The organism is Agrobacterium sp. SORGH_AS_0745 (assembly GCF_030818995.1).
Lineage (GTDB): Bacteria > Pseudomonadota > Alphaproteobacteria > Rhizobiales > Rhizobiaceae > Agrobacterium > Agrobacterium tumefaciens.
In genome coordinates, this window is record NZ_JAUTBI010000003.1 from 1,057,775 (window position 1) to 1,172,500 (window position 114,726).

The following is a 114,726-nucleotide window of genomic DNA, read 5'->3' on the forward strand; positions in this document are numbered from 1 at the left end:
TCGCAATCGCCTATACGCGGGTGCAGGGCATGGCCATGGGACGTTACCACCGGGTCATTGCGGCCTGGCCGGGCAGCATAACTCTGGTGCCGCATCTGCTCGGTATCATCAGGGCAGGTGCCATCGACGTCGACGTTACATTCGGCGACAGCGTTCCGTTTCACAGCACAGATAACCGCAAGCGTCTGGCGACCGATATCGCCGCTTCTATCCGTTCCATGTTGGCTTTCAGCCTGCGTGGTGGCTGGCGGAAATAGAGCATTCCAGCTTTTCCGGTATTTTTCTGTTTAATCCGGGCGTGAAAAACACTAGATAACCGCCATGACCCAGGAAACGCTTGGCCTCGATGCCCCCGAAATGATTGCCCGCGAGGGCTCTAACAGCAGGAAGGTCTTCATCAAGACCTATGGCTGTCAGATGAACGTCTACGATTCCGTCCGCATGAGCGATGCGCTGGCGAAGGACGGTTACGTTCAGACGGAGGATATGGGCGAGGCGGATCTGGTGCTTCTGAACACCTGTCACATCCGCGAAAAGGCCGCTGAAAAGGTCTATTCGGCGCTCGGCCGCCTGCGCGACATGAAAAAATCGCGCGAAGAACAGGGCCGCGAATTCGTGATCGGCGTTGCCGGATGTGTGGCACAGGCGGAAGGCGAGGAAATCCTTCGCCGTGCGCCAGCCGTCGATGTCGTCATCGGCCCACAGACCTATCATCGCCTGCCGGACGCCTTGAAGCGGGTGCGCGGCGGCGAGCGCGTCATCGAGACCGAATATGCCGTTGAGGACAAGTTCGAACATCTGCCGGTGGCCGAAAAGGCAACACTGCGTACGCGCGGCGTCACGGCATTTTTGACGGTGCAGGAAGGCTGCGACAAGTTCTGCACCTTCTGTGTTGTGCCCTATACGCGTGGTTCGGAAGTTTCGCGTCCCGTGCGCCAGATCGTGGATGAGGCGATGAAACTGGTAGATGCCGGTGTGCGCGAAATCACGCTGCTCGGCCAGAACGTCAATGCCTGGCAGGGCGAAAACCCGAAGGGCGAAAAATGGGGACTTGCCGAGCTTCTTTACCGGCTGGCGGAAATTCCCGGTCTTGCACGCCTTCGCTATACCACCAGCCATCCGCGCGACATGGATGACCGCTTGATTGGCGCACATCGCGACCTGCGCATTCTGATGCCCTATCTGCATCTGCCTGTTCAGTCCGGGTCGGATCGCATTCTGAAGGCGATGAATCGTCGCCACACAGGTGAGGAATATATCCAGCTCATTGAAAAAATCCGGGCCGCCCGCCCTGATATCGCCATGTCCGGGGATTTTATTGTTGGCTTCCCCGGCGAGACGGATCGTGATTTCGAAGACACGATGGCGATCATCGAACAGGTGAAATATGCGCAGGCCTTTTCATTCAAATATTCCACACGCCCAGGAACGCCGGGTGCCGATCTGACGGATCAGGTTGCGGAAGAGGTGAAGGCCGAGCGGCTGGAACGATTGCAGGCGCTGCTCTTGCGGCAGCAGAAGGAATTTGCGGAATCGCTGGTCGGAAAGACGATGGATGTGTTGCTGGAAAAGCCCGGCCGCATGCCTGAACAGTTGATAGGTCGCTCTCCCTGGCTGCAATCTGTGAATCTTGATGCAAAGACTTTGAAAATCGGTGACATTGTTAATGTACGAATCACCGCAACGGGTCCAAACAGCTTGTTTGCCGAGGTGGCAGAGAGTTAGAGTGAGGAGCCGACACTGATTGGGACAGGAGCCTGACCGCTTGAACGCACATGAATTGGTATCACCTTCATCGCGCCAGCCACGCCAAGCCGCGACCGACGCCAATCACTTCGTCCTCACGTTCGAGAATAACAGGATAGCGGGAGAGCTATTCGGTCAGTTCGATCAGAACCTCAAATTGCTGGAACAACGCCTCAACATCGATGCGCGCCCGCGCGGCAATTCCGTTGCCATCACCGGCGATGTCGTTGCCACCAATCAGGCTCGCCGGGCGCTGGATTTCCTTTACGAGCGTCTGCTCAAGGGCGGAACCGCCGAGGTTTCCGACGTGGAAGGCGCGATCCGAATGGCCATGGCGGCAGATGACCAGCTGACCTTGCCGACGATGGAGCGCAAGGCGAAGATCTCCATGGCGCAGATTTCCACGCGCAAGAAGACCGTCGCTGCCCGAACGCCCACCCAGGATGTCTACATGCGGGCGCTGGAGCAGTCCGAACTGGTTTTCGGCGTCGGCCCCGCCGGCACCGGCAAGACCTATCTTGCCGTGGCGCATGCAGCACAACTTCTGGAGCGCGGTGCGGTCGACCGCATCATCCTCTCGCGTCCCGCAGTAGAAGCGGGCGAACGCCTTGGCTTCCTGCCGGGCGACATGAAGGAGAAGGTCGATCCTTATCTGCGCCCGCTTTACGACGCGCTTTACGACATGATGCCGGGTGACAAGGTGGAGCGCGCCATTCAGGCGGGCGTCATCGAAATTGCGCCACTGGCCTTCATGCGCGGACGCACGCTTGCCAACGCCGCCGTCATTCTGGACGAAGCCCAGAACACCACGACCATGCAGATGAAAATGTTCCTCACCCGTCTCGGTGAGAAAGGCCGCATGATCGTGACCGGCGACCCAAGCCAGGTGGACCTTCCGCGCGGCGTGAAGTCGGGCCTTGTCGAGGCCCTGCAAATCCTCACCGATGTGGAAGGTGTATCCGTCGTGCGCTTCAAGGATGTGGACGTCGTGCGCCATCCGATGGTGGCGCGCATCGTGCGGGCGTACGAATCCCACACGGCGGTGCCGGATGAAAGCCTCCTGAAGGGCAACTGACGCAAGACAATGACAGCTCTGGATATTCAAATCAGCGTCGAGGCCGAAGGCTGGTCCTCGGAAGAGGACCTTCTTGCCTTCGCCACCAAGGCGCTGGATGCAGCGGTTGATTTTTTGAAGCGGGAAGAGAACCAACCCTTCCCGAAAATGCCGGTGGAACTGTCGCTGGTCTTTACCGACGATGAAAATATCCGGGAAATCAATGCCGAATGGCGCGACAAGGACAAGGCAACCAATGTCTTGTCTTTCCCCGCTTTTCCGCTGGAACCGGGCGGCATGCCTGGCCCGATGCTGGGCGATATCGTCATCGCGCGCGAGACGGTTGAACGCGAGGCTCTTGAACTTGAGAAGAGTTTCGAGGATCATCTGACCCATCTTCTTGTTCATGGGTTCCTGCACCTGTTCGGTTATGACCACATGGATGAGGAGGAGGCGGAAGAAATGGAGTCGCTTGAGACTCGCATTTTGGCGGTGCTTGGCCTATCTGATCCTTATGCGGGACAGGAACCGCTTTGAATATTGTCTGGAGCCATGAACGAACATTCTGCACGACCTGCCAATGAGGGCAGAGAAAACGGCGAGCAGTCCTCCTCGGAGGAGGGCAGTAGTCATTTACGGAACGACTCCAATGCAAAGCCGAGATCAACGATCTGGTCGCGCATTGGACGGTTGCTGAAACCGTCACAGGGCGAGCGCCTGCGCGAGGATTTGACCGACGCGCTGATGGACGACACCGAAATCGGTGCCGCCTTTTCGCCCGAAGAGCGGGCGATGCTGAACAATATCCTGCGTTTCCGGGAGGTTCGGGTCGAAGATATCATGATCCCACGCGTGGATATCGACGGTCTCGACCAGAATATGACCATCGGCGAAGCTCTGATCCTCTTTGAGGAAACCGGGCGCTCCCGCATGCCGGTCTACGATGAGACGCTGGATAATCCGAAGGGCATGATCCACATTCGCGATCTGCTGGCCTATGTCGCCAAGCAGGCGCGCAACAAACGCCGGGTGGGATCGCGTGGCGTTGCCTATGGCGAGGCGAAGGCTCCGCGCTCGCCGCGACCGAATTTTGACCTGGCACGGGTGGATCTGGAACAGACGGTCGCCGATGCCGGACTGGTGCGTAAAATTCTTTTTGCACCCCCCTCCATGCTGGCCTCCGATCTTTTGAAGACCATGCAGGCACAGAGAACACAGCTTGCCCTGGTGATCGACGAATATGGTGGCACGGACGGTCTCGTCAGCCATGAGGACATCGTCGAGATGGTGGTGGGTGACATTGATGACGAGCACGACAAGGACGAGACGATGTTTTCGCGTCTATCCGCCGACGTGCTGGTGGCGGATGCCCGCGCAGAGCTTACAGAACTTGCCGAGGCAATCGGACCGGAATTCGATGTCCGCGAACATCTTGAAGAAATCGATACGCTCGGCGGCCTGATATTCTTCGCGCTCGGCCGCATTCCGGCCAAGGGTGAAGTGGTCAGGGCCGTACCTGGTTTCGAGTTCCAGATCCTCGATGCGGATACAAGGCGTATCAAGGGTGTCCGTATCGTCCGCGATCATGGCTCGGAAGGGCAGGATGACCGCGCGCCGGGCGATGCCGATGCCGATGAGGTTATTCCGCTGCCCGCGCCGGATGTTCGCCTCATCACCCACCAGCAAAACGCTGACTGAGGTGGGCGACGGGATGCTCCCCGTCGCCTCCGCTCCTTGAACGCGTCATCAAGAGTCCAAAAGGACGCACGGTGCTCCGGCGATCATCCCTTCTGTGGACTGCGAATCTTTTTTCCTTTACGTCGAGTCTAAAGGGAAATTCCTTTGCGCGGCCATGCCGGGTTGGGCTTTTCCGGGTGGGCATTAAACGGAGATGGCATGGAGCGTCTTGCAGGCAGGGTAATGCTGGCCGGCGGCAAAAGCCGCGCAGTGATGGCGATTGCCGCAGGCGCGGTTGGAGCGCTTGCCTTGCCTCCGGTTGGCTTTTTCGCAGCGCTTTTTTTGTCTTTCACCCTGCTTGTCTGGTTGGTCGATGGCTGCACCGGCAAGCCGGGCGGCGGCATCTTCAGCCGCATCATGCCCGCTTTCGGCATCGGTTGGTGTTTCGGCCTTGGTTATTTCGTGGCGGGCCTGTGGTGGCTGGGCAATGCGCTCCTGCTGGAAGCTGACGAGTTCGCCTGGGCGCTACCGCTCGCCATCCTCGGCCTTCCGGCTGTTCTCGCCGTGTTTTACGGTTTTGCGGTCGCAGCCGCCAATATCGTCTGGTCGGACGGTCTCGGCCGTATCGCCGCACTTGCGGCCGCATTCGGCCTTTTGGAATGGCTCCGCAGCTTCATAGCAACTGGCTTTCCCTGGAACGCCATCGGTTATGGCATCATGCCTGTGCCGATCATGATGCAGTCGGCGCATCTGCTTGGTCTTTTTGGTGTCACCACGCTTGCCGTCTTCATCTTCGCCTCGCCTGCCTTGATCGGCACGAAAAAAGGCATGTGGCCGGGTCTCATTGCGGCGGGCCTGCTGCTGGCTGGCCATTTTGGTTATGGCTTTTACCGCCTTCAGACACCGTTGGAGACACCTGCGGACGCGCTGACCGTGAGGATCGTGCAGCCGTCGATCGACCAGTCCCGCAAGATGCTGAATGCAGACAGGGCCGAGATTTTCAGCGAGCATCTGCGCTTGACGGGCCTGCCGCCTGGCGAAGGAAAAAAACGCCCAGATATCATTGTTTGGCCGGAGACCTCCGTGCCTTTCATCCTGACGCAAAATCCGGACGCTCTGGCGGAAATCGCCAAGACGCTTGAAGACGGGCAGGTCCTGTTTACCGGTGCGGTCAGAATGGAAGATGCCGGTGCCGGCCGGCCTCCGCGTTACTACAATTCGGTCTATGCGATTGACAGTCAGGGCGAGATCATCGGCGCGACCGACAAGGTCCATCTGACACCCTTTGGAGAATATGTCCCTTTCGAAGATATTCTACGGGGATTCGGCATCAATAATGTCATCAGCCTGCCGGGCGGCTTTTCAGCCGCGTCTTCGCGCACGCCTTTGACGCTTCCTTCCGGTAAAACCCTCTATCCCCTGATCTGCTACGAGATCATTTTTCCCGAAGAGATGACCCCTGGTCTGGCGGGCGCCGCAGCGATCCTGAACGTCACGAATGATGGCTGGTTCGGCGATACACCCGGCCCTTATCAGCATTTTCTGCAGGCAAGAGTACGGGCCGTTGAAACGGGAGTGCCGGTGATTCGCGGCGCTAATACCGGAATTTCCGCCGTTATAGATCCCTATGGTCGTATTATTGCCGGGTTGGATTACGGCCGGGTCGGAATTGTTGACGCCACCTTGAGTGGTGGGTCAAATGACGCTGTTACTTACGACATACATCGGACGTATTTCTGGTTGATTTTTTCTATCATGCTGACCGTTTCGGTATTTTCTGCCTGGCGTTTTGCCAGGCGCCAGAATTGACCGGGAACCCCTACAATTGCATAGTGAATACGTCAGTCGTAAAACAAGTTTAGACGCTGTCGAAATACCAGCTCATTTCTTCGAATAAGCAATGAAACGAGATATCAACCCTTTCCGAGTGTCAGGACCGCATGATGACCGAAAATAAGAAAAAGCCTAACCCCATCGACATTCATGTCGGAAGCCGAATTCGTCTTCGCAGAACCATGCTGGGCATGAGCCAGGAAAAGCTGGGTGAAAGCCTCGGAATTACCTTTCAGCAAATTCAGAAGTATGAAAAGGGCACGAACCGCGTGGGCGCCAGCCGCCTGCAGAATATTTCCGCGATCCTGAATGTGCCGGTGTCCTTCTTCTTCGAGGACGCGCCGGGTGATCAGGCCGTCGGCACGACGGGCATGGCAGAAGCATCGAGTTCCAATTACGTGGTGGATTTCCTGTCGTCTGCCGAAGGCTTGCAACTGAACCGCGCTTTCGTGAAGATCGCCGACCCGAAGGTTCGCCGCCGCCTCGTTGATCTCGTGAAGTCGCTCGCCGCCGAAGGGGATGCTGAGTAGCACTCGCAGGCGACTGCTTTATTTTCCAGCGTACGGCGCTGGACACTCAACGGTCCGCAAGGGCCGTTTTTTTGTGCCCAATTAGAAAGGAATTCTCACATAAAGATATATTTATGTGGTTGTGTCCTTGTCTTTCATGGCCGAAATGACTAACAAACTCGAAGACCGTTCTTTGAGGGGAATCCCGCATGCGTGCCAATTACCTGTTCACCAGCGAGTCCGTGGCCGAAGGTCATCCGGACAAGGTTTGTGATCGTATTTCCGATGAAATCGTGGATCTCATCTATCGTGAGGCATCCAAGACGGGTGTCGACCCCTGGACCGTGCGCATCGCATGCGAAACGCTTGCGACGACGAACCGCGTCATTATCGCCGGTGAGGTTCGGGTTCCCGATACCCTGCTGAAAAAGGACAAGGACGGCAAGGTTCTCAAGGATGCTGCCGGCCACCCGGTCATCAATCCCTCGAAGTTCAAGTCGGCTGCCCGCAAGGCGATCCGCGACATCGGCTACGAGCAGGATGGTTTCCACTGGAAGACGGCAAAGATCGACGTTCTCCTGCATCCGCAGTCGGCGGATATCGCGCAGGGCGTGGACAACGCCTCCGACAAGCAGGGCGACGAGGGTGCCGGCGACCAGGGCATCATGTTCGGTTACGCCTGCAAGGAAACGCCGGACCTGATGCCGGCTCCGATCTATTATTCCCACCGTATTCTGCAGCTGCTCGCGACCGCCCGTAAAAGCGGCGAAGGCGAAGCTGCGAAACTCGGTCCCGACGCGAAGAGCCAGGTGACGGTTCGTTACGTCGACGGCAAGGCTTCGGAAGCCGTGTCCATCGTTTTGTCCACGCAGCATCTCGATGCCAGCTGGGATTCGAAGAAGGTTCGCGAAGTTGTCGAACCCTATATCCGCGAAGCTCTGGGTGACTTGAAGATCGCCGATGATTGCCAGTGGTATATTAACCCGACGGGCAAATTCGTCATTGGTGGTCCGGATGGCGATGCGGGTCTGACCGGCCGCAAAATCATCGTGGACACCTATGGCGGTGCTGCCCCCCATGGCGGCGGTGCATTCTCCGGCAAGGACACGACCAAGGTCGACCGTTCCGCGGCCTATGCTGCCCGCTATCTGGCCAAGAACGTGGTGGCTGCCGGTCTGGCCGAGCGCTGCACCATTCAGATTTCCTACGCGATCGGCATCGCCCAGCCTCTGTCGATTTATGTCGATCTGCACGGTACCGGCAAGGTCAGCGAAGATCAGGTCGAAGGCGCCATCCGCAAGGTCATGGATCTGTCGCCGTCGGGCATTCGCCGTCATCTCGATCTCAACAAGCCGATCTATGCCAAGACGTCCTCCTACGGCCATTTCGGTCGCAAGGCGGGCCGTGACGGTTCCTTCTCCTGGGAGAAGCTCGATCTGGTGAAGCCGCTCAAGGAAGCTTTGAGCGCTTGAGGCATTTCCAGTAAAATTGCGTAGCGATTTTACGTTCGGAAAATGCGGGGACTTGTTCTAAGCCTTGTCATTCGATGGGGATTGAGAGATACCGGTTGCACCATTTGTAACCCGCATAGTGCCATTCAAGTGGCCCTGTGCGGGTTTAGTCTATTTGTTCTTGAGAGTATGACATGACGGAAGAGCGGCGTTCGCGCGCAACGGAAGCGTTTTTTGGCAGACGCAAGGGCAAGCCCCTGCGCAATCAGCAGATCGATACGATCGAAAACCTGCTGCCTTTGCTGAAAATCGATCTGGAAAGCGCGCCTCCGAAAAATCTCGTCGCTCTCTTTCCGGCGGATGTGAAATCGGTGCGTCTGGAAATCGGTTTCGGCGGCGGCGAGCACCTTGCCCACCGCGCGGTTGAAAATCCTGAGACCGGCTTTATCGGCGTCGAGCCCTTCGTCAATTCCATGGCCAAGCTGCTGGCAAGCGTGCGTGAAGGCGAGTTGATGAATATCCGCCTTTACGATGATGACGCGACGCAATTGCTGGATTGGCTGCCGGATGGGTCGATCGATCACATCGATCTTCTCTATCCCGATCCTTGGCCGAAGAAGAAGCACTGGAAGCGCCGTTTCGTTTCCGACGTCAATCTTGCCCGTTTCCATCGCGTCCTGAAACCCGGTGGCAAGTTCTGCTTTGCTTCCGATATCGATACCTACGTCAACTGGACGCTACAGCATTGCGCTCGCCACGGCGGTTTCGAGTGGACGGCGGCAAGTGCCGAGGACTGGCACACCCCCTATGCCAACTGGCCGGGCACGCGTTATGAGAACAAGGCGAAAAGAGAAGGCCGCAGCTCGGCCTATCTCACTTTCATTCGCGTTTAACAGCTCGAACCGTCAGATATTCGCGTCCACTTCGGCAGCAACCGGAATGGAAGGCTGGGCGCCGGCGCGGGTGCAGGCGAGCGAGCCTGCGACGGCGGCGCGCTTCAGCGCCTTTTCGAAATCCATACCCTGATCGAGGCTGGCGGCGAGATAACCGCAGAATGTATCGCCAGCGCCGACAGTATCGACCGGCTCGATCTTGAGACCGGACGCCTTGAAGACCTTGCCGTTGCGAATGGCGATCACGCCATCAGCACCAAGCGTCACGATCAATGTCTGGCCGGTCTGCTCATGCAGGGATTTGAGTTCATTTTCCCGTTCGGAGGCTGAAAGTCCGTTTTTGCCGATCAGTAGTTCGAACTCGGTCTCATTGGCGATGACGATATCGGCAAGGCTGGCAAGGCGCGGCCCGTCCGCGGTCAGCGGCGCGGTATTGATGATAGTGGTGATGCGTTTAGCCTTCGCGGCCGTCAGTGCTGCTTCGATTGAGGGTGCGGGCACCTCGAACTGAAGCATCAGAATATCGCCCGGTGCCATCTCCGCCACGGCTCTTGCGGCGTCGGATGCGGAAACTTCGCCATTGGCGGCGGGAATGACCGAGATCATGTTCTCCCCGCCTTCACCGATCAGGATTACGGCGGTTCCCGTGGGGCCGGGCGCGGTCTTGACGAGCGAAAGATCGGTGCCGGCATCGCGCAGCAATGTCAGCGCTGGCGCGGCAAAGGTGTCATCACCCGTAGCGCCCGCCATTTTGACTGTTGCACCTGCGCGCCGTGCGGCAAGCGCCTGATTGGCTCCCTTTCCGCCGGCCGCCGTGGAAAAGGTCTCTCCCGTCACGGTTTCACCGGGTTTGGGCAGGCGTTTGGCGGTGGCGACGAGATCCATGTTGATGGAGCCGAAAACAGTAATCATCAGGGCATGTCCGTATGAAATTCAAAGCAAGGCGGCGACTTTGCCCGAGGGGATCACTCGTCGTCAACCACCCGCAACTTGGCCGTTCCTGCCCTGTTCTCTGCAAAGCGTCGCGCCTGCTCGATTTCGCTGTGGGAGGTCTCCTTTTCCGTCGGCGAAAAATCGAGGCCCTCGATCTTCTGGCCACGCGCCAGCACCTTGTCGGAGGAAATCAGCATCATGTCGACATCTTTCTGCGCCAGCCCGAAATGGGCTTGCAGCTTGCGCGTCCGGTCGTCCAGCCGCCGCACGTCATCCATGAGAAGCGCGACTTCACCCTGAATGAGGTGCGCCTGCTCGCGCATGCGCTGGTCCTTCAGCACCGACTGGATAACCTGCACCGACAGCATCAAAAGCGATGGCGAGACAATGACGACACGAGCGCGATGGGCACGCTGTACCAGATATTCGAAATGCTGGTGAATATCGGCGAAGATCGATTCCGACGGCACGAAGATGAAGGCCGTATCCTGCGTTTCGCCGCGTATCAGATATTTCTCAGCCACGTCGCGAATATGCACTTCCATATCGCGGCGGAACTGCTGGGTCGCAGCCCGTTTGCCCTCGGGCGTTTCATCCGCCTTCAGCGCATTCCACGCCTCCAGCGGAAACTTGGCGTCGATGACGAGGGACGGGGCGTTGTTCGGCATCCTGATGATGCAGTCTGGTCGGTAGCCATTCGAAAGCGTGGGCTGAAGCTGAAAGGCCCCGGCGGGAAGCGCATCGGCGATCAGCGCTTCCATCCGCGCCTGCCCGAAAGCGCCGCGCGTCTGCTTGTTGGAGAGGATCGCCTGAAGCCCGACCACGTCCTTTGCCAGATCCTGAATATTACCCTGGGCGGCATCGATAACCGCAAGCCGCTCCTGCAGGCGGCTTAGATTCTCGTGTGTCGACCGGGTCTGCTCGGTCAGCGTCTCGCCCAGCCGCTGCGACATGCCGTCGAGGCGCTGGTTGATCGTCTGGCCCATCTCGCTCTGGCGCGTGCCGAGCGTCTCGGCCATCGCCGCGATCCGGCCGTGCAGTTCCGACTGGGTTTTCAACAGATCGGAAATTTCACCATCGGCTTCCGCTTTTTTCCCACGACTTTTCGTGACCATCCAAAAAGCGGAACAGGCCGAAAACGAGAGCCGCAAGAAGCCCGCCGAAGCTGATGTCGACGGAGCCGGCCCGCATGGCGGGATCGAGGAGAAAAGAGAAATCGATACTCATGGCTAAATCTACCAGATTTCCAGTGATTCGTAAGATCAAAACAAGAACATTCATGCGGCGGAATTGAGTCGGGCAAAACCAGCCGAAGGTCTCATTTCGACCGCGTATTTTTTATTTCCTCCGCGCAAGAGATACGTTATGGGAAGCCATGACTATCAAACCGCTTATCATTTTGCCCGATCCCGTGCTGCGCCAGCAATCAAGGCCCATCGAACAGGTGGATGCCGAAGTGTTGCGCCTTGCCGACGATATGCTTGAAACCATGTATGATGCGCCGGGTATCGGCCTTGCCGCCATTCAGGTGGGCGTGCCGCGCCGCATGCTGGTGATCGACGTTTCGCGCGAGGACGAGGAGAAAAAGCCGGTCGTCTTCATCAATCCGGAAATCCTCAGAGTGTCGGACGACGTCTCGGCCTATGAGGAAGGGTGTCTCTCCATTCCCGATTATTATGCCGAGGTAGAGCGTCCCGCATCCCTAACAGTGCGATATGTCGATCGTGACGGCAAGCAGCAGACGGTCGATGCGGACGGACTTCTGGCGACGTGTCTGCAGCATGAGATCGACCACCTGAACGGCATTCTGTTCATCGACCATATTTCGCGCCTGAAGCGAGAAATGGTCATCAAGAAATTCACCAAAGCAGCCCGCGCTAAGGTCTGATTCGTCTTAAATATGTAGACGGACCGGCATAGAGGGCAGGGGGCGATATGGCTCTTCGCATCATTTTCATGGGCACGCCGGATTTTTCCGTTCCCACGCTGCGTGCATTGGTGGACGCTGGTCACGAGGTCGTTGCCGTTTATACGCAGCCGCCGCGTCCAGGCGGTCGCCGTGGCCTCGATCTGCAGAAATCGCCGGTGCATCAGGCGGCCGAACTGCTGGGTCTGCCCGTGCTGACGCCGGTGAATTTCAAGGCCGAGGAAGACCGGCAGCAATTCAGGGAATTCAACGCCGATGTCGCGGTTGTCGTTGCCTATGGGCTGCTATTGCCCGAGGCTATCCTGAGCGGTACGCGCCTTGGCTGCTATAACGGCCACGCCTCGTTGCTGCCGCGCTGGCGCGGCGCTGCTCCCATTCAGCGGGCGATCATGGCTGGCGATGCCGAGACGGGCATGATGGTCATGAAAATGGAAAAGGGGCTGGATACCGGCCCGGTGGCGCTGACCGCCAAGGTCACGATCGGTGAGAATACCACGGCAGGTGAATTGCACGACAGCCTGATGCTGACAGGCGCGCGGCTGATGCGGCAGGCGATGGACAAGCTGGAAGCAGACGATCTTCCTCTCGTTGCGCAGCCGGAAGAAGGCGTCGTTTATGCCTCGAAAATCGACAAGGGCGAGACCCGGATTAATTTTTCCCGGCCGGCACAGGACGTCCATAACCATATCCGCGGCCTTTCGCCTTTTCCCGGCGCTTGGCTGGAAATGGAAATCGGCGGTAAGGCCGAGCGCGTGAAGGTTCTGGCGTCAGAACTGGCGAGCGGTATGGGCGAAGCAGGCGCTGTGCTCGATGAAGCCCTGACCATCGCCTGCGGCAGTGGCGCGGTGCGGCTTACCCGTTTGCAGAAGGCGGGTGGCAAGCCGCTGTCGGCTGCCGATTTCGTTCGTGGCACACCCGTTCCCGCCAGAACGAGGCTCGGCTGATGCCGCGTTTCCGCATGACCGTCGAATATGACGGTACGCCTTACTTCGGCTGGCAGAGACAGGATAACGGCCCTTCAGTTCAGGGCGCGCTTGAAGCTGCCGTCCGGTCGCTGACCGGCGAGACTGTGTCGATTCGCGGCGCTGGCCGCACCGATTCCGGCGTGCATGCCGTGGGACAGGTAGCCCATGTCGATCTTTCCCGCGATTGGGCGCCATATAAGCTTCGCAATGCTCTCAACGCTCATCTGGCCATGGCGAAAGAGGCTGTCTCGGTTGTCGACGTAACGGCTGTAACCGAGGATTTCGACGCGCGCTTCTCCGCGCTTCGCCGCCATTATCTGTACCGCATCATTTGCCGGAAAGCGCGGCTGGCACTCGAGCACAAGCGCGCATGGTGGGTATCGAAAGATCTGGACCACGAACGCATGCATGAAGCTGCACAGATGCTCGTCGGCCGGCACGATTTTACCACTTTCCGCTCGGTTCATTGTCAGGCGAGCAGCCCGGTCAGAACGCTCGACCGGCTGGATGTGACGCGCAATGGCGATCTTATCGAGATACGCGCCACCGCGCAGAGCTTTCTCCACAACCAGATACGCTCTTTTGCCGGAACGCTGAAAATGGCCGGTGAAGGCAGCATGACACCGGAAGACGTGCGCGCGGCACTGGAAGCACGGGATCGCAAAGCTTGCGGCCCCGTCGCGCCGCCGGATGGTCTCTATTTCATGCAGGTCGATTATCCCGACGTCATTCCGCCGCGGGTCTATTCAAAGGTCGAGACGGTCGAAGACACCGACTAAAGTGTCTCGTTTCTCAGGCCGGATAAACGCCGAGAAAACGCTGCAGCGCCTCGGACAGAAGCATGCCCGGCACCAGCAGGGTCATGACGATCGCCGAGACAAGCAACGACTGGTCGCGGATGAAGAAGCGCACGATCCGCGAAAAGGCGAAGACCAGCGACAGCAGGAGTGCCAGCCAGAGAATGGCGATCAGCCCCTGCAAGGGCGGCAGAAAAAACGCGATCAGGATCAGAACCGCATAGGCATAGGAAAACGGCAGCGACAGCCAGTTCATGGTGGTGACCAGTGCGGTGAATTTTTCCCGTGCGCCAAAGGCGAACAGCAGCATGCGGATCAACAGCAGCGGCACGATCCAGCAGATAGCCTCGACCATCGCAAGGCGGAAAAAGAAGATGAACCCCGTTCCTGTTCCGGGCGGATAGCTTGCCAGGAACGCAGCGCGCAGCCACAGCCAGGACACCAGCATGGCCGGCAGGCACCAGAGGGCGGAGTAGAAGGACCGCCACATGCCGCGCTCGGAAAGGTCCAGATAACGCGCGCCGGTGTGGTCGCCGAGCAGCAGCAGCCAGAGGCCTTTCAGATAGAGCCTTACTTCACTTGCCGTCGGCATGGGAGAACCAGCGTTCGATGAAGGTCTCGTAGATGCGTGTCAGCGTCTCCAGATCGGCGACTTCCACGCGCTCATCGACCATATGCATGGTCTGCCCGACGAGGCCGAATTCCACGACGGGGCAATAATCCTTGATGAAACGCGCATCAGACGTGCCGCCGGTAGTCGAAAGCTTGGGCTCCTTGCCTGTCACGGCTTCCACGGCGCCGGAAAGCGACGAGATGAGCGCATTGTTCCGGGTCAGGAAAACATGGGCCGGACGGTCGGCCCAGACGATCTCATATTTGACCGGGCTGCGGTCGGGACGAAGTTCTCCTTCGGCAGCGGCGGCATCGAGGCGGCGGATGATTTCCGCCCGCAGGCTCTCCACCGTCCAGCTGTCATTGAAACGGATGTTGAACGACGCCGTCGCCCGTGCCGGAATGACATTTGTGGCGGCATTGCCGGTGTCGATGGTCGTCACTTCCAGATTGGACGGCTGGAAGTCGTCCGTGCCGTGATCGAAGGGCGGATGCATCAGCGCGTGGGTCAGTTGCAGCAGCCCGCGAATGGGGTTGTCGGCCAGATGCGGATATGCGGCATGACCTTGCACGCCATGCACGGTGATGCGGCCCGAAATCGATCCCCGGCGGCCGATCTTGATCATGTCGCCCAGCTGGTCGGGGTTGGTCGGTTCACCCACCACGCAGGCATCCCATGTCTCGCCTTTGGCGGCGGCCCATTCCAGCAGCTTGGAGGTGCCGTTGATCGAGGGGCCTTCCTCGTCACCGGTGATCAGGAAAGAAACGGAACCTTTCGGTTTTCCGTGTTTCTCGATGTAGCGGGCAATGGCGGCAACGAAACAGGCAATGCCGCCCTTCATGTCCACCGCACCACGGCCGAACATTTCGCCGCCGGCAATTTCAGCGGCAAAGGGCGGATGGCTCCATGCCGCCTCGTCGCCCACCGGAACGACATCGGTATGGCCCGCAAACATCAGGTGCGGACCTTCCGTGCCAAGCCGGGCGTAGAGGTTTTCAACGTCAGGCGTTCCCGCTTCCGTCGCCACCATCTTTTCCACCGCAAAGCCAAGCGGTGAAAGCAGGGTGTCTAGCAGGGATAGCGCGCCACCTTCGGCTGGTGTCACCGAAGGGCAACGGATGAGGGCGGCGAGATTGGCAACGGGATCGGTCGTGGTCATGGTATCAGCTTTTATCAGTCGCGCAGAAGCTCGTTGATGCCGGTCTTGGAGCGGGTCCTTTCATCGACGCGCTTGACGATGACGGCGCAATAAAGGCTCGGGCCCGGCTCGCCGTTCGGGAACGGCTTGCCCGGCATGGTGCCGGCAACGACGACGGAATAGGGTGGCACTTCGCCATAGGTGATCTCGCCGGTGGCGCGATCGACGATCTTGGTCGACTTGCCGATGAAGACGCCCATGCCGAGAACGGCGCCTTCGCGCACGATGCAGCCTTCTACGACTTCCGAACGTGCACCGATGAAGCAATTGTCCTCGATGATGGTCGGGCCGGCCTGAAGCGGCTCCAGAACGCCGCCGATGCCAACGCCGCCGGACAGATGCACGTTCTTGCCGATCTGCGCGCAGGAGCCGACCGTCGCCCAGGTGTCGACCATCGTGCCTTCATCGACATAGGCGCCGAGATTGACGAAGGAAGGCATCAGCACCACGTTCTTGGCCACATAGGCCGAGCGGCGCACGACGGCGTTAGGCACTGCGCGGAAGCCCGCAGCGCGGAACTGGTTTTCACCCCAGTTCTCGAACTTCGACGGCACCTTGTCCCACCAGGTGGATTCACCGGGGCCGCCGGTGACGATCTCCATGTCGTTCAGACGGAAGGAGAGGAGCACGGCCTTTTTCAGCCATTGGTTCACTTTCCAGTTCCCGTCCGCCTGCTTTTCGGCGACGCGGACCTTGCCGCTGTCGAGAAGTTGAAGAGATGTGTTCACCGCGTCGCGAACCTCGCCCTTTGTCGATACGTTCACACCGTCACGGTTGTCGAAGGCTGTTTCGATGGTGGTTTCGAGAGAGGTGAGATCCGGAAGGCTCATGGAAAATTCCTTGAATGTCGCGTGTGTTCTTGGCCACGGATGGTCCCGCGCCGCTGGAAGGCTATGGTCATTTGATCTAAGGGAGTGTTGGAAAGGCGTCAATGTGATTTGGGTGATTTGGCGCACCAGACGAAAGGCTTGGAAATGACACGACTGAAAAACGGCAAATTGCGGCGCAAGGATGGGGTGTGGGACCCGTTGAAGCGTAGCTCTGCGGACAAGCAGCAGGCCGATGTCATTCCCAAAACACCGCAGTCGGATTCCCCATCCTACCGGCTTGCCTACGCGGATATGGATTTTCTCTGCCGCGAGGAGTTGCGCCCCGTCAGGCTTCAACTCGAACTTCTGAAGACGGAAATGGCGCTGACCGAGCGGGGCATCAAGTCCACCGTCGTCATGTTCGGCGGCGCGCGCATTCCCGAGCCCGGCGGGGAGGCTTGGGCGGCCCGCAACGAGACGCAGAAACGCAATCTGGAGCAATCCTCGGTTTATTACGAGGAGGCGCGCAAGTTCGCCCGGCTCTGCACCGACTACGGCGCGAAATCGGACCATCTGGAATATGTCGTGGTCACTGGTGGTGGTCCCGGCGTGATGGAAGCAGGCAATCGCGGCGCAGCCGATGTCGGAGGCCCGTCCATCGGCCTCAACATCGTTCTGCCGCATGAGCAGGCGCCCAACCCCTATGTCACGCCGGAGCTGAGCTTCAACTTCCACTATTTCGCCATCCGCAAGATGCATTTTCTGATGCGGGCCAAGGCCGTGGTGATCTTCCCCGGCGGTTTCGGCACGCTCGATGAACTCTTCGAGACGCTGACGCTGATCCAGACGAAGCGCATGGCGCCCATCCCGCTCATTCTCTTCGGAGAGAAATTCTGGCGCTCCGTCGTCAATTTCGGATTCCTCGCGGATTTCGGAACCATTGCGCCCGAAGATATGGAGCTGCTACATTTCGCCGAAACGGCCGACGATGCATGGAACATCGTATCCGCCTATTACGAGCACTGATTTCGGCTCGATGCGACGGGGGAATTTTAGGGGTTAATTAGCAAAGATATTCTAATTTCCCCTCGTCGCGTTGCAGCGCACTGCCCCCAGCGGGCGGGCCTCCATGACGGAGATTTCTCATCCGTTGACGCCAGCCTTTTCGGCCGGCGATTTGATCGAGGCCAAAATGTTCAATTTCAAAGTGAAGTCGCTTGCGACCAAGCTGATCCTTGTAACCGGCTGTGCAATCACCACGGTCCTTGTCGCATCGAATTCCTTCCTCATTTCCCAGACCAGCGACCGTGTCCATTCGCTGACCATGGATCAGGCGAACACCGAGGCACGCGCCATCGCCAACGTCATCGCCGCCGATGTCGGTGAACTCGGTAGCGCTGCCCGCTCCATGGCCGGTATCATCGGCCGTGCGCACCAGGCGAAATCGATGGACCGCCCCGGCATCGTCAACATCCTCAAGGCCAATGTCGAGCAGAATGCTTTCGCTTTCGGAAGCTGGTTCTGTGAGCAGCTGGGCCTTTTCGACGGACAGACCACCGAGATCGCCAACAGGCTCGATCTCGGCACCAATGCAACGGGTGCATTTGCCCCCTACTGGTCGAAGACCCAGAAAGGCGACATCCAGTTTTCGACCTTCAAGAACGACTATGCGGCGGAGTGGTATTCGCTCGCTGCCAAATCCGGCAAAGGCGCCATTACCCAGCCCTATCTGGCCGAAGGCACGGAAGTGCCCACCACAATGACCTCGCTTGCCTATCCCGTCATGTCTGATGGTAAGATGATTGGTGTGGCGGGGGTCGATATCTCTCTGGCAGCTCTGTCGCAGAAGCTGCAGGCGCTGCATCCTTTCGAAACCGGCCGTGTGACACTCATTTCGCAGGGCGGCCAATGGCTGGTACCGCCGACGCCCGAGCAGAACATGAAGGCCTATGACGGAGAGGGTGCAAGCACCGTTCAGGCGGCGATCACATCCGGCAAGCAGGGCCTGATCGAAAATCTCGGTCTTGATACCGACGCGCCCTATAACCGCCTTGTCTATCCGTTTGCGGTTCCGGGCCTCAATGCCACCTGGGTGGTTCTGGTGGATATCCCGCATCAGGCGTTGAACGCGCCGGTGCAGGAACAGACTTATCTGATGATCCTCGGGGCGATCGTCATTCTTGCGGCGGTTATTGCCGCGCTCTATTTCTCCGTCCGCTATTTCGTCCGCAATCCGCTCGCCTCGCTGGTCTCCGATGTGAAAACACTGAGCGACGGTCGTTACGATGTGCCGGTTTCCGGACAGGACCGCAGGGATGAGACGGGCGCGGTGGCAACGGCTCTGGAAGGCTTCCGTGCGAAGCTTGCCGGTATCCGCGAAATGGAAGCGGATGCCGCCGTGCAGCGTGGCAATGCGGAAACGGAGCGCCAAAGGTCCGAATCCGAGCGCAATGAGAACAGCCGGATGCAGCAACATATCGTGAGCGTACTCGGTGCAGGTCTCAATGCGCTCTCGCAGGGCAATCTGACCTATCGCATCGAGGACCAGTTCCACGGTGAATATGCAAAGCTGCGCAACGACTTCAACTCGGCGCTCGCCAGCCTCGAGGAAACCGTTTCCACCGTCAACGGAACCGTTGCCAGCATCGGCAACGGCACCGGCGAGATCACCCGCGCTGCGAGCGATCTCTCCCACCGCACGGAACAGCAGGCTGCAAGCCTGGAAGAAACCGCTGCCGCCCTCAACCAGCTGACGGCGCAGGTCAATTCCAGTGCGGAAAACGCAGCGCAGGCGGCGACAGCTGTCAGCAACGCCTGCGACGACGCCGGCAAGTCGGGCGAGGTCGTGCAGCAGGCCGTCAGTTCCATGGAAGGCATCGCTCAATCCTCGGCGGAAATCTCCCGCATCATCGGGGTAATCGACGAAATCGCTTTCCAGACCAACCTTCTGGCGCTGAATGCCGGTGTGGAAGCTGCCCGTGCGGGCGAGGCTGGCAAGGGTTTTGCCGTCGTCGCGCAGGAAGTACGTGAACTGGCGCAACGTTCCGCGACGGCCGCGAAGGAGATCAAAGGTCTGATCAACACCTCCGCAAGGCAGGTGGGCGAGGGCGTCCAGCTGGTCGGCAAGGCCGGCGAGACGATGAGAAAGATTGCCGATCAGGTTCTGCAGATCAACCAGCTGATACGGCAGATTTCGGCCTCTGCCAGCGAGCAGGCGGTAGGTCTCAAGGAAATCAATTCCGCCGTCACCCAGATGGATCAGGTCACCCAGCAGAATGCTGCCATGGTGGAAGAAACAACGGCGGCAAGCGTGACGCTGAACAGCGAGGCGGAAACGCTGAAATCGCTCGTTGCCGGTTTCTCCGTATCCGGCGGTCATTCCAGCCAGTCCGGCCAGCAATTGCGCGCCACCGCGGCGGCAATGCGTGCGCCTGTCGCCCCGTCACAGGCATCGGGCCGCTCGGCTGCGACCCAACGTTCCCGCCCAAGAACCAGCGGCGCAAACGCGCTGGCACAGGACGACTGGACCGAGTTCTGAGAATATCCCGTGGTTCCAAATGAAAGGGCCGCTGGTCATGCCAGCGGCCCTTTTCATGTCTGCGTTCCCATCAGAGGCGGGCGAAACGTTCCGTCAGCAATTCGAAAAAGCCGTCCGCATCCACATTTCGCATCACGCGGGCGTTGACCGGGCGCTCGGTCACCCGCCACCAATCCACCACCGTCATGCCCATGGTCAGTTCGGAATTGACCTCGATTTCGACATTGCAATCGCGGCCCTGAAACAGCTCGGGCTTGAGGAGATAGGCGATGACGCTTGGATCGTGCAGGGGGCCGCCGTCCGAACCGTATTTCTCGATGTCGAAACGCTCGAAGAATTCCAGCATTTCCGCCATGGCGATTGCCGGGCGTGTGCCTATATCGCGAATGCGGCTGACACGCGCCTTGGTGGTCAGCAACTGGTGGGTTACGTCAAGCGGCATCACGACGATGGGCACGCCGGAACGGAAGACGATATCGGCAGCCTGCGGATCGACATAGATGTTGAATTCCGCAGCCGGTGTGATGTTGCCGCCTTCAAAGAAGCCACCACCCATCATCACCAGTTCCTTGACGCGGCCGGCAATCTCAGGGGCCTTTTGCAAGGCCAGCGCCACATTGGTCAACGCGCCGAGCGTGCAGAGGGTCACGGTGCCCGCAGGCTCCCGCAGCAGCGTTTCGATGATGAAATCGACGGCGTGCTGCTTTTGTGCCTCCATCGTCGGCTCGTCGAGAACCGGGCCATCAAGGCCGGTGCTGCCGTGAACATGCTCGGCAGTGATGGGCTTTCGTACCAGTGGCCGCTCGGCACCCTCATAGACGGGAATATCGGTGCGGTCGCACAATTCGCAGATGATGCGGATGTTGCGGCTGGTCAGTTTCAGCGGAACATTGCCGGCGACGGCGCACAGACCGAGAATTTCAATTTCTTCCGGGCTTGCGAAAGCCAGCATGATCGCTGCCGCGTCGTCCTGACCTGGATCCGTGTCTATGATGATTTTTCTGCGTTCTGCCATGTCTTGCCCGCCGTTGAGATAAGGCGCTTTTTTCGAGCGGCGGACGCTCACTTGTCAAGTCTCATTCCTCAGCGTGCCCGCCTTTGCCTTGTGGCCCCGCCTTGCGCATCGTGGTTTTGCTTCCCATATTGCGTAGAGCCGGTAAGATTGACCGGCAGGGTTGCCGGAAGCGGGACCGCGAAACGTCGCTTGGTTGCAAGGACAGAGACGATATGAGCCGCATGACGCCATTCACCCACCCGCTTTTGCTGGGTTTTGATGCCATGGAAAAAACGCTGGAGCGTATGGCGAAGGCCAATGATGGCTATCCTCCATACAACATCGAGCGCCTGCCCGGCACTGAAGACGTGCCGGAACGCCTGCGTATCACGATTGCAGTCGCCGGTTTTTCGCAGGACGATTTGGATGTGACGACGGCCGACAACCAGCTCGTCATTCGCGGTCGCCAGCAGGAGCAGGAAAAGCGGGATTTTCTCTACCGGGGTATCGCTGCCCGGCAATTCCAGCGGGTCTTCGTGCTTGCAGACGGCATGCAGGTGAGGGACGCGCGCCTGCGCAATGGCCTTCTTGCCATCGATCTGGTGAAGCCCGAAATTTCAAACGTGGTAAAGAAAATTAATATTTCCGTCTCAGAGTAGAACGTGAACGCCGGAATCCGACACGAATCGCTCGGCGTGAAGAAGGAGGCTGAAATATGCTTTTAAAAGAAGCGCATGCGCGTCTCACCCGGTCCCAGCTCGCTCATATCGGCGAGGGAGAAGTGGGCTATATCCGTAAAATCCGTGCGGAAGACGTAAGCCGCTGTTTCCCGGAAGCGCCTGATCTCGATCCGCAACTCGATCTCTGGGCCCTGTTTGGCGCGGATGGCACGCCGATCCTCCTGACAGACAATCGTTCCAGCACGTTTTTCAAGGCTGCCGAAGACGATCTGAAAACCGTCAGCCTGCATTGAAAGGAAAAAAGCCCGCCGATTGAGCGGGCTTTTTCTTATGTGATTAAAGGAACGGGCGGTCTGGCATATCATCGATAGAGATGACGCCGTCCTTGTTCCTGTCCAGCCGTTCGAACATTTTTTCGCCGGCTGCGGTGAATTCGGCCTTGCTGACCTGGCCGTTTTCATCGGTGTCGGCCATGCGCATCATCGCGAACGCCCCACCCTTGCCGCCATGCTTGCCCCAGCCCTGACGACCGCCATGTTCGCGTTCGGCGCGCTTGCCTTCAGGTCCCTTGCCTTCGCCCGCTTTGGCGTCAGCAGCCTCTGGGCGCGGATGAGCCGCACGGAACGCCTCCATTTTGGCCTGGCGGTATTCACGCATTTCCTTTGGCGTGATCGAACCGTCCTTGTCCTTGTCGATCTCGGCAAAAAGTGCGTCCTGACGTGCGGCGAACTCTTCCTTGGTAATCTTGCCGTCCTTGTTGGTGTCGGCCACCTTCAGCAGCTGAACGAACGCCAGTTCCGGGCGGAACGGCATGCGTTCGCCGTGGCCTTTGCCGTGCGCTGGCGGGGCCGCAAAGCTGGCTGTAGCGGCCGAGCCGAGCAAGAGGGCTGCGCCAAGAGCAGAGAGTGCGATCTTTCGTGTAGACATCGTCATTACCTTCCGTTGGTGTCCCTGAGGAGGAAGATAGTGGCGCAGGTGGCAGTTCACTACTTAAACATCCGTAAGGTGCATGAAGCTTCGGTAATGTCGTCTGCGCTCGATTTCGATGTTACCTGTCAGCGGGCGATCGTTTTGATCAGGAAACCGGTCAGATCGTCAGTGATGTAGTCGATATGCTCATCCGTCGCGGCGGGGATCTCCCAGCGCTCCATGATGACGCCTTCGAGGTTCGAAGGAACGAGCAGCACGGTCTTCATGCCAAGTGCCTTGGGTGCCGCGAGATTGCGCGGCAGGTCCTCGAACATGGCCGCTTTTCTGGTGTCGAGCTTCGCAAGTGCGGCAAACTTCTCATAGGTCGCACTGGCCGGTTTTGGCAGATAGTCCGCGGCGACGATGTCGAAAATATCCTCGAACTGGTCGAGAATGCCGAGCGCGCCCGCCGCTGCCTGTGCATGCTTGACGCTGCCATTGGTGAGGATGAACTTGCGGCCCGGCAACGCCTTGATTGCCTCGCCGAGCTCCGGATGCGGGCTCAGCGCGGAATAGTCGATGGCATGCGCGCGCTCCAGAAACTCGTCCGGGCTGATACCGTAGTGGATCATCAGGCCCTGAAGCGTGGTGCCATGTTCGTGATAATAGCGCTTCTGAAGCGCGCGAGCCTCGTCGGGCTCGAGCTTTAAAAGCTCCGCAACATAGGCCGTCATGTTACGATCGATCTGCGAAAACAGATTGACGTGATGCGGATAGAGCGTGTTGTCGAGGTCGAAGACCCATTCGCTGACGTGGGCGAAATCGGCGGCATCGGGCAGGTTTTTCGGCTTTGTGTCCATGGGCAGCTTTATGCCCGTTTCGAATGCCGAAGAAAATCGAAAAGACGACGACAGACGGGAAAATCGGGCTTGGCTGCGGCCTCCAGCGCATGATACCGCCAAGATCATGGAACTCTGGATAGGCATAACCTTCGCAAGCGCGTTCTTGCAGAACCTGCGCTCGACCCTGCAAAAACACCTGAAGGGCATGATGGGCACCACGGGCGCAACTTTCGTGCGCTTCGTTTTTGGAATGCCCTTCGCTCTTGCCTATCTCGTTTTTCTGCATGGTGTACTTGGCCGGCCGCTGCCGGTGCCGAACATGTCATTCGCCGTCTGGGCGATGGTCGGGGCCATGGCGCAGATCGCCGCCACTTTCCTGTTGGTGCACCTGTTTTCCTTCCGCAACTTCGCGGTTGGCACGGCCTATTCCCGAACTGAGCCGGCGCAGGCGGCATTGTTTGCGCTGATTTTCGTTGGCGAAAGCGTCAATGGCGGCACTCTTGCGGCCATCGCTATTTCGGTGGCCGGCGTCATGCTGATTTCGGTTGCGCGCACGGAAGTGACCCCTGCCTCCATTCTCACCTCCATCTTCAGCCGGACGGCGGGCATCGGCCTCGCCTCGGGGGCTTTTTTCGGCCTGTCGTCTGTCGCTTACCGTTCGGCCTCGCTGGCGCTAGCACCCAGCCTGCCGGCACCGGATGCGGTGATGCAGGCCGGCTTTACCCTCGTCGTTGTCATCGTGACGCAGACCTTGGCGATGTTCTTGTGGATCGTATGGCGGGAGAGGGACGAATTGCGGCGGATCGCGAAGGCATGGAAACCGTCGCTTGCGGTCGGTTTCGTGGGGGCCACGGCGTCATTTGGCTGGTTCACGGCGATGACGTTGCAGCAGGCGGCCGTGGTCAAGGCGCTGGCGCAGGTGGAGATGCTCTTCGCCTTCGCCTCGACCGTGCTCTTCTTCAAGGAAAAGATCAACCGGCTGGAACTTTCGGGCTGCCTGCTGATCGTGCTGGGCGTGCTGTCGCTTCTGATATTCGGCTGAAAGTGTTGTCGTGGCGGACAGGCATTCCCGTCCGCCACATGAACCGTATCAGGGCACGATGAGCGTGCCCGCGCCTTCCGTGAAGATTTCCAGAAGGACGGAATGGGCGGTCTTGCCGTTGAGGATCACCACGCCCTGAACACCGGCCTTGATGGCCTCGATGCAGGTCTCGACCTTCGGGATCATGCCGCCGGAAATCGTGCCGTCCTTGATCAGCGCACGCGCCTGGGAGACCGTCAGTTCCTTGATGAGTTCCTTGTTCTTGTCGAGAACACCAGGCACGTCCGTGAGGAACAGGAGGCGGGTGGCGTTGAGCGCCCCGGCGATTGCGCCGGCAAAGGTGTCGGCATTGATGTTGTAGGTGGCGCCATCGCGACCGGGAGCGACGGGAGCGATGACCGGGATCATCTCCGACTTGGCAAGCAGGTCGAGCAGGGTGCGGTCGACCTCGACGACTTCACCGACAAAACCAAGATCGAGAACGCGCTCGATATTGCTGTCGGGATCGACGACGGTCTTTTTCGCCTTTTCGGCGAAGACCATGTTGCCGTCCTTGCCGCACAGGCCAATGGCCCATTCGCCCGTCTGGTTGATGAGCGCGACGATCTCCTTGTTGATCGAGCCGGCCAGAACCATTTCGACGATCTCGACTGTCTTGGCATCGGTAACGCGCAAGCCGCTTTCGAACTTCGATTCAATGCCCATCTTCGTCAGCATCGCGCCGATCTGCGGGCCGCCGCCGTGCACGACGATGGGGTTGATACCGGACTGCTTCAACAGGGCGATATCTTCCGCAAAAGCCTTTCCAAGTGTGGAGTCGCCCATGGCATGACCGCCATATTTCACCACGATGGTCTTGTTCTCATATTTCTGCATAAAGGGCAGAGCCTGTGCGAGCAGCCGCGCCTGAGTCTCGCTTTCGGAAGCAGTCATGGAAAAACCTCGGTCTGTGGTTGCGGCCCTTGAGAGCCTTTCATCGCTCTACAGCATCGGCGCAAAAATCGGAATCGATTTTTGCGGTGCAGGATGCGCGGATTCGACATGTCGATGCGTTTGCAAAGACAGGTGAATACGCGGGGTGAATGAATGAAGTAACCTCCGGGCCATATTGTGTCGGCGCATAGTAAAATTCCGCTTTTGGGCGGCCTGCGGCGCGTAATAAGATTGACATAAAGCACCAATCGGACCAGCCTTGTGGCGAGCAGGGGAGGGGTTATTCAGCAGGGCGACGGAGGATCGTTGCGCATCGCAAAAAACGATGCTGGCCTGAACGACCGAGGAGTTTGAAAACATATGACCGTACCGGATCGAGACAAGCAAAGCGGTTTGCGGGACGAAGTACTCGCTGGCGAATATGTGCTGGGTGCCTTGCCACCGGAAAGCATGGCGGAGCTTGCAAAACGCGTCAAACGCGACCGCCAGTTTGCGGCCATGGTCAGGCGCTGGCGGGACAATCTGGCGGAAACCGAATATCGCGAAAGAGCGGGCGTTGCAGCCCTGCTTGACAGGGATCCGCTTCGCTCCGGTCTGCCATTCAAGGGCCAGCCGCTTCGCAATGGCAGCATATTCGCCGCGATGCTTCTGGAGGTGTGGAATTCCGTGCGTTTCTGGCGGCTTCTGGCATTGACGGCGATGCTGTGGACCGCCGTCCTGCTTTTCACCATCGCCTGAAGGCGAGGGTCTTTTAGAGCGAGACCGTTCGTACGATCTCGGCGCGCAGGCTATCCAGCCCGAAGGATTTTTCCGAAGAGGTAGCGAGAACTTCCGGATAGGCGGCGGGACGCTTGCGGATTTTCTCCAGCGTTTCACTGATCAGCCGGGGAACGCCAACGTCCTTGATCTTGTCCGTCTTCGTCAGCACGACCTGATAGGACACGGCTGCCTTGTCGAGCAGGCCAAGAACCTCCTCGTCGTTCTTTTTTATTCCGTGGCGGGAATCGATCAGCACGTAGACGCGCTTCAGCGTCGCACGTCCACGCAGGTAATCGAAGACGAGCTTCGTCCAGGCATCGACATGGTCCTTAGGCGCCTGCGCATAGCCGTAACCCGGCATATCGACCAGCGCCATCGGCGGCAGGTCGCCCGGCTCACCGGAATAACCCTCAGGAACGAAGTAGTTCAGTTCCTGCGTGCGTCCGGGTGTGTTGGAGGTGCGGGCAAGGCCTTTGTGGCCCACCAGCGCATTGATGAGCGAAGACTTGCCGACATTCGAACGTCCGGCGAAGGCAATCTCCGGCGGGCCTTCGGGCGGCAGGAATTTCATCGCGGGAACGCCGCGAATGAATATCCAGGGTCGCCCAAAGAGGGGCTTTTCGGTTGCCGGGCCGGTTTCACTCATTTCGATTGCACCGGCTTTCGCTTGAATAGCCCTTTGAGATTATCGAACAGTTCGATCTTGGCACCGTGGCGCTTCATGATGAGGGCCTGCTGCGAGATCGACAGCGTGTTGTTCCATGCCCAGTAGATAACCAGACCGGCGGGGAACGAAGCCAGCATGAAGGTGAAGATCAGCGGCATCCAGGTGAAGATCATCGCCTGTGTCGGATCGGGTGGGGTCGGGTTCATGCGCATCTGCAGGAACATCGTGATGCCCATGACGAGCGGCCAGACGCCGATCATCAGGAAGTGCGGCACGTCGTAGGGCAGAAGGCCGAACAGGTTGAAAAGCGAGGTCGGATCGGGCGCGGAAAGGTCGTGAATCCAGCCGAAGAACGGTGCATGCCGCATTTCGATGGTGACGTAGATGACCTTGTAGAGCGCGAAGAAGACCGGAATCTGCAGCAGCATCGGCCAGCAGCCGGCAACCGGATTGATCTTCTCTTCCTTGTAGAGCTGCATCATCGCCTGCTGCATGGCCATGCGGTCATCGCCATGCTTGGCCTTCAGCTCTTCCATCTTCGGCTGCATGCGCTTCATGTTCGCCATGGATGCATATTGCTTGCTGGCGAGCGGGAAGAAGAGAGCCTTGACGACGATGGTGGTCAGCAGGATGGCCACACCGAAGTTGCCAAAATAACGGAAGAAGAAATCCATCATTTTGAACATCGGCTTGGTGATGAAGTAGAACCAGCCCCAGTCGATCAACAGGTCGAACTTCGGAATGGAATATTCGGTTTCATAGCGGTCAACCAGCGGCACTTCCTTGGCACCGGCGAAGACAAGGCTTTTCAGTTCGATAGACTGGCCGGGTTCGACCGTCATCGTTTCGCTCTTGAAATCGGCCTGGTAGCTCGGCTGATTGCCCTTGATGTGTGAGTAACGCGTTTCGAACGGCGTCATCTGCGGCGGCACAATGGCAGCGGCCCAATATTTGTCGGTGATGCCGAGCCAGCCGCCGGTCGCCTTGGCAATCGTTACCGGGGTTTCTTCGACATCCTTGTATTTTTCTTCCGTCAGGCTGCCGTCTTTACCCGAGACGCCGAGGAAGCCTTCATGGATGACGAAAACGGGCGGTATTGCGGGCTTGTTGTTGCGCGTCACGCGGCCGTAGGTGGCAAAGGAGACGGGCGCCTGCCCGGGGTTCTCGACCTTGTCGTTGACCGTGATCATGTAATGCTGATCGATCGAAACGGTACGCGAGAAAACGACGCCATTCTGGTTGGTATACTTCAGCGTAACCGGTGTGGTCTCCGTCAGCTTGTCGCCGCTTGCGAGTGTCCACACGGTCGAAGGACCGGGAACGCTGCCGGCATCGGCACCGCCAACGTAACCGAGTTCGGTGAAGTAGCCGTCCTTGGTGTCGGAAGGCGAAAACAGCGTGATGATCGGGCTCGAGTCATCGACGGTCTCATGGTAGCCCTTGAGCCGGATGTCATCGAAGCGGGCGCCGGTCAGATTGATCGAGCCGGCGATGGCGTTGGTGTCGATGGCGACACGCTGGCTTTTTGCAATCGCCTCTTCACGCGTCGCCGTGGCGGCGGCCTGCGTGGAGGAGGCAGGCGGTGCGCCGTCGACGGTCACGCCGGGTGCGGCACCCGGTGCCGGTTGTTGCTGCGTCGTCTGCTGCTGCGCCTGGCGGGCCTCTTCGGCGCGGCGCTGCTGCTCGATGCGCGGATTCATGTAAAGGAATTGCCAGGCGAGGACGATGACAACCGAAAGGGCTATCGCGATGAAGTAATTGCGGTTCTTTTCCATCATTCTTTCCTGGAGCGGGTGTCCTGGGACCGTTTCGGTTTCGCCGTTCCTTCAATTCGCTCGGTAAGGAGAGACTGAAGTTTCGGGAAGGCCGTCTCGAGCACGTCCCTGCGGGCGACAATCACATAGTCATGGCCGGGCTTCATTGCGAATCCGGCAGAAAGCCTGACGGCTTCCTTGAGACGGCGGCGCATGCGATTTCGCTCGACCGCGTTGCCTTGTCTTTTCGTTACGGTGAAACCGACCCGAGGTTCGGTTTCCGGGGTTTTCCTGTCGAGAACCTCCAGAAGAAAGGTGCCTCCCCGACGCTTTTCCCCCGTCTGCACGGCAAGAAAATCCGACCGGTTTTTAAGCCGGCCGGGCAGTTTTTTTGTCTTGCTCATGTGCCCGCGACTTTCATCGGGCCACAGAGACGGCAATTAAGCCGACAGACTTGCGCGGCCGCGCGCACGGCGGGCTGCGAGAACTTTGCGACCGCCGGCAGTAGCCATACGGGCACGGAAACCATGACGACGCTTGCGAACAAGCTTGGATGGCTGGAATGTACGCTTCGACATTTATTTAATACCGCGGTGTGCGGCCCTTCTTGAATTTGCACTATTTGCAAGAGCGTTTCGTTTTTTGCACGGCTAACCCCGCCTGGGCGAGCTTTTAATGGCCGAGCGTGCGCGGCTTATAAGGGCATAGGCCGAGCAAAGTCAATTGCCGAAGGGGTTTTCGCGCTTCACCTTTTGCGGAAGCGCCATGAAACCGGCTTCGCTCACGGGCGCTGCGGGCGCATTCCGATCGCACGATCGGTAAATTCTGAAATTCTTTCTTAAGGCGGCATTGATAAATGTTGTGATGGGAAAAGTTATGCCAGCTTCCCATTTTCCATCGTGCGGCTGGCTTTTGGGGGAACGAAATTGAGAATTCGCGGTCGTATCAATCTTCTTGTCGGGCTTATGAGCCTTGTGGCCTGCACCATCGGCGGCCTGTCCATATATGCGGTCAGCGAGTTTCAGGTGCGCACGGTCGGATACGAAAAGGCAGCGGAGCGCGCCTATAAGGGTGAAGCGCTGAACCGGCTTGTGACTGCGGTCGTCATGGAGGCGCGCGGGGTCTACGCTGCGCCCGATATCGAAAAGGCGGCACCTTTTGCTGATGGCATCGTCAAGAACCTCGACGCCATGGAGAAGCTGATCGCAACCTGGACCCCTCTCGTTCCGGCAGAACAGAAGGCGGCCTTCGACAATCTCTCCAGTCGCTTCAAGGAATTCAAGGCCTTCCGTCTGGAAACGGCGCGGCTTGCCCGCGAGGCCGGCCCGCAGGCCGCCAACCAGCAGGGTAACAACGACGCGAACCGGGCCAACCGCAAAGCCTATCAGGCGGAAATCGATGCTGTCGTGAAGAATGACATCGCCGGGCTTGAAGCCGTCAAGGCGGGCATCGACGGGTTTGTAACGACGACCTTCTGGCTGGTCATCATCGTCACCGGCAGCGGCATATTGGCCGGCGCGGCGTTCGGCCTCTACATCGGAGCGCGGCAGCTCAGCGCGCCCATCCGCAAGGTTTCGGAAGTGATGAATGCCGTTGCGGACGGAAATCTGGATGCGGACGTTCCCTATCTCGGCCGGACCGACGAAATCGGCGAAATGGCAGCAGCAGTCGAAGTCTTCAAGAAGAACGGTCGTGAAGTGCGCCGCATGAATGCGCAGGAAACCGCCATGCGTGCCAAGAGCGATGATCTGCAGGCCGGCATGGCCGTTGTCGTCGACGCTGCGGCCCAGGGCGATTTCAGCCGCCGCATCAACAAGGATTACGGCGACGAAAACCTCAATCGTTTCGCTGCGACGATCAATGCCCTGCTCACCGGCGTGGACAATGGTGTTTCCGAGACCAGCCGCGTCATCGAAGGTCTGGCGCGGGGCGATCTGACGGAAAAGATGGATGGCGAGTTCCGCGGCGTGTTCGCCGAGCTCCAGACCAATGTCAACGAGACGCTGGCCAAGCTGCGGGAGACGATGCGGGAAGTGCGCAGCAGCACGGAGGGCATCAGCGGCAATGCGAACGAATTGCGTTCGGCGGCTGACGACCTTTCGAAGCGGACGGAACAGCAGGCTGCGGCACTGGAGGAAACCTCCGCCGCCCTCGACGAAATCACCGCCGTCGTTCGCAATTCCACGGATCGGGCTCAGGAAGCCAGCACCATGGTCGCCGAGACCAAGCAGAAGACGGCAGAATCCGCCAATGTCGTGCGCGATGCCGTCTCCGCCATGGATCGGATCGAGCATGCCTCGCGGGAAATCAGCCAGATCATCAATGTCATTGACGAGATCGCCTTTCAGACCAACCTCCTGGCGCTGAACGCCGGCGTTGAGGCCGCGCGTGCGGGTGAGGCGGGCAAGGGCTTCGCTGTCGTCGCACAGGAAGTGCGTGAACTGGCGCAACGCTCCGCGACGGCTGCGAAGGACATCAAGGCGCTGATCACCAAGTCCGGCGAAGAGGTCAGTCGCGGTGTGTCGCTGGTGCAGAGAACCGGTAGCGCGCTGGGCGAGATCGAGACCCGCGTTCTGGCTATCAACGAACATATCCATTCGATCGCCACGGCGGCGCGGGAACAGTCGACCGGCCTGCATGAGGTGAATACCGCCATCAACCAGATGGATCAGGTGACGCAGCGCAATGCCGCAATGGTCGAGGAAACCTCGGCCGCAACCCACAAGCTGAGCGGTGAAGCGGGCCATCTCGTCACGCTGGTGTCGCGCTTCAAGGTCGGCGTAGAGGATGGTCAGATCCGCTCTCGCGCAGAACAGCCGATGCGGCCAGTGGCGGTGTCCGGAAGGGCAGCGGCCGTGGCCTCTCCGGCACGTAAATTGATGAGCAGCGTCAGCCGCGCTCTCAACGCCCAACCAGCCGCTGCTGTGGCGAACGGGGACTGGCAGGAGTTCTAAGCCATTCCGCCTGCGGTTTCGCTTGAGACCGGTTCTAAGTCGAACGCCGCCCTCCCGGGCGGCGTTTTGTTTTTCAGGCGATGGAAACGTTTGTTTTGCAACGCATTTGAAAAATATCTGTTAGGTCCTATTATCGTGCTTGCATATAAACCGAGCCGTTCCACCGAAGCGGCGGCGCGCATACAGGATCAGGGCCCGGTGTTTTCTAAAGGCGTAGACAGCTTGGACGGCACGGAAGACAATCCGGTGCACTGCATGCCGGGATTGACCGGGGGGCTTTCCGGGCGCCTGCTGTTGCTCACCGTTATTTTCGTGATGATTGCCGAAGTGCTGATCTTCGTGCCTTCGGTCGCCAATATGCGCCTTTCATGGCTGCGGGACCGTCTGAACACGGCGGCAGCAGCCGGCGCGGTGATCGATGGCTTGCAGGCCGAATTGCCGCGGAGCGTGCAGAACGACACGCTGATGGCCACCGGGGCGAAGCTGATTGCGCTGCGCAAGGATGGCACATCGCGCCTGCTTGCCGTGGCGGAAACGCCACCCGGGGTCGATGAGCAATATGATCTTTCCGATGTCTCGCAACTGGCAGCGGTACGGGATGCCTTCTCCACATTGCTGTTTGGCGGCAATCGCGTCATCCGCGTTTTCGATGTGGTCGGAGACAGCGACACCATCATTGAACTCGTGCTGGGTGAAAACAAACTACGGGCGGCGATGCTGGCTTATGCCCGCAATGTTTTCCTGATCTCCATCGTCCTGTCGCTTGTCACCGCCGGTCTCATCTTCGTTTCCATCAACCGCATCATGATCCGGCCCATACGTCGCCTGACGCTCGGCATGCAGCGTTTTTCCGAGGAACCGGGCAATCCCGAGCGGATTTTCGTGCCGGAGGAGGGAAGCGACGAGCTGTCCGTCGCAGGCCGTCACCTGGCCGATATGCAGACGGAGTTGCAGAAAACCCTGCGGCAACAGAAAAACCTCGTGGATCTCGGTCTGGCGGTTTCGAAGATCAACCACGACATGCGCAATATCCTGTCATCCGCACAGCTTATGTCGGACCGGCTGGTGGACGCCAAGGATCCGATGGTCAGGAGCTTTGCGCCGAAACTGCTGCGCACGATCGACCGCGCCGTGGCCTATACAACCGAGGTTCTGGCCTACGGGCAGGCGACGGAGGGCGCGCCGAAACGCAAGACGGTGCAGTTAAGTCTTCTGGTGCGGGATGTGCGTGACATTCTGGCGCTCGATCCGGAAAGCGGCATCGAGTTTCACGATAGCGTGCCGCCCGATCTCACCGTCGATGCGGATGCCGAGCAGCTTTTCCGGGTGATCCACAATCTCTGTCGCAACGCCGTTCAGGCACTGCAATCCGACACGGCGAACGCGGCGCCTCGGCATCTGTCGATTGCAGCCCAGAGGGCCGGCAACGTCGTCAGCATCGTGATAGACGACAACGGGCCGGGAATGCCGCGCAAGGCGAAAGAGAACCTGTTTTCCGCCTTCAGGGGATCGGCCCGATCCGGCGGCACCGGTCTCGGCCTCGTGATTGCGCGGGAACTTGTGCTTGCCCATGGCGGCACGATAGCGCTTGTCGAAAAACCCGGTCCCGGCACGCAGTTTCGCATTGAGATCGCCGACCGCGCCGCCTCCGTACACGCCGCTCGGACCGCCTGATCACTTCGCCTGAAGAAGGTCCTGCACAATCGCCGCACCTCCCGGAATATGCGCCCCATATGGCCACTCAAAAATGCCCTTGATGGAATTTCTAGTATAATCAATAAGATACATGAATTGCTGCGGAAAAATGACAATTTCGAAACGAAATCGCTTGCAATCGGAATGAGGACGTTTTAGAGGATCGCCACGCCACCGGAAATGACCGGAACGGCACGCACCCGTAGCTCAGCTGGATAGAGCACCAGACTACGAATCTGGGGGTCAGGAGTTCGAATCTCTTCGGGTGCGCCATTTCTCTTCCCACAAAAATACTATGACACGGCCTTTACTCAAGGCTTTTAGTCATGCAGATAGAATATCGGCACCGTTGGCATATCCGTAAAACCCACGTGGCCGAACAGATTCCGAATTTCCCTTATATGTGCTAAAGTTCCGGGGTCATCAGCTGACCGCAGGGTGAAAGCCATGTTGGAAACGGACAAGGTTTTTGCCGGCTCTATCCCAGAAAACTACGACCGCTATATGGTGCCGTTGATTTTCGAGCCATTCGCCCGCGATCTGGCACGGCGGGCGGCGGCGTTGACGCCGATCAATGTTCTGGAAATCGCCGCAGGTACCGGGGTTGTCACGCGTGAACTGGCACCAGGATTACCGCCCGCGGCAAACTATGTCGTGACAGACCTCAACCAGCCGATGCTCGACTTTGCGGCGTCGCGCCAGGTGCCCAACAATCGCATACAGTGGCGCCAAGCCGACGCTCAGGCGCTGCCGTTCGAAAATGCTGCTTTCGATCTCGTTATCTGCCAGTTCGGTGCAATGTTTTTTCCCGACCGCCCGTCTGCCTATCGCGAAGCGAAGAGGGTGCTGAAGCCCGGCGGCCATTATTTATTCAACGTATGGGACCGCATCGAGGAGAATCATCTCGCGAATGACGTGACGAACGCCCTTGCAAGCCTGTTTCCCGACGATCCGCCGCGCTTCATGGTCCGCACCCCGCACGGCTACCACGATACGACATTGATTCGTGGTGAGCTGGAAAGTGCCGGCTTCTCTCGGGTGGTGATCGAGACGATAGCGGCGCAAAGCCGTGCATCGTCACCGCGCATTCCTGCCATCGCCTATTGTCAGGGAACCGTTCTCCGGACCGAAATCGAAGCCAGAGCGCCGGGAAAACTTGAAGCCGCGACGGACTGCGCGGCATCCGCAATTGAAGCGCGCTATGGCAGCGACGAAGTCGTCACCAAAATTCAGGCTCATGTGATTCTAGCAGCCGTTTAGAAACCGGGCCCGCGAGGCTCGCAGGGCCGGTGAACAAGCGTCGAGCTCGGATAGTCGAACTGCCCCCTGATATTAGCGGTTTTTTGTGAAGGTCGGTATCGCAAGGCATGGCGATGAGCCGGGATTGCCGGGCTTTTCAGTGTCACGGAACTTTCTGCAAACCTTCGTCATATTGTCATACAATATAAGCATATGCGCTCCAGAAAAGGAGCGCAGAATGACGCCACAATCACTTGAACTTTCGGGTATCGGAAAAGGCTTTGGAGCTGACGATGTTCTGAAAGAGATCGATCTTTCCATCCGTCCCGGAGAATTTTTGTCCCTCGTCGGCATGTCCGGCTGCGGCAAGTCAACGCTGCTGCGCATCATCGCGGGGCTGGAAACGCCGGATCGCGGTTCGGTGACGATCGGCGGTCAGGATGTGACGGAGATCGATCCAAGTGACCGCAATCTGGCGATGGTGTTTCAATCCTACGCGCTTTATCCGCATATGAGCGTGCGCCAGAACATCGCGACGCCGCTTCGGATGCGACGTCTGCCGCTTGCTGCACGCTTGCCGCTGATCGGAAGATTTGCGGCGCCTGCCGAAACTTTGCGCCAGATCGATGCTGCCGTCGAACATGCGGCCGAGACCCTGCAGATCGCGCATCTGCTGGACCGCAATCCGGCCCAGCTTTCAGGTGGCCAACGCCAGCGCGTGGCGCTAGCCCGGGCACTGGTGCGCTCGCCTGCCGCATTCCTCATGGACGAACCACTCTCCAACCTAGATGCAAAGCTTCGCGCCCACATGCGCGAGGAGCTTGCCGGGCTGCACCGGCGGTTGGGCGCGACGTTTATCTACGTCACCCATGACCAGATCGAAGCGATGACAATGTCGGACCGCATCGCGCTGATGTCGGAAGGTCGTATAGAGCAACTGGGCACGCCGGACGAGCTTTACCGGAAACCGGCGACACTGACGGTTGCGCGCTTCATTGGCACGCCGTCGATCAACCTGCTGCCGGTGGAAATTCATGCTGAAGGTAAGGTCACGGCTTTCGGCCGCGATCTTGGCGTCGAGGCTTCTGGTCGTGATGCCGGCCCGGCGACGCTTGGCCTTCGCGCCGAGGATCTGCGCCCGGGTGCGGAAGGCTTCGCGGTGCGGGTGACCCGCAGCGAAACCCATGGCGCGGACCGTTTCGTGAACTGCCGTCTTCTGAGCGACGAGACCGTCGCCATTACCCTGCGTCAGGCCGCGGGCGAGGTGTTGGGCGCCGATGAGAACGGCGTGATGAACCTCGGCTTTGCGCCGGAGCGCGTGCATCTTTTTGCCGCAGACGGCCTGCGTCGCAAGACGACGGTGCGTGAAATGGTGCCGGCATGACGGCGGTTGATTTTTCCTCGGCCACGGGCGCAAAGTCTCGCCCGCGCCTCTCGAAGGCGGACCGGCGGATGATCTGGCGTGGCTTGATGTTCGCGGCACCGGCAAGTCTGCTGCTTTTGGCGATCTATATCGTTCCCATATTCGTTCTGGCCGGTTTTTCCCTCACAGATTACAAGCTCGGCGCACTCTCCACCCGCTTTGTGGGTCTCGACAATTTCGTGAAGGCTTTCCACGACCCGGTCTTCCTGCGCGCGCTGGCGAATACCGCCATTTATGCGGTCATCGTCATTCCCTTCGGCGTGTTCCTGGCGCTCGGCGTGGCTTTGCTCGTTTATAATCGCAAGCGCAGCCGTGCCTTCTGGGAAGTCGCTTATTTCCTGCCCGTCACCGCAACGCTCGTCGCCATGGCGACCGTGTGGCAATTTCTGCTGCATCCTTCGCTTGGCCCGGTGAATGCGGCGATCAAGTGGTTCGGCTTCGAGCCCGTCGCGTTCCTCTCCAACCCGGTCCTGCTCATTCCCACCATGGCGCTGATGGGTGTCTGGCAGGTTCTGGGCTTCAACATGGTGCTGTTCCTCGCCGGCCTCACCGCCATTTCGAAGGATCTGCACGAGGCATCGAGGCTGGACGGCGCGAAAAACCCGATCGACCGGTTCCTGACGGTGACTTGGCCGATGCTGGGGCCGACGACGATGTTCGTGGTGGTCACCACCTCGATCTCGGCCTTCAAGGTGTTCGAGACGGTTGCCGTGCTGACCAAGGGCCGCTTCGGTTCCGAAACCCTGCTTTTCGATCTCTATCTTGAAGGGTTCGAATATTCCAACACCGGTTATGCCGCTGCGCTGACGGTGATCTTCCTCGCTATCGTGTTGATCCTCTCGATCGGCCAGACGCTGCATATGGACCGGAAGGTGCACTACTGATGGCCGCGCTCCGCAAATACTTCCCGCATCTCGTGCTGGCACTCGGCGCTTTCGTGATGCTCCTGCCGTTCTACTGGATGATGTTGACGTCGATCCGCTCGCCTGCGGAAATATTCGACGTCTCGCTCTGGCCGATCCCGGCGAAATTCGATGCCGTTGAAAACTATACCCGCGCAGCGAGCCAGGTGCCGATGGCACGTTTCATGCTGAACGGCGTCATCGTCTGCGTCGGTATCCTCGTCGTACAGGTCCTGACATCGGTGCCAGCGGCCTATGCGCTGGCGAAGCTCAGGTTTCCGGGTCGCAAGCTGCTGCTGGGTCTCATCATCGCGGCACTCTGCGTGCCAATTCAGGCACTTGCCCTGCCGCTTTTCGTCGGTCTGGCGAAGACGGAACTGCTGAACACCTATTTCGCGATGATGATGCCGTTCTTCCTGTCGGTCTTCGCCATTTTCCTGTTCAACCAGTCCTTCCGCAGCTACCCGGATGAAATCATCGAAGCGGCCCGCATGGATGGTTTTTCGGAAATGGAGATTTGTTGGGGACTGGTGCTGCGCGGCTCGCTGCCTTCGCTCGCGGCTTTCTCGATCTTCTCGCTCGTCGCCCACTGGAACGACCTTTATTGGCCGATGATCGTGGTCTCCGACACCAATCTCGCCCCGCCGCCGCTCGGCATGATGCTTTTTGCGGATGTCGAATCCGGCGCCAATTACGGTGCCCTGATGGCGGGCGCAACACTGATTACCGCGCCAATGGTGCTGTGCTTCCTCCTCGCACGGCGGCATTTCATCGCCGGTATTACCATGACCGGCGTCAAGTGACGTCGTTCGAACTCCTCCTCCCAACCCATTTTGGAGAATGACATGAAAATCAACCGACGCGCTCTGATGGGCGGTCTGGCACTCGGAGTGGCCTTTGCAGGCCTCGCAACGCCGGTTCTTGCCAACGAAATCACGCTGAACGTTCTCTACAACCTGCCGGGTTTCACGAAATTTCATCAGCCGCTGGCCGATGAATTCATGAAGAAGAACCCGGATGTGAAGATCAACTTCCTCGCTCCGGCCGCAGGCTACAATGAAGGCCAGCAGCAGGTCTTGCGCTCCGCCGTCACCGGCAATCTGCCCGATGTTTATTTCTCGGGTTACAATCTGACGGCGGAACTGGTGCACACGCTCGCACCGCGTAACCAGATCACCGATCTTAGCCCCTTCATCCAGGCTGAAGGCGGTCAGGCCTTCCTCGACAAGAACTACAGCCCGAAGATGGCAGCTCTCGGCCAGATCGACGGCAAGCAGTACGGCCTGCCGGTCAACGCTTCCTCGCCGATCATCTACATCAACTCCGACCTCGTCACCAAGGCTGGCGGCGACCCGGACAAGATGCCGACGACCTTCCCGGAGCTGATCGCTCTCGCCAAGAAGATCAAGGCACTCGACCCGAAGTTTGCGGGCATGAGCTACGACATCAATGGCTGGCCGGATGACTGGTTGTGGCAGGCGCTTGTTTTCGAACAGGGCGGCAAGCTCGTTGACGAAAAGACCAAGACCGTTGCGTTCGACAACGAGATCGGCCTCAACGCCCTGAAGATGACCCGCCAGTTCGTCACCGAAGGTGGCCAGAACCTGCTCGACTGGGACCAGTCGCGCCAGCAGTTCGGTGCAGGCCTTACCGGCTTCATCTTCTCAACCCCGGCCCACGTTCAGACCATCACCGGCCTGGTTGGTGACCGCTTCAAACTGAAGACGGCAACCTTCCCGCTCGACAACAAGGAAAAGGGCGGCGTGCCGACCGGCGGCAACTCTGCCGTTATACTGACGCAGGAAAAAGCCAAGCAGGATGCTGCCTGGAAGTACCTGAAGTGGATCACCGGCCCCGAGGCGCAGAACACCATCGTGCGCATCACCGGCTACCTGCCGACCAACAAGCTGGCAACCGGCGCCGACTTCCTGGCTCCCTATTACGCCGAGAACCCGAATGTGAAGACAGCTTCGCTGCAGGCTGATCGTTCTCTGCCGTGGGCCGGTTATCCCGGTGGCGATTCCGTCCGCATCTGGCGCACCCAGCGCGATATCATCGGCACCGTCATGCGCGGTGAAGTGTCGCCGGAAGCTGGTCTCAAGCAGATCGTCGAGCAGACCAACGCCCTGCTCAAGTAAGCGATACCATCGAAAAGGCTGCGGGAACCACATTCCCGCAGCCATTTTATGCAGAGAGACCGACAATGAAGATCATCCAGATTACAGACACCCATCTTTTACCGCCAGGCATCGCGATAAACGGCGTGGATCCCGAGAAGCAGTTGCGCGCGGCGATATCAGATATCGTCGAAAAACACGCAGACGCCGACCTTCTGGTGATGACGGGCGATCTTTGCAATTACGGCGAGCCGGAGGCCTATGAACTCCTTCGCGACATTTTGGCGCCCGTGTCCTTGCCCGTGCGGCTGATGCTCGGCAATCACGACCGCCGTCCGGAATTCGTGGCAGCCTTTCCCGAACAGCCACGGGATGAAAACGGCTATATCCAGTCTTTCATCGATACCGATTTCGGCCGGCTGCTGTTTCTCGACAGCCACGAGGCCGATGTCATCGGCGGCATGTACGGTGCGGATCGCCTGACATGGCTGGACAAGGCGCTTGAAGGTGCTGGCGACCTGCCCGTGACGGTTTTCGTTCACCACCCGCCAATGGATTGCGGTATCCGGCATTTCGAAAACATCGGCATGCATGATAACGGCGCGGTTATGCAGCGTCTAGGCAGACATCCGGCTGGCGTGCGCCATATTGTTTTTGGCCATATCCACGTTCCGATGGCGGGCACCAGCGCTGAAGGCATCGCCTATAGTTCCGGCCAGGCCTGCGCGCATCGCTTCATCACCGATATCGAGGTTGTCGATCCCCTGTGGACCGGCGGCAACCCCTGTTACCGGGTGATCAGCCTCGGTACATTCGGCATGCGTGCCTATGATGTCGAAGTAGGGCAGGTCGTGCTGGGTCAGGCCTCCGCATGCGAAGGCCCCTGATTGCGGGCAATAGCTGAGGCAACCCTCCGGTATGCGACGAGGCGATCCATACGCCTCATCAGCGGTTGCGGTCGGCTGCGATGCTGCGATGGCCCCGCAGCCTGTCGCGCCGATGCGCCACTTGCGGTCTGTCGATCAGATTTGATGGATCAAAGCCATGGTCCCGTTCACACCCTTGATCTATGTCAGTTTCATCGTTGAAACTCCGCGCCATAGTCACTGGTGAGGTGGCCCGCCACGTGATGCGCCATCTGGAATGCAGATCATGGAGAAGTGCATGCTTGAAAAGCGTATCCGCAACGCGTCCCTCTTGAACAGGATCGTCAGCGCCGAAGAGGCTGCCCGCCTCATTCAGGATGGCATGACGGTGGGCATGAGCGGCTTTACGCGGGCCGGCGAAGCAAAGGCGGTACCGCTGGCGCTGGCCGAGCGTGCGAAGACGCACCCGATGAAGATCACCCTGATGACCGGTGCATCGCTTGGCAATGATCTCGACAAGACCATGGTGGAGGCGGGCATGCTGGCGCGCCGTATGCCGTTTCAGTCCGACCCCGCTTTGCGCAAGGCGATCAATGACGGCAAGGTGATGTTCATCGACCAGCACCTTTCTGAAACGGTCGAGCAATTGCGCGGCGGCCAGATCCACGGTGTGGATGTGGCCATCATCGAGGCGGTGGCGATTACGGCGGACGGCGGTATCGTGCCCACCACATCCGTCGGCAATTCGGCGAGCTTTGCCATTCTTGCTGAAAAGGTCATCGTTGAGATCAATCTGTCGCAACCCGACGTTCTCGAGGGGTTGCATGATATTTTCATCCCGGCAAAACGCCCGACCCGCATGCCCATTCCCGTGGTGGCAACGGACAGCCGCGTCGGTCTGCCGTTCATTCCGGTGCCGCCGGAAAAAATCGCCGCAATCGTCCTGAGCGACAAGAGCGACAGTTTTTCGACGGTGCTGCCGCCTGATGACGAGACCAAGGCGATTGCCGGCCATCTCACCGAATTCCTGCTGAATGAGGTCCGTCATGGCCGCATGACCCACGAACTCCAGCCGTTGCAGGCCGGTATCGGCACCATCGCCAATGCCGTCATGCACGGTTTCATCGATACGCCGTTTCACGATCTCAAAATGTATTCGGAAGTTCTGCAGGATTCGACCTTCGAGCTTTTCGATGCGGGCAAGCTGACTTTCGCTTCCGGTTCATCGATCACGCTCTCCTCTGCCATGAACGAACGGGTCATGCCGCGACTGGCCGATTACAAGAGCAGGCTGATCCTGCGTCCGCAGGAGGTCAGCAATCACCCGGAGGTCATCCGCCGCCTCGGCATCATCGGCATCAACACCGCGCTGGAGTTCGATATTTACGGGAACGTCAATTCTACCCATGTCGGTGGCACTCACATGATGAACGGCATTGGCGGCTCGGGGGATTTTGCCCGCAACGCCTATATGTCCATCTTCGTCACCAAGTCGATTGCCAAGGGCGGCGCCATCTCCAGCGTCGTGCCGATGGTCAGCCATGTCGACCATACCGAACATGATGTGGATATTCTGGTCACGGAAATCGGGCTGGCCGATCTGCGCGGCCTTGCCCCGCGTGAGCGCGCTGCGGTCGTTATCGCAAATTGCGTGCACCCCCACTATCGCGATGCCCTGACGGACTATTTCCAGCGAGCGGTGGCACGCGGCGGACATACGCCGCACCTCATTGAAGAGGCGCTGTCCTGGCACAATGCCCTTCGCGAAAGGGGCACGATGCTGCCGCAGCGATAGAACTCGCCTGCACGCCACAATCACGTCTCGCGGCTTCGCAAGGCGGAAAAATTGGGTCTGTTTGGACACACCGGCGCGGAAATCTCCGCGCTTGCGCGATGGTTGCTGGCGCGGCAGTTCCGCCTCCGGTAGAAATTCCTGTCCTCTGGCCGCTATCCGGCTGCCTTTGGGTTGCAGGAGAATGATGTGATGCCCATCCGCTTCGTAGCCATAATCGCGATTGTTGCCCTGCTCGCTGGCTGCGGGGGGCGTCCCATCGGGGTCATGACGCCAACAGGGCAGACCGTGGCTGGAACCACGCCCGTCAATCTCCTAGTCGCCACCACGCGAGCGCCCTCGGACAATGCCGCCGTGCTTTTCGGCGGCGAACGCGGAACCGGCTTGAAGGTCGATGCCGTCACCATCTCCATTCCGCCCAAGGCCAACCGCAAGGTCGGGCAGGTGCAGTGGCCGAAGAAGCTGCCGCCTAACCCTCTGAAGGACTTCACCACGGTGGCGGTTGAGCCTGTTCGTTCCGAAGCGGAGACGAAAAGCTGGATCAGCAAACATATCCATAAGGACCGCCGCGTTCTGGTCTTCGTGCACGGTTTCAACAATCGTTACGAGGAATCGGTCTATCGCTTTGCGCAGATCGTCTATGATTCCGGCTCGGATGTCGTGCCTGTGGTTTTCACATGGCCGTCACGGGCGAGTATTTTCGACTATAATTACGACAAGGAAAGCACCAATTACTCGCGCGATGCGCTTGAGGAAATGCTGACCCGTCTGGCAAAGGACAAGTCGATCGGCGAGGTCACGGTCATGGCGCATTCCATGGGCACATGGCTTGCCGTGGAGGCGCTGCGCCAGATGGCCATCCGCAACGGCCGCGTCGATCCGAAGATCAGCAATGTCATTCTGGCAGCACCAGATCTCGATGTGGACGTGTTCAGCCGGCAGTTCGCCAGCTTCGGCAAGGCGCCGCCGAAATTCACCCTGTTCGTCTCGCAGGATGACCGTGCGCTCAGCCTGTCGCGCCGCATTTCCGGCAATGTCGACCGCCTGGGCCAGATCGACCCTTCCGTCGAACCCTATCGCAGCCAGCTGGAAAAGGCTGGCATCACTGTTCTCGATCTGACCAAGCTGCAATCCGGTGACCGGTTGAACCACGGCAAATTTGCAGAAAGCCCTGAAGTCGTGCGCTTGATCGGCGACCGCCTCATTGCCGGCCAGACTGTGACGGATTCCGATGTCGGTCTGGGGGAGGCGCTGGGCGCGGTCAGCATCGGTGCCGCGCAAACTGTCGGAACGGCGGCAAGCGTCGTGGTCAGCGCGCCCATTGCGGTGTTCGATCCGCGCACGCGTGAAAATTACGGCAGGCAGGTGGAGAGGCTCGGCCGCTCTGTTGAAAACACCGTCGGATCGGTTGGTGATACGGCCGGCTCCGTGGTGGACGATCAGGCAGTTCAGTCTTCGAGAGTGAATTGTGACGCCGCCGCCAATCGTAACCGGGCGGAGTGCCGCAATCGCTAGATCACGATGAGAAGTGGATGGCGAAAACCATAAACGATTTTCGCCATCCAGCTCGCGCAGATTTGTATACAGCTTGTATTTTTACCTATATGGTCGGGTCAACAGCTCAACTTCCGGAGTAAGATCCCATGCGTTGGAAACGCACCCTGCAGCTTCTCGATGTTCATTGCGAAGGCGAAATCGGCCGTGTCGTCACCGGCGGCGCGCCGAAAATTCCCGGCAACACCGTGGCCGAGCAGCTAAACTGGATGAATACCGATCCAAAAGGGGAAGCCCTGCGCCGCTTTCTGACGCTGGAGCCGCGTGGCACGCCCATGGGGTCAGTCAATCTTCTGCTGCCGCCGAAGCACCCGGATGCCCATACAGCCTTCGTCATTCTCCAGCCGGATCAGGCGCATGCCAGTTCCGGCTCCAATTCCATCTGCGCGACGACAGCACTTCTGGAAAGCGGCATGGTGGAGATGCAGGAACCGGAAACGGTCGTCATTCTGGAAACGGCCGCCGGTCTGGTCAAGGCCACCGCCACATGCCGCGACGGGCGCTGCGAAAAGGTCAAGCTGACCATGGTGCCGTCCTTCGTGCATGAGCTGGATGTGACCATCGACACGCCCGAATGGGGCAAGGTGACGATGGATATTTCCTATGGCGGTATCTTTTACGCGCTGGTCGATGTGCGCCAGATCGGCCTGACCATCGAAAAGGCCAATGCAGCGAAACTGGTTGCTGCGGGCATGATCCTCAAGGACCTCGTCAACAGTGAAATGACGGTCGTGCATCCCGAAATCCCCGCCATATCAGGCGTGGCCTATGTGATGTTCCGCGATGTGGATGCCGATGGTTCCATCCGCACCTGCACCACCATGTGGCCGGGCCGGGCGGATCGCTCGCCCTGCGGTACCGGCAATTCCGCCAATCTCGCCACGCTTTATGCGCGCGGCAAGGTGAAGGTGGGAGACGAATACAAATCCCGTTCGATCATCGGTTCGGAATTCGACGTCGGCCTTTCCGCCGTCACCGAAGTGGCAGGTCGTCCGGCGGTCATTCCCACCATTGCCGGGCGCGGTTTCACCTTCGGGCTGCACCAGGTCGGCCTTGACCCCTTCGATCCCTTTGCGGACGGCTTTGCCATGACGGATGTGTGGGGTCCCGAAGCGGGCGGCATCTGAGGCTCGCTTCAAAAAAATGACATTTACAGCCGCCCGATGCCTCTCGGCGGCTGTTTTCCTGTGACGAAAGATGCTAAGCGGGCGCCAATTCCGTCATGCTCCGAGGTATCCCGATGAAGTCGCTCACCCTTCGCCGCCCTGATGACTGGCATCTGCATCTGCGCGATGGCGCCATGCTGGAAGGCGTGATCGGGGATACGAGCCGCCATTTCGCCCGCGCAATCATCATGCCGAACCTGGTGCCACCGGTGGTCACCTGCGCCGATGCCCGCGCCTATCGCGAACGCATCGTCAAGGCCATTCCTGCGGGCGACCGTTTCGAGCCGCTGATGACGCTTTATCTCACCGAAGACACGCAGGCCGACGACGTGGAAGAGGGCAAGAAAAGTGGCCTTATCACCGCCGTGAAGCTCTATCCGGCTGGCGCGACCACCAATTCCCACGGCGGCGTGCGCGATTTCAACAAGGCGATGCCGGTTCTGGAACGCATGGCGAAAATCGGCCTGCCGCTTTGCGTGCATGGCGAGGTGACGACGCCGGAGGTCGATATTTTCGACCGCGAGAAAGCCTTCATCGACACGGTTCTGGAGCCGCTGCGCCAGCGCCTGCCTGAGCTCAAGGTGACGATGGAGCACATTACCACCCGCGATGGCGTGGACTACATCAAGTCGTCCAAGGCCAATCTCGCCGGTTCCATCACCACTCACCATCTCATCATCAACCGCAACGCCATTCTGGTCGGCGGTATCAAGCCGCATTATTACTGCCTGCCCGTCGCAAAGCGCGAGGAGCACCGGTTGGCACTCCGTGCGGCCGCGATTTCGGGTGATGCCCGCTTCTTCCTCGGCACCGATTCCGCCCCGCATGTCGATCCGCTGAAGGAATGCGCCTGCGGCTGCGCCGGCATCTATACCTCGATCAACACCATGAGCTGTCTTGCGCATGTCTTCGAGCAGGAAAACGCTCTCGACAAGCTGGAAGCCTTCGCTTCCCTCAACGGCCCAGCCTGGTACGGGTTGGCGCCAAATGAGGAGACGATCACACTGGTGAAGCGCGAGGAGCCGGTGTCGTTTCCCGCCAAGATCGAGACGGGCGCCGGGCCGGTGACCGTATTTGATCCGATGTTCCCGCTTCATTGGGACGTGAGCTGATTTTTTTTAATGACCGCCGGCACTGCCGGCGGTTTTGTTATGAAGGCCGAAAAAGGAGAACGCCTATGAACCATTTCACATTCACTGACCGCACTGTCGTTGCAGAACTGGTTGCGAAGATGTTGTGGGAAATCAAGGCAGTCCACTTCAATTCGGAAAGCCCGTACACCTTCGCGTCGGGCATGAAGAGCCCTGTTTATATCGACATGCGCAAGCTCATTTCCTTCCCGCGTATTCGCTCGGCGGCGATGGATTTTGCGGCAGCGGCGGTGATGCGCGAGGCCGGTTTCGAGAAATTCGACTGTGTCGCGGGCGGTGAAACGGCGGGCATTCCCTTCGCGGCTTTCCTTGCCGAGCGTCTTGGCCTGCCGATGATCTATTGCCGCAAGAAGCCAAAGGGCCATGGCCGCAACGCCCAGATCGAAGGCCATATGCCGGAAGGCGCCCGCGTGCTCGTCATCGAGGACCTGACGACGGCCGGCGGCTCGATGTTCACCTTCATCGACGCCATCCGCGCGGCAGGCGGCATTGTCGATCACGGTATTGCGCTCTTCTATTACGGCATTTTTGAACAGGCCGAAGCGCGCTTCGCCAATGGCAATGTCAAGCTGCATTATCTCACGACCTGGCGCGATGTTCTGGCTGTTGCCCGGGCTGAAAAGCTGTTCGACGAAAAGACCCTGTCGGAGGTCGAGGCCTTCCTCGATAACCCGTTGCCATGGTCTGCAAAGCGCGGCGGCGTCAGCGAATTGCCGCAATCTTAATTTCGGATGCGGCCAGCCAGCTTGTGGCTGGCCTTCCGATCGATCTTCGTCTAAATCGATTTAAGTCCATTTGATTTGCTGTTTTGAGGAGGACCGTAATGATCCTGTGTTGTGGTGAAGCCCTGATCGACATGCTGCCCCGGCAGACGACGCTGGGTGAGGCGGGTTTTGCCCCCTATGCAGGCGGAGCAGTCTTCAACACGGCCATTGCGCTCGGGCGTCTCGGCGTCCCGTCCGCGTTCTTCACGGGTCTTTCCGATGACATGATGGGCGATATCCTGCGGACAACCCTGCGGGCGAGCAACGTGGATTTCAGCTATTGCGCAACGCTTTCGCGGCCGACCACCATCGCCTTTGTCAAGCTCGTCGATGGCCATGCCACCTACGCCTTTTATGACGAAAACACCGCCGGCCGTATGATCACCGAGGCAGAGCTTCCGGCCTTGGGCGCCGATTGCGAGGCGCTGCATTTCGGCGCGATCAGCCTCATTCCGGAACCCTGCGGCAGCACCTATGAGGCGCTTATGGTGCGCGAACATCAAAGCCGAGTCATCTCCCTCGATCCGAATATCCGCCCCGGTTTCATCAAGGACAAGCAGTCGCATATGGCCCGCATCCGCCGTATGGCTGCCATGTCTGATATCGTGAAATTCTCTGACGAAGACCTCGAGTGGTTCGGTCTGGAAGGTGACGAGGACACGCTCGCTCGCCACTGGCTGTATCACGGCGCGAAACTGGTCGTCGTCACCCGTGGCGCCAAGGGTGCGGTCGGTTACACCGCCAATTTCAAGGTGGAAGTGGCTTCCGAGCGGGTGGAGGTCGTCGATACCGTCGGCGCAGGCGACACCTTCGACGCCGGCATTCTCGCCTCGCTGAAAATGCAGGGGCTTCTGACGAAGGCGCAGGTCGCTTCGCTGACGGAAGAGCAGATCAGAAAGGCTTTGGCGCTCGGCGCAAAGGCTGCTGCGGTGACCGTCTCGCGAGCTGGCGCAAATCCGCCCTTCGCGCATGAAATCGGATTGTAAAGGATATGGTTGAACCGTTTTGAAAAGGCGGTTCACCACTCCTGCCTGGGCCAGGGTCGTAAAAAACCGATATTTGGATATCAAGAAGCTTGTGTCGGCCGGTCTTTCACGAAACAAGCATCGCATGAGCGTTCCAACAACCCATCCTTTCGATTTCGACCCGACCTATGGCATGCGGCGCGAGCAGTTGCTGGCCATTATCCCGCCTGAGGCGCCGCCGGGCTTTGATGATTTCTGGAAGAAGCGTTATCGCCGCGCGCTGGCCACGGATCCGCGACCGGTGCTGCGCAAGAGCAAACTCAGCCATCCCCGCTGGCATGTTCTCGATATCTCATACACATCCACCGGCGGCTTCCGCATCGGTGGATGGATGCTTCTGCCGCGCAAAGGACAGGTGCGGCGCGGACTTGTTGTCGGCCATGGTTATGGCGGGCGGGGAGAGCCCGATTTCGATGTGCCGGTAGAAGAAACGGCCGTGCTGTTTCCCTGTTTTCGCGGGCTTTCGCTAAGCGCCTGTCCGCCGATTTCGTCCGATCCGGCCCTTCATGTCCTCTACAACATCGAAAGAAAAGACGACTACATCATCGGTGGCTGTGTCGATGATCTGTGGATCGCCGTCTCCACGCTCGTCACGCTCTATCCATGGCTGGAAGGGCAGGTGGGCTACAGCGGCATCAGCTTCGGGGGCGGGATTGGGGCTTTGGCGATACCATATGATGCGCGCATAGACCGGGGCCATCTGGTCGTACCGACATTCGGACACCGGCCGTTCTGGCTGACGCTGCCGACCGTCGGCAGCGCGGATTCGGTCCAGACCTATCAGAAGACCCATGCCAATGTGCTGGAAATGCTGCGTCTGTTCGATGCCGCTTCTGCGGCTTCCCGCATAAAAGTGCCGATGCTGGTCGCGCCCGCCCTGTTCGATCCGGCGGTGGCGCCGCCGTGCCAGTTTGCGGTTGCCAATGCCCTGCCGTTCTCAAAATTTAATGAAATCTTCATCCTAGACGCGGGACATTTCGAATACGCTGACAGTGCATCCCAAGATGCGGTCCACAGGGACAAGGTCAGACAGTTTTTCAAGGTGCCATGAAACGCGAATATCTCCGCTGGTATAGTCAAAGGCTTCATCGTGATATGGAGCTGTTGATATTCGGTCATTCTGGCGCCAAGGTGCTGATGTTTCCCACACGCGACGGGCGCTTCTTCGAATATGAGGAACTTGGCCTTGTCGACAGTCTGGCCGATAAAGTGGAGGCCGGTCATCTTCAGCTCTATTGTATCGAGGGGCTGGCCAAAGAGACCTTTTATGCGGCCTATAATCACCCGGCCGAGCGCATTCGCCGCCATGCCGCCTTCGAAGATTATATTCTCAATGAAGTGCTGCCGCTGATGGCTAAGAAAAACCCGCATGGTGATACCATCGTGCAGGGCTGCAGTCTCGGCGCGTTTCAGGCCGCCAGCCTCGTCTTTCGTCACCCACATCTTTTCCGCAAGCTCGTCGCCTTTTCCGGCCGCTACGATCTGACGATGAAGGTGGAAACCTTCGGCGATCTGTTCGACGGTTACTACGATGACGATGTGTATTTCCACATGCCGAGCCACTTTCTGCCGGACCTCGCCTGCGGCTGGCGGCTTGAAAACCTCCGCCGCATCGACATGGTTTTCACCATCGGCGATGCCGATCCGTTTTTGGACAACAACCATCACCTGAGCCGCGTTCTTAATGACAAGCAGATAGGGCATCAGTTGCATGTCTGGGAGGGGCGTGCTCATCGTGCAGGCGCCTGGCGCAAGATGGCGGCGCTGTATATCTGAGGCGACCGGCGCCGTCTCAGGCGAGGAGAAATTCCATCAGGGCATTCTGCGCGTGCAGAAGAAATGCTTTTGCGGGCCGGCTTTGACAGGCCGGATGCGACATTGCATCTGCCGTCACTTCCTGACCACGGGCGACCGGTGGGCAGGGTAAAAAGACCACCTCGGGCTGCATCCTGTCGAGAAGGGATGCGGATATGCGGTAGTCGATCAGGATATGATCCGAACCGGCGGGCCACGAATCGGTAATGACCACATCCGCGTCCAGCAACTCCGCCATATCAGAGCTGGCCCGGAAATTCGGGTTGATGAGCGCAGCATCGGTGACGTGCCATTGTTCGGGGTAAACTTGTGTGACCTGAATTGGCAGGGACATCGAGGCCTCGACCCACGAGCGCAAAATATTGGCATCCGGCGCGACGCCGACGATCTTGAGACCGTCGACCCGGCCTCTCAAGCTTTTGATGTGGGCAAGATCGCCAAGCGTCTCGCAGGGATGATTGGACTTGGTCCGCGCGTTTATGACGGGTGCGCGCATTTCGCCCGCAAGCGCCCGGAGGGTCGAGAGTTCTTTCGTGCGGATAATGACTAGATCGAACCAGTTGTCGAGATAGCCCGCCAGGTCGGCGATTTCTTCGCGGCCATTAAAGCTGATCGGGACGGTGACACAAATACCGCCCATGGCCTGAATGCCGAGATCGAAGGCGGCGGTGTTGCGCCAACCGGTGTCGTCGACGATCAGCCCGATGCGTTTTCCCTTGAGCAGCTGTGGCATCGTGCCCTTTGACCAGTCATGCGCCAGACTGCCTGCACGGTCTATGATCGACAGCACCGCATCTTCAGGCAGGTCATGAAACGCCAGAAAATCCTTGCCTTGCTGCAGTGCCATATGTGCCTCCAATCGGCGTTCCATCGATGCTGAATTGAAAAAGCCGGAAGTTTCCTTCCGGCTTTCGTAATTATCAAGGGAGCAAGAATTTTACCCCGCCAGTCCCGACAGCGCCTTCACCAGACCCTGTGTCGAGCTGTCATGGCCGGCTGCACTTTCCTTGCCTTCAACGACGGGAAGCAGGCCGGTCGCCAGTTCCTTGCCAAGCTCCACGCCCCACTGGTCGAAGGAGTTGATGCGGAACAGCACGCCTTCCACGAAGACGCGGTGTTCGTAGAGCGCGATCAGACGGCCAAGCGCAAATGGCGTCAGCTTGTCGTAGACGAAGGTAATGGACGGGCGGTTGCCGGTGAAAACGCGGTGCGGCGCGATGAAATCGGCTTGGCTGTCTTCCATGCCCTTGGAGGTGAGCTGGGCTTTCGCTTCGGCCAGCGTGCGGCCCTTCATCAGGGCTTCCGACTGCGCCAGGCAATTGGCGATGAGAAGCTGGTGCTGATGGCGCAGTTCCGGTTCGAAACCGTTGGCGGCGATCATGAATTCCGCCGGAATGACGCTCGTGCCCTGGTGGATGAGCTGGTAGAAGGCGTGCTGGCCATTGGTGCCGGGTTCGCCCCAGACGACCGGGCCGGACTGGCCTTCGACAGGTGTCCCGTCGATCGTCACGCCCTTGCCGTTCGATTCCATGTCGAGTTGCTGCAGATAGGCAGGGAAACGCGACAGGCGCTGGTCATAGGGCAGGATCGCCCGCGTGGAATAGTTCAGCACGTTGCGGTGATAAAATCCGATGAGACCGAGCAGCATCGGCAGGTTTTCACGGATCGGCGCCTCGCGGAAATGCTTGTCCATGGCATGCGCGCCATCCAGAAACTTTCCGAAATTCTCCGGCCCGATGGCGATCATCAGCGGCAGGCCGATAGCCGACCAGATCGAATAACGTCCGCCAACCCAGTCCCAGAAACCGAAGATGCGATCGCTCTCGATGCCGAAGGCGGCAACCTTTTCCAATGCTGTCGAAACGGCGGCGAAATGGTGCTTCACAGCCTCTTCACCCAGCTTTTCGGCAATGAAACGGCGCGCGGTCGCGGCATTCGTCATCGTTTCGATTGTGGTGAAGGTTTTGGAGGCGACGATGAAGAGCGAGGTCTCGGGATCAACGAGCTTCAGCGTGTCGGCAATATGCGCGCCATCAATATTGGAGACGAAATGCGCACGCGGACCATCATGGAAAGGCGCAAGCGCCAGCGTCGCCATGACGGGGCCGAGATCGGAGCCGCCGATGCCGATATTGATGATGTCGGTGATCTTCTTGCCGGTCGCACCTTTCAGGGAACCGGAGCGAATGGCGTCGGCAAACTTGCCCATGGCGGTAAGAACGGCGTTCACATCCGGCATCACATCCTTGCCGTCAACGAGAACCGGCGTGTTGGAGCGATTGCGCAATCCGGTGTGCAACACGGCACGATCTTCGGTGAAATTGATCGCCTTGCCGGAGAACATCTCCTCGCGCTTTGCCTCGACGCCACCGTCGCGCGCCAGCTGTTCGAGAAGCGTGACGATTTCGTCATTAACTGCGCATTTGGAATAGTCCATCAGCAGGTCATCGAATTTGGCGCTGAAACGGCTGAATCGTTTGTCGTCGGCCGCAAAAGCAGCGCGCAGATCGGTTGCGGCTGTGCTGCTTGCCGTTGCTTTCAGTTTTTCGATGGTGGCCTGCATCTCGTGCTCCTCGGCTTCCTGGAAGGATGAGGAAACTATTCTTTTTCAGGCGACCAAATCAAGGCGACTTCGGTAAAAGAAATGGACTGGGAGAAAAGAAAAGAGCCGGTTACCCGGCTCTCGTCCTTCAGTTCAGATTGCGCAACTCACGCCGCAAGATCTTGCCGACGTTCGATTTCGGCAGCTCCGTTCGGAACTCGATGATTTTCGGCCGTTTGTAGTTTGTCAGGCTTTTGGCGCAGAAGGCCTTGAGTTCCGCTTCCGTCAGCGACTGATCCTTCTTGACGACGAAAAGCTTGACGGTCTCGCCGGAATGTTCGTCGGGAACCCCGATTGCCGCGCATTCCAGCACGCCGGGATGGCTGGCGGCCACTTCCTCGATCTCGTTCGGATAGACGTTGAAACCGGAAACGAGGATCATGTCCTTCTTGCGGTCGACGATCTTGGTATAGCCGCGCTCGTCCATGAAGCCCATGTCGCCTGAACGGAAGAAGCCGTCTTCGGTCATTGCTTTCGCGGTTTCATCCGGCCTCTGCCAGTAACCGGCCATGACCTGCGGCCCGCGAATGCAGATCTCGCCGACCTCGCCGGTCGGCAGGCTTTTGCCTTCCTCGTCGCGAATGTCGATTTCCGTAGAGGAAATTGGCAGGCCGATGGTGCCGCTGAATTCCGTGGCATCGAGTCTGTTAACGGTGGCAACGGGCGATGTTTCCGATAGCCCGTAACCTTCGGCGATCGGGCAACCGACCATGGAAAGCCAACGCTCGGCCACCGGCCGCTGCACCGCCATGCCGCCGCCGAGAACGAGAATGAGCGAGGACAGATCGAGCTTGCGGAAATCCTCATTGTTCATCAGCGCGTTGAACAGCGTATTGATACCCGGAAAAATATGCGGTCGATAATGCGACAACTCTTTCACGAAGCCGGGAATATCGCGTGGATTGGCGATCAGTAGGTTATGGCCGCCAAGCGCAATGCCCATCAGCGAATTCACTGTCAGCGCAAAGATGTGGCACAGGGGCAGCGCGCAGATGAAGTTGAGGACTTCTGGACGGTCCTTGCGTTGGGTGAAAGCGGCATCCAGCCACAGGCTTATCTGGGCCTTGTTGGCCAGAAGATTGGCGTGGGTGAGGATCGCACCTTTGGAAATGCCCGTCGTTCCGCCGGTATATTGCAGGAATGCGATATCCTGCGGCAGGAGGCGGACCGCCTTCAGGGAAAAACCCTGACCTTCCTTCAACACGGCCTTGAAGCTGATGGAGCCGGGAATAGCGTAGGCCGGCACCAGTTTCTTCACCTTGCGAACCACAAGATTGACGATATGTCCCTTGAGGCCGAGGAGATCACCCATGGCTGCAACGACCACATGTCTGACGGCGGTTTTCGGCACCGCCTGCTGCGCCACATGGGCGAAATTCTCCAGTACGAAAAGCGCTTTTGAGCCGGAATCCTTCAGCTGGTGTTCCAGCTCGCGCGGCGTATAGAGCGGATTGACGTTGACCACGATCATGCCTGCCCGCAAAATTCCGTATACGGCGACGGGGTTCTGCAGGATATTCGGCATCATCACCGCAACCCGGTCGCCTTTTTCTAGCCCTCTGGATTGCAGCCATGCGGCCACCGCGCGGGTTTCAATATCCAGATCCCGGTAGGTCAGGGACTTTCCCATGCTGGAAAAGGCCTTCCTGTCGGCAAATTTCGCGCAGCTCTTTTCGAGAAGTTCGACAAGGGAGGTATTGGCGGATGCGGGGATTTCGGAAGGTACGCCCGGCGGGTAGGATGCCAGCCAGCGCTTCTCTGCGCTGACGTTTTCCGGATGTCCCAGGGACAATTCACTCATGCTTCTCCTCCCAGAGTCTCTGTCGCGCCGTGCGTTCGATGGAACGCATGAAAGGCGCTATAAGCTGCCTGATCATCATGAGACCCCCAATCAACCGGCGTAATGGCCGGATTGAGGGAACCGCATGTGGCGTCACCGGATCGACTGCTCCTCCGCTCCCCGATGACGAATGATAGACGTCTAATCACCTGACGTCCATCGTATCGGCAAAGCCTATTTAACTCTAACGTAAACGTCAATATTCCTGCCGAACATCTCGCAACCTCGTGAGTGGAAACCTATTTCCCCCGCCTTTTGACTTTAATCCTGATTTGAGCGATCAACATAATTCGCAAAGCAGGGCAGGATTGGAAATGGCAGGCAACGCAGCGCTTGAACTGAAATCGGTCGGAAAAAGATTCGGCGATACGGATGTATTGTCCGATATCGATCTGACCGTCGAACGCGGCGAAATCATTTGTCTGGTGGGACGTTCCGGCTGTGGAAAATCGACCCTGCTGCGCATTATAGCGGGTGTGGAAACGCCGGATCATGGCAGCGTTTGTGTGAATGGCGCAGTCGTTGCTGGTCCGGCTGGTTTCGTGGAACCGGAAAAGCGCAATATCGGTTTCGTCTTTCAGGATTATGCGCTCTTCCCGCATCTCACCGTCGAACAGAATGTGATGTTTGGTCTCAGGTCATTGCCAAAAGCCGAGGCCCGCCGCCGGGCTGCGGAGATGATCGAGCACGTTCATCTGCAGGAGTTGGCCAAGCGCTATCCCCACACGCTTTCGGGCGGTGAGCAGCAGCGCGTAGCCCTCGCCCGCGCCCTTGCCCCGCAACCGGGCCTGCTGTTGATGGATGAGCCCTTTTCCAATCTGGACCGGGGATTGCGCGACACTGTGCGCGAGGAAACGCTGGGCGTCCTGCGGCAACTGGGCACGACGGCGATCATGGTCACCCATGATCCGGAAGAAGCGCTTTCCGCCGGCGATCGTGTGGTGCTGATGCAGCGCGGTCGTATCGTCCAGAGCGGCACGGGCTACGAAATCCACGATCATCCCAAAAGCCGCTACGCCGCCGATTTTTTCTGCGCCTTCAACAAGATCGAGGGCAGGGTGAGGGAGGGGCGGGTGGAAACGCCGCTCGGGCCTCTGGGCGATGCGTCCGGTCTGGCGGAAGGTCTTGCCGCCACCGCCTATGTTCGCCCCAATGCGATTTCGATCATCGAGGACAGCGCTGCGAAAGACGGGATTGCCGGCGAAATATCAAGTCGTGTGTTCCTCGGCGAGATCGAACAACTCGGCATAGCCGTTCCCGGCCTTCCAGCCGACCTGCGCGTCAGGACGATGCAGCGCACACCCGCCAAGACCAAGGCCGTGCGCTTCGGCATCGATCCGAAGGGTGTCCTGATATTTACCTGAAGTTGAATGAGCGGATTTGCATGTTTATTTTCGCTCCATTTTCAACTGTTGGTGATCGAAACCCTCCTGAAAACGGCCAAATAAAACTTGATTTGATACGTCATGTATGATGTTTGCTCCCCCTATATTGCGCCATCGAAGAGGGAGACACACCATGACGAAATTTGCCAAACTTGCCCTGCTTGCCAGCACGGTCACTTTTGCAGCGGGATCAGTCAGCGCTGCTGAACTGAACATCTACACCACGAGAGAGCCGGCCCTGATCCAGCCCCTGCTGGAATCCTTCACGGCCTCCAGCGGTGTCAAGGTCAACACCGTATTCCTCAAGGATGGCCTTGCAGAGCGCGTTCTGAGCGAGGGCGCAAGCTCACCTGCCGACGTGCTGATGACGGTGGATGCCGGCAATCTCGTCGATCTCGCGGAAAAGGGTGTTACTCAGCCGGTTGAATCCGAAACCCTGAACAAGGCTATTCCGGCGGAACTTCGCGACGCCAAGGGCCACTGGTTCGCACTTTCCATGCGTGCCCGCGTTCTCTATGCGGCGAAGGATCTCGACCTTGCCTCCTTCAACTATGAAGACCTGGCAGATGCGAAGTGGAAGGGCAAGATCTGCATTCGTGCCGGCCAGCATCCCTATAATACGGCTCTCTTTGCCGACTACATCGCTCACTATGGCGCAGCGGACACCGAAAAGTGGCTTGCCGGCGTCAAGGAAAACCTGGCCCGCAAGGCAGGCGGCGGCGACCGTGACGTTGCCAAGGATATCCTCGGCGGCATTTGCGATATCGGCATCGCCAACTCCTATTATGTCGGCCTGATGCGCTCGGGCAAGGGCGGCGAGGAGCAGGTGAAGTGGGGCGAAGCGATCAAGGTCGTTCTGCCGACGTTCAAGAATGGTGGCACGCAGGTCAACATCAGCGGTGCGGCTGTTGCCAAGAACGCTCCGAACAAGGCCGAAGCCGTCAAGCTTCTGGAATACCTTGTTTCGGACGAAGCCCAGAAGATCTATGCCGAAGCCAACTTCGAATATCCGGTCAGGCAGGGCGCTGCACTCAACGACATCGTTGCCTCCTTCGGCACCCTGAAGGTTGACAACAAGTCGCTGACGGAGATCGTCTCTCATCGCAAACAGGCGAGCGAGCTGGTCGACAAGGTCGGTTTCGACCAGTAAAGGCCAATTGGCGACAACAAGTTGGAAGGCGTTCGCATCCGCGGGCGCCTTTCCCTGTATTTTCAAGAAGCTCATGAATCCAGACGCCGTCCAGCCATTGATGCCCCGCGCAAGACCAAGGTTTTCATCCTCCTTCTGGTGGCTGAGCCTGTCTCTGGCAGCGGTCTGTGGCGCCATGCTGCCGGTTCTGGCACTCGTCTCGCAGGCGGTGCAGGGGTCCGATGGCCTGTGGTCCCATCTCGGTTCCAGCGTGATTTTGACGGCTTTGCCGGATACCGCAGTTCTGATGCTCGGCGTCGGGTTGCTGGCCGGTGTTATCGGCACATTTGCCGCCTGGCTGGTTACGGCCTATGATTTTCCCGGCCGCAAAATACTGGAATGGGCGCTGCTGCTGCCGCTCGCCATGCCCACCTATATCGTCGCTTACGCCTATCTCGATATCCTGCATCCGATCGGGCCGGTGCAGGGGGCGATCCGCTGGCTGCTGGGCTATTCCAGCCCGCGTGAATTCCGCCTGCCGGACATAAGGTCCATGACGGGCTGCATCATCCTGCTCGGTTTCGTGCTGTTTCCCTATGTCTATATTCCCGTGCGCGCCATGTTCCTCACGCAGGCGGGCAACCTGCTTGAAGCGGCACGCACGCTTGGCGTTTCCAGACGCGCGGCTTTCTTCAAGGTTGCGGTGCCTTTGGCGCGCCCGGCCGTCGCGGTCGGCATCAGCCTTGCCCTGATGGAAGCGCTGAACGATATCGGCGCATCGGAATTCCTTGGTGTCCGAACTCTCACCGTTTCGGTCTATACCACATGGGTCACGAAATCCGACCTGCCCGGTGCGGCGCAGATCGCGCTTTCCATGTTATTCATCGTGGTTGCCCTCGTGGCATTTGAACGATGGGCGCGGCGCAAGCAGCGTTATACCGTGTCGGCGCAGAAAAGCAGGGAACTGGAGCCTGTGCGTCTCACCGGTCTTAAAGCTTGCGGTGCCTTTGCGCTCGGCAGCCTGCCGGTTCTGATCGGCTTCGTGGCGCCGGCAAGCTATCTCGTCACCGAGGCATGGAAGCGTTTCCGGTTCAGCGGACTGTCGTCCCGTTTTGCCGATGAGGCTCTGAATACCATCCTCTTTGCCGGACTGGCGACGGCGATCACCCTCGTCCTCGGCCTTGCGGTCGCTTACGCGATGCGCCTTGCTCCGGGACGCCTCTCGCTCTGGTCCTACCGGCTTTCCACGGTAGGTTACGCGGCCCCCGGCACGGTCATCGCCATAGGTGTACTGATTGCGCTTGGCGGCTTCGACCGGTTTGTCGACCAGACCATGCGCGACTGGTTCGGCATATCCACCGGCCTCATTTTCATCGGCAGCGGTGCGGCCCTGATTTACGCCTATTCGGCGCGGTTCCTCACCATTGCGGCTGGCGGCGTCGATGCCGGCCTGAGTCGTATCCCGCAATCCTTCGATCACGCCTCGCGAACACTGGGACGATCCGCAACACAGACATTCAGACAGATCCATCTGCCGCTTTCAAAGGCATCGCTGGCCGCCGCCGCCTTGCTGATCTTCGTCGATTGCGTCAAGGAACTTCCCGCCACACTCCTGTTACGGCCGCTGAATTTCGAGACTTTCGCGACCCATCTTTACGGTGAGGCGGCGCGTGGCACCTATGAGGAAGCGTCGATTGCGGCACTGGCGATTGTCGTCGTCGGCATCCTGCCGGTCATGCAGCTTGCAAGGATCGGGCGGCGCAAGAGCTGACGCCTGCACCATAAATGACAGGCGCAAAACTGTGCGAGAAGCCAATAAGCTTCAAATCTCCCCAGAAAACGACAAGCATCCGGCCTTAATCCTGATGTAAATACTCAGCTTAATTGAGGTGCTGCGGCCTGCCGTATATAAACGTCGGCCGTGATCTGTTTCGGGGCATATCTTGAAAAATTTGCATGAGATGTTTTTGGGCCGCCTGGCTTTGGGAACGGCTGCCATTGTTTTGATGGCGCCATTGGTAGGTCACGCACAGCAGACGACCGTCCTGCGTGAGATTACCGTCGAGGGGCAGGGCGCGGAAAACGCCACTGGTCCGGTCCGGGGGTACGTTGCGAAGAAAAGCCCGACGGGTTCGAAAACTGAGACGGAAACGAAGGACATTCCTCAGTCCGTATCGGTCGTCGGCCGCAAGGAAATGGATGACCGCGGTGTCGTGACCAAGATCGACGAGGTACTGCGCTACACGCCCGGCGTAACGGCGGAACCTTTCGGCACCGATCCGGATACGGACTGGTTTTACATTCGCGGTTTCCAGGCAACCCAGACCGGCGTGTTTCTGGATGGGCTGAACCTGTTCAGCTACGGTTTCGGCGGTTTCCAGATGGATGCCTATGGTTTGGAGCGGGTGGAGGTGCTGAAGGGACCGGCTTCGGTGCTCTACGGCGGCGCCAATCCCGGCGGCATCGTGCAGATGGTTCGCAAGCGCCCGCAGGATGAGCCGGTCCGCGAAACGGAAATCGGCATCAACAATTTCGGCAATGCTTTCTTCGGTTTCGATCTCGGCGACAAGATCGATGGTGAGGGTGTGTGGAAATACCGCGTCACTGGCAAGGTCTCGGGCGGCGATAATTACACCGACTACTCCGAGGATCTGCGTGGCTTCATCATGCCGCAGATCACCTTCGAGCCGGATGCTCAGACCAGTGCCACGCTCTACGGCTATTTCTCGGCGCTGGATCAGGTCCATGTCGGCAATGGCTTCCTGCCCTATGTAGGCACTGTGGTTGACGCACCTTTCGGCAAGCTCGACCGCAAGGCCTTTTATGGCGAGCCTGATATCGACAATGGTCGCGTCTACCAGTCCATGGTGGGTTACGAAGTCAGCCACGAATTCGACAATGGCTGGAAGATCAGCCAGAACGCACGCTACGGCCACCTCTACAAGCATGAAACCGGACCCTATGCGGGCGGCTGGGCCAATACTGACGCCAATGGCCAGCCAATCCTCGATGCCACCACCAATGACTATATGCTGACCCGCTTTGGTTATGACGGCCTGTCGAAGGTCGACAGTTTCGGCGTCGACAACCGCGTCGAAGGCCAGTTCGATACCGGTGCTGTCAGCCATTCGCTGCTCTTCGGTCTCGATTATAAATACTACAAGCTGGATCAGGTGCAGGCGTGCTGCGGATCGAATGCGATCGGTGCGCTCAAACCGGTCTATGGTTCGACGCAGGGAACGAATTTCGTCTACGCCAATAACGTCGTGACGCAGCAGCAGATCGGCATCTATGCACAGGATCAGCTGCGTTTCGGCGATGGCTGGCTGGTAACGCTGAACGGGCGCTACGATTACGTCGATACCGAACTGAACAACAGGCTGCCAGCGGGTGTGTCTCGCCGCTCAAATGACGATGCGCTGAGCGGTCGCGCCGGTCTTGCCTATGAATTCGACAATGGCCTGACGCCCTATGTCTCGGCGGCCACCTTCTTCAATCCGCTCATCGATACACTTGCGGATGGCAGCTCCGCCGTACCCGAGGAAGGACATCAGTTCGAGGCCGGTATCAAATACGAGCCGACCTTCTTCGATGGCAGCATCACCGCCTCTGTCTTCAAGCTTGTGAAGGACAACGCCATCGTTTCCTATACCGCCGGCGGCGTAACGACGAGCGGCCAGTTCGGACAGGTGGAGTCCACCGGCTTCGAGCTGGAGGCGAAGGCCAATCTCACCGACAACTGGAAAACCATCGCCTCCTATTCCTATACCGATCTCGATATCACCAAGGACGCCAATCCTAACCTGATCGGCAAATCGCCGTGGATCGTGCCTGCTCACACCGCGTCGCTTTGGGTGGATTACGCCTTCACCGATGATACGTTTGAAGGCCTCAGCATTGGCGGCGGCGTGCGTTATCAGGGCAAGTCCTGGGCAGATGCGGCAAACACGCTGCGTGTTCCGGATGCTGCGGTCTTCGATGCCGCGATCCGCTACGAGAAGAACGACTGGACGGCATCCGTCAACGTTGCGAATGTCTTCGACAAGGAATACGTCAAGAGTTGCGCCGGCGTCTCGGTTTGCGGCTGGGGTGACAGCCGCACCATCACCTTCAAGCTTTCCAAGAAGTGGTAACGGGTAGCTGGCAGTTGCGGGGAAAATAGTTTGCCCCTATAAATATGAATAATCTTATCATGTTTATAGGGGCGCCTTTGCGCCTTGCGGGATCGAGAGGCCATGGCTTTCCGCGTTCGGATGGAAAATGAGATCGAGGGCTTTGCCGTCATCGGCGGCCCACGCTCGCGGGTGTGGAACGGCATCGTCGCCGATCTCTGGGACGTGCGTTGCGCATCGAAGGCGGGTGGCCGCTATGTCGGCAAGGACCCGCGTTTCGTTTTCCTGCTTGATATGGATGGGACGGATGATGGGCGGTTCATGATGAATCGTAGCCGCCGCGACAATTACGCGTCATCCGAAGCGAACCGCATTTCCTTCGTACCGGCCGACCTGGACGTACATGCGGAACTCAGCAATGTTTCCTTCGTGCGCCATCTCGATCTGCACTTCGATGCGGGATTGCTGGGGGCGCGGCTGGTGCAGGGGTTCGATCCGCACGGATTGCTCGATCCGCACCTGATGTTCGAGGATGAGCGCCTGCTGGTGCTTGCGCGGCTGATCGCCGCCGAATGTGATAATCCAGACCCTTTGCACGATCTATACGGCGAAAGCCTCGTGCTGGCGCTGTTGACGGATTTCCTCAAGGTGAAGCGGGAGCCGGTCAAAAAACGCAGCAAGCTGGCCTCCTGGCAGTTGAGAGCGGCGACCGATTACATTCGCGAACATTGCCTGCGGTCGATAAGGCTGGAGGAACTGGCAGAACTCACCAACCTGTCGCAATCCCATTTCAGCCACGCCTTTAAGGCGTCGACAGGCGTACCGCCGCATCAATGGCAGATGCAGGCGCGTATCGATCGGGTCAAGGACCTGATGATGCGAACCGACATGGCGCTGACCGACATCGCCATCGCAGCCGGGTTTTCGGATCAGGCGCATTTTTCCCGCGTCTTCCGTAAAATGGTCGGCGTTTCTCCTTCCGTATGGCAAAAAATCCGCCAATAGGGCTTTTTCCGCGCCTCCTGATCCGCGTCTTCAGTCCGCAGCGCGCGAAAAGCTTCGGAACGAATTTCCGGCGGAGGGGTTTACCAGGCGTAATACTCACGAGGAAAAACCAAGGAGGAAAGACGTTATGTTGCATCAAGAACCCCGTGCCGGGCAGGACCCTTACGTCAAGGATACACCGAGCCTGATCGCCAGCGACAAGGTTGAAGGCACGCGCGTCTATGGCGCCGATGGCAAGCATATCGGCTCGATCCAGCGTATCATTCTGGAAAAACGCGGCGGCCGTGTCGCTTATGCGGTTTTGAGCTTCGGTGGCTTTTTCGGAATCGGCGACGACTATTATCCGCTGCCGTGGGAAAAGTTGCATTATGACGAAGAGCTTGACGGCTATCGCATCGATCTTACCAAAGAGCAGATCGAAAATGCGCCTCACTTCGCCAACCTGGACGATGATGACCTGCTGCATGCTCGAGACCGCAAGGTTTACGACTACTACGGCGTCGCACCTTACTGGATGTAGATCGAACGAAATATAGCAAGCATGAAAATGGCCCCTTTCGAGGGGCCATTTGTCGTCTGAATATGGTCAGTGCGGATTTTTCTGCATCTCGGAAACCGCATCGGTAAAGCACTTGCGCGCTTCCTCCGGCGATTTGCGTCCATCAAGCGCAGCGCGGCAGGCGCTTCTGGCTCTCACGAAACTCAATCCGCGAATTTTGGGCCAGCCTTCCGTCAATAACATCAGTGCCTCGAACGGGCCGGCGATAACGCTTTTGCCCTTCGCCTCGAGATTGACCTCGACAGGCTCTGTCCATCTCTCGTTCTTCATCGTGCACCTCCCAGAGCAACGCGATCCCGAAATACACCCGACAGCAAAGCAACCCATGAACGCAGCCGTGTGTCACCGCTGATTAGAATAAGCGCAAGCGATCGAATTGACAACGGTGATCAACGAAAGCCGAAAAACGACAGAATCGCCAGAACGATGACGACGAGGCCCACGATGTAGATGATCTGGTTCATGATTTTCTCCTTAGCTGGTGTCATCACCATAACGTGAGGGAGAAGATGAGGTTCCAGTCGGAATTACGAATTTAATCACGTACTAAAATATTGTGCGCATCTGATGGTTGTCCCGTCATATGCCGCGCAAATCTCATTTGCGCAAGATCACCCAGATCGCGTGAATGATGCCGGGAATGTAACCGCAAAGCGTGAGCAGGATATTCAACCAGAAATGCAGGCCAAGTCCGACCTGGAGAAACACGCCAACCGGCGGAAGGATGATGGCGATAAGAATACGAAGGACATCCACGATGGCAAGCTTTCCATTTGATTGCGACTTGCTGCTCAACGTGCGGAGGCCCGTTTGGTTTCAAAGGTTTATTATTGCAGCAGCAGCGCCAAATGACGATTTCCGCCAGTGGACAACGCCGCGCCAAAGACAACTCAATGTCGGAAATGAATTTTTTGGGAAGAAATGGTGCCGCTTACGTGACTCGAACACGTGACCCCGTCATTACGAATGACGTGCTCTACCAACTGAGCTAAAGCGGCCCGATTGTGACCCGTTTGTTACGGATCAGCTTCATGGCGGGCTGATACAGGCAATGCTGACGGATTTCAAGCCTTGAATGCGCGGGTTTCGAAAAATCCGAAAAAAAGCTTTGCCTGCCCGTTGTTTATAGGTGGCCTCAGCCTCTCGCGCAGATGCGCTGTCTGGCTGCCTCATACTCGCGTACCAGCCGATCGACGAGGTCAGCCACCGGCTCCACCACCTTGACCGCGCCGATGCCTTGTCCGGCGCCCCATATATCCTTCCAGGCCTTTGCTCCGCCGGTGGCGGTTTCGAAGTCCATCTTGGAAGGGTCCGCTTCCGGCAGGTTGTCGGGGTCCATGCCTGAGGCGACGATCGAGCTTTTCAGGTAGTTGCCGTGTACGCCCGTGAAATAGTTCGAATAAACGATGTCCTTGGCCTGTGCCTCCACGATCGCCTGCTTGTAAGCGTCGGAGGCCCGGGCTTCCTGCGTCGCGATGAAGGGGGAGCCTATATAGGCCATATCCGCGCCCATGGCCTGCGCCGCAAGGATGGAGCCGCCATTGGCGATGGCGCCAGCCAGCAGCAGGGGGCCATCAAACCATTCGCGGATTTCCTGAACCAGGGCGAAGGGCGAAAGCGTGCCCGCATGTCCGCCGGCACCCGTTGCCACTGCAATCAGCCCGTCCGCGCCCTTGCGGATGGCGGAGCGGGCGTGGCGATCGTTGATGACATCATGCAGCACGATACCGCCATAGGAATGCACGGCCGCATTGACTTCCGGTACTGCACCAAGCGAGGAAATCACCACCGGCACCTTGTATTTGACGCAGAGGCCGAGATCGTGTTCCAGCCGCCGGTTGGACATATGTACGATCTGGTTGACGGCGAAAGGAGCGGCCGGGCGCTCGGGGTTGGCCCTGTTGTGGGCGGCCAGCTCCTCGGTGATCATTGCCAGCCATTCGTCCAGCTGGCTTTCGGGCCGCGCATTCAGCGCCGGGAAAGCGCCGATGACACCCGCCTTGCATTGCGCCAGCGTCAATTGCGGATGCGAAATAATGAATAGCGGTGACGCTATGACCGGAAGACGCAGATTGTCTTTCAGCACGGACGGCAGCATGTCTCCTCCCACGGATTACGTTTACGCGCACGTAAGTCAATATCGTGTTCGGCGGCGGATTGAAAGCGAAAACAGCGTCGTACTGGCCCGGCAGACCTGCGCTCGCAGCGCCACAATGGATCGATTTTCCCCAAGGCAATCCGGTCTTTATCGCAAACGATGCTTGCGGAGGCGCGGCATAGCCGTTACCGAATCGTAAACCAATGGCGCACTGCCACATATTTTTTGCGAAGAGCAGTAGAATAAGGATCGGTCGTGAGCGGACTGGAAACGGCAATCAGAAATGCTCTGGAAAAATCGGACAGATCGAACGCCGAAGTTCGTGCACGAATTTACCAATCGTCCCGTCAGGCACTGGAAGCGGGCCTGCGCAAGCAGGGCATAGACGACCCGCAGATTGTGGGCCAGCAGCGCCAGCGGCTCGAAAGCCTGATCCATGTTATAGAGAATGAAGAGCGGAATCGTCTTCTGGACAGGGTGGAGCAGCAGTTGCGGCCGCCTGTGCCGGAAAGTGCGGCGAATGACGGCCCCTCGGTCGATCCCTTTTCACAATCGCAGCATCACGACGATATGGCCGTCGAGCCGGAATTGCGTGGCGAAACGCGCGATGTGCAGCCGGGCGCCGCTGCGGCTCCGGAACCGCTGAGTGCTGGACGTCGCAATGGAAAACCGCCAAGAAGAGGCTCCAGCGCAGGTGACGCCTCGCTCGCGTTTCGTCCGGAAGGTGCCGTTGGCCGCCGCAAGCGTCGCGGACTTTTCGCCCGCCTTTTCATGCTCGTGACACTGCTTGCCTTTGTTGGTTTCGGCGCCTGGTGGGTCTATTCCTCCGGCCTGCTGCTCACGCCGGAGCAGCGCGATACCAGCGTGCCCAATCCGCCGGCACAAGTCCAGGCGGAGGACTTCAACGGTACTGAGCCCGCGCCGAGCCTTTCCGCCGGCCGCGGTTTTTCTGACGACTGGGTGGAAGTATTTAATGCGGAGCGCGGCAGTTCCGGAGTTTCGGCAGGCCCCCGCGCCAATGTCGAGAACATCGCCACACCCGCCGGCAAGGCGATACGGGTGACGTCGAGAAGCGTCTCTCAGGACGGCGCAATCAGCGTCGAGGTTCCGGTGGAAGTGATGCGCGACATGGCGGGTAAATCCTCGACCATCTCGATCACGCTGCAATCCTCCAGCGATCGGCAAACGCAGGTTTCCGTAGCATGCGATTTCGCCACGTTGGGCGATTGCTCCCGTCACCGTTTCACGGCCACCGCCGAGCGTGCGGATATGCTGCTGAACACGACGTTCGAGCGTTCGCTTGCCCCGAATGCGCCCGGCAAGATCTTCATCAACAGCGATATCGATGGCAATGCCCGCCCGGTGAACCTTTACTCCGTGCGCATTTTGCCGGGTCAGTAAGAATCCAGCAAGAAGAGGGAACAAGCGCCGCAGCCGGGGCGCTTGTTGACGTCTCCCAGTCTTATTTCAGAAAACCCGGTCCTGATCCCAGGATCTTGTCGTCGATTTCGCCAATCGCCTTTTTGTCCTTGCCGTCGTAGTCAAGCGTATTGAGGATGTGGCGAATGAGGTTCACCCTCGCACGGCGTTTGTCGTTGGCGCGCACCACCGTCCACGGGGCGACATCGGTGTGGGTCTTTTCCAGCATCTCGTCGCGCTTTTGTGTGTAGTCGTCCCACTTCGTCAGCGCGGCGATATCCATGTCGGAAAGCTTCCAGCATTTCAGCGGGCTGTGGCGACGGTCATGGAAGCGCTCGATCTGCGTTTCGCGGCCGATATCAAGCCAGAACTTGAACAGATGAACACCCTCATGGACCAGCATCTTTTCGAGGCGTGGTGTTTCCTTGAGAAAGCGTTTGTGCTCTTCCGGGGTGCAGAAGCCCATAACAGGCTCCACCCCGGCGCGGTTATACCAGGAACGGTCGAAGAGGACGAATTCTCCAGCCGTCGGGAAATGCGAGATATAGCGCTGGAAATACCATTGGCCACGCTCGGTCTCGGTTGGTTTGGTCAGCGCCACGACACGGGCATAGCGGGGGTTGAGGTAAGCGTGGGCCGCAAAGATCGCGCCGCCCTTTCCGGCGGCATCGCGTCCTTCGAAGACTGCCATCACCCGTTTGCCGGTGGCCTGCAGCCAGAACTGCACCTTGACCAGCTCAACCTGCAGCGCCTCGAGGGTGGCGTCGTATTCCTCCCGCTTCATCTTTTTGTCGTAAGGAAAATCTCCGGCGGAAAGCTTTTTTTCCTCCACCCAGTCGGGAAGAACCGGATCGTCGATGTCGAAGCTGCGCAGCTTGCCGCCAATGGTGATCTCCACCGATCGCTTCTTCGTTTCTTCGCCCATGCTTTCCTCCTGATGTTGTTGTGTAAAGGCAACTCGCTGCCAATGAGTTCATATCCACCCGCATAATTCAAGTGAAAGAGGATTGGTTAGCCGGAGTGCTACCGCAGTGACGATTGCGGCGCAGATTTTGCGCATATACGCTGTGGAAAATACGCGATGATGAATCTCTGTCATGAAGCTGGCCTATGAGACTCCGATGCGCTGTCAGGTGAAAGTGGAAAGTGTGCTGAAATGGCAGTCATGAAAGGCGAGAGTGGATTGAAGCTTTTTGCGAAAAAGCTTGGCCGAAACTGGTTGCCTGTTCTCGTCGTCAGCATGCTTGCCGTCGCTGCCGTTTCTGAGTTGCAAACGCCCTACATGCCCGCCGTCCTGTGGCTCTGTGCCGTCATCGCTATTTTGACCGCCCGGCAAAAGCCGGAGGAGCCGGCTAAGGATGAAACCGCAACTGCTGAGGCGGAAGAACCTGATGTGCCCGGCGAAAACGTCATTTCCGGGGTGAGGGCGGGTCTGGCCGTTCTTGATACGCCCGTCTTCATCCTCGATAAAAACGCAGGCGTTCTTTATCAGAACGGCGCGGCGGAACGCGCCTTTGGCCAGCTTCCGGCCGGCGCGCATATTTCCGCGCGGCTGCGTTCGCCGGGCTTGCTGGATGTCATTCGCGAAACCATCACCACCGGCCAGCCCAACCAGGTCGAGCATTCCGAGCGTTTTCCCTCAGAGCGGGTCTTCATCGTCCGCATTGCCCGGGCGGATGCGGGAGAGGCGGCGGGTCCACCGTTCTACATCCTGTCGTTCCGCGACGTTTCGGAGCTTCGCCGCATCGACCGCATGCGCAGCGACTTCGTCGCCAATGCAAGCCATGAATTGCGCACCCCGCTCGCCTCGCTGCGCGGTTTCATCGAAACCATGCAGGGGCCGGCCCGCAACGACCCCAAAGCGCAGGAACGTTTCCTCGCCATCATGCTGGATCAGGCCACACGCATGAGCAGGCTGGTGGATGACCTCATGTCGCTTTCAAGGCTGGAATTGCGGGCGAATATTGCGCCGGACCAGAAGGTCGATCTCGTCCCAGTCATCGGCCATGTCCGGGATGCGCTGCTGCCGCTCGCCAACGAGCTGGATGTGGTTATTACGCTGCATCTGCCCGACTGGCCGGCAGAAGTGCAGGGCGACCGCGACGAACTGGTGCAAGTGTTTCAGAACCTCGTTGAAAATGCTTGTAAATATGGCCAGGAAGGCAAGGTCGTGGATGTCTGGCTGCGTGCCGAACCCGGTAAGCCGGTGGAGGTGAGCGTCATTGACAAGGGGCCGGGCATTCCTGCTGAACATGTGCCGCGTCTGACGGAACGGTTTTACCGCGTCAGTGTCGCTGACAGTCGCTCCAAAAAAGGGACCGGCCTCGGGCTTGCCATCGTCAAGCACATCCTCACCCGCCACCGCGCCCGCCTCATCATTAAATCGGAACTGGGCAATGGCACGGACTTTACCGTCAGATTCTGACATAGAGTACGTTACAGTCTTTAGCTTCGAAAAATTTTATAAATAAAATCAATAATTTAGGCTGTCACAAATCTTTCACCGAAGTGACATAAAAGGAAGTGGTTACGGTGGTTAAGAAGAGACCGCCGAGCGCATGCTAAGAGCGTCTGCCGCTATCGGCTGCGTCCACAAACAAGCCCACGACGGGAGAGACAAATGAACTTCGTTAAATTTTCCGCAGCAGCTCTGGTGGCTTCTGTCGCCTTCGCTGGCGCCGCCGCTGCTCGCGACCAGATCCAGGTTGCTGGTTCCTCCACGGTTCTGCCCTATGCCAAGATCGTTGCCGAAACTTTTGCTGAGACTTTCCCGAACTTCAAGGCTCCGGTTGTTGAGTCTGGCGGCACGGGCGGCGGTCTGAAGGCGTTCTGCTCCGGCGTCGGCGAAGGCACCATCGACATTGCAAACGCTTCGCGCCCGATCAAGAGCGACGAACTTGCCGCTTGTAAGGCCGCTGGCGTTGCCGACGTTCAGGAAGTGAAGATCGGCTACGACGGCATCGTCTTCGCAATGGACTCTTCCAACAAGGACATCAAGCTCGAGCCGAAGGATCTGTACCTCGCGCTCGCCGCTGAAATCGTCAAGGACGGCAAGCTCGTTGCCAACCCTTACAAGAAGTGGTCGGAAATCAACAAGGAACTGCCTGATGTAGCGATCGCCGCTTACATTCCGGGTTCCAAGCACGGCACGCGCGAAGTCTTCGAAGAGAAGATCATGGCTGACGGCTGCAAGGAAGCCAAGGCGACCGACGCCATCAAGGCGCTGATCACCGACGCCAAGCAGGCTGCTGCCAAGTGCGTTGCAGTTCGCAAGGACGGCGCTGCAGTCGACATCGACGGCGACTACACCGAGACGCTTGCCCGCATCGACGCCAACAAGACCGGCCTCGGCGTTTTCGGCCTGGCATTTTATGAGAACAACGCTGACCGCCTGAAGGTTGCGACCGTCAGCGGCGTTGTTCCGTCCACGGAAACCGTTGCCAGCGGCAAGTACCCGGTTTCGCGCCCGCTGTTCTTCTACGTGAAGAAGGCTCACCTGGGCGTTATCCCGGGCCTCAAGGAATATGTCGAGTTCTTCGTTTCTGACGAAATGATCGGCCCCGACTCCCCGCTCGCAAACTACGGCCTCGTTGCCGCTCCGGAAAAAGAACGCGAAGAAATTCGCTCCAAGTTCGCTGCCGGCGCTTCGATGTAATAAACAAGGAGGGGTGCGGCCTGCCGCACCCCTCTCTCCGCTCCGGTACCGTTGTGCTTAAGGCGGCTGTCTCCGGTTGACAGTTCCCATCCATCGCCGTCCACATAATTGTTGATGGATTACAGATGGATAGGATGTATCAACCTTGACGCTTGCCAGACTTTGTTACAGTCAGGCGGCAAGCATCTCTGGATGGTCCAGCGGTCTCGTTTTGATGACTTTTTGATTTGCCCGATATCGCACCGTGCTCTTGAGGCACGACGAGGGAACTCTAATGAACACATCGATCCTTTTGCTGATACTGGTGTTGATCGGCATCGGCAGTTATCTGCTCGGCAGCCGCCGCGCCGTTGCTTTGTCTGGTGGGCGCCCCTCCAGCATGCATTCCCGTGCCGGTTATCACGGCTCCTACGCTGTCGTCTGGGCGGTGCTGCCCGCAGCGCTCATTCTCTGTATCTGGCTTGTTATCAGCCCGCTGATCGTTACCTCTGCGGTGCGTGGCGAATTTCCCGAAGATGTGCGCTCCCAATCCGAAGCGCAGCAGAGCCTGACCTATGGCATGGTAACGTCCATCGCCCGCGGTCTTCAGCGTCTGACGCCGGAAGAAACCGCAAAGGTTGATGCGGATACGGCTGCGGTAAGATCGCTTCTTGCATCGAAGGGCGTGGCAATTGCCGGCGAACCCCAGCGTTTCATGGTCGATGCCGCCCAGACGCTGAATGCGATGACCTCCACCAGCCGCCTGGGCATGATCGCCACCGTGCTACTGGCCGCATTCGCCGGTGCCGCTTATGCACTGCGTTCAATCGCGCCGCGTTTTCGGGCGCGCAACAGGGTGGAGCGGGTCATTCTCGCGGCTCTGGTCGTCGCGTCGTCCATCGCCATCCTGACGACCATCGGCATCGTCCTTTCGATGCTTTCGGAAGCAATCCAGTTCTTTACCATGGTTCCGGCGCACCAGTTCTTCTTCGGAACGGTATGGGATCCGCGTTTTGCCGCTGCCGGTGCGACCGACTCTTCCGGCCAGTTCGGCCTGATCCCGCTGCTCGCCGGCACGCTCTATATTGGTTTCGTCGCCATGCTGGTCGCCGTTCCGGTCGGGCTGTTTTCGGCGATCTATATGTCGGAATATGCGACGCCGCGCCTTCGCTCGATTGTAAAGCCGCTGCTCGAGGTGCTCGCGGGCATCCCGACAATCGTCTACGGCTTCTTCGCGCTGACGACCGTTGGTCCTTTCCTGCGAGACATTTCCACGCAGATCAGCGGTCTTGCGACAGGCAACTACGCCAACTTCATCCAGGCGCAGAGCGTCATCACGGCCGGCTTCGTCATGGGCATCATGCTGATCCCTTATGTTTCGTCGCTGTCTGACGACATCATCACCGCCGTGCCGCGTTCGCTGCGCGATGGCTCTCTCGGTCTCGGCGCCACGCGCTCTGAAACCATCAAGAAGGTCATCCTTCCCGCCGCTCTTCCCGGCATCGTCGGCGCCGTGCTGATGACGGCGTCGCGTGCGATCGGGGAGACCATGATCGTGGTTCTTGCAGCTGGCGTCGCTGCCCGCCTGCAGCTCAACCCCTTCGAACCCATGACAACGGTGACGGTCAAGATTGTCAGCCAGCTGACGGGTGACCTTGAGTTTACCTCGCCGCAAACGCTGGTGGCCTTCGCGCTGGGCATAACTCTTTTTGCAATCACGCTTTGCCTGAATATCTACGCGCTTTACATCGTGCGCAAATACCGGGAGCAATATGAATGACCGACATCGTTTCTCCGGCGGCCGGTGCTGCCGCCGTGAACAAGGCCACGCGCCGTGATATCGGCATCAAGCGTCGCTATGCAGCTGAACGCCGCTTCCGCGCCTATGGATTGGCAGCAATCTCGTTCGGCCTCATATTCCTCTTTCTGCTGCTCTGGTCGGTCGTATCCAAGGGTCACACCGCCTTCCAGCAGACGATGATCACCGTTCCGGTCGAGTTTTCCGAACTGATCATCGATCCAAAGAACGAGCGCGCAACCAATCCGGCAAAGCTGATGACGGCCAACTACCCCGTCCTCGCCCGTGATGCGGTGGCCAAGGTTCTCGGGGTCGCGCCGACGGATAAGGCCGGTCTTCGCGCCGTCAACGTCATGATCTCCGACAGCGTACGCACCCAGCTGCGTGATATCGTCGTCGCCGATCCGTCCGTCATCGGCACCACGCGCAGCGTCACGCTTCTGGCGTCAGGTGATGTCGACAGCGCCTTCAAGGGCCAGGTCGACATGTCGGGGGATGAAGCAAACCGCCGTATCTCGAACCAGCAGCTCGGCTGGATGAACCAGCTCGTGGAAAGCGGACAGCTTGGCAAGCATTTCAATACCGGCATCTTCGTCAACGGCGCTTCGAGCCGTCCGGAAGCCGCGGGTGTTGGAGTTGCGCTGATCGGCTCGTTCTACATGATGCTGATCGTGCTGGTGCTGTCGCTGCCGATCGGTGTTGCGGCCTCCATCTATCTGGAGGAATTTGCCCCCAAGAACCGTTTGACGGACCTTATCGAGGTCAACATCAACAATCTGGCGGCTGTTCCCTCCATTGTTTACGGTCTGCTCGGTCTCTCCGTCTTCATCAACTTCATGGGCTTTCCACGCTCGGCCTCGCTGGTCGGCGGCCTCGTCCTGACGCTGATGACGCTGCCGACGATCATCATCGCCACCCGCGCTGCATTGAAGGCCGTGCCGCCGTCGATCCGCGCCGCCGCACTCGGTCTTGGCGCGTCCAAGATGCAGACGATTTTCCATCACGTCCTGCCGCTGGCAATGCCTGGCATTCTGACCGGCACCATCATCGGTCTCGCCCACGCACTGGGCGAAACGGCGCCGCTGCTTCTGATCGGCATGGTGGCATTCGTCGCGAACTATCCGACAACGCCTATGGATCCGTCCACGGCCCTGCCGGTGCAGATTTACATGTGGGCGAACGAAGCTGAGCGTGCCTTTGTCGAGCGGACATCTGGCGCTATCATCATCCTGCTTCTGTTCCTCATTCTCATGAATGTTGGCGCAATCCTGTTGCGTCGCCGCTTTGAGCGGCGCTGGTAGAGGGAGCTAGAGCAATGAACATGTTGTCGGAAGCAGCAGTTGAAAAGGCGCTGGACAAGAAAATGAATGAAGTCTCATACAAGATGATCGGCAAGGATGTTTCGGTTTATTACGGCGAAAAGCGCGCGCTTTACGACGTGAACCTCAATGTCCGCGAAAACACGGTGACTGCACTTATCGGCCCGTCCGGTTGCGGTAAATCCACTTTCCTGCGCACCTTGAACCGCATGAACGACACGATCGACGGTTGCCGGGTCACCGGCAAGATCACGCTCGATACCGACGATATCTACGATCAGCAGATCGACGTCGTGGAACTGCGTGCCCGCGTCGGCATGGTGTTCCAGAAGCCGAACCCGTTTCCGAAGACGATTTATGAGAACATCGCCTACGGCCCACGTATCCACGGTCTCGCCCGCAACAAGGCGGATATGGACCAGATCGTCGAGCATAGCCTGCAGAAAGCGGGTCTCTGGAACGAGGTGAAGGATCGTTTGCTGGAATCCGGCACGGGTCTCTCCGGTGGCCAGCAGCAGCGTCTGTGCATCGCACGCGCGGTTGCCGTCAGCCCGGAAGTGATCCTGATGGACGAGCCGTGCTCGGCGCTGGATCCGATCGCGACTGCGAAGGTCGAGGAACTGATCCACGAACTGCGCACCAACTACACCATCGTCATCGTCACGCACTCCATGCAGCAGGCGGCGCGCGTTTCCCAGCGTACGGCCATGTTCCATCTTGGTCATCTTGTCGAAGAAAACGAAACCGACAAGATGTTCACCAATCCGGACGACCAGCGCACGCAGGACTACATCATGGGCCGCTTCGGCTGATCCCCGGCCGGTGCTTTATCGTAACCGTACAAGACTGGTGCCTCTGCCGTGCCCCGCTGTTGGGCACGCGCATGCAGGCCAAGCCGGAGGAATAGATCATGACACAGACAACGACCCATTCGCATATCCTGTCTGCCTATGACGACGAACTGAAGTTTCTGACGCGCCGCATCGCCGAAATGGGCGGTCTTGCCGAGCAGATGTGCGGTGACGCCGTGCGCGCACTCGTCAATTCCGATGCTGCGCTCGCGCAGAAGGTCATTTCGGACGATACCATTCTCGACCATGCTGAGCGCGAAATTGGCGACAAGGCGATCGTAACCATCGCCAAGCGTCAGCCGATGGCGGCAGACCTTCGCGAGATCATCGGCACCCTGCGTATCGCCGCCGATCTCGAACGCGTCGGCGATCTTGGCAAGAACACGGCCAAGCGCGTTATCGCTGTCGCCGGCACCGGCGTTCCGCGCAAGCTCGCCCGCGGCATCGAGCATCTGTCCGACCTGGCGCTGGTGCAGCTCAAGGAAGTCCTCGACGTCTATTCCACGCGTTCCGCCGAAAAGGCCAATGCGATCCGTGAACGCGACGAGGAAATCGATGCCATGTACACGTCGCTCTTCCGGGAGCTTCTGACCTACATGATGGAAGACCCGCGCAACATCACCACCTGCACGCATCTTCTGTTCTGCGCCAAGAACATCGAGCGTATCGGCGATCATGCGACGAATATCGCAGAGACGATCTATTACATGACCACCGGCAGCCAGCCGGAGGGCGAGCGTCCGAAGGACGACAGTTCCAACACGCTTGGTTCGGTGACCGAGTAACAGACAAGCAGAAGCTTGCGGAGTTCAGCATATGGTGCCCAAGATTGCAGTTGTGGAAGACGAGGAAGCGTTGAGCGTCCTGCTTCGTTACAATCTCGAGGCTGAGGGATACGACGTCGACACGATACCCCGTGGCGATGAGGCGGAAATCAGGCTGCAGGAGCGCATTCCGGATCTTCTTATCCTGGACTGGATGTTGCCCGGTGTCTCCGGTATCGAACTGTGCCGGCGCTTGAGAATGCGGCCGGAAACAGAACGCCTGCCCATCATCATGCTGACGGCGCGTGGCGAAGAGAGCGAACGGGTTCGCGGTCTCGCTACCGGCGCTGACGATTATGTCGTCAAGCCGTTCTCGACGCCGGAACTCATGGCCCGGGTCAAGGCCATGTTGCGCCGGGCCCGTCCGGAGGTTCTGTCGTCGGTGCTCAAATGCGGCGATATCGAACTGGATCGCGAGACCCATCGCGTTCACCGCAAAAGCCGCGAAGTGCGTCTCGGCCCGACGGAATTCCGCTTGCTGGAATTCCTGATGACGTCGCCGGGTCGGGTGTTTTCCCGCTCGCAATTGCTGGATGGCGTCTGGGGTCACGATATCTATGTCGACGAGCGCACTGTCGATGTGCATGTCGGACGTCTGCGCAAGGCCCTGAATTTCTCGCACATGCAGGATGTCATCCGCACGGTGCGTGGTGCGGGATATTCTATGGAAGCCTGAGCGACGCGGAACCAGGTGGTTTCGCTGGCGAAGTAGTGCACCAAAAAATCAGGAAGCCCGAAATCTGAAACGGTTTCGGGCTTTTTCAATATGAATATCCGCCAAACTCGATGCCATTGTCCGTTTTGACCGCAGGAGATCGGCTGCGCGTTGAAATCCGGATTGAAGGGTCACGCCCGATAGTAAGGGGAAAGGGTGAGGCCTGCCATCAAGCCGCCCAGAAAGCGGCTTTATTTTTGTGATAAAAAAACGGGCCCGAAGGCCCGTAATTTTTGAGTGCTGAATGCGTGCCGCAACACTCAAGCCTTGCGGCGCTCGCTCACCGGCTGGTAGGCGAGTTTCGCATGGAACTTGCAATAGGGCGAAGATTCCAGCGCTTCACAACCGCAGAAATGGAAGTCGTCCTTCAGCGGATCGCCAACCGGCCATTTGCAGGTGCGCTCGGTCAGTTCCGTCAGCGTCAGGCGACGGGAAATCGGCGTGACAACGTTCTTGGAAGGAACGTAATCGAGAACCTGCGCGGTCTCGATATCGATCTCTTCGTGCAGCGCCGTTGCCGCGTTCGAACGGGTGAGGATGCGCGCCGGTGCCGCGTTGACGCGACCTGCGAAAGTCGTCGCGCGCGGGGCAGGGGCAGCGGTGCGCTTCGGCGCAGAGCGTGCCGAAGTCACTGGACCGCCAGCCTTGACGCGTCCCGGCAGATTGAGACGATGGACCTTGCCGATCACGGCATTACGGCTGACGCCGCCCAGCTGCGCTGCAATCTGGCTGGCGCTAAGGCCCTCGGACCACAATTTCTTGAGCTTTTCGACTCGTTCGTCTGTCCAGTTCATGCCGCTTCTCCGCTTGTCGCGTGTATTTTCGGCAGAATCCCTCTCCGTCTCGCGCGCATGCCGCAAGCGTGGTTTCCGCCTGATTTTCGGTGACTAGTTCCGCCGCAATGCAGTCTAGTAATTAGCGATTAACCTAGTGCCAGCCCGACTCCGTGGCAAGAGTCGCGGGAATCATCTGGAATCGATTTTCCGGTTTTCCCCAACTTGCTGGCGTATTGAGTCTGAAAGGCAACACCTTGGGGCTGCCCCGCCGCCGCATACTAGTGCTTGAGAAGCCCGGGAAACGCTGACTTTTGTTGACATCGGCAAACGAAGTGACAATAGTGCCCCTGCCGCCGCAAGGCGGCATTTTGATTTTCAGGCGAGGGATAACCCCGCAAGCCTATTGACAACAGTTTGACAGCGCATCTGCGCAAGGAGTGATACAGCCATGGCCGAAGCCGGCGCGCCATTGTTTGATACGTTTTCAAGAGCCCCCCTGCGCTTCGAGCGCGGTGAGGGTGTATGGCTGTTCACGGAAAGCGGCGAGCGATATCTGGATTTTGCGGCCGGTGTTGCTGTCAACTCGCTGGGCCACGCCCATCCTCACCTCGTTGATGCGATCAAGACGCAGGCCGAGAAGGTCTGGCACGTCTCGAACCTTTATGAAGTACCGGGACAGGAAAAACTCGCCAGGCGCCTGACGGAAGCGACTTTCGCGGACAAGGTATTCTTCACAAACTCAGGCGCGGAAGCCCTGGAATGCGCCATCAAGACCGCCCGCCGTTATCACTATACCAAGGGCCATCCGGAGAAGTTCCGCATCGTGTCCTTCGAAGGCGCTTTCCATGGCCGTACACTGGCGACGATCGCCGCGGGTGGCCAGCAGAAATACCTCGAAGGTTTCGGTCCCAAGGTCGAAGGTTTCGATCAGGTTCCGTTCGGTGATGTCGATGCCCTCAAGGCCGTCATCACGGCTGAGACTGCAGCACTTCTGATCGAGCCCATCCAAGGCGAGGGCGGCATTCGCTCGCCCAGCAAGGAATTCCTGCAAATCCTGCGCGGATTGTGCGACGAGCACGGCCTGCTGCTGATTTTCGATGAGGTCCAGACGGGTGTCGGCCGCACAGGCAAGCTGTTTGCTTATGAACATACCGGTGTTGCGCCCGATATCATGGCGGTCGCCAAGGGTATCGGTGGCGGTTTCCCGCTCGGCGCATGCCTTGCCACGGCAGATGCCGCTTCCGGCATGACGGCGGGCGTACATGGCACCACCTATGGCGGCAACCCGCTGGCCATGGCAGTCGGCAATGCCGTGCTTGACGTCGTTCTCTCCGAAGGTTTTCTCGAGAAGGTCCGTGACGTCGCGCTGGTCTTCCGGCAGGGTCTGGCCTCGCTCAAGGATCGTTATCCTGACGTGATCGACGAAATTCGCGGCGAAGGTCTGCTTCTGGGCATCAAGGCGAAGATTCCTTCGGGCGAATTGCTGCAGGCCATGCGCGCAGAGCATCTGCTTGGCGTGCCTGCGGGCGACAATGTCATCCGTCTTCTGCCGCCACTCGTCACCACGGCGGAAGAGGCCCGTGAGGGTCTTGCACGTATCGACGCGGCTGCCGCCTCCCTGACGGTTGCGAAACAGGCAAAAAGCGCCTGAAAAAATCAAGAGCGGGCCTCTCTTCAGGGGCTCGCAAGCATGGGACAGATTAGAATGGGTTCACCAAAACATTTTCTGGACCTCTCGGCCGTCGGGTCGGAGGATCTGCGGACAATTCTTGATGATGCGCGCACGCGCAAGATTGCCACCAAAACCGGCACGGCGGAAAAGCCGCTTGCCGGCAAGATGCTGGCAATGATTTTCGAAAAACCGTCCACACGCACCCGCGTCTCCTTCGATGTCGGCATGCGCCAACTCGGCGGTGAGACCCTTTTCCTGTCGGGCACGGAAATGCAGCTGGGCCGCGCGGAAACGATTGGCGATACGGCCAAGGTGCTGTCGCGCTATGTCGATGCCATCATGATCCGCACCACGGATCACTCGCGTCTGCTCGAGCTTGCCGAACACGCAACCGTGCCTGTTATCAATGGCCTGACGGACGACACGCATCCCTGCCAGATCATGGCGGATATATTGACGTTCGAGGAACATCGCGGCCCGGTCAAGGGCAAGACCATTGCCTGGACGGGTGACGGCAATAATGTGCTGCATTCGTTCGTGGAAGGCTCCGCCCGTTTCGGTTACCGCATGGCGATGGCAGTACCGATGGGTTCGGAACCGCACGACAAGTTCCTGAACTGGGCACGCAACAATGGTGGCGAAATCTCGCTGTACCACGATGCCGACAAGGCAGTGGCGGGCGCTGATTGCGTCGTCACCGATACCTGGGTGTCCATGAACCAGGAACACAAGGCGCGCGGCCACAATATCTTCCAGCCTTATCAGGTCAATGAAGCGCTGATGGCGAAGGCCAACAAGGAAGCGCTGTTCATGCACTGCCTGCCGGCGCATCGCGGCGAGGAAGTAACGGATGCAGTGATCGACGGGCCGCAATCGGTGGTCTTCGACGAGGCGGAAAACCGGCTCCATGCGCAGAAGTCCATTATCGCATGGTGCATGGGCGTCATCTGACCGCTATCGGCCGGGTGCTTGAACTCGGCGATGCACATTCCCATCTGTGGGGCTTCGAAGACGCTCGTCGGCTTTTCGCTGGCGGGCCACCTCACGATTTGCACGATTTTCCCCGGAGGCGGTTTCGCTTCCCGGATCTCTGTGCGACAAGCTGAAAAAGTACATTTTAAAAGCCGGACTTTTGGACGGTAGCGGCGCAACGGCTGCGCCAGGGAGTTATGACATGGCAGATGTAACGGTTGAACTGGACAATCTCGATTTAGCTGGCGACGACAAGGTTGTGCCCTTTCAGGTCGAAGGTCTGGACGTGCGCGGTCGCGCCGTACAGGTCGGGCCGCTGTTGAATGCCATCCTCGAACGTCACGAATATCCCGAGATTGTCGCCCGCCTGCTGGCGGAAGCAACGGTTCTGACGGCGCTGATCGGCACATCCCTGAAATTTTCCGGCAAGCTGACTGTGCAGACCAAGGGCGACGGCCCGGTTGACCTTCTGGTGGCGGATTTCACCGCGCCCGAGAGCATGCGCGCTTATGCCCGTTTCGATGAGGAGCGGCTGGCGGAAGCTGTTGCTGCGGGGCAAACCTCGCCCGAACAACTGCTCGGAACCGGCATTCTGGCCTTCACCATCGATCAGGGCGTCGGCATGCAGCCTTATCAGGGCATCGTGCCGCTGGACGGTTCTTCGCTGGAAGAAATCGCCGGGGTTTATTTCCGTCAGTCGGAACAGCTTCCCACCCGCGTGCGCCTCGGCGTTGCCCAGTTCTTCGACCGTGACGGCGAAGGCAAGCCGCGCCATAGCTGGCGTGCAGGCGGCGTGATTGCCCAGTTCCTGCCGCAGGCGCCCGAGCGTTTGCGCATGCGCGATCTCCATGGCGGTGACGGCGACGAGGGCGATTATGAAGTGGCGGAGGACGATGCCTGGACAGAGGCAGTGTCGCTGCTGAATACGGTGGATACCGACGAGCTGACCGATCCGCAGGTGCCAGTGGAGCGTCTGCTTTACAGGCTTTTCCACGAGAGCGGCGTGCGCATCTACGATCCGCAGGTCATTTTCGACCGTTGCAGCTGTTCACGGGACAAGATCAAGGGTGTGCTGTCCGGTTTCACCGCTGAAGAGATCAAGGCGAGTGAGGAAGACGGTGCGATTGCCGTGACGTGCGAGTTCTGCTCCACGACCTATCGCTACGATGTCAGCGAGTTTGAAAACGTCTGACGAGGAGAGCCGCGCTTGTGAATGGCGCGGCTTTTTTGTCAGTTCAGCACCCGCAACAGGCCGGGTGAATCCAGTGAAAAGGCGGGGATGGTGACGTTGAACACCTCGCCTTTGTCCGTTTCCATTTCATAGTGGCCAAACATAAGGCCTGACGGCGTATCCAGCGGGCAGCCGGATGAATATTCGTAACTGTCGCCGGGGTTCAGATGCGGTTTTTCGCCGACGACACCCGGCCCGTAGACCTCATCCACCTGTCCGTTCTGGTCGGTGATGTGCCAATAGCGGTTGACGAGTGTTATCGGAACATCGGAATTGTTCGAGATCACGACTTTATAGCCCCAGACATAACGATCGTCATCCGGGTCGGACTGCTCCTCGAGATAATACGGATCGACCGTTACCTCGATATCCCTTGTCAGAGCACGATACATACGCGCCACACCTCGATATTTTCCCTGCTGCCATCATCCTACACTACAGGTTCTGGCTATCGTCAAGAAAATGAATGACTTGACGACCACGTGCATCTTCTGTTGCGCCGTTTTTTCACCGTTAGGGATAACGGTAAAGGTAAATATTGGTTGCCCGACGCGGGCTCTCACCCAGGCGGGATGCGTGCCATGGCCCGACGGCGAAGTCGGGCCATGGCGGTATGTCGATTGAATCCTTAAACTGAAACGGCCGCAAGACCCTTCGCCAGATCTTCCAGCAGATCGTCCGTATCTTCGATACCGCAGGAAAGACGCAAGGTCCCGCCGGAAATACCCAGTTCGGCACGCGCCTCGTCGGTCAGGTTCTTGTGCGTCGTGGTGCCAGGGTGGGTAATGAGGCTCTTGGCATCGCCGAGATTGTTGGAAATCTTCACGATATCAAGCGCGTTCTGCAGTGCGAATGCCGCTTCCTTGCCGCCCTTCAGTTCGAAAGCCACGAGCGTCGAGCCGCCCGACATCTGCCGCGCGATGATGTCTGCCTGCGGATGGTCGGCGCGACCAGGATAGATCACTTTGGCAACCTTGCCGCTGTCGGCGAGGAAATCGGCGATCTTCGAGGCATTGGCCGTCTGTTGCTTGACACGCAGCGGCAGGGTTTCGATGCCCTTCAGCAGCGTCCAGGCATTGAACGGCGACATGGCTGGGCCGGTGTGGCGGAAATAGTCCTGCAGCTCTTCCTCAATCCACTTCTTGTCGGAAAGGATCACGCCGCCAAGGCAACGGCCCTGACCGTCAATATGCTTCGTCGCCGAATAAACGACGATATGGGCGCCGAGTTCGAGTGGCTTCTGGAAAAGCGGTGTGGCGAAAACATTGTCGACAACCACTTTCGCGCCGATCTGGTTGGCGAGCTTCGCCACGCCGGCAATATCCACCACTTCGAGCGTTGGGTTGGTCGGGCTTTCGAGGAAAAACAGCTTGGTGTTCGGCTGGATCGCCTTTTCCCAATTGTTGAGATCGCGTCCGTCGATCAGCGTGCACTCGATGCCGTATTTGGGTGCAAGCGTTTCTACCACCCAACGGCAGGAGCCAAAAAGCGCGCGGGCAGCAACGATGTGATCGCCGGCACGCAGCTGGCACATGATGGCGGCTGTCACGGCGGCCATGCCGGAGGCAAGCGCACGGGCGTCTTCCGCACCTTCCAGCAGGCACATGCGCTTTTCGAACATGTCATTGGTCGGGCTTGCATAGCGGGCATAGATGAAGCCATCCGTTTCGCCCTTGAAGCGCGCTTCGGCGGCTTCGGAGTTTTCGTAAACGAAACCCTGGGTCAGATAGATCGCTTCCGACGTTTCACCATAGGGTGAGCGTAGCGTACCACCGTGAACGAGCTGGGTTGCCGGGCGCCATTTATTGCTCATGTGATCACCTCAAAACAAAAAAACCGGTCGCAAAAGCAGACCGGTTCCTAGCACCCGGTCTTTTTAGCCACTTGTTTAACGTGGCTGCAAGCCGACCGGCCAAATCACCACGGGATAAGCTTGCCATACTGCCGTTACCGGCTTGCGTCAATGCTTTCCTTTTGGTTTTGTCGCCGTAAAAAGGAATGATGATCATGACCAGAACCACGGGCATTTTGGCGGATGGCGCGATCAGGGCGCTGTTTGCGGGCGGCAAGCTGAAAAGCGAGGCTGATCTCGATGTCGATCAGGTGCAACCCGCCAGCCTCGATCTGCGACTGGGCTCCAAAGCCTATCGCGTGCGCGCCAGTTTCATGCCCGGCCCCGGAACCCGAGTCATCGACAAGCTCAACCGCTTCAGCCTGCACGAGGTCGATCTGAGCGAGGGGGCGGTGCTGGAAACCGGTTGCGTCTACATCGTGCCCTTGATGGAGAGCCTGGAGCTGCCGGCGGATATGTCGGCTTCGGCCAATCCGAAAAGCTCGACGGGGCGTCTTGATATCTTCACCCGCGTCATGACCGACAATGCGCAGGAATTCGACAAGATACCTGCGGGCTATGCCGGCCCGCTCTATCTGGAAATCAGCCCGCGCACCTTCCCGGTCGTCGTGCGCCGTGGCTCGCGCCTCTCGCAAATCCGTTTCCGCATCGGCCACTCGTTGCTCAACGAAGCCGAGCTTCTGAAATTGCACGAGACGGAGATGCTGGTCGCCAGCGAAACCCCTAATGTGACCGGCGGCGGCATCGCGCTTTCCATCGACCTTAAGGGTTTTGGCGAAAAAGGGCTGATCGGTTATCGCGGCAAGCATCACACGGCGGTGGTAGATGTCGACAAGAAGGCTCAGCACGATGTTCTCGATTTCTGGGAACCTCTATACGCCCGCGGCCGTGCCGAACTGATCCTCGATCCGGATGAGTTCTATATTCTCGTTTCGCGTGAAGCCGTGCATGTACCGCCACTTTATGCGGCCGAAATGACGCCCTTTGATCCCTTGGTGGGCGAGTTCCGCGTGCATTATGCGGGCTTCTTCGATCCAGGCTTCGGCCATGCGCAGGCGGGCGGCACGGGCAGCCGCGCCGTTCTCGAGGTGCGCAGCCACGAGGTGCCCTTCATCCTCGAACACGGCCAGATCGTCGGCCGGCTTGTTTACGAGCACATGTTGCAAAAACCTGATGGCCTCTACGGCAGCGGCCTTGGCTCCAACTATCAGGCACAGGGCCTGAAGCTCTCCAAGCATTTCCGCACCGAGTAATGATCCTGTCGGGTGCTTGACACCCGATAAGAACTGTCCGATGTCTTGTGCGCGGCGCGGGTGTAGCTCAATGGTAGAGCAGCAGCTTCCCAAGCTGAATACGAGGGTTCGATTCCCTTCACCCGCTCCATATTTTCAAGGCAATCCAAACAACTTCCTGGCCGGTCAAAAGCGCGCATGTCACCGCCATCGCTGCGGCAAACGTGCGACTATGCGATTTAGCTTGACTACAATTAAATTGCACGTAATAGTTGATGCGGTCGTAACATTATTGGGGGAGTGTTATGAGTCGCAAGCTTCTTTCGGAATTTCTTGGCACTTTCTGGCTCGTGTTCGGAGGTTGCGGCAGTGCTGTTTTTGCCGCTGCTTTTCCTGAACTCGGCATTGGCTTTCTCGGTGTCGCTTTCGCTTTCGGTCTCACGGTTTTGACCATGGCCTATGCGGTCGGCGGCATTTCGGGCGGTCATTTTAATCCGGCCGTTTCCGTCGGTCTGTCCGTTGCTGGCAAATTTCCGGCATCGAACCTCGTTCCTTACATAGTGGCGCAGGTTTTAGGGGCGATTGTCGCGGCGGGGGCGCTTTATGTCATCCTTACCGGCAAAGCCGGTGCCGATATTGGCGGTTTTGCCGCAAATGGTTACGGGGAACATTCACCGGGTGGATATTCGCTCGTGTCGGCGCTGCTGATCGAAGTCATTTTGACGGCATTTTTCCTGATCGTCATTCTGGGATCGACGCATGGCAGGGTTCCCATTGGTTTTGCGCCGATCGCAATCGGCCTTGCTCTCACACTTATTCATCTGATCTCCATTCCGGTCACCAATACATCCGTCAATCCGGCCCGCTCGACGGGACAGGCATTGTTTGTTGGTGGATGGGCGCTGCAACAGCTCTGGCTGTTCTGGCTCGCTCCGATCCTCGGAGGCGCAATCGGCGCCGTGGTCTGGAAACTTTTCGGCGAGAAAGACTAAGGCTCAAGGCCCGCTTTCTCCGGCCCGCACAGACATGAATGGGAAGCATTGTTTCTCCGAATGGTCGGGGAAACCTGTGAGGAGGATGACATGGATCTTACTTCGATATTGGCCCAAATTGTCGGTGGTGCGGTTGGCGGTTCGGCCGGCGGAAAAATACTCAAGGATTCTGATCTCGGTGCGCTCGGCAACCTGATTGCCGGCGCTATTGGCGGCATCGGCGGAGGAACCGTGCTCGGATCGCTGCTCGGGACGGCGGGAACTGCTGCCGCCGGCGGCATGGATATAGGCGCTCTTGCCGGCCAGCTTGTTGGCGGCGGCGTCGGCGGCCTGATTGTCCAGATCATTGTGGGCCTTATCAAGAACAAGCTCGTTACCAAGTAGAGCTGCTCGGCCGATCTTTTGCGAAGCGATAAAGCTTGCCGATGGAGAAACCTCGATCGGCAAGGCGTTTTGGTTTGTGCCATATCCGCAGTGGCGGCGCTGACGGAACCGGAATTCGTTTATGAAATCTGGTCGTCAGGCCTTGTTCCTGATGACCGGCATATGCGGCGTCTTGTTCCAGACGAACGGCTTGGTTTTCAATTCCACCACGGCGCGCCATGCGGCGAGTGACAGCATCAGCCAATAAAGCGGGATCGCCAACCAGCGCCGTCCGACCTGTTGTTTCTCATGAGCTATCATCCTGTTTCTGCCCATCAGTACGAAGATGGCGTAGCTTCCGAAAATATTCAGCGTATCGATGAAAAACAGAATGCCCTGCCAGGAAAGCAGCATATCCGTGCCGTTTTCCCGGATTGCCATGGCCATGAAGGCGAAGGAAACAAACAGCAAGGGATGGGCCAGCGACGACAGAAGCATGCCGCCGATCAGCAGCTGAAAGACGATATAGGCGATCCATCCCATGCGGCGCGCGGTCGTGAAGGGCGAGCGGGTCATGACCAGCCAGCTTTGCAGCCAGCCCTTGTACCAACGCGCGCGCTGGTTCAGCCAGACGGAAAGCGAGGTCGGGGCATCCTCCAGTGTCTGTCGCCGGATGACACCGCAGCGATAACCCAGCCTGTGCAGCCGGAGGCCCATATCGGCATCTTCCGTCACATTATAGGGGTCCCATCCTCCCACCCGGCGTAACACGGCGGTGCGGAAATGGTTGGAGGTGCCACCAAGCGGCAGCGGTAACCTGCACGCTGCAAGAACTGGCAACATGCAGCGGAAAAGGCCGGAATATTCCAGTGCGAAACAGGCGCTGAGCCAGGAGGAACTGGCATTGCTGATAATAAGCGGCGCCTGCACACAGGCCACCTCGTCCGGCTGGTCGCGGAAGGCGGCATAGGCCTCGCGCAATTGCAGCGGATGCGGCCGGTCCTCGGCGTCGTAAACGGCAACGAAAGTGCCACGCGCGCCGGAAAGCGCATAGGTCAGGGCCTTGGGCTTCGTGCGTGGCATGGATGGCGGCACCTTGACGATCTCGATATGCGGACCGGGATTTATCCGCTGGATGGCCTCGATCGTCGCTACGTCGTCTGCCTCGCAGACGAGCTTGATATCGAGCCGGGATTTGGGCCAGTCCAGCCGCTCCAGCGCATGAATGAGCTGCTCAACGACCGCCTCTTCGCGATAAAGCGCCACAAGAATAGTGTAGACCGGCAGCTCCCCGTCCTGCTGGAGTGGTATGACGGTTTTCGCATCGTTTCCTTTTGGCGTATGGACAAGTGCAAACAACCTGAAAAGCAAGGTGGAGAGATAAAGCATCGTGAGGGTGACGTGAATATAGGCCAGGGCCGCCTGCGTATAAAACAGTAGCGACAGAACGAGCAGGGTAACGAAAATGCCGCTGACAAAACCCTGCTCGCCATGCAGCGTGATCCTTGCGGAATGCTGCGGCGCCGCGTTGAAAAGCTGATGTCGCGTGTCTCGGCAGCGGCGTGCTTCGCCGGCCTTCCAGATTGCGCTGCGCATGGCCTGTGGCGTGGTCACGGCAAGTTCTTCGAGAAGATACGGACGCTGATCGAGGATGCCTTTCAGCAATTCCATTCTTGCCAGTTCCGGCACGATCAGCAGCACTGGCTTACCATTCAGCGGTGTCAACCGCAGGAGCCGTGGTTCGGCTAGTTGCGCGTCCAGGTGATTGATGTCTGCCACACGACCCGGATCGATTTCCGGTCGAAACGGCAATCGCAACAATCTGGCAAAAGCACCGTAATACGCATCCGCATCGACCAGGCCGCTCGCCAGCAATTCGTCTTCCACGGTTGAGCCGTTTTTGAGGGCCTGCTCTTCGAATGCAGCGATGTAAGGCTTGCCGAACCCCAGCGAAGAGAGAAAGCGTGTTGGTCCGTGCTCGTCCGGTTCGGGCGCTGTCCAAAGCGGATTGTCGCCGATGAGCGAAAACGCAATTTTTCGCCCCGCTGACGTCGTGCGGAACGATTCTCGTGTATAGTGCCTAAAATAATCCATGCATCGCCGCCGCCGCCATGGTAACGCCCTGCTTCTTGCTACGGACAGTATAGATGAGAATGATGAATGTAACGCGAAATATAGTTATTGGTTTTACTTTAGCTATCGCTTTACAATTCGGTGGTAATTTGGGAGAACTTCACGCGGAAGGTCTCTCGGACAGAAACCGCATGCCGGTGCTGTTTGATGCGCAAGAGCGGTTTCCGGGTGGCGATCTGTCCTCCGTGCCCCGGATCAGGTTTTTGATGTCGGTCGATTTCCCCACCCTTCAATTTTACCGATCAGGAAGGCCGGCTTGCCGGTTTTCATGTCGATCTGGTGCGCGAAATCTGCGCCCAGCTGAAGGTTGAGAGCAAATGCCAGGTGCAGGCACTGCCGTTTGACGAGCTGGAGGCAGCGCTGGAAATGGGAGAGGGCGAAGCGGTGATTTCCGGCATTGCCACCACCGCCGATCTGCGCAAGAGTTTCACCTTCTCGCGACCCTATCTGCTGTTGCCCGCCCGTGTTGCCGTCAACAAGGCGGCGAAATTCACTGGCTCCGGCGCAGACGCCCTGTCGGGAAAGAAGGTGGGTGTGGTCACGGGCTCGCGGCACGAACAGATGCTCAAGGCATTTTTTCCCAAAGCCTCGGCCGAAGGCTTTAACGGTTACGAACCCATGTATGAGGCGTTGAAGACGGGCAAGGTGGACGCGGTTTTTGCGGATGGGCTGCGCCTGCCTTTCTGGGTTTCGGGAAGCACGTCCGGTGCTTGCTGTGCGCTTTTCGGCGGACCTTATTTATCCGACAGATTTCTTGGCGAAGGCCTTTCCATCATGGCAGTTGATCCGGACGATGTGCTTGTACCGGCCTTTGATCAGGCGCTTGCCGCACTTTCGCGCAATGGCCGGCTGGAAGAAATCTACCGGCGTTATTTCCCCTACGGGCTTTATTAGAGAAATCCGGTTTCACTCGGATCGGCGCCCGGATGACGTTCTATTTGGCGGGCGCAAAGGCTTTTTCGTTGTGCCGCAATCGCAAAAGCGCGATCCAAACGGCGGCGGCGATGGCGGCTTCCACGAAGAAATAGCTGCCGATCGTTCCGGAAATGCTGAACGACCAGGTGAGGAAGGCGACGATAACGGAGCCGATGAGATTGCCGCTGTTCCATATCTTGGCGCGGATATCCTGCCGTCCGGATGCGCCAAGCGCCTCAAGCGCGGTCGCCGCAACGGCCATCGGCAGCACGACCCAGCAAAGGATACGGGTGATGATCGGCAGCGAGACGTATTCGTCGCCGAACAGTAGCGGCAGGAAGGGCGCGATGATGAAGATGACCAGCGCGCTGCCGACTGCGATGACAAGCGCTGCCTTCAGCACATTATAAGCGCGCTCTATGGTCTTTCCGATACCCTGCAGGGCGGCTGAGGCCGATCCCGGATAGATCAGCCGGTTGAGAGCCTCGACGGAGAGGTAGGAGCTGTCGAGAATTCGCCGGGCAATGGAGTAGCTGCCCAGAACCTCGGCGCTGGCAACGGCACCGAGAACGAGAATATCGGCATTGCCACGCACGGCCTTGAACAGGAACTGGGTGGAAAACAGGATGCCGATGCGGATTTCATCGCGAACGATCCGGAAAACCGGCCGACCGAGCCTGCCGATCGCCTTCAGCGAAATCACTGCCGCAATTGTATGGGCAGCCAGGTTCCACAGGGCCCAGGCCTCCACCGTCTCCACCTTGAAGATGAGACAGGCGACCACGGCGGCAATTGTGCGGGCAACGGCGAACATCACTTCCAGCTTGTTGGCGGAGGCGAAGTCGGAATGGGCGATGAAGCTTTGGGTCGAAAGCGAAATGACTTTCAGAAGGATGAGGTTCGTCACCAGGATCACGAAAGTGGTGATGAGGGTATGCAGCAATGTTTCCGACGTCGGGAAAAACACCGGGATCGTGACCATGCCGATGATGGTCAACACAATGCCGGTAGCGGCGCTCAAGAGATAGCTGTGGCCGAGCATCACGGGAAACATGCTGCGATCCTGCGCCACGCGGCGGATCAGCGATTCCTGCGAACCGAAACCACAAATCTGTACGCCGAGATTGGTCACGGCCGTGATCGAGGCATAGAGCGCGAATTGTTCCACGCCGAGATGGCGGGCAAGCAGGGCGAAGGTCAAAAGCTGGGCGGCGCTGGACATCAAAAGCGCCCCGCCGGATGCCATATAGGTCAATCCCAGTCTGACTAGATGGCTGAACCGCGGCGTATTCAACGACACCTTATTCTCCGTGCTTTCCGGCGTCGCCGGGTGAATTCAAGATAACTGCCGTGTTTTTAAAATTGATGAACTGGAAAAACCCGGCAAGGGGGCAATAATTCGAAGGCCGTTGACCTCTATGAATGGCAGTTGCCCAGTCTTAGCCTTCTTGAGGTAAGAGAGGGTTAAAGCAATTGTATAATAATGATGATAATGACTGTTATGGTTATTTGGACATGGCCCGGTTTCAAAAAGGGTTTCGTTGTTCGTCACAAGGCAGGCCAATGATCCGATTATCCTTTTTCGATGTGGCAGACGATGCCGCCTTTCACTGATACGCAGTCCATTCCTGTACAAAGCAACAGCATGTCGCTTACGGGCGGCCGTCGCGACGCGATTTTTTTCGTCGTCACGATGCTTTATATCTGGATTTCCGTTGCGCCTTTCGAAAATCTTGCGGCTGCACCCGTGCCGCACGCCGCCGCAAACCAGCTGACCGGGCTGGTAATTGCGCTGATGCTGGGTGTTTTTGCCCTGCGTCATCGGCTGACGGGGCTTTTGTTGCGGCCGCGTCTGCCCATTCTGCTGTTGTTTTCCTGGCTGGTGATTTGTTCGGTGCTTGGCTCCCAGCCTGGCACTTCGCTGCAACGTTTGCTCTTTACGGGCCTTCTGTGCTTCATCACCAGTGTCCTCGTCGTCATGCCGCGCGACAGGCGGCAGTTCGACCGGATGATGGCCATCTTCGCCGTCATCCTGCTGGCGCTCTGCTACTTCGGGGTGATCTTCCTGCGCTCGCGCTCGATCCACCAGCCCTACGATCTCGATGAAACGGCGCTCGCCGGCGATTGGCGCGGTATCTTCAATCACAAGAATGCCGCCGCTCCCGCCATGATCATTCTCGTCATGATCGGGCTTTACCTGCGCAATAGCTGGTCGACGGTCGGCGGCATTGTCATCACGCTTCTGGCAGGGTTCTTCCTCTGGAAAACCAACGGGAAAACCGCAGCGATGCTGTTGCCCGTCACTGTTGCGCTGGTCTGGGTCATGGAAAGACATGCCGGTCGGACATTGCTGATGATCGGAGGTCTTCTGGCTTTCCTCAACATCCTCGCGGTCGGCTCCACCTATTTTCCGAGCATACGGCATGTGGTCGATAGTCTGGGGATCGATTCCACCTTTACCGGCCGAACGGATATATGGCGCCTGTCCTTCGACACGTTTGCGCAATCGCCGATCTTCGGGCAGGGTTTTCAGGCATTCTGGACGAGTGACCGGCTTCTGGCGCAGGCCGATACTGCCGGCACCTGGGCGGTCACCGCCTTCCATGCCCATAACGGCTTTGTCGAAAGCCTGCTGAATGGCGGCCTGCCGGCCTTTGTTCTCATCGTCATATGGCTCGTCATCATACCCGCAAACGATTTTCGTATAGCTGTGAATAAGGGTACCGATCCGGCATTAACGCGGCTTTTTGCACGAATTTGGGTGTATGCACTGCTTTCTTCGTGTCTTGAGAGTAATTTCTTTACCGGAACCGGGCCTATCTGGTCTTCTCTACTGATTGCAATCTATTGTTTGAGGCATCAGGCGTACGACATACTTGAGCAGGGGCAGTAATTTGCAGACAGGCCGGGGGGCTTATGCATGACACAAAAAATCGGGACATTTGCAGACAGGATCAATAACCGGCTGGTGCAGTACTTTCCAGGACCGGCGGCGCTGATCAAAACGTCCGAACCAATCGTCTCCTTCACATTCGATGATGTGCCGGCGACCGCCTGGACAAAGGGCGCGCGCATTCTGGAAAGCGAGGGTGTTCGCGGGACATTTTATCTCGCAGGTACTTTTATCGACAAGCACTATGAACAGCAGGACATGATTTCAACCGAAGGCTGTTCGGAACTTGCAGCGGCCGGCCACGAGCTTGCCTGCCATACTTTTTCCCATCGCAAACTCTCGAGCTTTTCACGGCGCGGGCTTGAAGAGGATCTTGATCACAACGAAACCGTGCTGGCATCGTTCGCCGAAAACCGAGGCAGGCGGAATTTCTCCGTTCCTTTCGGCATGGCCTCGCCCGTCATGCAGCCCCTGTTACGACGAAGGTTCAAGACCGCTCGCGGCATCATGCCTGGCATCAACCGGGGCAGCATCGATCCGTACAATCTTGCCGGGGTGGAGTTGCGCGCGGACCAAAACTATCTCGATGCCGCCGATCGTTGGCTCGAGGATGTTTTGCAAAATGGCGGCTGGCTCATCATTTTCACCCATGATGTTTCGCAGACGCCGAGCTTTTACGGTTGCCCGGAAGACAAACTTCAGAGCCTTGTCCGCAGGGCAGCTTCCGGCGGTGCGAAGATCATGACGGTTGATGCCGCGGCAACGTCACTCGGTCTGTAAAGGGATAGTATCGACGCCTGCTCTCTGAGTTGTGCCCGGGCAAGTAGGACGCCTGTCTTCGCAATGGCGGGTGTCTATTGGCTGGCCCAGATGATGCGGGCGATCCATTCCACATCGGCCATGTCGAAACTGCGGTTCGGATGTTCGGGATTTAGCGAAAGAAGCTCGATATTCTTGGGGCTTTGCCGCGCCAGCACCTTGGCCATCACTTCGCCGTCTCGGCTTTTCAGCACCACGCGGTCGCCGCGCCGCACCTGCGCGCCCGGCTCCACGATCAGGATATCGCCGTCGCGGTAAAGCGGCATCATGCTTTCGCCCTGTACTTCCAGCGCGTAGACGCCCTGCTTGCGTTCGGGAGAAGAGGGGAACTCCACCACATCCCAGCCTTGACCGGCCGGAAAACCGCCATCGTCGAAAAAGCCGCCGGAGCCCGCCTGCGCAAAACCGAGCAGGGGGATGGCATTGTCCGCACCGGAAGGCTGCATTGTCTGCGTCCTGCCGAAAGCATAACCAAAAAACTGGTCGACGCTTGCCCCCGTCGCCTCCAGCACCTTGGATACCGATTCCGTCGAAGGCCAGCGTTTGCGGCCATCCGGGCCGAAACGTTTCGATTTGTTGAACGAGGTGGGATCGAGACCGGCACGCTTCGCCAAGGCCGAAGGCGTCAGCTGGTGACGTTTGGCAAGCGTATCGATGGCGCTCCAGATCGTCTCGTGTGAAAGCATGATGAAAGCCCGCAGGTGGAGCCCGTGGCGGAAAAGCTCCTGTCGTTTACTCCGCGGAATCTAGACCATATCCCGTCAGGAGTAAAGAAAAGAAAGGAATAAAATCCTCGATTATGCCACCATGGCCGATGTGTTTATCTTGCTGAGCTGTATCACCGCCTGTGTACGGCTATCGACCTTAAGCTTCAACAGAATAGCGGAGACATGCGCCTTGATGGTGGCTTCCGAAACATTCAGCGCATAGGCGATCTGCTTGTTCAGCAGGCCTTCGGCCAGCATGCCCAGAACCCGGCTCTGTTGCGGCGTCAGCGTTCTGAGCCGGCCGATGAGATCAGCCACGTCAGGATCATGCTCCTTTTCGCCCTGACAGCTTGCCGGTATCCACACATCGCCTTCAAGAACCGCGCGAATGCCATCCCTGATATCGTCGATGCCCGAGGATTTGGAAATAAAACCGGAAGCGCCGAGTTCGATGGACCGGCGAACAGTGGTCGCGTCGTCCGTTGCCGAAACGATGACGATGGGCAGGCTGGAAAATTCCGCCCGCAGCGCCATCAGGCCCGAAAATCCGCTGACACCCGGCATGGCGAGGTCCAGAAGCATCAGATCGGCGTCGTTGCATGCCGTCGCGGCACTTCTGGCAGCCTCGAAATCCCCGGCTTCCATGATTGTCTGCTGCCCGTCGAGACCGGATACGGCCTGTTTGAGGGCACCGCGAAAAAGCGGGTGGTCGTCTGCGATGATAATGACAAGTTCCGACATTCTGGCCCCCTCCCAAGGGCGTTATGCGGTTCTTTGAAAGGTATGGCGCACTCCCGTTTGCCGGCAGTCTAGACTGCTTCCGGCTCCTCTGCTGAAAGGTTGCTCTAATCGGTTGCGTATTACAAGAAAAAGCTTGGGAACAGCCGTCGCGCCAATAAAAATGCCGTGGAAACTGTGGACAATCGACCCGCTTTGCGGCAAACCGCCCAGACTGAAAAGCCTTGGAAAGCCTTCGGAGAGCCCCATGCACGAAACGCCCGCGATCATTTATAAAATCGTGCCGGAGACGTTGTGGAATGCAGCCAGGGCACAAGGCGTCTTCGAAGGCGCCGCCATCGATCTGACGGATGGGTTCATTCATTTTTCAACGGCAAAGCAGGCGGCCGAGACTGCCGCCCGGCATTTTTCCGGCCAGACCGACCTGCTTCTGATCGCTGTTGATGGTGCAGCACTTGGCGACAAGCTGGTTTATGAACCCTCGAGAGGCGGCGATCTTTTCCCCCATCTCTATGCGTCTCTTCCCTTGACCGCCGTGCTTTGGGAAACGCCGCTTTCACTTGGCCACGATGGCCAGCACCAGTTTCCGGAGATTTTGTGATGAGCGGATTATTTTCCTCAATCGGCCGCAAGGGCCTGTTTCTTGTCGATCCGGAAAAGGCACATGGTCTGTCCGTGGCGGCGCTGAAAAGCGGCTTTCTGCCCACCTGCATGGTGCCGCACGATCCGCGTCTGCAGCAGACCGTTGCAGGCCTCGTTTTCCCCAATCCGCTCGGCATGGCGGCGGGTTACGACAAGAATGCGGAAGTCCCGGGACCGCTTCTGAGGCTCGGTTTCGGCTTTACTGAAATCGGCACCGTCACGCCGCGTGGGCAATCCGGCAACCCTAAACCGCGCATCTTCCGTCTGGTTGAGGATGAAGGCGTCATCAACCGCCTCGGTTTCAACAATGAAGGCCATGCCGCAGCGCTGGAGCGCCTGAAGCAGGCGCAGCTACGCGGCATCGTTGGCGTCAATATCGGTGCCAACAAGGACAGCGAAGACCGCATCGCCGATTATGTGCAGGGCATAGAGGCCTTTTATTCGGTCGCATCCTATTTCACCGTCAACATCTCTTCGCCCAATACGCCGGGTCTGCGCGACTTGCAGGCGCGCGAAAGCCTTGCGGCACTTCTTGGCGCCGTGCTGGAGCGCCGCAGGGCAGAAGCCGAACGCTTTGGCAAACGCATTCCGATCTTCCTGAAGATCGCGCCCGATCTGACCGAGGAAGGGCTGGATGACGTGGCGGAAGAGGCGCTGGCCCATGATCTCGATGGCCTGATCGTCTCCAACACCACGCTCTCGCGTGAAGGTCTGCGGCCCGGTCCGCATAAGGGTGAGGCGGGTGGATTGTCCGGCAAGCCGCTATTCGAGCTGTCGACCACTGTTCTCGCCAAGATGCGCCGGCGCGTCGGCAGCAATCTGCCCATCATCGGCGTCGGCGGCGTTTCTTCGCCGGAAACGGCACTGGAAAAGGTAAGGGCAGGGGCCGATCTGGTTCAGCTCTATTCCTGCATGGTCTATGAAGGCCCCGGCCTGCCGTCGTCCATCGTCAAAGGCCTGTCGAAGCTGGTCTCTCGCGAAGGTGTGCAGTCCATTCGTGACCTACGCGACAGCACGGTCGACCGCTGGGCCGACCGCAAGCTTGGATGACGATGACCTGAACGGTCGAGACGCTGCGTCGGTTAAGATGAGTGCTTATCGTGGTGGTGTGCTCTCCTCCCTCATCCCTGTGACAGGGACAGGAATGAGGGTGGAGGGGGCGCCCCCCGTTATCTCACGCGCAGAGCACCATCGCCCAATAGGGCCGGTTGCGGCTTGCGGCATCATAGGCAACCGCGACGCCAAGGCCATTATATGGTCCGAGCATGTTTTCGAGATGATGTTTCGAGCCGATCCAGGCCTTGACGACACGCTCCACGCTGTCCTGCCCGGCCGCCACGTTTTCCGCTGCTGGTAGCGGCACATTGCCGTCCTTCATGCGGATGAGGAAACTGTCGGTCAGGCCGATCAGATGCGCCATCTTCTGCGCCTTGGCCATGCGTCCGGCCTGATAAGCGGCCGCACCACTTGCCGCACTACTGAAGGAGAGTGGCGAAAGCCCTTTCGAGCGGCGCAACTCGTTGACCATTGGAAGCGCTGCCGCGGTCTCATCGCGGGTGCCTGACGGCATGCCCTTGTTTGTAGGCACGGAAACACAGGCGGAAAGAACGGAACCGGCGGAAATCAGCACGAAGCCGCGCCGCGTAAGCGTCTGGAAAGATGTGTCGGTCATGTCAGCGGCGATAGCTCAGGAGGCGCAGGATGATGAAAATGGGTATGACGATCGTCGCGCCAAGGATCAGATAGTCGCCGATTGCGCCAAGCGCGTGGAAACCGCTGCGCCACAGATCGACCACGAAGTCGCGTGCGCCATAGATGATATTCCATGGCGTCAATCCGAAGATCGCCATCAGAAAGCCGACAAGCAATGAAACCACCAGCAGCTTCACTACGGTGCGGGCCACCGTATCACCCAGCATTTTGTTGACCTCACCGGCCATCAGCAAGTCTCCTGTTTTGTCCTGACATATGAAGCACGCTGCTTCGATGCAAGTTTCGGTGCACTATATCGCGTCATATTCGCAATTCCATGAGTGCGCCATGAAATAGGACTTGAGTTTTTTTATGGCTTGATAAATGACAGCCGACATCTTCTCAGGAAATCTTGAATGGCCCCAAACCAGTTTTCTTCCGGTGACGTCATTGCCGACCGCCGGGCGGACTATGCCCGCATGTTGGCGGAGAGCGGTGATTATCCCGCCGCCGCCGAACTCATGGAGCAGGCGCTTGAACTTGCGCCACGGTGGACGGCGGGCTGGTTTCGCTTCGGGGAATATCATGAAAAGGCGGGGGAAACGGACAAAGCCGTGGCGGCTTACGAAAAAGTCGCCGAACTGGATACGGAAGGGCTGTTTGCAGCCGAACTGAAACTCGCGGTTCTCGGCGCCGCGGACACACCGGAGCAGCCGCCGAGCCGTTATGTAGAAGGGCTGTTCGACGATTATGCCGACCGTTTCGAAACGTCGCTCGTCGAGAAACTGGATTACAGCGTACCGCAGAAGCTGGCGGAACTGATCGGCAAGGCGGCGGGAGGCGGCGTCTTCGACACCATTGTCGATATTGGCTGCGGCACCGGCCTTCTCGGCGTTGAAATCCACTCCCTGGCGAAGCGGCTGGAAGGTTTCGACATTTCCCAGAACATGCTCGCCAAGGCGGAGGAAAAGGGACTTTACGACCGTCTCGGCCAGGCCGATCTATCGCTGGAAGCTGACGCCTCGGGACTGTTCGCGCCGGCAATGCCGCACCACCGCGCGGACCTCGTCGCCGCCGCCGACGTGATGATGTATCTCGGCAGTCTCGAAACCGTCATGCCCCTCGTTTCGGCCCTGCTTGCGCCCTCCGGCTTCTTCGCATTTTCGGTGGAGGACGCAGGGGATGAAGATGGTTTCGTGCTGCGAGAATCGCTGCGTTACGCACATTCGAAAAGCTATGTGAGCGGCCTTCTTGAGCGGGCAGGCTATTCTCTTATCGAAATCCGCAAAACCACCATTCGCAAGGATGCCGGAAAACCCCTTTCCGGCATTCTTTTTCTTGCCCGCGCCAAAGCCTGAACATTTCGTTTCTTGCCTTTTTCACGATAGGTCAGTCGTCCTTACGTATCCATCTTGATCGCGTGTTTGTTGCAGTGCAAAATGCGCGGAAACCTGAGGGAAAAAGCGTGAGCAGAACGAGAAGCGTTTACAGCATGTGGAGTTCGGATCCGGCCAAACATGCGCCGGTGGAAGACGTGCAGGGCATCGTCACCGGAGCTATCGTATCGGCGCTCGGTTTTTATCTGCTGAACAAGGTCGGCCTTTTGACCGGTGGCACCGCCGGCGTCGCCTTCCTCATTCACTATGCCTTCGGCATCAGCTTCGGCCTCCTGTTCTTCCTCGTCAATCTGCCCTTCTATTACCTCTCGTTCCGCCGCCTCGGTCTTGCCTTTTCCATCAAGACCTTCATTGCCATCGGTCTTGTTTCGGTGCTGACGGAAGTGGAAGCGCGCTGGATGGTCATTGACAGCATCAACCCGCTCTGGGCGGCGCTGCTCGGTGGCCTGCTCCTCGGTTACGGGTTGCTGGCGCTTTATCGCCATCGCGCCAGCCTCGGCGGCATCGGCATTCTGGCCATCTATATTCAGGACCGCTTCGGCATCCGCGCCGGCCTGATCCAGCTTGCCTTCGATGCATTCGTGATGCTCTGCGCCTTCCTCGTCATCGATCCGGCCACCGTTATTTATTCGATTGTCGGCGCTTTCGTCCTCAACATGTTTCTCGCCATCAACCACCGCTCGGACAGATACATCGTTGTGCGCTGAAGAAAGCACGCTTGAAATCTCTCGCGCTTGGGCGCAATAGCTCGATCAAGGCCGGAAAATCAGGGGAACAGGCATGGGCGATACGACTACGCGCAAGCGCGTGAATATCTGGGCTTCCGCGCCCGATCGCCATTCGCTGCTGGAAGATGCCCAGGGCGTTCTGGCGGGCAGCATGCTGGTCTCGCTCGGCGTGACGCTGCTTTCCGCTGCGGGCCTCCTCACCGGGGGTGTGGTGGGTATTGCCTTTCTGGTGCACTATTGGATCGGCTTCAGCTTCGGCGCGGTGTTCTTCCTTGTCAATCTGCCGTTTTATTATCTCGCCTTCCGCCGTCTCGGCCTTGCCTTCACGGTCAAGACCTTTTGCGCCATTGCCATGACGGCGCTGCTTTCGGAATATATGCCGGGCTTCTTCGCGTTCGAAAGCATCAATCCCGTCGCGGCCGCCCTTTTCGGCGGGTTGACGGTCGCGGCAGGCATGCTGGCACTGTTCCGCCATCGCACCAGCCTCGGCGGCTTCGGCATATTGGCGCTTTATCTCCAGGACCGCTTCGGCTGGCGCGCCGGTCTCGTCCAGCTCGCCTTCGATGGCATGGTGCTGGCCTGCTCATTCTTCGTGGCGACACCCTTCGTCATCCTCTGCTCCATCCTCGGCGCGCTGGTCATGAACCTCGCGCTCGCCATCAATCATAGAAACGACCGCTACATCGCCATGTAACGGTCGTCCGGTGCAGGTAAAGCGGATCAGGCTGCTTTTGCTGCCGCTTCGACCGGGTGCTGCGAACGGAAGCCGACGGCGATGCGGTTCCAGGTGTTGATGGCACCGATGGCAACGGTGATCTTCACGATGTCCTCATCGGAGAAATGCGCCTTCAGGGCCTCGAAGGCGTCATCCGGAGCGCCGGTTTGGGCAATCTTCGTTACCGCATCCACCCAGCCGAGCAACGCCCGTTCCTGTTCGGTATATACCGGGGATTCCCGCCAAACGCTCATCAGGTTGATCCACTGTTCGGAAAGACCGTCGTGACGGCTTTCCTTCACATGCATGTCCACACAGAACGCGCAGCCATTGATGATTGATGCGCGCAGCTTGATGAGATGAACGAAGCGGCGCTCGAGGCCGCTGCTCTGGACGTAGGTTTCGAGCGCCATCACGGCTTTGAAGGCTTCAGGGGATGCCTTGGCGTAGTTCAAACGGGTTTTCATGTGTCTCTCTCCATTCGTGGTTCAGGTTGAGGGGCATGTGTCATCGTTCCGGGAAGCTGCGAAGCTCTCCGGTATTTCAGATGGTTGGGTGTTTTTAGGTTCTAGCGCGTCGCCGTCCTGCGCTCGTTCAGCTCCAGAAAGGCGCAGCCGCGTGCCGCAATGCCGCCGTCGTCAGTGGCGGCAAGGTCGCCCAGAATGTCGGCAATGCTGGTTTTAGCGAGTTCCGCCCGATAGGCTTTCTCCGCCTTCAGCATCGCGGCGTTGATGCCGCAGGGCTTGGTGAAATAACGTCCCGGCAAGGGGTTCGGCCCGCGCTGGCGAATTTCCGCGCAGCGAAAGGCAGGCTGTGGTCCCTCCACGGCCAGAACAATATCAAGCAGGGTAATCTTGTCGGTTGTCCGGGCCAGACGATAACCGCCCTTCGGCCCTGGTACGGTGGAAACTATTCCGGCACCGGAAAGCAATTGCAGGTGCTTCAAGAGATAACTCGTGGAAACGCCATGGAATTCTGCCAGCGCCGCCGCCGAAAGCACGCCGCCTTCGGAAAGTCCCGCTAACATGCCTACGCTGTGAATGGCCTGTTCAACGCCGTCGCCGAGTTTCATCCGATTTGCTCACGTTTGGTTTGCTTTAGTATCATGGATATTATTTATCCATGATTATGCATTCCTGTCAAGCAGCTCTGTACCGCTCTTCTTTTTTCAAGGTTTCTCACTACCTTGAAGGCGTGAAACACGCTGAGTCTCCCATTTCCGGCACGCATGTCGGCACCTTGCCCCCTTCATTCCAGAAATGGTTTGCCGAAAAAGGGTGGTCCCCGCGCGCGCATCAATTGGAGCTGATGGCTCGGGCGCGTGGCGGCGAAAACATGCTGCTGATTGCACCGACGGGTGCCGGCAAGACGCTGGGCGGCTTCATGGCGTCGCTCACCGATCTTGCTGAACGCGGCAAGGTGCCGCCGGGCTCCGCCTTTGTCGGCGTGCACACGCTTTACATCTCGCCGCTCAAGGCACTTGCGGTGGATATCGAACGCAATCTCACCAAGCCTGTCATGGAAATGGGCCTGCCGATCTCAATCGAAACCCGCACCGGCGATACGCCGCAGGCAAAACGCCAGCGCCAGAAGGTCAAACCGCCCGATATTCTCCTGACGACGCCGGAACAGGTGTCGCTGCTGCTTGCCAACAAGGAAGCCGAGCGCTTTTTCCGCGACCTGAAATATGTGGTGCTGGATGAGCTGCACTCGCTCGTCACCTCCAAGCGTGGCCATCTGCTGTCGCTCGCGCTCGCGCGGGTGCGCAGGCACGCGCCGCATGTCCGCTTCATTGGCCTTTCCGCCACGGTGGCGGAGCCGATGGATTTGCGCCGTTACCTGGCACCGCAGGGGCAGGGAGAACCGCCCGCAGGTCTTATAACAGTGGAAGGCGGAGCCAAGCCAAACATCGCCATTCTGCAGACGGAGGAGCGTATTCCGTGGTCCGGCCATTCCGCGCGCTACGCCATGAAGGATTTGTATCCTGCTCTGAAGGCGCACCAGACGACGCTCATCTTCGTTAACACCCGTTCGCAGGCGGAACGGATTTTTCAGGAACTCTGGAATGTAAACGACGATAATCTTCCGATCGCCTTGCATCACGGTTCGCTGGATGCCGGACAGCGCCGCCGGGTGGAGGCCGCGATGGCTGAAAACAAATTGCGCGCGGTCGTCGCCACCTCCACGCTCGATCTCGGCATAGACTGGGGCGATGTCGATCTCGTCGTGCATGTCGGCGCGCCAAAGGGGGCGAGCCGCCTTGCCCAGCGCATCGGCCGCGCCAATCACCGCATGGATGAGCCGTCTAAGGCAATCCTCGTTCCCGCCAACCGTTTCGAGGTGATGGAGTGCCGGGCCGCACTCGATGCGAACTATATCGGCGCGCAGGATACGCCCCCCATCGCGCAAGGCGCACTGGATGTTCTTGCCCAGCATGTGCTCGGTATGGCCTGCGCCGAACCTTTCGATGCGGATGATCTCTATCGTGAAGTGACAAGCGCTTCACCCTATGCAGATCTACCGCGTTCTACCTTCGACCGCGTTGTGGATTTTACCGCTACTGGTGGATACGCACTGCGCACCTATGAACGTTACGCCCGCATCCGCCAGATGAAGGACGGCCGGTGGCGTGTCTCCAATCCGGCGGTCGCGCAGCAATATCGCCTCAACCTCGGCACCATCGTCGAGGCTGCGGAACTCAATGTCCGCATGGTCAAGCGCAATGCCAAGGGCTCGGTCGGACGCGGTGGCATGTCGCTCGGCAAGGTCGAGGAATATTTCCTCGAGCAGCTGGTGCAGGGCGATACCTTCCTGTTTGCCGGCAAGGTTCTGCGCTTCGAAGGCATCCGGGAGAATGAATGCCTGGTGTCGCAGGCCTTTTCGATGGACCCGAAGATACCCTCCTATGCCGGCGGCAAGTTTCCGCTTTCAACCTACCTTGCGGACCAGGTGCGCTCCATGCTGTCCGATCCCGCCCGCTGGCAGTCGCTGCCGGATCAGGTGCGCGACTGGCTGGCAATCCAGAAGGAAAAATCGATCATTCCCAAGCGCGACGAGCTGCTGGTCGAGACATTTCCCTTCCGCAAACGCTTCTTCATGGTCATGTATCCTTTTGAAGGGCGTCTGGCCCACCAGACCCTCGGCATGCTTCTGACACGGCGGCTGGAACGGGCGGGCGCAAAGCCCATGGGCTTCGTTGCCACCGATTATTCGCTCGCCATCTGGGCCATGGAGGATATTGGCAGGCGGCTCAAATCCCGCCGCCTGTCGTTGGCGGAACTTCTCGACGAGGACATGCTGGGCGACGATCTGGAGGCGTGGCTGGACGAATCCTTCATGCTGAAGCGGACCTTCCGCAACTGTGCCGTCATTTCAGGCCTCATCGAACGCCGCCATCCCGGCAAGGAAAAGACGGGCCGTCAGGTCACGGTCTCCGCCGATCTTATTTATGACGTTCTTCGCAGCCATGAGCCGCGATCATATTCTGCTAGAGGCAACCAGACGTGATGCGGCGGCGGGACTTTTGGACATTGGCCGTCTTGGCGATATGCTGAAGCGAATCAAGGGTCACACCACCCATCGTGCACTGGAGCACGTCTCGCCGCTTGCCGTTCCCGTCATGCTGGAAATCGGCCGCGAGACGGTGGCGGGCGAGGCGATGGATCAGGTGCTGGCCGAGGCCGCAGACGAGCTTATCGCCGAAGCCATGTCCTGAAGCATCAAACTGGAATGAAGGAACGACCACAAAAGTGCTAAGCCGACTGACATTGAGCGACAGGTTTTCCAATGGCTTCGAATGCCTTGGCAGCGAAACTGCCATCAACGGCGTCGCCGCCTGGTGTGACCCGTTGGGTGGGCTTTACCTGCCCGATCTGTCGCTGCTGGTTGTCTCGGACCTGCATCTGGAAAAAGGTGCGGCCTTTGCCCGGCGCGGGCGCATGCTGCCGCCTTACGACACGATCGCTACCCTCAAAATCCTGTCTTCCCTTGTCAGCCGTTACGATCCGAAGATCGTCGTCAGCCTCGGCGACAATTTCCACGATCGGGTCGGGTCCGAGCATCTGCCGCTTATGCTGCGCGAACTGATCCGCGAGATGGCCCGTGGCCGTGACTGGATATGGATCAACGGCAATCACGATCCGGATGGCACGGTCGATCTGCCGGGGTCTTCGGTAGATGAGATGTTCTATGGCAATCTCGTTTTCCGCCACGAGCCTAAGGTAGGAGATGCCGCGGGTGAAATCGCAGGCCATCTGCATCCCTCCGCCACTGTTCGCCGTCGCGAAAAAACGGTGCGGCGTCCCTGTTTCGCCACCGATGGTTCCCGCCTGTTGATGCCGGCCTTCGGGGTGATGAGCGGCGGACTGGATTTGCGGCACAAGGCCATGCGCGGTCTCTTTGACCACGCTGCACTCGTCGCGCATCTGATGGGGCGGGACCGCATCTATTCGGTACGGTTTTCAAATCTGCTCGGCTGAGCGCATCGCTCCGCCCGTCTATTGGCGATATACCAGCACCGGTATCTTCGAGTTTTTCAGCACCTTGGCCGTAACGCTGCCGACAAGCATCTCGACGAAGCTTCTGCGCCGGTGCGAAGCCATGGCGATGAGGTCGCAGCCGGTCCTGTTGGCGATTTCGACAATCGCCTCATCCGGCCGTCCCGCCCGCGCCAGCAGGGCTTCGCAATCCAGCCCCATCGATGCGGCGTGCGCCTGCGTATCTCTCAGAAAATGCTCCGCCTCCTCGCAACGGTGGAATTCCTCTTCGGCAATGGCGGCAATGTCCTCGACATCGCTGGCAATCACGTGAAAGGGTTCGGACACCGTCACGACGGTCACCTTTGCGCCTGCCTCTCTGGCGAGAGCGAACCCTTGGTCGATTGCGATCTGCGCCAGCGGCGAGCCATCGGTGGGAATGAGAATGTGCTTGAACATGACATTTCTCCTTTTCATCCCGGTCACAACCGCACTTGCCGCCATAAGCTGCGTACGTGGTTGTAACGTCTTGAATTTTACCGCAAACCATTGAAGGAAGCGAACGCTATCTTTTACGCCGAAGGCGAAAGACGCGCTCTTTTACGGGAATGAAAAACACTCAGTCCTTGCGGAAAATAATACTGGCACTCCAGCCCGTGACGACGGCGAGGAGAACGCACAGCGCGCCATAGGCAAGCGGTGTCTGATGCGCGGCATCGGTGATTGCCTGTTCCATGCCGGTCTTGACGACGCGCAGTTTCAGCTCGCGCTGGGCGATGAAATTGCCGCTCTTGAAGAGATAGGCACGGGCGGTATGCACGCCGTTCGGGACGTTGGCGGGCAGGCGCAGGGTTGCCCAGAACAGGCCGGTGCGTTCAAGCCGCACGCCGGTCGTGTCGTTGCGATAGATGCCGCTTGAAAGCCGCAGGCGCCGATAGGCCTCCTGAAAATCGAAGACATTGTCGGGCACGCCGGAAAACACCGCACTTTTGAGCGACAGATGTTCGACACCCAGCCCCATTGCCCGCAAGGTGCCAGGCGAAGCGACGGCGCTGATATCGCGCGTGCTGGCCATGGAATAGGATTCCGGCAGCGGCGTGAAGGTGATGGCGCTTGTATTGATCCAGATACCGGCCACGCGCTCCTTCTTGCGCACCGTCATGTAGTCGCTGGGGCCTTCAAGGGTGACGACGATATCATATTGGCCGATAGCGAGCAGCAACTGGTCGGTATTGTTGAGAGCGCCGAAAAGCGTGAAATCCGCCCCGCGAAAATCGGAGGTGATCGGAATCTCCGTCGTCGATGCGCCGATTTCGATATTTTCCTGCAAGGACCGCTGCTGTGTGCCGGGAGGCAGAGCAAGCGGCGGTGTCTGCGCCGAAGCGGTAAAGGCAAGGCAGGAACCGATAAGCAGAAAGGCGCAAAGCAGCAGGCGGTGGGTCAATAACCTAACCCTCCGACGGCGACCGAGAACAGGTCTTCGGGGCGAACAACCAGTGCCACGGCAAGGCGAAGGGCGACTGCAAGCACCAGAAGCGCCAAAAGCGCGCGCAGTTGTTCGCCGCGCAGTTTCTGCCCGACGCGCACGCCATATTGCGCGCCGATGACGCCCGCGACCATCAGGATGAAGGCCAGCACAACATCGACGGAATAGTTCGTCGCGGCCTGAACGATGGTCGTATAGGCGGTAACGAAAATGATCTGGAACAGCGAGGTCCCGACAACGACGTTGGTCGGAATACGCAGAAGATAGATCATGGCCGGCACCATGATGAAGCCGCCGCCGACACCCATGATCGAGGTCAGGATGCCAATACCGAAACCCAGCGTGACGACGGGAATGATGCTGAGATAGATCTTCGACTTCTTGAACCGCATTTTCAGCGGCAGGCGGTGAACCCAGTTGTGATGGCCGGGGCGGCGCAGCGTCACCGTCTCATTACGGGCAGCGCGGCGCAGGGCGGAAATGCTCTCCTTCAGCATCAAGGTGCCGACAGTGCCGAGCAGGATGACATAAAGCAGCGAAACGATGAGATCGAGCTGGCCGATGCTGCGCAGGAAGGAGAATATCCACACGCCCACCGTAGCGCCCACAAGACCGCCGACAAGCAGGACGCTCCCAAGCTTCACATCCAGCGTTCCGCGCCGGAAATGCGTGATCGAGCCGGAGACGGAAGAGGCCACCACCTGGTTTGCGCCCGTCGCCACAGCCACTACGGGCGGAATATTGTAAAAAATCAACAATGGGGTGATGAGAAAACCGCCCCCCACGCCGAACATGCCGGAAAGAAAACCGACGGCCGCGCCCATGCCGAGAATGATGAAAATGTTCACCGACAGTTCTGCAATCGGCAGATAGACAGTCACGGCTCGGACCTCGGGCAAATGGTTCCGGGCGGCAGGGCTTGTCCGGGTGTGGGGCCGCGCCGCGATTTACATTTTCTGTCTGAAAAGACCGGGCATGCCCAGCCTTCATCCGTCATGCCCGCGAGGGTCCGACGTGTCAACATTCAACGGTAAATACGTTGATAATTTGGAAAGATAGCGATCAGGCGTGGGAGCAGCGCCACATTCCGGCGCCAAACTGCGGGGAAGCGGCCGGGGAGGCCGCCTCGTCCGTTGCGAAACGGTTATTTGTTGCGGGCGAGCAGCGCTGTCACCAGCTCGTTGGTGATGCGCCCGTCGGGTGTCTGGCCAACGGATTTCTGGAAATCCTTGATGGCGGTAACCGTGTTCTTGCCAAGCTTGCCGTCGGGCTGGCCGGCATCGAAACCGTTCTTGTTCAGGATTGCCTGAATGTTGCGGATAGCCTTTTCCATGTCCACGGAGGCAGTCTTCACGCCGTCCTTGCCAGCCCATTCCTCGGGCGGGTTGACACTGTTGGCGTCTTCCGAAAGCGGCTTGACCTTCCACGCGTCGGCTTTCGCACGTGCGCTCTGAAGCTGCTGCGGGTTCATCGCTCCCGCAACCTCGTCACGCTTCTGGGCAGCGTCCGTGTCGCCATCCTTGGCTGCAATGGAGAACCACTTGTAGGATTCCTCGATATCCTGCTTCACGCCGCTTCCGCGCGCGTAGAGAATGGCAAGGTTGAACTGGCTGTCGCGGACGCCGAGTTCGGAAGCCTTGATGAACCATTGCGCGGCGGTGGTGAAATCCGGCTGGCCGGCCGCATCGGAGGCGAGCAGGACGGCGAGATTGTGCATGGCGCCTGCATTGCCCTGTTCGGCTGCCAGCGTGTAATAGCGCTTCGCTTCGGAAAGGTTGCGCTCGACGCCATTCGCCTTCTCGTAAAGGTTGGCGAGACGATATTGTGCGGGAGCAAGGCCGCGATCCGCAGCCAGCTTGTACCATTTGGCGGCTTCCGCGCGATCGGCGGCAAGGCCGCGACCTTCGGTGTAGCGTGCTGCAATCTCGTACAGCGCCTGCGTGTCGCCCTTCGCTGCGGCTTCCGCCAGCGATGCTGGCTCGATACCGGCGGGAACTACAATCGCGCCCTGGGCGGCGGCAGTTGTGGTAGCGGCCTGCACCGGTGCCTGCGGCTCACTCTGTGCGACAGTGCCTGATGTCGCCGCATCCACGGTGGGCGCATCGGCAACAGGCGGTTCATTGGCAAGCGGCGCGCCGCCAATGGTACGCGGATCGATGGTGTTTTCCGACGGTGCTGCGTTTTCGATGCTGTCGGCGGATGCCGCCTCCTGCGGATCGATAGCCAGTTCGGACGGAATGGTCACGGCCTTGTCGCCGGTCTCGGGAAGTGTGGAGACCGGGGCATCGCCCATCTTCTCTTCGATGACCGGTGCCGGGGCTTCCGCGCCGCCCATCATCGTCTTGACGAGCGGCATGGCCATCATCGCAAGAAGAATGGCGCCGATGCCGAGCAGCAGCGGGCGACGATAACGTGAAAGCGCCGAAGCGTCGGGCTTGCGATTTTTCTTGCCGGTTTCAAGCTTCTCCGGGGAGGTTTCCATGGCGGCAGCCTGCGCTGCGCGACGGGCGGCGGCGATGAAATCCGTGCGGCCTTCTGCGTCCGCCGCCTTGCCGCTGGAAGCGACCTGGCTGGCGCGCACCCGTTCCAGTATTTTCTTGATATCAGGTGCGCCAGAGCCGGGCTCCAGAAGTTCGTTCTCCTGGCCCGCGGGCAGCACGTCGATCGGATCGAGCGAAGGGGCGGGTTCCACCTGCGTGCGGGTGGTGGTTGCCGATACGGGTTCTTCTGCCGATTTGGCGGTCTTCGCCGTGCCGGTTTTGAAACGCTTGGTCAGTCCGGCAAGCAGGCTCTTTTTCTCTGCTTTTGCGGGTTTTGCAGCGGCGGGCGGCACGATTGCCATCGCACCCGCGCCGTTTTCGCCGGCATCGCGCGTGTCTTCGAGAATAAGCTGTTCTTCGGCGATGTAGCCCTCTTGCGGGAAGATGGCGGCCGGCATGGCCACTTCTTCGCGGGCGGGCGTAATCATATGCTGCGCGACGTTGCGTGGCGCTGCCTCTTCCCGATAGGCGGGAGCGGGTGCGCGATTATCAAGGCTGTCCAGTCGACCGGCAATCTGCACCAGCGTTTCGTGCAGCGCCTCGAAGGTGCGGTGCGTGCGTTCTTCCGTGTTGCGGCTCAGCGCCTCGAGGCTGCGCAGATCGGTGGCAAGATCGGTCAGCATCGTCATATCGGCGAGGTTTGCGCCGGAGGAGACATTGTTGCGCGTAAAGGCGTCCAGAACGGCCTCGGCCGCCTGTCGAGCCGCTTCGATGATATATTCATCGTTGGACGCCATGTAGTCCTCGATCGCCGACATGCGGGCATCGAGTTCCGGCGACATGCCCGCCGGCTGGTGATGACCCGGCTGGCTGATTAGCGAGGAGAGATGGGCGATCTGATTTTCGAGGCTGAGCAAAGCGCCGCTGTCGGCGGGTGCGGCATGGGCGGTCTCGTCCAGACGGGCCGCGATATCGCCAAGCCGTTCTTCCAGGCGCGAAAAAGTGCCTTCGTTGAAACCAGCAACGGGCTGCGGCTGGCTGTAGCGATAGTCAAGGTCTTCGATGCGCCGGGAAAGCGTGTCGAGCCGTTCCGCCAGGCCGTCATTGACGGTGCCGTGATCCAGCGCGTCGATCTTGCGGGAAATGTCGCTGAGGAACGATGTCAGTTCCGCCTGCTGTGAGGGGCGCTGCGAACGCTCCAGAAGCAGGGAAAGCTGGTCCAGTCGCTCGTGCAGCTGTGCCGCGTCGCGCGCCGTGCTCAATTCGTCGATCTTGGCGGCCAGCGTTTCGAGACGGGCGGTGAGATCCACAGCAGGATCGGGCTTTGCGGCGGCAATACGATTGATATCACCGAGCTGTTCGGCAAGGCCGTTCAGGCGGGTTTCCAGCCGCTGTGCCAGTGCGTTGTCGGTGGCCTGTGCATTGTTGGAGCGGGCGCCAGTAGCGGCAATGGCGCGGCTGATTTCATCCAGTCGTTGGTCCAGACCGGAAAACTGTTCGGTAAAGGCAGCCTCGTTCGGCTGCATATGCTTGCCGAGCTGCTCCACCGCGCTTGCGATGGTGATCAGCTTTTCCTCAAGCACGCGCACGGCGGGATTGTTGCTCATGCCGCCGAGCTGGGTCTTGATGTCGTCGAGACGATAGGCGAGCGAGACGATTTCATCCTGCAGCGAGGCCGTGTCGAAACCGCGCAACGTGTCTTCCACGGTGTTCCAGCGGCTTTCGATCCGATGTACGCTGTCTTCACGCGCAAGCTGATCGATGGTGAGGCGCAGGTCATCGAATTCATTGCGCAGCCCGTAGGCATCGGGAGAGGCCAGATTGCCGAGCTGGTCGATGCTGCCGGCAAGCCTTGCAATATCGTCGCGCAGGTCGCCGATGAACTGCTGGTCTTCCGCGATCGCGCGAATGTTTCGGATTTCGGCTCGCAGCCCTTGCGCTTCGCGCGCCACGCCTTCTGAAATATCGTGCTTCAGCTCATGCCGCAGGTTGACGAGCGCCTGCGCGATCTCCTGCAAGGCCGCGTCGTTTCGCTGCTGCTCCTGATAGGGCGGGATGGAGCGCGCGCGCGGTGCGGGGTTGGCCGCCGCGTTCTGCACGTCGTTCGGCCGGTATTCAGGCGCAAGCGGTCTGGTGATGGTTCGTTCCGGGCGCGCAACGGGCTCCTGCGGGCGCTGGAAGCTTGCCTCAAGCAGGCGCTGGCGCTGGCGGATTTCGTTGACCGGGTCGAGTTGCGGCGGGGTGACGGTGGCGCGTGGCTCGCGCGGCGCGGCATGGGCCTCGTTTTTCGGCTCAGCTGTCGTGGCCCGGGGGTCGCGCGGAAATTTCTGGCTCATCAGCCCTTCGATGCGGGCTTCAAGGCCTTCAATGGTGCGATTGAGAGCATCAAGAGACGACCTGTCGCTCGGGCTTTGGTTTTTCGATCGCAATCCGTTCATCTTCTCGCTCGCTTCGCTTCCGTCCGGCGTGCCCGGTGTTTGTTGCAACGGCTACCCGCCTGATAATGCCGTCGCACAACATGCAGCAATTCTAGAGCCGGTATTTGCCCCCATGGAGGAAAATGCTTCGATTGACGAAGCAGTTACCTCGTGTCGGAGAATTCACGAAACGTGGTAAAGAAGTGGTTAACTATGGTTGGAATTTTTTAACTTTTGCGGCGTGTAACGCTTTCGCGTGGGGCTGGCCAAGCATTGCGCGGAAAAAGGGCCATGACATTCGACCGGAATTTATTTGACGTTTACGCGCACGTCAAATATTGTCATCCCATATCGGCCGGATCGGCTCCGGCTTTCACGATGCGGAGGAACATCGGTAATGCCTGTTTACAAGGCCCCAGTTAAAGACACGCTTTTTATTCTGAACGACGTTCTTGGCCTCGAGCGGTATAACAACCTGCCCGGCTTCGAGGATGCAACCCCTGACATGATCGAGGCTATTACCGGCGAGGCGGCGAAACTTGCCGAGGAGCGGCTTTTCCCGCTGAACCTGTCTGGCGATCAACAGGGCTGCAAGCGTGCAGATGATGGTTCGGTTTCCGTTCCTGATGGTTTCAAGGAGGCTTACGACGCCTATTGTGAAGGCGGCTGGATCGGCCTCGCCGTACCGCCGGAATTCGGCGGGCAGGGCCTGCCCTATACGCTGCATGCGGCGATTGGCGAGTATATGTCGTCCGCCAACCTGTCGCTGATGATGTATCCCGGCCTGACGCAGGGCGCCATCGCTGCCGTCCTCGTCCATGGCACGCAGGACCAGAAAGAAACCTATCTGCCGAAGATGGTCGAGGGAACATGGTCCGGCACCATGAACCTGACAGAACCCCATTGCGGCACCGATCTCGGCCTGCTGCGCACAAAAGCAGTTCCGCAGGGCGACGGCAGCTACAAGATTTCCGGCCAGAAGATCTTCATTTCGGCCGGCGAACATTCCATGACTGACAATATCGTCCATCTGGTGATTGCCCGCATCGAGGGCGCGCCGGAAGGCACCAAGGGTATTTCGCTGTTCATCGTGCCGAAATTCCTCGTGAAGGAGGACGGTTCGCTCGGCGAGCGCAACGGCGTCACCTGCGGCGCGATCGAACACAAGATGGGCATCCACGGCAACGCCACCTGCGTCATGAACTATGACGATGCGACGGGGTATCTCTTGGGTGCGGAGAACAAGGGTCTCTCCGCCATGTTCGTGATGATGAACGAAGCCCGCCTCGGCGTCGGCCTTCAGGGCCTGTCCGTGGGTGAGATCGCCTATCAGAATGCGGTCGAATATGCCCGCGAGCGCATTCAGGGCCGTTCACTTTCCGGGGCGAAATTCCCCGATAAGAAGGCCGATCCGATCATCGTGCACCCGGATATCCGCCGTACGCTGATGACTATCAAGGCCTATAACGAGGCTGGCCGCGCCTTCCTTCTGTGGACCGCGCTGCAATCCGATATCGCCCATCGGTCGACCGATGAGAAAGAGCGTCAGACGGCAGATGACCTGCTCGGTCTCGTCACGCCGATCCTCAAGGGCGTGCTGACTGACAAGGGCTTCGACCATGCCGTCATGGCGCAGCAGGTCTTCGGCGGTCACGGCTATATCGAGGAACATGGCATGAGCCAATATGTCCGCGATGCCCGCATCACCATGATCTATGAGGGTGCGAACGGCATTCAGGCGCTCGATCTGGTCGGCCGCAAGCTCGGCATGAATGGCGGCCGTGCCGTCATGGCGCTGTTCAAGGAAATCGGCGATTTCTGCGAGGAAAACCGCGCCGACGAAAAGCTCAGCCTTTACACAAAGGGTCTGAAGAAGGGCTTGAACGATCTACAGGCCGCAACCATGTGGTTCATGCAGAACGCCATGGCCAAGCCAGACAATGCCGGTGCCGGTTCGACCGATTACATGCACCTCTTCGGTACCGTGGTGCTGGGTTACATGCAGGCCCGCATGGCGAAGGCGGCGAGCGAAGCCCTTGCGGCAGGTAGCACTTCGGACGAGGATTTCCTCAAGACCAAGCTTGTCACGGCGAAGTTTTATATGGAGCGCATCATGCCGGAAACGGCGCTACGCAAGGCCCGCATCGAAACCGGTGCGGACACCATGATGGAACTGGCTGCGGAAGCATTCTGACAGGGCGTGTCACGCGCCGAGGGAGAGAGTTAATGACCGACGTTTACATTTATGACCATGTCCGCACCCCGCGCGGACGCGGCAAGAAGGATGGCAGCCTGCATGAGGTGCCCTCCGTTCGCCTTGCCGCCAAGACGCTGGAAGCCATCCGCGACCGCAACGGGCTCGATACGTCTGCTGTCGACGACATCATCATGGGCTGTGTCGATCCTGTCATGGATGCCGGTGCAGTTATCCCGAAAGCCGCCGCCTTCGAGGCCGGTTATTCCAACAAGGCACCGGGAATGCAGATCTCGCGCTTCTGCGCTTCAGGTCTCGATGCCATCAACTTCGCGGCCGGCAAGGTCAAGGCAGGCTCCGACGATATCGTCATTGCCGGCGGCGTGGAAAGCATGTCGCGCGTCGGCATGGGCATGTCTGGTGGCGCCTGGTACATGGACCCTTCGGTCAACTTCCCCGCCTTCTTCATGCCGCAGGGCGTGTCGGCAGATCTCATCGCCACCAAATACGGTTTTTCCCGTGACGATGTCGACGCCTATGCTGTCGAAAGCCAGAAGCGCGCCGCGCATGCCTGGGAAAAGGGCTATTTCAGCAAGTCCGTTATCCCCGTGAAGGACCGCAACGGCCTGACGATCCTCGACCGCGACGAGCATATGCGCCCCGGTACGGACATGCAGGCGCTGGCTTCCCTCAACCCCTCTTTCCAGATGCCGGGTGAAATGGGCGGCTTCGAAGCCGTTGGCATCATGGCGCACCCGGAAGTGGAGCGTATCAACTACGTGCACCATGCGGGCAATTCGTCCGGTATCGTCGATGGCGCGGCCGCCGTTCTGGTTGGTTCCAAGGCGGGCGGCGAGGCTATGGGCGTGAAACCGCGTGCCCGCATCAGGGCTTTCGCCAATATCGGTTCCGATCCGGCGCTGATGCTGACCGGCCCGGTGGATGTGACCGAGAAGCTTCTTAAAAAGACCGGGATGTCGCTTGCCGATATCGATCTTTTCGAACTCAACGAGGCCTTCGCCGCCGTCGTGCTGCGTTACATGCAGGCCTTCGACATCAGCCACGACAGGATGAACGTCAATGGCGGCGCAATCGCCATGGGCCATCCGCTGGGTGCGACGGGAGCGATGATCCTCGGCACGGTGCTTGACGAGCTGGAGCGGCGCGATCTGAACACTGCCCTCGTCACGCTCTGCATCGGCGCGGGCATGGGCACAGCGACCGTTATCGAGCGGGTTTGAGTTACGGAGGACTAACCCCAGGCTCCTCATCCCTGTGCTCGTCACAGGGATCCCAGCAGCGCCGCGTCTGCGGCGCGCGAGAGTATTCCAGCCCAAAGACTTGGGCTGACTGGGTTCCTGTGACAGGCACAGGAATGAGGGATCGGGAAGTCCGGCGAAACAAAATTCAGGGAAGAGGAATCCCCAAATGAGCACTTATACCAATTTCACCATCGAGACGGACGCAGACGGCATTGCCCTTGTCACCTGGGACATGCCGGAAAAGTCCATGAATGTCTTCACTTCCGAGGTGATGGACGAACTGAACGCCATCGTTGACGCAACTGTCGCCGACGCTGCCGTCAAGGGTGTTGTCTTCACCTCCGGCAAGAGCACGTTTTCAGGCGGTGCCGATCTTTCGATGATCAAGTCGATGTTCTCCTTCTACAATGACGAGAAGGCGAAGGACCCGGATCAGGCAGCCGCCAAGCTGTTCGAACTGGTCGGCCGCATGACCGGCTTGTTCCGCAAGCTGGAGACCAACGGCAAGCCCTGGGTCTCAGCCATCAACGGCACCTGCATGGGCGGCGCTTTCGAGCTGTCGCTTGCCTGCCACGGTCGCGTCGCGTCGAATGCCAAGAGCCTCAAGATAGCCCTTCCTGAAGTCAAGGTCGGCATCTTCCCTGGTGCCGGCGGCACCCAGCGCGTGCCGCGCCTGACCGATGCGCAATCCGCCTTGCAGATGATGACCACCGGTCAGTCGCTGACCGGTGCGCGCGCCAAGGCCATGGGGCTGGTTCATCAGGTGGTGGATCCGGATCAGCTCATTTCCGCTGCCAAGCAAATGATCAAGGACGGCCTGAAGCCGGTTGCCCCCTGGGATGAAAAAGGCTTCAAGGCCCCCGGCGGCGGCATCTGGACGCCGGCCGCTGCCCAGCTCTGGCCGGCCGCTCCGGCGATCCTGCGCCGTGAAAGCGCCGGCAACTATCCGGCAGCACTTGCTATCCTGAAATGCGTCTATGAGGGTCTGCAATTGCCGTTCGATACGGCGTTGAAGGTGGAGCAGCGTTATTTCACCGAAATCCTTCGTTCGAAGGAAGCCTTCGGCATGATCCGCTCGCTGTTCGTTTCCATGCAGGAACTGGGCAAGGGCGCGCGCCGCCCGGCCGGTCAGCCGAAGACGGAGTTCAGAAAGGTCGGCGTCGTCGGCGCGGGCTTCATGGGCGCCGCCGTTGCTTATGTCACTGCCGCAGCCGGTATCCCCGTCACGCTGGTGGACCGCGATCAGGAAGCCGCCGACAAGGGCAAGGGCCATTGCGAGGAAAGCGTCAAGGCCGCCATCGGCAAGGGCAGGCTGACGCAGGATGAAGGCAAGGCCTTGCTCGACCTCGTTACCCCGACAGCGGATTACGCGGCGCTCTCCGACGCCGATCTCGTCATCGAGGCCGTCTTCGAAGACCGCGACGTGAAGAAGGCCGTCATCGAGGCCGTGGAAGCCGTGTTGCCGCAAGGCGCAATTTTCGCCTCCAACACCTCCACCTTGCCGATCACCGGGCTTGCGAAGAACTCCAAGCGCCCGGTGGATTTCATCGGCATCCACTTCTTCTCGCCGGTCGAGAAGATGATGCTGACGGAAGTCATCCTCGGCAAGGAAACGGGCGATAAGGCGCTGGCCGTCGCGCTGGATTATGTGGCCAAGATCAGGAAGACGCCGATTGTCGTCAACGATACGCGCGGCTTCTTCGTCAATCGCTGCGTGCTGCGTTACATGGCGGAAAGCTACGACATGCTGATCGAGGGTGTGCCGCCCGCCATGATCGAGAATGCCGCGAAATTCGCCGGCATGCCGGTCGGCCCGCTGGCGCTGAACGACGAAGTGGCAATCGATCTTTCCTACAAGATCCTGAAAGCAACCGTTGCCGATCTCGGTGAAAAGGCTGTCGATCCGCGCCATATGGAACTGGTGAAGAAGCTGGTGGAAGGCGAGGGCCGTTTTGGCCGCAAGAACGCCAAGGGCTTTTACGACTACCCGCCAAAGCCTGCCAAGAAGTCCCTCTGGCCCGGCCTGAAGGATCTCTATCCTCAGCAGAAGCCGGAGGATGTGGATATGGAAGTGCTGAAACAGCGCTTTCTGGTCACCGTGGCGCTGGAAGCCGCCCGCACCGTGGAAGAAGGCATCGTCACCGACCCGCGTGAGGCCGATGTCGGCTCCATCCTCGGTTTCGGCTTTGCGCCCTACACCGGCGGCGCCCTCTCCTATATCGACGGCATGGGCGTGAAGACCTTCGTGGCGCTGGCCGAGAAGCTGAGCGAGACCTATGGCCCACGCTTCAAGCCGACGCCGCTTCTGAAGGACATGGCGGCCAAGGGCGAGACCTTCTACGGTCGCTTCGATCCCTATGGCAGCACCGCGAAAGCGGCATAAGCCTTCAAGACACACAAATGAACAGGCCCTTCGGGGCCTGTTTTTTTATCGGCCTATCGTGCCGATACCGTCGCTTTATGTGCATCCTTTGCCCGGCTGGGGCGTTGAGAAGGCGTGAACGGGCGATGCGCGCCCGGTGCCGCAATTCAGGACACTTCAGGAGACTGCAATGAAGACATCGCTGCGATCCCATGGTTTCGACAAACCATCGGACCTTGACGACCACTTGGCTGAACTTGATGAAGAAGCTGCGGAGAAAGAGGCAGAAAAGCCCGCTGTCCGAGAGGCGCGTGCTTCCGCTACGGTGGACCAGTCGATACGCGCGGAACTGGACGAACTCCGCAAACAGTTGGAAAAGCTGCGTCGCGATGTGAAAAAGCTGGAATCGGCGTCCCATCCAACCCGCCACAAACCTACAGATATCAGGCACGAGAAAGACCACGAGAATTCGCGCCTGATGATGGTTGTGCGCTCCGTCGCCGTTACCTCGCTTGCCAGCCGCATCTTCGCGTCCTCACCCGTCATGGCGGCTCTGGTGGCTGTGGTGCCTTTTGCGCTTGGACTTGCCGCACGGCGCAGGGAAGGGGCATAATTGCCCCAAGCCGCCCAACCGCCGCTCGCCTGGATCAGCCGCGCCTGAATCCGCCACCTGACTGATGTTGATCAGGTCTGGCGGTTTGCAGATAGCGCGTTTCCAGCCACGATAAGGCCTTCACAGCGCACGTATTCCAGCCATCCACAGGCGCCGTGAAAAAACTGTCAAAAAACTTCGCTATGGCGCTTGCCATGTCCGAACAAGATGTTATAACCCCGCTCACTTTCGGGGCACCAAACAGCCCCGCCCGCCAAAAGCGGAGGTTCTTCAAGGACCTGAAGTGCCCGGATAGCTCAGTTGGTAGAGCAGCGGATTGAAAATCCGCGTGTCGGTGGTTCAAATCCGCCTCCGGGCACCATTCTTCTTAATTTCATTTTTTCCTGAATTGAATGCGTGTTGCCTCCCCCGCGCTGGCGAGATCAGATTGCTTCCGTTGTCACCAGTTTTTTAGCGCGGACGATGTAACTCGATGCGTTACGTCTGCCCACTTGTCCAACAATCGGAAAGCCGCCCGCAAGTGGATCATCGGATAAGACCCGTCGCAGGAGAGTTTCCTTGACCTTCAGGAAGGTAATTCACGCAAAACTTTTCTGAGTCCGCGGTGCTACAGATGCTCCCGGTTATCCGTATTCTGCTCCGCCCGGTCCCGATAAAGTGCGGCACGCCCCAGCAGCATCAGCGACACTGGC

Annotated in this window: 103 protein-coding genes, 4 tRNA genes, 3 pseudogenes and 1 riboswitch (2 of these 111 only partly in view); of the genes and pseudogenes, 73 read left to right on the top strand and 37 right to left on the bottom strand. The window is 58.8% G+C overall.

Translation table 11 applies throughout. The annotated features are described in order from the left end of the window. The 9 genes from QE432_RS14870 to trmB form a co-directional block, all read left to right on the top strand. A protein-coding gene (locus tag QE432_RS14870) for a lysophospholipid acyltransferase family protein (protein WP_112752227.1) crosses the window boundary here: on the top strand, positions 1–257 show its 3' portion. Its footprint begins 538 nt before the window's first position; 257 of the gene's 795 nt are visible here — the last part of the coding sequence; its start codon lies off the left edge, out of view; it ends in the stop codon at positions 255–257. Positions 258–321: 64 nt separating this feature from the next. Continuing rightward, on the top strand, positions 322–1,725 hold the full coding sequence (gene miaB / locus QE432_RS14875) for a tRNA (N6-isopentenyl adenosine(37)-C2)-methylthiotransferase MiaB (RefSeq protein WP_162701151.1): 1,404 nt from the start codon (positions 322–324) through the stop codon (positions 1,723–1,725). A gap of 40 nt (positions 1,726–1,765) precedes the next feature. After that, complete coding sequence (locus tag QE432_RS14880; protein WP_026330651.1) at positions 1,766–2,821, top strand: PhoH family protein; 1,056 nt, start codon at positions 1,766–1,768, stop codon at positions 2,819–2,821. Between the two features lie 9 nt (positions 2,822–2,830). After that, positions 2,831–3,337 carry an rRNA maturation RNase YbeY gene (gene ybeY, locus QE432_RS14885; protein ID WP_003514801.1) on the top strand — a complete coding sequence of 169 codons (507 nt, stop codon included), beginning with the start codon at positions 2,831–2,833 and terminating at the stop codon, positions 3,335–3,337. Positions 3,338–3,352: 15 nt separating this feature from the next. Beyond that, a complete protein-coding gene (locus QE432_RS14890; RefSeq protein WP_003514803.1) occupies positions 3,353–4,498 on the top strand; it encodes a hemolysin family protein in 1,146 nt (381 codons plus the stop codon). A gap of 198 nt (positions 4,499–4,696) precedes the next feature. Continuing rightward, positions 4,697–6,286: an apolipoprotein N-acyltransferase gene (lnt, locus tag QE432_RS14895; RefSeq protein ID WP_025592268.1), complete on the top strand. Its 1,590-nt coding sequence runs from the start codon at positions 4,697–4,699 to the stop codon at positions 6,284–6,286. A 134-nt stretch (positions 6,287–6,420) separates the two neighbouring features. After that, positions 6,421–6,840 (top strand): helix-turn-helix domain-containing protein, encoded by a 420-nt coding sequence (locus QE432_RS14900; protein WP_003514807.1) that lies wholly within the window; start codon positions 6,421–6,423, stop codon positions 6,838–6,840. 188 nt (positions 6,841–7,028) lie between these two features. Continuing rightward, positions 7,029–8,291, top strand: coding sequence for a methionine adenosyltransferase (metK, locus tag QE432_RS14905; RefSeq protein WP_003514808.1), 1,263 nt, complete (start codon positions 7,029–7,031; stop codon positions 8,289–8,291). Positions 8,292–8,464: 173 nt separating this feature from the next. Further along, on the top strand, positions 8,465–9,163 hold the full coding sequence (trmB, locus tag QE432_RS14910; RefSeq protein ID WP_111804315.1) for a tRNA (guanosine(46)-N7)-methyltransferase TrmB: 699 nt from the start codon (positions 8,465–8,467) through the stop codon (positions 9,161–9,163). 12 nt (positions 9,164–9,175) lie between these two features. Here the strand turns inward: trmB and QE432_RS14915 are convergent, their stop codons facing one another. Together QE432_RS14915 and QE432_RS14920 are read right to left on the bottom strand one after the other, a co-directional pair. Next, a complete protein-coding gene (locus QE432_RS14915) occupies positions 9,176–10,075 on the bottom strand; it encodes a ribokinase (RefSeq protein ID WP_306624785.1) in 900 nt (299 codons plus the stop codon). Between the two features lie 53 nt (positions 10,076–10,128). Next, positions 10,129–11,160 (bottom strand): annotated as a pseudogene (locus tag QE432_RS14920) (DNA recombination protein RmuC); the annotation flags it as partial. Positions 11,161–11,203: 43 nt separating this feature from the next. On the opposite strand from QE432_RS14920, the gene QE432_RS26665 reads away from it, so the two are divergent. The 4 genes from QE432_RS26665 to truA all read left to right on the top strand — a co-directional run bounded on the left by QE432_RS26665 (position 11,204) and on the right by truA (position 13,767). Then, the gene (locus tag QE432_RS26665) at positions 11,204–11,329 is read left to right on the top strand and encodes a hypothetical protein (RefSeq protein WP_373465142.1); all 126 of its coding nucleotides are present in this window, start codon (positions 11,204–11,206) and stop codon (positions 11,327–11,329) included. Between the two features lie 142 nt (positions 11,330–11,471). Beyond that, positions 11,472–11,984, top strand: a complete 513-nt coding sequence (def, locus tag QE432_RS14925) for a peptide deformylase (RefSeq protein WP_065703749.1) — start codon at positions 11,472–11,474, stop codon at positions 11,982–11,984. 47 nt (positions 11,985–12,031) lie between these two features. After that, complete coding sequence (gene fmt, locus QE432_RS14930; protein WP_111790134.1) at positions 12,032–12,967, top strand: methionyl-tRNA formyltransferase; 936 nt, start codon at positions 12,032–12,034, stop codon at positions 12,965–12,967. Beyond that, the gene (truA, locus tag QE432_RS14935) at positions 12,967–13,767 is read left to right on the top strand and encodes a tRNA pseudouridine(38-40) synthase TruA (protein WP_019564416.1); all 801 of its coding nucleotides are present in this window, start codon (positions 12,967–12,969) and stop codon (positions 13,765–13,767) included. The genes fmt and truA overlap by 1 nt, the downstream gene beginning before the upstream one ends. Positions 13,768–13,780: 13 nt before the next feature. On the opposite strand, the gene QE432_RS14940 is transcribed toward truA, so the two are convergent. From QE432_RS14940 to dapD, 3 genes are read right to left on the bottom strand one after another with little or no spacing between them, the layout of a single operon-like run. Beyond that, positions 13,781–14,377: a hypothetical protein gene (locus tag QE432_RS14940; protein WP_306624787.1), complete on the bottom strand. Its 597-nt coding sequence runs from the start codon at positions 14,375–14,377 to the stop codon at positions 13,781–13,783. Then, complete coding sequence (dapE, locus tag QE432_RS14945) at positions 14,361–15,557, bottom strand: succinyl-diaminopimelate desuccinylase (RefSeq protein WP_113555574.1); 1,197 nt, start codon at positions 15,555–15,557, stop codon at positions 14,361–14,363. Before dapE ends, QE432_RS14940 begins: the two co-directional genes overlap by 17 nt. Before the next feature lie 14 nt (positions 15,558–15,571). Then, entirely contained in the window at positions 15,572–16,426 is an 855-nt protein-coding gene (gene dapD / locus QE432_RS14950; RefSeq protein ID WP_306624789.1) for a 2,3,4,5-tetrahydropyridine-2,6-dicarboxylate N-succinyltransferase, read from the bottom strand. Positions 16,427–16,570: 144 nt separating this feature from the next. Here dapD and QE432_RS14955 point away from each other — a divergent pair, with 144 nt between their 5' ends. Together QE432_RS14955 and QE432_RS14960 are read left to right on the top strand one after the other, a co-directional pair. Continuing rightward, positions 16,571–17,431 carry an LOG family protein gene (locus QE432_RS14955; RefSeq protein WP_111782944.1) on the top strand — a complete coding sequence of 287 codons (861 nt, stop codon included), beginning with the start codon at positions 16,571–16,573 and terminating at the stop codon, positions 17,429–17,431. 166 nt (positions 17,432–17,597) lie between these two features. After that, positions 17,598–19,943: a methyl-accepting chemotaxis protein gene (locus tag QE432_RS14960; protein ID WP_306627066.1), complete on the top strand. Its 2,346-nt coding sequence runs from the start codon at positions 17,598–17,600 to the stop codon at positions 19,941–19,943. Positions 19,944–20,013: 70 nt separating this feature from the next. On the opposite strand, the gene QE432_RS14965 is transcribed toward QE432_RS14960, so the two are convergent. Further along, positions 20,014–20,958, bottom strand: coding sequence for a nucleoside hydrolase (locus tag QE432_RS14965; protein WP_013635386.1), 945 nt, complete (start codon positions 20,956–20,958; stop codon positions 20,014–20,016). 212 nt (positions 20,959–21,170) lie between these two features. On the opposite strand from QE432_RS14965, the gene QE432_RS14970 reads away from it, so the two are divergent. Beyond that, entirely contained in the window at positions 21,171–21,596 is a 426-nt protein-coding gene (locus tag QE432_RS14970; RefSeq protein ID WP_003514826.1) for an Hsp20 family protein, read from the top strand. 56 nt (positions 21,597–21,652) lie between these two features. Further along, positions 21,653–21,910 (top strand): DUF1150 family protein, encoded by a 258-nt coding sequence (locus QE432_RS14975; protein ID WP_003493591.1) that lies wholly within the window; start codon positions 21,653–21,655, stop codon positions 21,908–21,910. A gap of 43 nt (positions 21,911–21,953) precedes the next feature. Here the strand turns inward: QE432_RS14975 and QE432_RS14980 are convergent, their stop codons facing one another. Continuing rightward, on the bottom strand, positions 21,954–22,550 hold the full coding sequence (locus QE432_RS14980) for an EF-hand domain-containing protein (protein WP_025592284.1): 597 nt from the start codon (positions 22,548–22,550) through the stop codon (positions 21,954–21,956). Between the two features lie 122 nt (positions 22,551–22,672). Then, entirely contained in the window at positions 22,673–23,386 is a 714-nt protein-coding gene (locus tag QE432_RS14985) for a pyrimidine 5'-nucleotidase (protein ID WP_003514831.1), read from the bottom strand. Positions 23,387–23,492: 106 nt separating this feature from the next. Between QE432_RS14985 and QE432_RS14990 the strand changes: the two genes are divergently transcribed. Then, complete coding sequence (locus QE432_RS14990) at positions 23,493–24,410, top strand: DMT family transporter (RefSeq protein WP_065661602.1); 918 nt, start codon at positions 23,493–23,495, stop codon at positions 24,408–24,410. A 48-nt stretch (positions 24,411–24,458) separates the two neighbouring features. On the opposite strand, the gene argB is transcribed toward QE432_RS14990, so the two are convergent. After that, positions 24,459–25,343, bottom strand: a complete 885-nt coding sequence (argB, locus tag QE432_RS14995) for an acetylglutamate kinase (RefSeq protein ID WP_003514834.1) — start codon at positions 25,341–25,343, stop codon at positions 24,459–24,461. 360 nt (positions 25,344–25,703) lie between these two features. Between argB and QE432_RS15000 the strand changes: the two genes are divergently transcribed. Further along, positions 25,704–26,081, top strand: a complete 378-nt coding sequence (locus tag QE432_RS15000; protein ID WP_003514836.1) for a hypothetical protein — start codon at positions 25,704–25,706, stop codon at positions 26,079–26,081. A gap of 13 nt (positions 26,082–26,094) precedes the next feature. Here the strand turns inward: QE432_RS15000 and yihA are convergent, their stop codons facing one another. Genes yihA through rpmH form a run of 4 tightly spaced genes read right to left on the bottom strand, consistent with a single transcriptional unit; the run spans position 26,095 to position 29,101 of the window. Continuing rightward, the gene (gene yihA / locus QE432_RS15005; protein WP_003514838.1) at positions 26,095–26,748 is read right to left on the bottom strand and encodes a ribosome biogenesis GTP-binding protein YihA/YsxC; all 654 of its coding nucleotides are present in this window, start codon (positions 26,746–26,748) and stop codon (positions 26,095–26,097) included. Next, the gene (yidC, locus tag QE432_RS15010) at positions 26,745–28,544 is read right to left on the bottom strand and encodes a membrane protein insertase YidC (RefSeq protein ID WP_141193519.1); all 1,800 of its coding nucleotides are present in this window, start codon (positions 28,542–28,544) and stop codon (positions 26,745–26,747) included. Before yidC ends, yihA begins: the two co-directional genes overlap by 4 nt. Then, a complete protein-coding gene (gene rnpA / locus QE432_RS15015; RefSeq protein ID WP_003514841.1) occupies positions 28,544–28,927 on the bottom strand; it encodes a ribonuclease P protein component in 384 nt (127 codons plus the stop codon). Before rnpA ends, yidC begins: the two co-directional genes overlap by 1 nt. Positions 28,928–28,963: 36 nt before the next feature. Beyond that, the gene (gene rpmH / locus QE432_RS15020) at positions 28,964–29,101 is read right to left on the bottom strand and encodes a 50S ribosomal protein L34 (protein WP_013635393.1); all 138 of its coding nucleotides are present in this window, start codon (positions 29,099–29,101) and stop codon (positions 28,964–28,966) included. Between the two features lie 348 nt (positions 29,102–29,449). On the opposite strand from rpmH, the gene QE432_RS15025 reads away from it, so the two are divergent. The 17 genes from QE432_RS15025 (at position 29,450) to QE432_RS15105 (ending at position 48,947) form a co-directional block, all read left to right on the top strand. After that, on the top strand, positions 29,450–31,477 hold the full coding sequence (locus tag QE432_RS15025; protein ID WP_306624795.1) for a methyl-accepting chemotaxis protein: 2,028 nt from the start codon (positions 29,450–29,452) through the stop codon (positions 31,475–31,477). A gap of 255 nt (positions 31,478–31,732) precedes the next feature. Next, entirely contained in the window at positions 31,733–33,151 is a 1,419-nt protein-coding gene (locus QE432_RS15030) for a sensor histidine kinase (RefSeq protein ID WP_038492672.1), read from the top strand. Positions 33,152–33,368: 217 nt separating this feature from the next. Further along, positions 33,369–33,445: transfer RNA gene (locus tag QE432_RS15035), tRNA-Arg, on the top strand. Positions 33,446–33,619: 174 nt separating this feature from the next. Continuing rightward, positions 33,620–34,432 (top strand): class I SAM-dependent methyltransferase, encoded by an 813-nt coding sequence (locus QE432_RS15040; protein WP_306624797.1) that lies wholly within the window; start codon positions 33,620–33,622, stop codon positions 34,430–34,432. Between the two features lie 217 nt (positions 34,433–34,649). After that, positions 34,650–35,795 carry an ABC transporter ATP-binding protein gene (locus tag QE432_RS15045; protein ID WP_306624799.1) on the top strand — a complete coding sequence of 382 codons (1,146 nt, stop codon included), beginning with the start codon at positions 34,650–34,652 and terminating at the stop codon, positions 35,793–35,795. After that, positions 35,792–36,718 carry a carbohydrate ABC transporter permease gene (locus QE432_RS15050; protein WP_121556373.1) on the top strand — a complete coding sequence of 309 codons (927 nt, stop codon included), beginning with the start codon at positions 35,792–35,794 and terminating at the stop codon, positions 36,716–36,718. Before QE432_RS15045 ends, QE432_RS15050 begins: the two co-directional genes overlap by 4 nt. After that, entirely contained in the window at positions 36,718–37,539 is an 822-nt protein-coding gene (locus QE432_RS15055) for a carbohydrate ABC transporter permease (protein ID WP_003514860.1), read from the top strand. Before QE432_RS15050 ends, QE432_RS15055 begins: the two co-directional genes overlap by 1 nt. A gap of 42 nt (positions 37,540–37,581) precedes the next feature. Further along, positions 37,582–38,874, top strand: a complete 1,293-nt coding sequence (locus tag QE432_RS15060; RefSeq protein WP_013635399.1) for an ABC transporter substrate-binding protein — start codon at positions 37,582–37,584, stop codon at positions 38,872–38,874. A gap of 65 nt (positions 38,875–38,939) precedes the next feature. Further along, positions 38,940–39,740: a phosphodiesterase gene (locus tag QE432_RS15065; protein ID WP_306624802.1), complete on the top strand. Its 801-nt coding sequence runs from the start codon at positions 38,940–38,942 to the stop codon at positions 39,738–39,740. A 277-nt stretch (positions 39,741–40,017) separates the two neighbouring features. Further along, on the top strand, positions 40,018–41,514 hold the full coding sequence (locus QE432_RS15070) for an acetyl-CoA hydrolase/transferase family protein (protein ID WP_306624804.1): 1,497 nt from the start codon (positions 40,018–40,020) through the stop codon (positions 41,512–41,514). Between the two features lie 189 nt (positions 41,515–41,703). Next, complete coding sequence (locus QE432_RS15075; RefSeq protein ID WP_013635402.1) at positions 41,704–43,026, top strand: alpha/beta hydrolase; 1,323 nt, start codon at positions 41,704–41,706, stop codon at positions 43,024–43,026. Between the two features lie 128 nt (positions 43,027–43,154). Beyond that, positions 43,155–44,192 carry a 4-hydroxyproline epimerase gene (locus QE432_RS15080; protein ID WP_038489725.1) on the top strand — a complete coding sequence of 346 codons (1,038 nt, stop codon included), beginning with the start codon at positions 43,155–43,157 and terminating at the stop codon, positions 44,190–44,192. 113 nt (positions 44,193–44,305) lie between these two features. Further along, the gene (gene pyrC, locus QE432_RS15085; protein WP_003514871.1) at positions 44,306–45,343 is read left to right on the top strand and encodes a dihydroorotase; all 1,038 of its coding nucleotides are present in this window, start codon (positions 44,306–44,308) and stop codon (positions 45,341–45,343) included. 65 nt (positions 45,344–45,408) lie between these two features. Next, positions 45,409–46,107, top strand: coding sequence for an orotate phosphoribosyltransferase (locus QE432_RS15090; protein ID WP_003514873.1), 699 nt, complete (start codon positions 45,409–45,411; stop codon positions 46,105–46,107). Positions 46,108–46,205: 98 nt separating this feature from the next. Beyond that, positions 46,206–47,132 (top strand): carbohydrate kinase family protein, encoded by a 927-nt coding sequence (locus QE432_RS15095; RefSeq protein ID WP_306624807.1) that lies wholly within the window; start codon positions 46,206–46,208, stop codon positions 47,130–47,132. A 124-nt stretch (positions 47,133–47,256) separates the two neighbouring features. Beyond that, positions 47,257–48,222 carry an acetylxylan esterase gene (locus QE432_RS15100; RefSeq protein WP_306624809.1) on the top strand — a complete coding sequence of 322 codons (966 nt, stop codon included), beginning with the start codon at positions 47,257–47,259 and terminating at the stop codon, positions 48,220–48,222. Continuing rightward, positions 48,219–48,947, top strand: a complete 729-nt coding sequence (locus QE432_RS15105; RefSeq protein WP_306624811.1) for an esterase family protein — start codon at positions 48,219–48,221, stop codon at positions 48,945–48,947. Before QE432_RS15100 ends, QE432_RS15105 begins: the two co-directional genes overlap by 4 nt. A 16-nt stretch (positions 48,948–48,963) precedes the next feature. On the opposite strand, the gene QE432_RS15110 is transcribed toward QE432_RS15105, so the two are convergent. The 3 genes from QE432_RS15110 to QE432_RS15120 form a co-directional block, all read right to left on the bottom strand. After that, positions 48,964–49,833, bottom strand: a complete 870-nt coding sequence (locus QE432_RS15110) for an ornithine carbamoyltransferase (RefSeq protein WP_306624813.1) — start codon at positions 49,831–49,833, stop codon at positions 48,964–48,966. A 90-nt stretch (positions 49,834–49,923) separates the two neighbouring features. Then, positions 49,924–51,549, bottom strand: a complete 1,626-nt coding sequence (pgi, locus tag QE432_RS15115; protein ID WP_306624815.1) for a glucose-6-phosphate isomerase — start codon at positions 51,547–51,549, stop codon at positions 49,924–49,926. A 127-nt stretch (positions 51,550–51,676) separates the two neighbouring features. After that, positions 51,677–53,389 carry a long-chain fatty acid--CoA ligase gene (locus tag QE432_RS15120; protein ID WP_003514883.1) on the bottom strand — a complete coding sequence of 571 codons (1,713 nt, stop codon included), beginning with the start codon at positions 53,387–53,389 and terminating at the stop codon, positions 51,677–51,679. A 353-nt stretch (positions 53,390–53,742) separates the two neighbouring features. On the opposite strand from QE432_RS15120, the gene QE432_RS15125 reads away from it, so the two are divergent. The 6 genes from QE432_RS15125 to QE432_RS15150 all read left to right on the top strand — a co-directional run bounded on the left by QE432_RS15125 (position 53,743) and on the right by QE432_RS15150 (position 61,579). Further along, on the top strand, positions 53,743–54,792 hold the full coding sequence (locus tag QE432_RS15125) for an ABC transporter ATP-binding protein (RefSeq protein WP_013635410.1): 1,050 nt from the start codon (positions 53,743–53,745) through the stop codon (positions 54,790–54,792). A 154-nt stretch (positions 54,793–54,946) separates the two neighbouring features. After that, on the top strand, positions 54,947–55,963 hold the full coding sequence (locus tag QE432_RS15130) for a Fe(3+) ABC transporter substrate-binding protein (RefSeq protein WP_038489739.1): 1,017 nt from the start codon (positions 54,947–54,949) through the stop codon (positions 55,961–55,963). Between the two features lie 73 nt (positions 55,964–56,036). After that, complete coding sequence (locus QE432_RS15135; protein ID WP_373465143.1) at positions 56,037–57,713, top strand: ABC transporter permease; 1,677 nt, start codon at positions 56,037–56,039, stop codon at positions 57,711–57,713. A gap of 172 nt (positions 57,714–57,885) precedes the next feature. Continuing rightward, the gene (locus QE432_RS15140) at positions 57,886–60,075 is read left to right on the top strand and encodes a TonB-dependent siderophore receptor (RefSeq protein WP_306624817.1); all 2,190 of its coding nucleotides are present in this window, start codon (positions 57,886–57,888) and stop codon (positions 60,073–60,075) included. Between the two features lie 102 nt (positions 60,076–60,177). After that, positions 60,178–61,059 (top strand): helix-turn-helix transcriptional regulator, encoded by an 882-nt coding sequence (locus QE432_RS15145; RefSeq protein ID WP_003514892.1) that lies wholly within the window; start codon positions 60,178–60,180, stop codon positions 61,057–61,059. 127 nt (positions 61,060–61,186) lie between these two features. After that, complete coding sequence (locus QE432_RS15150) at positions 61,187–61,579, top strand: PRC-barrel domain-containing protein (RefSeq protein WP_003514894.1); 393 nt, start codon at positions 61,187–61,189, stop codon at positions 61,577–61,579. Positions 61,580–61,645: 66 nt separating this feature from the next. On the opposite strand, the gene QE432_RS15155 is transcribed toward QE432_RS15150, so the two are convergent. Further along, the gene (locus QE432_RS15155; RefSeq protein WP_003514896.1) at positions 61,646–61,888 is read right to left on the bottom strand and encodes a DUF982 domain-containing protein; all 243 of its coding nucleotides are present in this window, start codon (positions 61,886–61,888) and stop codon (positions 61,646–61,648) included. Positions 61,889–62,215: 327 nt separating this feature from the next. Continuing rightward, the gene (locus QE432_RS15160) at positions 62,216–62,374 is read right to left on the bottom strand and encodes a YqaE/Pmp3 family membrane protein (protein WP_003514897.1); all 159 of its coding nucleotides are present in this window, start codon (positions 62,372–62,374) and stop codon (positions 62,216–62,218) included. A gap of 1 nt (position 62,375) precedes the next feature. Here QE432_RS15160 and QE432_RS15165 point away from each other — a divergent pair, with 1 nt between their 5' ends. Continuing rightward, positions 62,376–62,570 (top strand): hypothetical protein, encoded by a 195-nt coding sequence (locus QE432_RS15165; RefSeq protein ID WP_306624820.1) that lies wholly within the window; start codon positions 62,376–62,378, stop codon positions 62,568–62,570. Here QE432_RS15165 and QE432_RS15170 read toward each other — a convergent pair. Both QE432_RS15170 and QE432_RS15175 read right to left on the bottom strand, forming a co-directional pair. After that, positions 62,541–62,616 (bottom strand) — tRNA-Thr (locus QE432_RS15170). The two genes, QE432_RS15165 and QE432_RS15170, sit on opposite strands and share 30 nt — an antisense overlap. Positions 62,617–62,753: 137 nt before the next feature. Further along, on the bottom strand, positions 62,754–63,716 hold the full coding sequence (locus QE432_RS15175; protein ID WP_065661405.1) for an NAD(P)H-dependent flavin oxidoreductase: 963 nt from the start codon (positions 63,714–63,716) through the stop codon (positions 62,754–62,756). Between the two features lie 255 nt (positions 63,717–63,971). On the opposite strand from QE432_RS15175, the gene QE432_RS15180 reads away from it, so the two are divergent. Further along, complete coding sequence (locus QE432_RS15180) at positions 63,972–65,117, top strand: hypothetical protein (protein WP_306624823.1); 1,146 nt, start codon at positions 63,972–63,974, stop codon at positions 65,115–65,117. A 61-nt stretch (positions 65,118–65,178) separates the two neighbouring features. Here QE432_RS15180 and ppk2 read toward each other — a convergent pair whose 3' ends face one another. Beyond that, a complete protein-coding gene (gene ppk2 / locus QE432_RS15185) occupies positions 65,179–66,060 on the bottom strand; it encodes a polyphosphate kinase 2 (RefSeq protein ID WP_003514903.1) in 882 nt (293 codons plus the stop codon). Between the two features lie 240 nt (positions 66,061–66,300). Between ppk2 and phoR the strand changes: the two genes are divergently transcribed. From phoR to phoB, 7 genes are all read left to right on the top strand, one after another. Continuing rightward, positions 66,301–67,560, top strand: a complete 1,260-nt coding sequence (phoR, locus tag QE432_RS15190) for a phosphate regulon sensor histidine kinase PhoR (protein WP_306627070.1) — start codon at positions 66,301–66,303, stop codon at positions 67,558–67,560. A 195-nt stretch (positions 67,561–67,755) separates the two neighbouring features. Continuing rightward, positions 67,756–68,790: a substrate-binding domain-containing protein gene (locus QE432_RS15195; RefSeq protein ID WP_003514907.1), complete on the top strand. Its 1,035-nt coding sequence runs from the start codon at positions 67,756–67,758 to the stop codon at positions 68,788–68,790. Between the two features lie 274 nt (positions 68,791–69,064). After that, complete coding sequence (gene pstC, locus QE432_RS15200) at positions 69,065–70,549, top strand: phosphate ABC transporter permease subunit PstC (RefSeq protein ID WP_003514909.1); 1,485 nt, start codon at positions 69,065–69,067, stop codon at positions 70,547–70,549. Beyond that, the gene (gene pstA / locus QE432_RS15205; protein ID WP_003514911.1) at positions 70,546–71,868 is read left to right on the top strand and encodes a phosphate ABC transporter permease PstA; all 1,323 of its coding nucleotides are present in this window, start codon (positions 70,546–70,548) and stop codon (positions 71,866–71,868) included. Before pstC ends, pstA begins: the two co-directional genes overlap by 4 nt. A gap of 14 nt (positions 71,869–71,882) precedes the next feature. Then, positions 71,883–72,698: a phosphate ABC transporter ATP-binding protein PstB gene (gene pstB, locus QE432_RS15210; protein ID WP_003514913.1), complete on the top strand. Its 816-nt coding sequence runs from the start codon at positions 71,883–71,885 to the stop codon at positions 72,696–72,698. Between the two features lie 98 nt (positions 72,699–72,796). Further along, entirely contained in the window at positions 72,797–73,522 is a 726-nt protein-coding gene (phoU, locus tag QE432_RS15215; RefSeq protein ID WP_003514921.1) for a phosphate signaling complex protein PhoU, read from the top strand. Positions 73,523–73,553: 31 nt separating this feature from the next. After that, positions 73,554–74,237, top strand: a complete 684-nt coding sequence (gene phoB, locus QE432_RS15220; RefSeq protein ID WP_003493692.1) for a phosphate regulon transcriptional regulator PhoB — start codon at positions 73,554–73,556, stop codon at positions 74,235–74,237. Between the two features lie 299 nt (positions 74,238–74,536). On the opposite strand, the gene QE432_RS15225 is transcribed toward phoB, so the two are convergent. Then, positions 74,537–75,070 carry a GcrA family cell cycle regulator gene (locus tag QE432_RS15225; protein WP_003514924.1) on the bottom strand — a complete coding sequence of 178 codons (534 nt, stop codon included), beginning with the start codon at positions 75,068–75,070 and terminating at the stop codon, positions 74,537–74,539. Between the two features lie 430 nt (positions 75,071–75,500). Here QE432_RS15225 and QE432_RS15230 point away from each other — a divergent pair, with 430 nt between their 5' ends. From QE432_RS15230 to QE432_RS15240, 3 genes are all read left to right on the top strand, one after another. After that, a complete protein-coding gene (locus QE432_RS15230; protein WP_003514925.1) occupies positions 75,501–76,703 on the top strand; it encodes an aspartate aminotransferase family protein in 1,203 nt (400 codons plus the stop codon). Positions 76,704–76,757: 54 nt separating this feature from the next. Continuing rightward, the gene (argF, locus tag QE432_RS15235; protein WP_003514928.1) at positions 76,758–77,675 is read left to right on the top strand and encodes an ornithine carbamoyltransferase; all 918 of its coding nucleotides are present in this window, start codon (positions 76,758–76,760) and stop codon (positions 77,673–77,675) included. A 223-nt stretch (positions 77,676–77,898) separates the two neighbouring features. After that, positions 77,899–78,888, top strand: coding sequence for an Hsp33 family molecular chaperone (locus tag QE432_RS15240; RefSeq protein ID WP_003514930.1), 990 nt, complete (start codon positions 77,899–77,901; stop codon positions 78,886–78,888). Between the two features lie 38 nt (positions 78,889–78,926). Here QE432_RS15240 and apaG read toward each other — a convergent pair whose 3' ends face one another. Continuing rightward, complete coding sequence (apaG, locus tag QE432_RS15245) at positions 78,927–79,319, bottom strand: Co2+/Mg2+ efflux protein ApaG (RefSeq protein ID WP_003514932.1); 393 nt, start codon at positions 79,317–79,319, stop codon at positions 78,927–78,929. 236 nt (positions 79,320–79,555) lie between these two features. Then, positions 79,556–80,740, bottom strand: a complete 1,185-nt coding sequence (locus tag QE432_RS15250; protein ID WP_003514934.1) for an O-succinylhomoserine sulfhydrylase — start codon at positions 80,738–80,740, stop codon at positions 79,556–79,558. 42 nt (positions 80,741–80,782) lie between these two features. Next, positions 80,783–80,861, bottom strand: a riboswitch (SAM riboswitch). 73 nt (positions 80,862–80,934) lie between these two features. On the opposite strand from QE432_RS15250, the gene QE432_RS15255 reads away from it, so the two are divergent. From QE432_RS15255 to QE432_RS15270, 4 genes are all read left to right on the top strand, one after another. Beyond that, entirely contained in the window at positions 80,935–82,032 is a 1,098-nt protein-coding gene (locus QE432_RS15255; RefSeq protein WP_111804437.1) for a 2'-deoxycytidine 5'-triphosphate deaminase, read from the top strand. 56 nt (positions 82,033–82,088) lie between these two features. Beyond that, positions 82,089–82,162 (top strand) — tRNA-Gly (locus tag QE432_RS15260). Between the two features lie 154 nt (positions 82,163–82,316). Beyond that, positions 82,317–83,003 carry an aquaporin Z gene (gene aqpZ, locus QE432_RS15265; RefSeq protein WP_065703780.1) on the top strand — a complete coding sequence of 229 codons (687 nt, stop codon included), beginning with the start codon at positions 82,317–82,319 and terminating at the stop codon, positions 83,001–83,003. A 90-nt stretch (positions 83,004–83,093) separates the two neighbouring features. Beyond that, positions 83,094–83,387 carry a hypothetical protein gene (locus tag QE432_RS15270; RefSeq protein ID WP_019564341.1) on the top strand — a complete coding sequence of 98 codons (294 nt, stop codon included), beginning with the start codon at positions 83,094–83,096 and terminating at the stop codon, positions 83,385–83,387. A 135-nt stretch (positions 83,388–83,522) separates the two neighbouring features. On the opposite strand, the gene QE432_RS15275 is transcribed toward QE432_RS15270, so the two are convergent. Next, positions 83,523–85,460: a glycosyltransferase family 2 protein gene (locus QE432_RS15275; RefSeq protein WP_306624839.1), complete on the bottom strand. Its 1,938-nt coding sequence runs from the start codon at positions 85,458–85,460 to the stop codon at positions 83,523–83,525. Between the two features lie 170 nt (positions 85,461–85,630). On the opposite strand from QE432_RS15275, the pseudogene QE432_RS15280 reads away from it, so the two are divergent. After that, positions 85,631–86,393 (top strand): annotated as a pseudogene (locus tag QE432_RS15280) (transporter substrate-binding domain-containing protein). Between the two features lie 40 nt (positions 86,394–86,433). Here QE432_RS15280 and uppX read toward each other — a convergent pair. Beyond that, positions 86,434–87,660: a Wzx-type polysaccharide biosynthesis protein UppX gene (uppX, locus tag QE432_RS15285; RefSeq protein WP_236772146.1), complete on the bottom strand. Its 1,227-nt coding sequence runs from the start codon at positions 87,658–87,660 to the stop codon at positions 86,434–86,436. 351 nt (positions 87,661–88,011) lie between these two features. Here uppX and uppY point away from each other — a divergent pair, with 351 nt between their 5' ends. After that, positions 88,012–89,307: a Wzy-type polysaccharide biosynthesis protein UppY gene (uppY, locus tag QE432_RS15290; RefSeq protein WP_025592405.1), complete on the top strand. Its 1,296-nt coding sequence runs from the start codon at positions 88,012–88,014 to the stop codon at positions 89,305–89,307. A gap of 27 nt (positions 89,308–89,334) precedes the next feature. Next, complete coding sequence (locus QE432_RS15295) at positions 89,335–90,087, top strand: polysaccharide deacetylase family protein (protein WP_306624841.1); 753 nt, start codon at positions 89,335–89,337, stop codon at positions 90,085–90,087. Between the two features lie 74 nt (positions 90,088–90,161). Here the strand turns inward: QE432_RS15295 and QE432_RS15300 are convergent, their stop codons facing one another. Both QE432_RS15300 and QE432_RS15305 read right to left on the bottom strand, forming a co-directional pair. Beyond that, positions 90,162–90,812 carry a S24 family peptidase gene (locus QE432_RS15300; protein ID WP_003514944.1) on the bottom strand — a complete coding sequence of 217 codons (651 nt, stop codon included), beginning with the start codon at positions 90,810–90,812 and terminating at the stop codon, positions 90,162–90,164. Positions 90,813–90,923: 111 nt separating this feature from the next. Continuing rightward, the gene (locus QE432_RS15305; RefSeq protein WP_003514945.1) at positions 90,924–91,574 is read right to left on the bottom strand and encodes a response regulator; all 651 of its coding nucleotides are present in this window, start codon (positions 91,572–91,574) and stop codon (positions 90,924–90,926) included. A gap of 244 nt (positions 91,575–91,818) precedes the next feature. Here QE432_RS15305 and QE432_RS15310 point away from each other — a divergent pair, with 244 nt between their 5' ends. After that, a complete protein-coding gene (locus QE432_RS15310; protein WP_003514946.1) occupies positions 91,819–92,172 on the top strand; it encodes a DUF952 domain-containing protein in 354 nt (117 codons plus the stop codon). Continuing rightward, positions 92,172–93,263, top strand: coding sequence for a quinone-dependent dihydroorotate dehydrogenase (locus QE432_RS15315; RefSeq protein ID WP_013635431.1), 1,092 nt, complete (start codon positions 92,172–92,174; stop codon positions 93,261–93,263). The genes QE432_RS15310 and QE432_RS15315 overlap by 1 nt, the downstream gene beginning before the upstream one ends. A gap of 124 nt (positions 93,264–93,387) precedes the next feature. Here the strand turns inward: QE432_RS15315 and QE432_RS15320 are convergent, their stop codons facing one another. Beyond that, positions 93,388–93,885: a CAP domain-containing protein gene (locus tag QE432_RS15320; protein WP_306624843.1), complete on the bottom strand. Its 498-nt coding sequence runs from the start codon at positions 93,883–93,885 to the stop codon at positions 93,388–93,390. A 1-nt stretch (position 93,886) separates the two neighbouring features. Beyond that, positions 93,887–94,153: a DUF6460 domain-containing protein gene (locus tag QE432_RS15325; RefSeq protein WP_003514949.1), complete on the bottom strand. Its 267-nt coding sequence runs from the start codon at positions 94,151–94,153 to the stop codon at positions 93,887–93,889. A gap of 168 nt (positions 94,154–94,321) precedes the next feature. On the opposite strand from QE432_RS15325, the gene QE432_RS15330 reads away from it, so the two are divergent. The 3 genes from QE432_RS15330 to QE432_RS15340 all read left to right on the top strand — a co-directional run bounded on the left by QE432_RS15330 (position 94,322) and on the right by QE432_RS15340 (position 96,724). After that, complete coding sequence (locus tag QE432_RS15330; protein WP_162763589.1) at positions 94,322–95,263, top strand: class I SAM-dependent DNA methyltransferase; 942 nt, start codon at positions 94,322–94,324, stop codon at positions 95,261–95,263. Positions 95,264–95,397: 134 nt separating this feature from the next. Continuing rightward, complete coding sequence (locus QE432_RS15335; RefSeq protein WP_025592410.1) at positions 95,398–96,009, top strand: YitT family protein; 612 nt, start codon at positions 95,398–95,400, stop codon at positions 96,007–96,009. 73 nt (positions 96,010–96,082) lie between these two features. After that, a complete protein-coding gene (locus QE432_RS15340) occupies positions 96,083–96,724 on the top strand; it encodes a YitT family protein (protein ID WP_111799295.1) in 642 nt (213 codons plus the stop codon). 26 nt (positions 96,725–96,750) lie between these two features. Here the strand turns inward: QE432_RS15340 and QE432_RS15345 are convergent, their stop codons facing one another. Then, entirely contained in the window at positions 96,751–97,212 is a 462-nt protein-coding gene (locus QE432_RS15345; protein WP_306624847.1) for a carboxymuconolactone decarboxylase family protein, read from the bottom strand. 101 nt (positions 97,213–97,313) lie between these two features. Beyond that, positions 97,314–97,817, bottom strand: a complete 504-nt coding sequence (locus QE432_RS15350; protein ID WP_013635435.1) for an RrF2 family transcriptional regulator — start codon at positions 97,815–97,817, stop codon at positions 97,314–97,316. 50 nt (positions 97,818–97,867) lie between these two features. On the opposite strand from QE432_RS15350, the pseudogene QE432_RS15355 reads away from it, so the two are divergent. Then, a pseudogene (locus tag QE432_RS15355) lies at positions 97,868–100,460 on the top strand (ligase-associated DNA damage response DEXH box helicase). 34 nt (positions 100,461–100,494) lie between these two features. Next, a complete protein-coding gene (gene pdeM / locus QE432_RS15360) occupies positions 100,495–101,223 on the top strand; it encodes a ligase-associated DNA damage response endonuclease PdeM (protein ID WP_025592414.1) in 729 nt (242 codons plus the stop codon). Positions 101,224–101,241: 18 nt separating this feature from the next. On the opposite strand, the gene QE432_RS15365 is transcribed toward pdeM, so the two are convergent. The 4 genes from QE432_RS15365 to podJ all read right to left on the bottom strand — a co-directional run bounded on the left by QE432_RS15365 (position 101,242) and on the right by podJ (position 107,624). Continuing rightward, on the bottom strand, positions 101,242–101,679 hold the full coding sequence (locus QE432_RS15365; RefSeq protein WP_003514961.1) for a universal stress protein: 438 nt from the start codon (positions 101,677–101,679) through the stop codon (positions 101,242–101,244). Between the two features lie 160 nt (positions 101,680–101,839). After that, on the bottom strand, positions 101,840–102,664 hold the full coding sequence (locus QE432_RS15370) for a TIGR02186 family protein (protein ID WP_013635439.1): 825 nt from the start codon (positions 102,662–102,664) through the stop codon (positions 101,840–101,842). Continuing rightward, positions 102,661–103,587 carry a sulfite exporter TauE/SafE family protein gene (locus QE432_RS15375; protein WP_003514964.1) on the bottom strand — a complete coding sequence of 309 codons (927 nt, stop codon included), beginning with the start codon at positions 103,585–103,587 and terminating at the stop codon, positions 102,661–102,663. Before QE432_RS15375 ends, QE432_RS15370 begins: the two co-directional genes overlap by 4 nt. Before the next feature lie 263 nt (positions 103,588–103,850). Continuing rightward, positions 103,851–107,624 carry a cell division protein PodJ gene (gene podJ / locus QE432_RS15380; RefSeq protein ID WP_306627072.1) on the bottom strand — a complete coding sequence of 1,258 codons (3,774 nt, stop codon included), beginning with the start codon at positions 107,622–107,624 and terminating at the stop codon, positions 103,851–103,853. A gap of 376 nt (positions 107,625–108,000) precedes the next feature. On the opposite strand from podJ, the gene QE432_RS15385 reads away from it, so the two are divergent. The 5 genes from QE432_RS15385 to QE432_RS15405 all read left to right on the top strand — a co-directional run bounded on the left by QE432_RS15385 (position 108,001) and on the right by QE432_RS15405 (position 114,395). Further along, complete coding sequence (locus QE432_RS15385) at positions 108,001–109,797, top strand: acyl-CoA dehydrogenase C-terminal domain-containing protein (RefSeq protein ID WP_111782828.1); 1,797 nt, start codon at positions 108,001–108,003, stop codon at positions 109,795–109,797. 32 nt (positions 109,798–109,829) lie between these two features. Next, on the top strand, positions 109,830–111,038 hold the full coding sequence (locus QE432_RS15390; RefSeq protein WP_065688356.1) for an acetyl-CoA C-acetyltransferase: 1,209 nt from the start codon (positions 109,830–109,832) through the stop codon (positions 111,036–111,038). Between the two features lie 187 nt (positions 111,039–111,225). Beyond that, entirely contained in the window at positions 111,226–113,442 is a 2,217-nt protein-coding gene (locus QE432_RS15395) for a 3-hydroxyacyl-CoA dehydrogenase NAD-binding domain-containing protein (RefSeq protein WP_019564326.1), read from the top strand. Positions 113,443–113,611: 169 nt separating this feature from the next. Then, a complete protein-coding gene (locus QE432_RS15400; protein ID WP_013635445.1) occupies positions 113,612–114,034 on the top strand; it encodes a hypothetical protein in 423 nt (140 codons plus the stop codon). A gap of 285 nt (positions 114,035–114,319) precedes the next feature. Further along, positions 114,320–114,395: transfer RNA gene (locus QE432_RS15405), tRNA-Phe, on the top strand. A gap of 246 nt (positions 114,396–114,641) precedes the next feature. On the opposite strand, the gene mnhG is transcribed toward QE432_RS15405, so the two are convergent. Further along, on the bottom strand, positions 114,642–114,726 hold the end of the coding sequence (mnhG, locus tag QE432_RS15410) for a monovalent cation/H(+) antiporter subunit G (RefSeq protein WP_003514988.1). 260 nt of this gene lie beyond the right edge of the window; only the last 85 of its 345 coding nucleotides appear in the window; its start codon lies off the right edge, out of view; its stop codon occupies positions 114,642–114,644.

Bases quoted from the DNA above. Each gene is read 5' to 3' on its own strand.
- miaB (WP_162701151.1), top strand. From the start codon at position 322: ATGACCCAGGAAACGCTTGGCCTCGATGCCCCCGAAATGATTGCCCGC.
- ybeY (WP_003514801.1), top strand. From the start codon at position 2,831: ATGACAGCTCTGGATATTCAAATCAGCGTCGAGGCCGAAGGCTGGTCC.
- QE432_RS14890 (WP_003514803.1), top strand. From the start codon at position 3,353: ATGAACGAACATTCTGCACGACCTGCCAATGAGGGCAGAGAAAACGGC.
- lnt (WP_025592268.1), top strand. From the start codon at position 4,697: ATGGAGCGTCTTGCAGGCAGGGTAATGCTGGCCGGCGGCAAAAGCCGC.
- QE432_RS14900 (WP_003514807.1), top strand. From the start codon at position 6,421: ATGACCGAAAATAAGAAAAAGCCTAACCCCATCGACATTCATGTCGGA.
- metK (WP_003514808.1), top strand. From the start codon at position 7,029: ATGCGTGCCAATTACCTGTTCACCAGCGAGTCCGTGGCCGAAGGTCAT.
- trmB (WP_111804315.1), top strand. From the start codon at position 8,465: ATGACGGAAGAGCGGCGTTCGCGCGCAACGGAAGCGTTTTTTGGCAGA.
- QE432_RS14915 (WP_306624785.1), bottom strand. From the start codon at position 10,075: ATGATTACTGTTTTCGGCTCCATCAACATGGATCTCGTCGCCACCGCC.
- def (WP_065703749.1), top strand. From the start codon at position 11,472: ATGACTATCAAACCGCTTATCATTTTGCCCGATCCCGTGCTGCGCCAG.
- fmt (WP_111790134.1), top strand. From the start codon at position 12,032: ATGGCTCTTCGCATCATTTTCATGGGCACGCCGGATTTTTCCGTTCCC.
- truA (WP_019564416.1), top strand. From the start codon at position 12,967: ATGCCGCGTTTCCGCATGACCGTCGAATATGACGGTACGCCTTACTTC.
- QE432_RS14940 (WP_306624787.1), bottom strand. From the start codon at position 14,377: ATGCCGACGGCAAGTGAAGTAAGGCTCTATCTGAAAGGCCTCTGGCTG.
- dapE (WP_113555574.1), bottom strand. From the start codon at position 15,557: ATGACCACGACCGATCCCGTTGCCAATCTCGCCGCCCTCATCCGTTGC.
- dapD (WP_306624789.1), bottom strand. From the start codon at position 16,426: ATGAGCCTTCCGGATCTCACCTCTCTCGAAACCACCATCGAAACAGCC.
- QE432_RS14955 (WP_111782944.1), top strand. From the start codon at position 16,571: ATGACACGACTGAAAAACGGCAAATTGCGGCGCAAGGATGGGGTGTGG.
- QE432_RS14960 (WP_306627066.1), top strand. From the start codon at position 17,598: ATGTTCAATTTCAAAGTGAAGTCGCTTGCGACCAAGCTGATCCTTGTA.
- QE432_RS14965 (WP_013635386.1), bottom strand. From the start codon at position 20,958: ATGGCAGAACGCAGAAAAATCATCATAGACACGGATCCAGGTCAGGAC.
- QE432_RS14970 (WP_003514826.1), top strand. From the start codon at position 21,171: ATGAGCCGCATGACGCCATTCACCCACCCGCTTTTGCTGGGTTTTGAT.
- QE432_RS14975 (WP_003493591.1), top strand. From the start codon at position 21,653: ATGCTTTTAAAAGAAGCGCATGCGCGTCTCACCCGGTCCCAGCTCGCT.
- QE432_RS14980 (WP_025592284.1), bottom strand. From the start codon at position 22,550: ATGACGATGTCTACACGAAAGATCGCACTCTCTGCTCTTGGCGCAGCC.
- QE432_RS14985 (WP_003514831.1), bottom strand. From the start codon at position 23,386: ATGGACACAAAGCCGAAAAACCTGCCCGATGCCGCCGATTTCGCCCAC.
- QE432_RS14990 (WP_065661602.1), top strand. From the start codon at position 23,493: ATGGAACTCTGGATAGGCATAACCTTCGCAAGCGCGTTCTTGCAGAAC.
- argB (WP_003514834.1), bottom strand. From the start codon at position 25,343: ATGACTGCTTCCGAAAGCGAGACTCAGGCGCGGCTGCTCGCACAGGCT.
- QE432_RS15000 (WP_003514836.1), top strand. From the start codon at position 25,704: ATGACCGTACCGGATCGAGACAAGCAAAGCGGTTTGCGGGACGAAGTA.
- yihA (WP_003514838.1), bottom strand. From the start codon at position 26,748: ATGAGTGAAACCGGCCCGGCAACCGAAAAGCCCCTCTTTGGGCGACCC.
- yidC (WP_141193519.1), bottom strand. From the start codon at position 28,544: ATGGAAAAGAACCGCAATTACTTCATCGCGATAGCCCTTTCGGTTGTC.
- rnpA (WP_003514841.1), bottom strand. From the start codon at position 28,927: ATGAGCAAGACAAAAAAACTGCCCGGCCGGCTTAAAAACCGGTCGGAT.
- rpmH (WP_013635393.1), bottom strand. From the start codon at position 29,101: ATGTCGAAGCGTACATTCCAGCCATCCAAGCTTGTTCGCAAGCGTCGT.
- QE432_RS15030 (WP_038492672.1), top strand. From the start codon at position 31,733: ATGCCGGGATTGACCGGGGGGCTTTCCGGGCGCCTGCTGTTGCTCACC.
- QE432_RS15040 (WP_306624797.1), top strand. From the start codon at position 33,620: ATGTTGGAAACGGACAAGGTTTTTGCCGGCTCTATCCCAGAAAACTAC.
- QE432_RS15045 (WP_306624799.1), top strand. From the start codon at position 34,650: ATGACGCCACAATCACTTGAACTTTCGGGTATCGGAAAAGGCTTTGGA.
- QE432_RS15050 (WP_121556373.1), top strand. From the start codon at position 35,792: ATGACGGCGGTTGATTTTTCCTCGGCCACGGGCGCAAAGTCTCGCCCG.
- QE432_RS15055 (WP_003514860.1), top strand. From the start codon at position 36,718: ATGGCCGCGCTCCGCAAATACTTCCCGCATCTCGTGCTGGCACTCGGC.
- QE432_RS15060 (WP_013635399.1), top strand. From the start codon at position 37,582: ATGAAAATCAACCGACGCGCTCTGATGGGCGGTCTGGCACTCGGAGTG.
- QE432_RS15065 (WP_306624802.1), top strand. From the start codon at position 38,940: ATGAAGATCATCCAGATTACAGACACCCATCTTTTACCGCCAGGCATC.
- QE432_RS15070 (WP_306624804.1), top strand. From the start codon at position 40,018: ATGCTTGAAAAGCGTATCCGCAACGCGTCCCTCTTGAACAGGATCGTC.
- QE432_RS15075 (WP_013635402.1), top strand. From the start codon at position 41,704: ATGCCCATCCGCTTCGTAGCCATAATCGCGATTGTTGCCCTGCTCGCT.
- QE432_RS15080 (WP_038489725.1), top strand. From the start codon at position 43,155: ATGCGTTGGAAACGCACCCTGCAGCTTCTCGATGTTCATTGCGAAGGC.
- pyrC (WP_003514871.1), top strand. From the start codon at position 44,306: ATGAAGTCGCTCACCCTTCGCCGCCCTGATGACTGGCATCTGCATCTG.
- QE432_RS15090 (WP_003514873.1), top strand. From the start codon at position 45,409: ATGAACCATTTCACATTCACTGACCGCACTGTCGTTGCAGAACTGGTT.
- QE432_RS15095 (WP_306624807.1), top strand. From the start codon at position 46,206: ATGATCCTGTGTTGTGGTGAAGCCCTGATCGACATGCTGCCCCGGCAG.
- QE432_RS15100 (WP_306624809.1), top strand. From the start codon at position 47,257: ATGAGCGTTCCAACAACCCATCCTTTCGATTTCGACCCGACCTATGGC.
- QE432_RS15105 (WP_306624811.1), top strand. From the start codon at position 48,219: ATGAAACGCGAATATCTCCGCTGGTATAGTCAAAGGCTTCATCGTGAT.
- QE432_RS15110 (WP_306624813.1), bottom strand. From the start codon at position 49,833: ATGGCACTGCAGCAAGGCAAGGATTTTCTGGCGTTTCATGACCTGCCT.
- pgi (WP_306624815.1), bottom strand. From the start codon at position 51,549: ATGCAGGCCACCATCGAAAAACTGAAAGCAACGGCAAGCAGCACAGCC.
- QE432_RS15120 (WP_003514883.1), bottom strand. From the start codon at position 53,389: ATGAGTGAATTGTCCCTGGGACATCCGGAAAACGTCAGCGCAGAGAAG.
- QE432_RS15125 (WP_013635410.1), top strand. From the start codon at position 53,743: ATGGCAGGCAACGCAGCGCTTGAACTGAAATCGGTCGGAAAAAGATTC.
- QE432_RS15130 (WP_038489739.1), top strand. From the start codon at position 54,947: ATGACGAAATTTGCCAAACTTGCCCTGCTTGCCAGCACGGTCACTTTT.
- QE432_RS15135 (WP_373465143.1), top strand. From the start codon at position 56,037: ATGAATCCAGACGCCGTCCAGCCATTGATGCCCCGCGCAAGACCAAGG.
- QE432_RS15145 (WP_003514892.1), top strand. From the start codon at position 60,178: ATGGCTTTCCGCGTTCGGATGGAAAATGAGATCGAGGGCTTTGCCGTC.
- QE432_RS15150 (WP_003514894.1), top strand. From the start codon at position 61,187: ATGTTGCATCAAGAACCCCGTGCCGGGCAGGACCCTTACGTCAAGGAT.
- QE432_RS15155 (WP_003514896.1), bottom strand. From the start codon at position 61,888: ATGAAGAACGAGAGATGGACAGAGCCTGTCGAGGTCAATCTCGAGGCG.
- QE432_RS15165 (WP_306624820.1), top strand. From the start codon at position 62,376: ATGGCAAGCTTTCCATTTGATTGCGACTTGCTGCTCAACGTGCGGAGG.
- QE432_RS15175 (WP_065661405.1), bottom strand. From the start codon at position 63,716: ATGCTGCCGTCCGTGCTGAAAGACAATCTGCGTCTTCCGGTCATAGCG.
- ppk2 (WP_003514903.1), bottom strand. From the start codon at position 66,060: ATGGGCGAAGAAACGAAGAAGCGATCGGTGGAGATCACCATTGGCGGC.
- phoR (WP_306627070.1), top strand. From the start codon at position 66,301: ATGAAAGGCGAGAGTGGATTGAAGCTTTTTGCGAAAAAGCTTGGCCGA.
- QE432_RS15195 (WP_003514907.1), top strand. From the start codon at position 67,756: ATGAACTTCGTTAAATTTTCCGCAGCAGCTCTGGTGGCTTCTGTCGCC.
- pstC (WP_003514909.1), top strand. From the start codon at position 69,065: ATGAACACATCGATCCTTTTGCTGATACTGGTGTTGATCGGCATCGGC.
- pstA (WP_003514911.1), top strand. From the start codon at position 70,546: ATGACCGACATCGTTTCTCCGGCGGCCGGTGCTGCCGCCGTGAACAAG.
- pstB (WP_003514913.1), top strand. From the start codon at position 71,883: ATGAACATGTTGTCGGAAGCAGCAGTTGAAAAGGCGCTGGACAAGAAA.
- phoU (WP_003514921.1), top strand. From the start codon at position 72,797: ATGACACAGACAACGACCCATTCGCATATCCTGTCTGCCTATGACGAC.
- phoB (WP_003493692.1), top strand. From the start codon at position 73,554: ATGGTGCCCAAGATTGCAGTTGTGGAAGACGAGGAAGCGTTGAGCGTC.
- QE432_RS15225 (WP_003514924.1), bottom strand. From the start codon at position 75,070: ATGAACTGGACAGACGAACGAGTCGAAAAGCTCAAGAAATTGTGGTCC.
- QE432_RS15230 (WP_003514925.1), top strand. From the start codon at position 75,501: ATGGCCGAAGCCGGCGCGCCATTGTTTGATACGTTTTCAAGAGCCCCC.
- argF (WP_003514928.1), top strand. From the start codon at position 76,758: ATGGGTTCACCAAAACATTTTCTGGACCTCTCGGCCGTCGGGTCGGAG.
- QE432_RS15240 (WP_003514930.1), top strand. From the start codon at position 77,899: ATGGCAGATGTAACGGTTGAACTGGACAATCTCGATTTAGCTGGCGAC.
- apaG (WP_003514932.1), bottom strand. From the start codon at position 79,319: ATGTATCGTGCTCTGACAAGGGATATCGAGGTAACGGTCGATCCGTAT.
- QE432_RS15250 (WP_003514934.1), bottom strand. From the start codon at position 80,740: ATGAGCAATAAATGGCGCCCGGCAACCCAGCTCGTTCACGGTGGTACG.
- QE432_RS15255 (WP_111804437.1), top strand. From the start codon at position 80,935: ATGACCAGAACCACGGGCATTTTGGCGGATGGCGCGATCAGGGCGCTG.
- aqpZ (WP_065703780.1), top strand. From the start codon at position 82,317: ATGAGTCGCAAGCTTCTTTCGGAATTTCTTGGCACTTTCTGGCTCGTG.
- QE432_RS15270 (WP_019564341.1), top strand. From the start codon at position 83,094: ATGGATCTTACTTCGATATTGGCCCAAATTGTCGGTGGTGCGGTTGGC.
- QE432_RS15275 (WP_306624839.1), bottom strand. From the start codon at position 85,460: ATGGATTATTTTAGGCACTATACACGAGAATCGTTCCGCACGACGTCA.
- uppX (WP_236772146.1), bottom strand. From the start codon at position 87,660: ATGGCATCCGGCGGGGCGCTTTTGATGTCCAGCGCCGCCCAGCTTTTG.
- uppY (WP_025592405.1), top strand. From the start codon at position 88,012: ATGCCGCCTTTCACTGATACGCAGTCCATTCCTGTACAAAGCAACAGC.
- QE432_RS15295 (WP_306624841.1), top strand. From the start codon at position 89,335: ATGACACAAAAAATCGGGACATTTGCAGACAGGATCAATAACCGGCTG.
- QE432_RS15300 (WP_003514944.1), bottom strand. From the start codon at position 90,812: ATGCTTTCACACGAGACGATCTGGAGCGCCATCGATACGCTTGCCAAA.
- QE432_RS15305 (WP_003514945.1), bottom strand. From the start codon at position 91,574: ATGTCGGAACTTGTCATTATCATCGCAGACGACCACCCGCTTTTTCGC.
- QE432_RS15310 (WP_003514946.1), top strand. From the start codon at position 91,819: ATGCACGAAACGCCCGCGATCATTTATAAAATCGTGCCGGAGACGTTG.
- QE432_RS15315 (WP_013635431.1), top strand. From the start codon at position 92,172: ATGAGCGGATTATTTTCCTCAATCGGCCGCAAGGGCCTGTTTCTTGTC.
- QE432_RS15320 (WP_306624843.1), bottom strand. From the start codon at position 93,885: ATGACCGACACATCTTTCCAGACGCTTACGCGGCGCGGCTTCGTGCTG.
- QE432_RS15325 (WP_003514949.1), bottom strand. From the start codon at position 94,153: ATGGCCGGTGAGGTCAACAAAATGCTGGGTGATACGGTGGCCCGCACC.
- QE432_RS15330 (WP_162763589.1), top strand. From the start codon at position 94,322: ATGGCCCCAAACCAGTTTTCTTCCGGTGACGTCATTGCCGACCGCCGG.
- QE432_RS15335 (WP_025592410.1), top strand. From the start codon at position 95,398: ATGTGGAGTTCGGATCCGGCCAAACATGCGCCGGTGGAAGACGTGCAG.
- QE432_RS15340 (WP_111799295.1), top strand. From the start codon at position 96,083: ATGGGCGATACGACTACGCGCAAGCGCGTGAATATCTGGGCTTCCGCG.
- QE432_RS15345 (WP_306624847.1), bottom strand. From the start codon at position 97,212: ATGAAAACCCGTTTGAACTACGCCAAGGCATCCCCTGAAGCCTTCAAA.
- QE432_RS15350 (WP_013635435.1), bottom strand. From the start codon at position 97,817: ATGAAACTCGGCGACGGCGTTGAACAGGCCATTCACAGCGTAGGCATG.
- QE432_RS15365 (WP_003514961.1), bottom strand. From the start codon at position 101,679: ATGTTCAAGCACATTCTCATTCCCACCGATGGCTCGCCGCTGGCGCAG.
- podJ (WP_306627072.1), bottom strand. From the start codon at position 107,624: ATGAACGGATTGCGATCGAAAAACCAAAGCCCGAGCGACAGGTCGTCT.
- QE432_RS15385 (WP_111782828.1), top strand. From the start codon at position 108,001: ATGCCTGTTTACAAGGCCCCAGTTAAAGACACGCTTTTTATTCTGAAC.
- QE432_RS15390 (WP_065688356.1), top strand. From the start codon at position 109,830: ATGACCGACGTTTACATTTATGACCATGTCCGCACCCCGCGCGGACGC.
- QE432_RS15395 (WP_019564326.1), top strand. From the start codon at position 111,226: ATGAGCACTTATACCAATTTCACCATCGAGACGGACGCAGACGGCATT.
- QE432_RS15400 (WP_013635445.1), top strand. From the start codon at position 113,612: ATGAAGACATCGCTGCGATCCCATGGTTTCGACAAACCATCGGACCTT.